General features: G+C 73.0%; 103 protein-coding genes and 1 riboswitch (2 of these 104 cut by a window edge). Of the genes, 75 read left to right on the forward strand and 28 right to left on the reverse strand.

Annotated elements, in window-relative coordinates; translation table 11 throughout:
• The 3 genes in view from AB0M95_RS08795 to AB0M95_RS08805 are tightly spaced (at most 23 nt apart) and all read left to right on the forward strand, a layout consistent with a single transcriptional unit that may run on beyond the window.
• Positions 1-676: the 3' portion of a hypothetical protein gene (locus AB0M95_RS08795; RefSeq protein WP_363761303.1), read on the forward strand. It extends 266 nt beyond the left edge of the window; 676 of the gene's 942 nt are visible here — the last part of the coding sequence; the start codon falls outside the window, past its left edge; the stop codon is at positions 674-676.
• Between the two features lie 23 nt (positions 677-699).
• On the forward strand, positions 700-1,995 hold the full coding sequence (locus AB0M95_RS08800; RefSeq protein ID WP_363761305.1) for a M48 family metallopeptidase: 1,296 nt from the start codon (positions 700-702) through the stop codon (positions 1,993-1,995).
• A complete protein-coding gene (locus tag AB0M95_RS08805) occupies positions 1,992-3,116 on the forward strand; it encodes a glycosyltransferase family 4 protein (RefSeq protein WP_363761307.1) in 1,125 nt (374 codons plus the stop codon). The genes AB0M95_RS08800 and AB0M95_RS08805 overlap by 4 nt, the downstream gene beginning before the upstream one ends.
• 589 nt (positions 3,117-3,705) lie before the next feature.
• On the opposite strand, the gene tnpA is transcribed toward AB0M95_RS08805, so the two are convergent.
• On the reverse strand, positions 3,706-4,080 hold the full coding sequence (gene tnpA / locus AB0M95_RS08810; protein WP_363761309.1) for an IS200/IS605 family transposase: 375 nt from the start codon (positions 4,078-4,080) through the stop codon (positions 3,706-3,708).
• 51 nt (positions 4,081-4,131) lie between these two features.
• On the opposite strand from tnpA, the gene AB0M95_RS08815 reads away from it, so the two are divergent.
• Positions 4,132-5,397 (forward strand): transposase, encoded by a 1,266-nt coding sequence (locus AB0M95_RS08815; RefSeq protein ID WP_363761311.1) that lies wholly within the window; start codon positions 4,132-4,134, stop codon positions 5,395-5,397.
• Between the two features lie 53 nt (positions 5,398-5,450).
• The gene (locus AB0M95_RS08820; RefSeq protein ID WP_363761313.1) at positions 5,451-6,215 is read left to right on the forward strand and encodes a carbohydrate ABC transporter permease; all 765 of its coding nucleotides are present in this window, start codon (positions 5,451-5,453) and stop codon (positions 6,213-6,215) included.
• A gap of 405 nt (positions 6,216-6,620) precedes the next feature.
• On the opposite strand, the gene AB0M95_RS08825 is transcribed toward AB0M95_RS08820, so the two are convergent.
• On the reverse strand, positions 6,621-6,953 hold the full coding sequence (locus AB0M95_RS08825; protein ID WP_363761315.1) for a DUF6247 family protein: 333 nt from the start codon (positions 6,951-6,953) through the stop codon (positions 6,621-6,623).
• 186 nt (positions 6,954-7,139) lie between these two features.
• On the opposite strand from AB0M95_RS08825, the gene AB0M95_RS08830 reads away from it, so the two are divergent.
• From AB0M95_RS08830 to AB0M95_RS08845, 4 genes are all read left to right on the forward strand, one after another.
• Positions 7,140-8,327 carry a hypothetical protein gene (locus AB0M95_RS08830; protein ID WP_363761317.1) on the forward strand — a complete coding sequence of 396 codons (1,188 nt, stop codon included), beginning with the start codon at positions 7,140-7,142 and terminating at the stop codon, positions 8,325-8,327.
• Positions 8,328-8,458: 131 nt separating this feature from the next.
• Positions 8,459-9,463, forward strand: coding sequence for an alpha/beta hydrolase (locus tag AB0M95_RS08835; RefSeq protein WP_363761319.1), 1,005 nt, complete (start codon positions 8,459-8,461; stop codon positions 9,461-9,463).
• Between the two features lie 219 nt (positions 9,464-9,682).
• Positions 9,683-9,913 carry a hypothetical protein gene (locus AB0M95_RS08840; RefSeq protein WP_363761321.1) on the forward strand — a complete coding sequence of 77 codons (231 nt, stop codon included), beginning with the start codon at positions 9,683-9,685 and terminating at the stop codon, positions 9,911-9,913.
• 2 nt (positions 9,914-9,915) lie between these two features.
• Positions 9,916-10,302 carry a type II toxin-antitoxin system VapC family toxin gene (locus AB0M95_RS08845; RefSeq protein ID WP_363761323.1) on the forward strand — a complete coding sequence of 129 codons (387 nt, stop codon included), beginning with the start codon at positions 9,916-9,918 and terminating at the stop codon, positions 10,300-10,302.
• A gap of 284 nt (positions 10,303-10,586) precedes the next feature.
• Here the strand turns inward: AB0M95_RS08845 and AB0M95_RS08850 are convergent, their stop codons facing one another.
• Entirely contained in the window at positions 10,587-11,120 is a 534-nt protein-coding gene (locus tag AB0M95_RS08850) for a GNAT family N-acetyltransferase (protein WP_363761325.1), read from the reverse strand.
• Entirely contained in the window at positions 11,120-12,499 is a 1,380-nt protein-coding gene (locus AB0M95_RS08855; RefSeq protein ID WP_363761327.1) for a helix-turn-helix transcriptional regulator, read from the reverse strand. Before AB0M95_RS08855 ends, AB0M95_RS08850 begins: the two co-directional genes overlap by 1 nt.
• A 117-nt stretch (positions 12,500-12,616) precedes the next feature.
• On the opposite strand from AB0M95_RS08855, the gene AB0M95_RS08860 reads away from it, so the two are divergent.
• Positions 12,617-13,012 carry a hypothetical protein gene (locus AB0M95_RS08860; RefSeq protein ID WP_363761329.1) on the forward strand — a complete coding sequence of 132 codons (396 nt, stop codon included), beginning with the start codon at positions 12,617-12,619 and terminating at the stop codon, positions 13,010-13,012.
• A complete protein-coding gene (locus AB0M95_RS08865) occupies positions 13,009-13,488 on the forward strand; it encodes a hypothetical protein (protein ID WP_363761331.1) in 480 nt (159 codons plus the stop codon). The genes AB0M95_RS08860 and AB0M95_RS08865 overlap by 4 nt, the downstream gene beginning before the upstream one ends.
• Here the strand turns inward: AB0M95_RS08865 and AB0M95_RS08870 are convergent.
• The gene (locus AB0M95_RS08870) at positions 13,485-14,225 is read right to left on the reverse strand and encodes a 3-keto-5-aminohexanoate cleavage protein (protein WP_363761333.1); all 741 of its coding nucleotides are present in this window, start codon (positions 14,223-14,225) and stop codon (positions 13,485-13,487) included. The two genes, AB0M95_RS08865 and AB0M95_RS08870, sit on opposite strands and share 4 nt — an antisense overlap.
• A 79-nt stretch (positions 14,226-14,304) precedes the next feature.
• On the reverse strand, positions 14,305-16,119 hold the full coding sequence (locus tag AB0M95_RS08875) for an AMP-dependent synthetase/ligase (RefSeq protein ID WP_363761335.1): 1,815 nt from the start codon (positions 16,117-16,119) through the stop codon (positions 14,305-14,307).
• 176 nt (positions 16,120-16,295) lie between these two features.
• On the opposite strand from AB0M95_RS08875, the gene AB0M95_RS08880 reads away from it, so the two are divergent.
• From AB0M95_RS08880 to AB0M95_RS08910, 7 genes are all read left to right on the forward strand, one after another.
• On the forward strand, positions 16,296-17,063 hold the full coding sequence (locus AB0M95_RS08880) for a metallophosphoesterase (RefSeq protein WP_363761337.1): 768 nt from the start codon (positions 16,296-16,298) through the stop codon (positions 17,061-17,063).
• 72 nt (positions 17,064-17,135) lie between these two features.
• Complete coding sequence (locus AB0M95_RS08885) at positions 17,136-17,570, forward strand: SRPBCC family protein (RefSeq protein ID WP_363761339.1); 435 nt, start codon at positions 17,136-17,138, stop codon at positions 17,568-17,570.
• On the forward strand, positions 17,567-18,754 hold the full coding sequence (locus tag AB0M95_RS08890) for an ArsA family ATPase (RefSeq protein ID WP_363761341.1): 1,188 nt from the start codon (positions 17,567-17,569) through the stop codon (positions 18,752-18,754). Before AB0M95_RS08885 ends, AB0M95_RS08890 begins: the two co-directional genes overlap by 4 nt.
• Positions 18,751-19,296 (forward strand): hypothetical protein, encoded by a 546-nt coding sequence (locus tag AB0M95_RS08895; RefSeq protein WP_363761343.1) that lies wholly within the window; start codon positions 18,751-18,753, stop codon positions 19,294-19,296. The genes AB0M95_RS08890 and AB0M95_RS08895 overlap by 4 nt, the downstream gene beginning before the upstream one ends.
• Before the next feature lie 36 nt (positions 19,297-19,332).
• On the forward strand, positions 19,333-20,277 hold the full coding sequence (locus tag AB0M95_RS08900) for an ROK family glucokinase (RefSeq protein WP_363761345.1): 945 nt from the start codon (positions 19,333-19,335) through the stop codon (positions 20,275-20,277).
• A gap of 34 nt (positions 20,278-20,311) precedes the next feature.
• Positions 20,312-21,046, forward strand: coding sequence for an endonuclease/exonuclease/phosphatase family protein (locus tag AB0M95_RS08905; protein ID WP_363761347.1), 735 nt, complete (start codon positions 20,312-20,314; stop codon positions 21,044-21,046).
• 72 nt (positions 21,047-21,118) lie between these two features.
• Positions 21,119-22,321 (forward strand): hypothetical protein, encoded by a 1,203-nt coding sequence (locus AB0M95_RS08910; protein ID WP_363761349.1) that lies wholly within the window; start codon positions 21,119-21,121, stop codon positions 22,319-22,321.
• Positions 22,322-22,365: 44 nt separating this feature from the next.
• Here the strand turns inward: AB0M95_RS08910 and AB0M95_RS08915 are convergent, their stop codons facing one another.
• Both AB0M95_RS08915 and AB0M95_RS08920 read right to left on the reverse strand, forming a co-directional pair.
• Positions 22,366-22,830 carry a hypothetical protein gene (locus AB0M95_RS08915; protein ID WP_363761351.1) on the reverse strand — a complete coding sequence of 155 codons (465 nt, stop codon included), beginning with the start codon at positions 22,828-22,830 and terminating at the stop codon, positions 22,366-22,368.
• A gap of 136 nt (positions 22,831-22,966) precedes the next feature.
• A complete protein-coding gene (locus AB0M95_RS08920; RefSeq protein WP_363761353.1) occupies positions 22,967-23,728 on the reverse strand; it encodes an alpha/beta fold hydrolase in 762 nt (253 codons plus the stop codon).
• Between the two features lie 206 nt (positions 23,729-23,934).
• On the opposite strand from AB0M95_RS08920, the gene AB0M95_RS08925 reads away from it, so the two are divergent.
• Both AB0M95_RS08925 and AB0M95_RS08930 read left to right on the forward strand, forming a co-directional pair.
• Positions 23,935-24,648, forward strand: a complete 714-nt coding sequence (locus tag AB0M95_RS08925; RefSeq protein ID WP_363761355.1) for a lysophospholipid acyltransferase family protein — start codon at positions 23,935-23,937, stop codon at positions 24,646-24,648.
• A gap of 177 nt (positions 24,649-24,825) precedes the next feature.
• Complete coding sequence (locus AB0M95_RS08930; RefSeq protein ID WP_363761356.1) at positions 24,826-25,344, forward strand: YceI family protein; 519 nt, start codon at positions 24,826-24,828, stop codon at positions 25,342-25,344.
• Positions 25,345-25,470: 126 nt separating this feature from the next.
• Here AB0M95_RS08930 and AB0M95_RS08935 read toward each other — a convergent pair whose 3' ends face one another.
• Both AB0M95_RS08935 and AB0M95_RS08940 read right to left on the reverse strand, forming a co-directional pair.
• Positions 25,471-28,161: a carbamoyltransferase HypF gene (locus tag AB0M95_RS08935; RefSeq protein ID WP_363761358.1), complete on the reverse strand. Its 2,691-nt coding sequence runs from the start codon at positions 28,159-28,161 to the stop codon at positions 25,471-25,473.
• Positions 28,162-28,222: 61 nt separating this feature from the next.
• The gene (locus AB0M95_RS08940; protein ID WP_363761360.1) at positions 28,223-29,254 is read right to left on the reverse strand and encodes a substrate-binding domain-containing protein; all 1,032 of its coding nucleotides are present in this window, start codon (positions 29,252-29,254) and stop codon (positions 28,223-28,225) included.
• 239 nt (positions 29,255-29,493) lie between these two features.
• Between AB0M95_RS08940 and AB0M95_RS08945 the strand changes: the two genes are divergently transcribed.
• The gene (locus AB0M95_RS08945; protein ID WP_363761362.1) at positions 29,494-31,059 is read left to right on the forward strand and encodes an MFS transporter; all 1,566 of its coding nucleotides are present in this window, start codon (positions 29,494-29,496) and stop codon (positions 31,057-31,059) included.
• Between the two features lie 36 nt (positions 31,060-31,095).
• On the opposite strand, the gene mmuM is transcribed toward AB0M95_RS08945, so the two are convergent.
• Positions 31,096-31,980 (reverse strand): homocysteine S-methyltransferase, encoded by an 885-nt coding sequence (gene mmuM, locus AB0M95_RS08950; RefSeq protein WP_363761364.1) that lies wholly within the window; start codon positions 31,978-31,980, stop codon positions 31,096-31,098.
• A 307-nt stretch (positions 31,981-32,287) separates the two neighbouring features.
• Between mmuM and AB0M95_RS08955 the strand changes: the two genes are divergently transcribed.
• Positions 32,288-35,371 carry a DEAD/DEAH box helicase gene (locus tag AB0M95_RS08955; RefSeq protein ID WP_363761366.1) on the forward strand — a complete coding sequence of 1,028 codons (3,084 nt, stop codon included), beginning with the start codon at positions 32,288-32,290 and terminating at the stop codon, positions 35,369-35,371.
• A 32-nt stretch (positions 35,372-35,403) separates the two neighbouring features.
• Positions 35,404-36,240, forward strand: coding sequence for an SWIM zinc finger family protein (locus AB0M95_RS08960; protein WP_363761368.1), 837 nt, complete (start codon positions 35,404-35,406; stop codon positions 36,238-36,240).
• Between the two features lie 29 nt (positions 36,241-36,269).
• On the opposite strand, the gene AB0M95_RS08965 is transcribed toward AB0M95_RS08960, so the two are convergent.
• Both AB0M95_RS08965 and AB0M95_RS08970 read right to left on the reverse strand, forming a co-directional pair.
• On the reverse strand, positions 36,270-38,717 hold the full coding sequence (locus AB0M95_RS08965; RefSeq protein ID WP_363761370.1) for a VIT domain-containing protein: 2,448 nt from the start codon (positions 38,715-38,717) through the stop codon (positions 36,270-36,272).
• Positions 38,714-39,508 carry a helix-turn-helix domain-containing protein gene (locus AB0M95_RS08970; protein WP_363761372.1) on the reverse strand — a complete coding sequence of 265 codons (795 nt, stop codon included), beginning with the start codon at positions 39,506-39,508 and terminating at the stop codon, positions 38,714-38,716. The genes AB0M95_RS08965 and AB0M95_RS08970 overlap by 4 nt, the downstream gene beginning before the upstream one ends.
• 117 nt (positions 39,509-39,625) lie before the next feature.
• Here AB0M95_RS08970 and AB0M95_RS08975 point away from each other — a divergent pair, with 117 nt between their 5' ends.
• Positions 39,626-40,093 (forward strand): DNA starvation/stationary phase protection protein, encoded by a 468-nt coding sequence (locus AB0M95_RS08975; RefSeq protein ID WP_358513442.1) that lies wholly within the window; start codon positions 39,626-39,628, stop codon positions 40,091-40,093.
• Positions 40,094-40,108: 15 nt separating this feature from the next.
• Here AB0M95_RS08975 and AB0M95_RS08980 read toward each other — a convergent pair whose 3' ends face one another.
• Positions 40,109-43,258 (reverse strand): P-loop NTPase fold protein, encoded by a 3,150-nt coding sequence (locus AB0M95_RS08980; protein WP_363761374.1) that lies wholly within the window; start codon positions 43,256-43,258, stop codon positions 40,109-40,111.
• Positions 43,259-43,492: 234 nt separating this feature from the next.
• Entirely contained in the window at positions 43,493-44,434 is a 942-nt protein-coding gene (locus AB0M95_RS08985) for a helix-turn-helix domain-containing GNAT family N-acetyltransferase (protein ID WP_363761376.1), read from the reverse strand.
• A gap of 192 nt (positions 44,435-44,626) precedes the next feature.
• On the opposite strand from AB0M95_RS08985, the gene AB0M95_RS08990 reads away from it, so the two are divergent.
• From AB0M95_RS08990 to thiI, 3 genes are all read left to right on the forward strand, one after another.
• On the forward strand, positions 44,627-45,676 hold the full coding sequence (locus AB0M95_RS08990; protein ID WP_363761378.1) for a lactonase family protein: 1,050 nt from the start codon (positions 44,627-44,629) through the stop codon (positions 45,674-45,676).
• A 205-nt stretch (positions 45,677-45,881) separates the two neighbouring features.
• Positions 45,882-46,907: a 6-phosphofructokinase gene (locus tag AB0M95_RS08995; protein ID WP_363761380.1), complete on the forward strand. Its 1,026-nt coding sequence runs from the start codon at positions 45,882-45,884 to the stop codon at positions 46,905-46,907.
• Positions 46,908-47,152: 245 nt separating this feature from the next.
• Complete coding sequence (gene thiI / locus AB0M95_RS09000; protein ID WP_363761382.1) at positions 47,153-48,406, forward strand: tRNA uracil 4-sulfurtransferase ThiI; 1,254 nt, start codon at positions 47,153-47,155, stop codon at positions 48,404-48,406.
• A gap of 213 nt (positions 48,407-48,619) precedes the next feature.
• On the opposite strand, the gene AB0M95_RS09005 is transcribed toward thiI, so the two are convergent.
• Positions 48,620-49,357 (reverse strand): N-acetyltransferase, encoded by a 738-nt coding sequence (locus AB0M95_RS09005; protein ID WP_363761384.1) that lies wholly within the window; start codon positions 49,355-49,357, stop codon positions 48,620-48,622.
• A gap of 33 nt (positions 49,358-49,390) precedes the next feature.
• Positions 49,391-50,425, reverse strand: coding sequence for a zinc-dependent alcohol dehydrogenase family protein (locus AB0M95_RS09010; protein ID WP_363761386.1), 1,035 nt, complete (start codon positions 50,423-50,425; stop codon positions 49,391-49,393).
• A 160-nt stretch (positions 50,426-50,585) separates the two neighbouring features.
• Between AB0M95_RS09010 and AB0M95_RS09015 the strand changes: the two genes are divergently transcribed.
• Positions 50,586-51,215: a helix-turn-helix domain-containing protein gene (locus AB0M95_RS09015; protein WP_363761388.1), complete on the forward strand. Its 630-nt coding sequence runs from the start codon at positions 50,586-50,588 to the stop codon at positions 51,213-51,215.
• 1,062 nt (positions 51,216-52,277) lie between these two features.
• Here the strand turns inward: AB0M95_RS09015 and aroF are convergent.
• Entirely contained in the window at positions 52,278-53,321 is a 1,044-nt protein-coding gene (gene aroF / locus AB0M95_RS09020; RefSeq protein WP_363761390.1) for a 3-deoxy-7-phosphoheptulonate synthase, read from the reverse strand.
• A gap of 443 nt (positions 53,322-53,764) precedes the next feature.
• Between aroF and AB0M95_RS09025 the strand changes: the two genes are divergently transcribed.
• From AB0M95_RS09025 to AB0M95_RS09035, 3 genes are all read left to right on the forward strand, one after another.
• The gene (locus AB0M95_RS09025; RefSeq protein WP_363761392.1) at positions 53,765-54,373 is read left to right on the forward strand and encodes a molybdopterin-dependent oxidoreductase; all 609 of its coding nucleotides are present in this window, start codon (positions 53,765-53,767) and stop codon (positions 54,371-54,373) included.
• 42 nt (positions 54,374-54,415) lie between these two features.
• Complete coding sequence (locus AB0M95_RS09030; RefSeq protein ID WP_363761394.1) at positions 54,416-55,606, forward strand: histidine kinase; 1,191 nt, start codon at positions 54,416-54,418, stop codon at positions 55,604-55,606.
• Between the two features lie 73 nt (positions 55,607-55,679).
• Positions 55,680-56,516: a LytTR family DNA-binding domain-containing protein gene (locus tag AB0M95_RS09035; RefSeq protein ID WP_363761396.1), complete on the forward strand. Its 837-nt coding sequence runs from the start codon at positions 55,680-55,682 to the stop codon at positions 56,514-56,516.
• Positions 56,517-56,997: 481 nt separating this feature from the next.
• Here the strand turns inward: AB0M95_RS09035 and AB0M95_RS09040 are convergent, their stop codons facing one another.
• On the reverse strand, positions 56,998-57,870 hold the full coding sequence (locus AB0M95_RS09040) for a deoxyribonuclease IV (RefSeq protein WP_363761398.1): 873 nt from the start codon (positions 57,868-57,870) through the stop codon (positions 56,998-57,000).
• Positions 57,871-58,029: 159 nt separating this feature from the next.
• On the opposite strand from AB0M95_RS09040, the gene uraD reads away from it, so the two are divergent.
• From uraD to alc, 9 genes are read left to right on the forward strand one after another with little or no spacing between them, the layout of a single operon-like run.
• Positions 58,030-58,563, forward strand: a complete 534-nt coding sequence (uraD, locus tag AB0M95_RS09045) for a 2-oxo-4-hydroxy-4-carboxy-5-ureidoimidazoline decarboxylase (RefSeq protein ID WP_363761400.1) — start codon at positions 58,030-58,032, stop codon at positions 58,561-58,563.
• On the forward strand, positions 58,560-58,883 hold the full coding sequence (gene uraH / locus AB0M95_RS09050) for a hydroxyisourate hydrolase (RefSeq protein ID WP_358513496.1): 324 nt from the start codon (positions 58,560-58,562) through the stop codon (positions 58,881-58,883). Before uraD ends, uraH begins: the two co-directional genes overlap by 4 nt.
• 2 nt (positions 58,884-58,885) lie before the next feature.
• Entirely contained in the window at positions 58,886-59,779 is an 894-nt protein-coding gene (pucL, locus tag AB0M95_RS09055) for a factor-independent urate hydroxylase (protein ID WP_363761402.1), read from the forward strand.
• 13 nt (positions 59,780-59,792) lie between these two features.
• A complete protein-coding gene (locus AB0M95_RS09060) occupies positions 59,793-60,668 on the forward strand; it encodes an FAD binding domain-containing protein (RefSeq protein ID WP_363761404.1) in 876 nt (291 codons plus the stop codon).
• Positions 60,659-61,132: a (2Fe-2S)-binding protein gene (locus AB0M95_RS09065; RefSeq protein WP_358513502.1), complete on the forward strand. Its 474-nt coding sequence runs from the start codon at positions 60,659-60,661 to the stop codon at positions 61,130-61,132. The genes AB0M95_RS09060 and AB0M95_RS09065 overlap by 10 nt, the downstream gene beginning before the upstream one ends.
• Positions 61,129-62,520, forward strand: a complete 1,392-nt coding sequence (locus AB0M95_RS09070; protein WP_363761406.1) for an 8-oxoguanine deaminase — start codon at positions 61,129-61,131, stop codon at positions 62,518-62,520. Before AB0M95_RS09065 ends, AB0M95_RS09070 begins: the two co-directional genes overlap by 4 nt.
• Positions 62,517-63,674: a glycerate kinase gene (locus AB0M95_RS09075; RefSeq protein ID WP_363761408.1), complete on the forward strand. Its 1,158-nt coding sequence runs from the start codon at positions 62,517-62,519 to the stop codon at positions 63,672-63,674. Before AB0M95_RS09070 ends, AB0M95_RS09075 begins: the two co-directional genes overlap by 4 nt.
• Positions 63,675-63,693: 19 nt before the next feature.
• Entirely contained in the window at positions 63,694-65,040 is a 1,347-nt protein-coding gene (allB, locus tag AB0M95_RS09080) for an allantoinase AllB (protein ID WP_363761410.1), read from the forward strand.
• Positions 65,037-66,074: an allantoicase gene (gene alc / locus AB0M95_RS09085; RefSeq protein ID WP_363761412.1), complete on the forward strand. Its 1,038-nt coding sequence runs from the start codon at positions 65,037-65,039 to the stop codon at positions 66,072-66,074. Before allB ends, alc begins: the two co-directional genes overlap by 4 nt.
• 30 nt (positions 66,075-66,104) lie before the next feature.
• On the opposite strand, the gene pknB is transcribed toward alc, so the two are convergent.
• The 4 genes from pknB to thiO all read right to left on the reverse strand — a co-directional run bounded on the left by pknB (position 66,105) and on the right by thiO (position 70,458).
• Positions 66,105-68,009: a Stk1 family PASTA domain-containing Ser/Thr kinase gene (gene pknB / locus AB0M95_RS09090; protein ID WP_363761414.1), complete on the reverse strand. Its 1,905-nt coding sequence runs from the start codon at positions 68,007-68,009 to the stop codon at positions 66,105-66,107.
• A gap of 87 nt (positions 68,010-68,096) precedes the next feature.
• The gene (locus tag AB0M95_RS09095) at positions 68,097-68,924 is read right to left on the reverse strand and encodes a thiazole synthase (RefSeq protein WP_363761416.1); all 828 of its coding nucleotides are present in this window, start codon (positions 68,922-68,924) and stop codon (positions 68,097-68,099) included.
• A 69-nt stretch (positions 68,925-68,993) separates the two neighbouring features.
• Positions 68,994-69,194 (reverse strand): sulfur carrier protein ThiS, encoded by a 201-nt coding sequence (gene thiS / locus AB0M95_RS09100; protein ID WP_363761418.1) that lies wholly within the window; start codon positions 69,192-69,194, stop codon positions 68,994-68,996.
• Positions 69,195-69,249: 55 nt separating this feature from the next.
• The gene (gene thiO, locus AB0M95_RS09105) at positions 69,250-70,458 is read right to left on the reverse strand and encodes a glycine oxidase ThiO (RefSeq protein ID WP_363761420.1); all 1,209 of its coding nucleotides are present in this window, start codon (positions 70,456-70,458) and stop codon (positions 69,250-69,252) included.
• Positions 70,452-70,563, reverse strand: a riboswitch (TPP riboswitch). Its footprint overlaps the gene before it by 7 nt.
• A gap of 156 nt (positions 70,564-70,719) precedes the next feature.
• Between thiO and AB0M95_RS09110 the strand changes: the two genes are divergently transcribed.
• Genes AB0M95_RS09110 through thiE form a run of 3 tightly spaced genes read left to right on the forward strand, consistent with a single transcriptional unit; the run spans position 70,720 to position 72,929 of the window.
• Positions 70,720-71,889, forward strand: a complete 1,170-nt coding sequence (locus tag AB0M95_RS09110) for an FAD-dependent oxidoreductase (RefSeq protein WP_363761422.1) — start codon at positions 70,720-70,722, stop codon at positions 71,887-71,889.
• A gap of 49 nt (positions 71,890-71,938) precedes the next feature.
• Complete coding sequence (locus AB0M95_RS09115; RefSeq protein WP_363761424.1) at positions 71,939-72,313, forward strand: Rv2175c family DNA-binding protein; 375 nt, start codon at positions 71,939-71,941, stop codon at positions 72,311-72,313.
• Positions 72,291-72,929 (forward strand): thiamine phosphate synthase, encoded by a 639-nt coding sequence (gene thiE, locus AB0M95_RS09120; RefSeq protein ID WP_363761426.1) that lies wholly within the window; start codon positions 72,291-72,293, stop codon positions 72,927-72,929. Before AB0M95_RS09115 ends, thiE begins: the two co-directional genes overlap by 23 nt.
• 9 nt (positions 72,930-72,938) lie before the next feature.
• Here the strand turns inward: thiE and AB0M95_RS09125 are convergent, their stop codons facing one another.
• On the reverse strand, positions 72,939-74,003 hold the full coding sequence (locus AB0M95_RS09125) for a polyprenyl synthetase family protein (RefSeq protein ID WP_363761428.1): 1,065 nt from the start codon (positions 74,001-74,003) through the stop codon (positions 72,939-72,941).
• Positions 74,004-74,215: 212 nt separating this feature from the next.
• Between AB0M95_RS09125 and metF the strand changes: the two genes are divergently transcribed.
• Positions 74,216-75,148 (forward strand): methylenetetrahydrofolate reductase [NAD(P)H], encoded by a 933-nt coding sequence (metF, locus tag AB0M95_RS09130; RefSeq protein ID WP_363761430.1) that lies wholly within the window; start codon positions 74,216-74,218, stop codon positions 75,146-75,148.
• A 65-nt stretch (positions 75,149-75,213) separates the two neighbouring features.
• On the opposite strand, the gene AB0M95_RS09135 is transcribed toward metF, so the two are convergent.
• Positions 75,214-75,768 carry a GNAT family N-acetyltransferase gene (locus tag AB0M95_RS09135; protein ID WP_363761432.1) on the reverse strand — a complete coding sequence of 185 codons (555 nt, stop codon included), beginning with the start codon at positions 75,766-75,768 and terminating at the stop codon, positions 75,214-75,216.
• Between the two features lie 148 nt (positions 75,769-75,916).
• Positions 75,917-76,393, reverse strand: a complete 477-nt coding sequence (locus tag AB0M95_RS09140) for a YbaK/EbsC family protein (protein WP_363761434.1) — start codon at positions 76,391-76,393, stop codon at positions 75,917-75,919.
• Positions 76,394-76,522: 129 nt separating this feature from the next.
• Here AB0M95_RS09140 and AB0M95_RS09145 point away from each other — a divergent pair, with 129 nt between their 5' ends.
• Positions 76,523-77,356, forward strand: coding sequence for a L,D-transpeptidase family protein (locus tag AB0M95_RS09145; RefSeq protein WP_363761436.1), 834 nt, complete (start codon positions 76,523-76,525; stop codon positions 77,354-77,356).
• Positions 77,357-77,897: 541 nt separating this feature from the next.
• Positions 77,898-78,338 carry an SAV_6107 family HEPN domain-containing protein gene (locus AB0M95_RS09150; RefSeq protein WP_358513535.1) on the forward strand — a complete coding sequence of 147 codons (441 nt, stop codon included), beginning with the start codon at positions 77,898-77,900 and terminating at the stop codon, positions 78,336-78,338.
• 211 nt (positions 78,339-78,549) lie between these two features.
• Here AB0M95_RS09150 and AB0M95_RS09155 read toward each other — a convergent pair whose 3' ends face one another.
• On the reverse strand, positions 78,550-79,044 hold the full coding sequence (locus AB0M95_RS09155) for a transcriptional regulator (protein WP_358513537.1): 495 nt from the start codon (positions 79,042-79,044) through the stop codon (positions 78,550-78,552).
• 522 nt (positions 79,045-79,566) lie between these two features.
• On the opposite strand from AB0M95_RS09155, the gene pyrR reads away from it, so the two are divergent.
• The 14 genes from pyrR (at position 79,567) to metK (ending at position 94,411) form a co-directional block, all read left to right on the forward strand.
• On the forward strand, positions 79,567-80,253 hold the full coding sequence (pyrR, locus tag AB0M95_RS09160; RefSeq protein ID WP_363761439.1) for a bifunctional pyr operon transcriptional regulator/uracil phosphoribosyltransferase PyrR: 687 nt from the start codon (positions 79,567-79,569) through the stop codon (positions 80,251-80,253).
• The gene (locus tag AB0M95_RS09165) at positions 80,250-81,185 is read left to right on the forward strand and encodes an aspartate carbamoyltransferase catalytic subunit (protein ID WP_358513541.1); all 936 of its coding nucleotides are present in this window, start codon (positions 80,250-80,252) and stop codon (positions 81,183-81,185) included. Before pyrR ends, AB0M95_RS09165 begins: the two co-directional genes overlap by 4 nt.
• Positions 81,185-82,486 carry a dihydroorotase gene (locus AB0M95_RS09170; RefSeq protein WP_358514210.1) on the forward strand — a complete coding sequence of 434 codons (1,302 nt, stop codon included), beginning with the start codon at positions 81,185-81,187 and terminating at the stop codon, positions 82,484-82,486. Before AB0M95_RS09165 ends, AB0M95_RS09170 begins: the two co-directional genes overlap by 1 nt.
• A 34-nt stretch (positions 82,487-82,520) precedes the next feature.
• Positions 82,521-83,741 (forward strand): glutamine-hydrolyzing carbamoyl-phosphate synthase small subunit, encoded by a 1,221-nt coding sequence (gene carA, locus AB0M95_RS09175; protein WP_363761441.1) that lies wholly within the window; start codon positions 82,521-82,523, stop codon positions 83,739-83,741.
• A complete protein-coding gene (gene carB / locus AB0M95_RS09180; RefSeq protein ID WP_363761443.1) occupies positions 83,734-87,024 on the forward strand; it encodes a carbamoyl-phosphate synthase large subunit in 3,291 nt (1,096 codons plus the stop codon). The genes carA and carB overlap by 8 nt, the downstream gene beginning before the upstream one ends.
• A gap of 38 nt (positions 87,025-87,062) precedes the next feature.
• Positions 87,063-87,935 carry a dihydroorotate dehydrogenase electron transfer subunit gene (locus tag AB0M95_RS09185; RefSeq protein ID WP_363761573.1) on the forward strand — a complete coding sequence of 291 codons (873 nt, stop codon included), beginning with the start codon at positions 87,063-87,065 and terminating at the stop codon, positions 87,933-87,935.
• Complete coding sequence (locus tag AB0M95_RS09190) at positions 87,925-88,899, forward strand: dihydroorotate dehydrogenase (protein ID WP_363761445.1); 975 nt, start codon at positions 87,925-87,927, stop codon at positions 88,897-88,899. Before AB0M95_RS09185 ends, AB0M95_RS09190 begins: the two co-directional genes overlap by 11 nt.
• Positions 88,896-89,594 carry an orotidine-5'-phosphate decarboxylase gene (pyrF, locus tag AB0M95_RS09195; RefSeq protein WP_358513551.1) on the forward strand — a complete coding sequence of 233 codons (699 nt, stop codon included), beginning with the start codon at positions 88,896-88,898 and terminating at the stop codon, positions 89,592-89,594. Before AB0M95_RS09190 ends, pyrF begins: the two co-directional genes overlap by 4 nt.
• Positions 89,595-89,873: 279 nt before the next feature.
• Positions 89,874-90,197 (forward strand): integration host factor, actinobacterial type, encoded by a 324-nt coding sequence (gene mihF, locus AB0M95_RS09200; RefSeq protein ID WP_114031276.1) that lies wholly within the window; start codon positions 89,874-89,876, stop codon positions 90,195-90,197.
• Between the two features lie 123 nt (positions 90,198-90,320).
• Positions 90,321-90,914: a guanylate kinase gene (gene gmk / locus AB0M95_RS09205; protein WP_363761448.1), complete on the forward strand. Its 594-nt coding sequence runs from the start codon at positions 90,321-90,323 to the stop codon at positions 90,912-90,914.
• Between the two features lie 104 nt (positions 90,915-91,018).
• Positions 91,019-91,282, forward strand: a complete 264-nt coding sequence (rpoZ, locus tag AB0M95_RS09210; protein WP_358513556.1) for a DNA-directed RNA polymerase subunit omega — start codon at positions 91,019-91,021, stop codon at positions 91,280-91,282.
• Positions 91,283-91,308: 26 nt separating this feature from the next.
• The gene (coaBC, locus tag AB0M95_RS09215; RefSeq protein ID WP_363761575.1) at positions 91,309-92,529 is read left to right on the forward strand and encodes a bifunctional phosphopantothenoylcysteine decarboxylase/phosphopantothenate--cysteine ligase CoaBC; all 1,221 of its coding nucleotides are present in this window, start codon (positions 91,309-91,311) and stop codon (positions 92,527-92,529) included.
• A 191-nt stretch (positions 92,530-92,720) separates the two neighbouring features.
• Entirely contained in the window at positions 92,721-93,089 is a 369-nt protein-coding gene (locus AB0M95_RS09220; protein WP_363761451.1) for a hypothetical protein, read from the forward strand.
• 128 nt (positions 93,090-93,217) lie between these two features.
• Entirely contained in the window at positions 93,218-94,411 is a 1,194-nt protein-coding gene (gene metK / locus AB0M95_RS09225) for a methionine adenosyltransferase (protein WP_363761453.1), read from the forward strand.
• 283 nt (positions 94,412-94,694) lie between these two features.
• On the opposite strand, the gene bla is transcribed toward metK, so the two are convergent.
• Entirely contained in the window at positions 94,695-95,624 is a 930-nt protein-coding gene (bla, locus tag AB0M95_RS09230) for a class A beta-lactamase (protein ID WP_363761455.1), read from the reverse strand.
• A gap of 687 nt (positions 95,625-96,311) precedes the next feature.
• On the opposite strand from bla, the gene AB0M95_RS09235 reads away from it, so the two are divergent.
• The 15 genes from AB0M95_RS09235 to AB0M95_RS09305 all read left to right on the forward strand — a co-directional run.
• Entirely contained in the window at positions 96,312-99,230 is a 2,919-nt protein-coding gene (locus tag AB0M95_RS09235) for a primosomal protein N' (RefSeq protein WP_363761577.1), read from the forward strand.
• Between the two features lie 50 nt (positions 99,231-99,280).
• The gene (locus AB0M95_RS09240; protein ID WP_363761457.1) at positions 99,281-101,005 is read left to right on the forward strand and encodes a hypothetical protein; all 1,725 of its coding nucleotides are present in this window, start codon (positions 99,281-99,283) and stop codon (positions 101,003-101,005) included.
• 130 nt (positions 101,006-101,135) lie between these two features.
• The gene (locus AB0M95_RS09245) at positions 101,136-102,494 is read left to right on the forward strand and encodes a hypothetical protein (RefSeq protein WP_363761459.1); all 1,359 of its coding nucleotides are present in this window, start codon (positions 101,136-101,138) and stop codon (positions 102,492-102,494) included.
• 117 nt (positions 102,495-102,611) lie between these two features.
• Positions 102,612-103,160: a peptide deformylase gene (gene def, locus AB0M95_RS09250; RefSeq protein WP_358513570.1), complete on the forward strand. Its 549-nt coding sequence runs from the start codon at positions 102,612-102,614 to the stop codon at positions 103,158-103,160.
• 4 nt (positions 103,161-103,164) lie between these two features.
• Entirely contained in the window at positions 103,165-104,115 is a 951-nt protein-coding gene (gene fmt / locus AB0M95_RS09255; RefSeq protein WP_363761461.1) for a methionyl-tRNA formyltransferase, read from the forward strand.
• A 199-nt stretch (positions 104,116-104,314) separates the two neighbouring features.
• Entirely contained in the window at positions 104,315-105,736 is a 1,422-nt protein-coding gene (locus AB0M95_RS09260; RefSeq protein ID WP_363761463.1) for a transcription antitermination factor NusB, read from the forward strand.
• Between the two features lie 74 nt (positions 105,737-105,810).
• The gene (locus AB0M95_RS09265; protein WP_363761465.1) at positions 105,811-106,305 is read left to right on the forward strand and encodes a cupin domain-containing protein; all 495 of its coding nucleotides are present in this window, start codon (positions 105,811-105,813) and stop codon (positions 106,303-106,305) included.
• Positions 106,306-106,617: 312 nt separating this feature from the next.
• Positions 106,618-107,541: a hypothetical protein gene (locus AB0M95_RS09270; RefSeq protein WP_363761467.1), complete on the forward strand. Its 924-nt coding sequence runs from the start codon at positions 106,618-106,620 to the stop codon at positions 107,539-107,541.
• Positions 107,542-108,140: 599 nt separating this feature from the next.
• Entirely contained in the window at positions 108,141-108,482 is a 342-nt protein-coding gene (locus AB0M95_RS09275; protein WP_363761469.1) for a thiocillin family RiPP, read from the forward strand.
• Positions 108,483-108,830: 348 nt separating this feature from the next.
• Positions 108,831-109,595 (forward strand): hypothetical protein, encoded by a 765-nt coding sequence (locus AB0M95_RS09280; protein WP_363761471.1) that lies wholly within the window; start codon positions 108,831-108,833, stop codon positions 109,593-109,595.
• A gap of 366 nt (positions 109,596-109,961) precedes the next feature.
• Complete coding sequence (locus tag AB0M95_RS09285) at positions 109,962-110,252, forward strand: hypothetical protein (RefSeq protein WP_363761473.1); 291 nt, start codon at positions 109,962-109,964, stop codon at positions 110,250-110,252.
• A 94-nt stretch (positions 110,253-110,346) separates the two neighbouring features.
• Positions 110,347-110,640, forward strand: coding sequence for a hypothetical protein (locus AB0M95_RS09290; RefSeq protein ID WP_363761475.1), 294 nt, complete (start codon positions 110,347-110,349; stop codon positions 110,638-110,640).
• Positions 110,637-111,350, forward strand: a complete 714-nt coding sequence (locus AB0M95_RS09295) for a hypothetical protein (RefSeq protein ID WP_363761477.1) — start codon at positions 110,637-110,639, stop codon at positions 111,348-111,350. The genes AB0M95_RS09290 and AB0M95_RS09295 overlap by 4 nt, the downstream gene beginning before the upstream one ends.
• Complete coding sequence (locus AB0M95_RS09300) at positions 111,343-113,523, forward strand: cysteine peptidase family C39 domain-containing protein (RefSeq protein ID WP_363761479.1); 2,181 nt, start codon at positions 111,343-111,345, stop codon at positions 113,521-113,523. Before AB0M95_RS09295 ends, AB0M95_RS09300 begins: the two co-directional genes overlap by 8 nt.
• Positions 113,520-114,557, forward strand: partial view of an ATP-binding cassette domain-containing protein gene (locus AB0M95_RS09305; RefSeq protein WP_363761481.1) — the 5' end (the start) only. It continues 1,644 nt past the right edge of the window; the window shows 1,038 of its 2,682 coding nt (coding positions 1-1,038); it begins with the start codon at positions 113,520-113,522; its stop codon lies off the right edge, out of view. The genes AB0M95_RS09300 and AB0M95_RS09305 overlap by 4 nt, the downstream gene beginning before the upstream one ends.

Raw genomic sequence — 114,557 nt, forward strand, 5'->3', positions numbered from 1 at the left:
CCTGGTGATCGGCACGGCCACCGCGAGCGAAGCAGACCTCGCCGACCTCGCCCGCAGGGCCGACCGCGCGAGCCTCGTCGTCGCGCGGGTCGCCGGGCCGGTGCGCCCGCTGGTCCTGGTGCCCGCCACCACCGCGCAGGCGGCCACGCTCGCGGCCCCCGCCTCGGTGGACGGCCTCGCCGCCGTCGCCGCCACCGACCGCGTGATCATCGAGCCGGGCTCGTTCGCCCGCCTCAGCGACGCCGGCCGTGACGTCGTCCTCGCCCACGAGCTGACGCACGTCGCCACCGGGGCCGCGACCGACGCGCGCACCCCGAAATGGCTGGTCGAGGGCTTCGCCGACTACGTGGGCTACCTGCGCTCGGGCATCCCCGTCCGCGAGGCCGCCGCCGAGCTGGCCGCCGAGGTGCGCGCGGGCCGCACGCCGTCCGCGCTGCCCGGCCCGGACGATTTCGCCCCCGGATCGCCGCGCCTGGCCCAGGCGTACGAGGAGGCGTGGCTCGCCTGCCGGTATGTCGCGGCCCGTTACGGCGAACCCGCCCTGGTCGCCCTCTACCGTGAGTTCAGGAGGGGAGACAGGGCAGACGCGGCGGGGGCCCTCCCGCGCGCGCTCGGGGTGACGGCCGGGCGGTTCACCGGCGCCTGGCGCGCATACGTGAAGGCGGAGCTGTCCTGACGACGGCGGAAAGGCTGATATCGGTGGGGGAGCTGATCGAGGAGACCCGCCCGGGGCGGCGCATGGACGGGGGAATGCGCGCGGCCGGCATCGCCCTGGTCGTGCTCGGCGCGGCGGTGGCGGGGGTCGTCGCGGTGACGACGCCGTGGCAGGCCCTGAGCGGGGCCCGCGAGGTGCGGCCGGACCCCGCGCGCGACTTCACCGCCGCGCAGATCGACCGGGCCGCAGCGTTCGACTCGGCCGTCAGCCTGCCCGCCTACCTGTCGCTCGCGGTCACGCTGGTCGTGGCGGGCGTGTTCATCCTCACCTCGTTCGGCGCGTGGGCCGTCGACCGCCTCAGGGGGCCGTGGTGGCTGCGCGTCCCGCTCGGCGTGCTCGTCCTCTCGGCGGTGAGCCTGCTGCTGAAGTGGCCGCTCGGCATGTGGTACGAGACCCGCCTGCGCGCGTACGGGCTCTCCACCCAGGACTGGGCGGCGTGGTCCGCCGACCGGCTGAAGGGCTTCGCCGTCCAGGTCGTGACGACCGCCATCATGATCTTCGCCGTGGTCTGGCTGGCGCGCCGGTTCCGCGCCCGCTGGTGGATCCCGGCGTCGATCGGCGCCTTCGTGTTCACCGTCGCGGTCTCCTTCGTCTACCCGATCGTCGTGGAACCGCTGTTCAACGAATTCCGGCCGATGCCCGCCGGGCCGCTGCGCGCGGACCTGATCGCCATGGCCGCCCGCGACGGCGTCCCGGTCAAGGACGTCCTGGTCGCCGACGCCTCGCGCAGGACCACCGCCCTCAACGCCTACGTCTCCGGCTTCGGGGCGACGCGGCGCATCGTCGTCTACGACACGCTCCTGCGCGCCCCCGAGAAGGAGGTCGAGCTGGTCGTCGCGCACGAGCTCGGCCACGCCAAGCGGGGCGACGTCCTGTACGGCACGCTGGTCGGCGCGCTCGGGGCCGCGGCCGGGGCGTGCCTGCTGTTCCTCGTGGCCGGCGCTCCCAGCCTCCGGCGCCGCGCCCGGGTGCCCTCCGTGGGCGACCCGCGCGCCGTGGGGCTGCTGCTCGGGCTGATGGCCGTCGCCACCGTCCTGTCCGGCCCCGCCGAGAACGTCGTCAGCCGCGCGGTGGAGGCCAGGGCCGACCTGCACGCGCTGGACCTGACCCGCGACCCGGCGACGTTCGTCGCGATGCAGCGGCGGCTGGCCGTCACGAACCTCTCCGATCTGTCGCCGGACGCCCTCGAGTACATCCTGTACGCCTCCCACCCCACGCCCCCGCAGCGCATCGCCCTGGCGCGTTTCTGGGCCCGCCAGAACGGGCTGCCGGAGCCGTGACCCCGCAGGGCCGCACGCTGATCGTCACCAACGACTTCCCGCCGCGCCCGGGAGGCATCCAGGCGTTCGTCCACGCCCTCGCCGAGCGCCGCCCGCCGGGCTCCACCGTCGTGTACGCCTCGCGCTGGCCCGGCTGGGAGGAGTTCGACGCCCGCCGCCCGTACCCCGTGGTGCGCCACCCCACGTCGCTCATGCTGCCCCTGCCCGGGGTCGCCCGGCGGGCGGCGGCGCTGGTGCGCGAGCAGAAGTGCGAGACCGTCGTCTTCGGCGCCGCCGCGCCGCTCGGCCTGCTCGCTCCGGCGTTGCGCGCGGCCGGGGCCCGGCGGGTGGTCATGCTGACCCACGGCCACGAGGCCGCCTGGGCCGGGGTGCCGGGGGCGCGCGGCCTGCTCGCCAGGATCGGCGCGCACGCCGACGCCATCACCTACCTCGGCGAGTACACCAGGGAACGGCTGGCGCGGGTCGTCCCGCCGTCGCGCCTGGTCCGGCTGACGCCGGGCGTGGACACGAGCGTGTTCCGCCCGGGGGCCGGGGGCGCGGCGGTGCGGGAGGCGCTCGGGCTCGGCGACCGGCCGGTCGTGGTGTGCGTGTCCCGGCTGGTGCCGCGCAAGGGCCAGGACACGCTGGTGCGCTGCTGGCCGGCCGTCCTGCGGGCCGTCCCGGACGCGGTGCTGCTGCTGGTCGGCGGTGGTCCGTCCCGGCGGGCCCTGGTGCGGACGGTCGGGGCGCGCGGCCTCGCCGGATCGGTGATCATCACCGGGCCGGTGCCCTGGGGCAGCCTGCCCGCCTACTACGACGCCGGGGACGTGTTCGCCATGCCCTGCCGCACGCGCCTGCGCGGCCTGGACGTCGAGGGGCTCGGCATCGTCTACCTGGAGGCCTCCGCGACCGGGCTGCCGGTCGTCGCGGGCTCCTCGGGCGGCGCGCCCGACGCCGTCCGCGACGGCGAGACCGGCCTGCTGGTGGACGGCGAGCGGCCCGAGCAGGTCGCCGGCGCGCTCGCCTCGCTGCTGGCGGACCCCGGGCGGGCGCGGCGGATGGGGGAGCGCGGGCGCGCGTGGATCGAGCGCGAGTGGCGCTGGGACCTGGTCGCCGACCGCTTCTCCGAGCTTCTGGACTGACCGTGCCTATGGCCGCCCCCCGAACAGGCCCGGCACGATCCACCACTTTCCCGCACGAAGTACGACACGTTCCCCCACGTTCGCACGCGACTCCACATCTGCGAGCGTTTCCCGAGTGTTTCCGCACGTCAAGGCCGGTATCGGGGTCGGTGTCCGTGTACGTGGCCGTCAGGACGCCGTGGAAAGACGCCGTGGAAAGACGCCGTGGAAAGACGCCTCGGAAGGGCGCCCCGGAAGGGCGCCGACCGGGGCCGGCCCCCTCTGCAGGCCCCGGTCAGCGTGCGTGCGGCCCCGCCGGGCGGACGGGCGGCTCGCCCCCCAGCTTCCTGGAGACGCGCGAGGCGGCCTCCGCCACCAGCGGCCCGAGATGACGGACCCGCGCCGCCGTGATCCGCGACGACAGCCCCGGCGGCGAGTGGCGGCGACGACAAGTCCGGAACATTGCGCGTGTGGCTCTTCGACGAGCCCGACTCGCTCTAGGTTTGTCCGTAGTGCTCCGGCCTTCAGGCCGGGCGTGAAGCGGACCGTCCCGCGTAGCGGGGCAAGAACAGCCGATTGTCGCTGTCAGGTGAACCGGCGTCCACCCCGATCAGATCGGTCGTTTCTGCTGCTCGATGTACTGCTCGAGCACGGTCGGCGGGGCCCCGCCGACCGGCCCGGCGAAGTAGGAGCCGGACCGGAAATGATCACCCTGCAGGTATTCGCGGACGTGGGCGCCGAACTCCTTGCGCAGCATCCGAGCCGTAAGCCCCTTCAACGAGTTGACCAGCTTGGACAAGGCGACCTGATAGCGGACCAGCAGGTGGACGTGGCCGTCCTCGCCGTTGAACTCACCGAGTTCAACCTCCCGCATGATCTGTTCGCATCGGATCGGCATCGGGCCGGTGAAGGCCCCGCGCCGGTAGTTCGTGACGAATACCAAATGGGTGTGGAGGTTGGAGACGACATGCCGTCCGGTGCGCACATCCGGGTCCGTTTCCCTCCCGGTGACGCAACGAAACGATACGATCACGGTGTGGAGAAGGTAAAGCAGACGCGGGCGCATGTCGCCCGCCTGGAGTTGAGCACGGCCCAGACGGCCGTGCTGGACGGTCAGGCGCACACCGCCCGCGCACTGTGGAACCTGCTCCACGAGTACGCCACCTTCCGGCAGGGCCGGTTGGCGACGCTGAAGGACTGCGACGAGGCGATCCGGGCGGCCCGCCATGAGATGCCCTGGATGGGCCGGCTGCCCGCCCAGGCGGCCCAAGCCGTGCTGAAGACCTACCGGCAGGCGTGGGCGAACTTCTTCGACCCTGATCACCCCGCGGGGCGCCCGAGGTTCAAGGCCCGGTTGCGATCCCGGCCCGCTGTGGATGTGCCCCAGGCCCGCGATCTGCAGATCAAGCGGGTCGACCGGCGGTGGGGTGCGGTCAGCCTCCCCAAGGCCGGGCGGGTGCGGTTCCGGTGGACCAAGGACCTGCCCGGCGTCACCAAGGGCGGCCCGGCCGGGCGGATCACCGGAGCCCGCCTGGTCAAACAAGCCGGCGGCTGGCACATCGTGTTCCGGACCGAACGCCAGGTGCCTGCCCCGGTCCGCCACTCCGGCCCGCGGGTCGGGATCGACCGGGGAATCAACGTCGCCCTGGCCCTGTCGGACGGCACCCCGCGTGAGCACGGGCCCTGGCTCACCGGCGGCGAGAAAGAACACCTGCGCCGCCTGGAGAAGAAGTCCGCCCGCCAGCGCCGCACCCGCACTCCCGGCCGGCCCACGTCCAAACGGCTGACCCGCACCTACGACCAGATCGCCAAGGCCCGCGCGACAGCCAAGCGCCGAGCCCTCGACTGGCAGCACAAGACCACCACCGAACTCGCCGGCACCTTCGGCGTGGTCGTGGTGGAGGACCTGAAGATCACGAACATGGTCCGCTCCGCCACGGGCACCATCGAACACCCCGGCCGGAACGTGACGCGGAAGGCAGGGCTGAACCGTGCCATGAGCGGCGAGGCGTGGGGCCGCACGGTCACCCTGCTGGAGTACAAGACCCGTGATCGCGGCGGGCTGGTGGTGAAGGTGCCCGCCCCGGGCACCTCGCAGACCTGCCACCGGTGCGGGCACCGCGACCCGGCCTCCCGTGACGGCACCCGGTTCTCCTGCACCGACCCCGGATGCGGGTGGACCGGCCACGCCGACACCAACGCCGCGATCAACATTCGCAACGCCGCAGGGACTGTGGTGTCAGGACGTGGAGACCTCGGGGCTGCCCGGTCTGTGAAGCGTCAACCCCCGCGCGCCGCTTGACCGCGACGCGACGGGAGAATCTCCGGCCTTCAGGCCGGGGAGGAGTTCAATGGATGGTGCTCTCGGCGTTCAAGCCGCCGGGCGAGATCCAGTCGCTGGAGGTCCGCCCGTGGACCCTGCACCCCACCCTCGACCACTTCCGCCGCGTCCTCGGCGGGGAGAACTTCGCCCGCTACTTCCTCAACAGCCTCGGCGTCGCGCTCACCGTCGTCGTGCTGTCCGGCGTCGTGGCCTTCCTCGCCGCCGTGGCCGTGACCCGCTTCCGGTTCCGCCTCCGCACCACCGTGCTGATCATGTTCCTGATCGCCCAGATGGTGCCGGTCGAGGCGCTCACCATCCCGCTGTTCTTCCTGGTCCGCGACCTCGGCGCCGTCGTCCCCGCCGCCGGGCTCAACACGCTCGGCTCCCTCGTCCTGGTGCATCTGGCCTTCTCGCTGCCGTTCGCGATCTGGATGATGCGCGGCTTCGTGGCGGCGGTCCCCGAGGCGCTGGAGGAGGCCGCCACGATCGACGGCGCCAGCCGGGCCGTCGTCCTGTGGCGGATCGTGTTCCCGCTGGTGGCTCCCGGGCTGGTCGCGACCAGCGTGTTCTCGTTCATCACCGCCTGGAACGACTTCATCTTCGCCCGCACCTTCATCATTTCGGCCAAGGAGAACCAGACCCTGCCCGCCGCCCTGCTCGTCTTCTTCAAACCCGACGAGAACGACTGGGGCGGTATCATGGCCGCCTCGACCCTCATGACCGTCCCCGTCCTGATCTTCTTCATCGCCGTCCAGCGCAGACTCGTCACCGGCCTCGGCGGCGCCATAAAGGACTGATCCACCGTGATCGCGGGACTGACATCGGTCGGCCTCGCGGATCGCGCGCAGCCGTCCCTGCGGGTCGGGAATGTTGTGGATGGCAAGGCTCGACACGATCAGCGCGCCCGCACCCGAGGAGGCGGCACCGGCCATGACGCCCTATCCCGAATCTTGCCCCAACCCCACGGCCCTCACGGCCATTCGAGACGGATGACGTAGACCTCGCGTTGCTCCTCCAACACCAGGTAGGTGGCGAGGCCACGCTCGCCGAAGCTATGGGTCAGCATGTTGGCCTTGGGGTTCGCCGGGTCGTAGGGCGAACCGCTCCAGGGAGCCGTCTCCAGTAGCGCGAAAGCTCGGCCAGTGGATACAACGAGCGGAGATCTGTTCCTCGACGATCGGGTCCAGCGCGATCTCGTACACCTACAGCTCGACTCCACGCGCGGCCAGCACGTCCCGCCACGGCCTGCCCGAAGACGTCGGCTCCCCGGCGAGAACCTGCTCGGCTTTGACATGCATGCGGCGGCGACCTTCCGGGTCTTTCACCGAGTCGCACGCTGAGATCCACCAGCGGTGGACGAAGTCGTTCAACGCGCTGAGATCCAGGCTCACCCGAACCTCGTCGAGGACCGCCTTGAGACCGGAGTCGAAAGCGGCACGATCCTGTGGCACCACCAGAGCGGCGCGGATCGCTCGCAGGTTCTTCTCGGGCATGGAGACCCCGATGGGGGCGAAGTCCTGCGGTTGTGCCGCCATGATCGCGGCTCCTCTCCTGGCTCTTAGAGCCTACCGAGCGGATTGGGAACGGCGGACATCTTTGAGGGGATCGGTGGGCTCGGGCGAGGGGGCGAGTCGCCGCCAGGGTGGAGGGGATGGTTCGCGTCGGCGGACGGGGTTGGGGCGGGTTTAGGCTGATGAGTCCGAGAGAGGTGGGAGCCGCTGATGGAGGAGCTTCGTGGACGTCTTACCGCCCTCGATCCCGTCGCCGGCGAGGGGTTGAAGATCATTACCTACTTCGACGCGCTCGTTCAGCGTCAGGCGGGGCTGGAGGCGTTGATCCGGGGCGCTGCGGTCCTCGCCGGGAGCCCGGCGGCGTTCATCGCGGGCGGGCGGCGCATGCGCGTCACGTCCGCCGGCGCGCGGACGCGCGAGCCGGTCCCGTCCGACTTCGCGGGCCGGCCGAGCCATGCGGTCGGCGCCGACGGGGTGGTCTGGCTCGAACGCGAGGGCGAGGCGCACGCGAACGACGAGATGATCCTCGAACGCGCCGCGATCGCGCTCGGCGTCACGCTGGACCGCCTCAACGGCGTCGCGACGACGAGCCAGGCCGTCGAAATCCTCCTCGACCCGTCATCCGGCGCCGACGCGCGCAAGCTCGCCGCCGTCCACCTGCGCCTCGGCGCCGCCCACGAGTACCGCGTCCTCGCCACTCCCGCCGGCCAAGCCCTCGCCCCCGGCGGCCACGCCCCCGCCATCCGGCCACTTGCCCCCGCCGTCCGTCCCACCCCTGGCGGGCGCACGCCCGCGGCCCGGAGCCTTGCCGCGGACGGCCCCCACGCGCTCATCGAGACGACGGTGGGGATCCTGCGGGCGACCATCCTCGACGCCGGCACCGACACCGCCGTCGGCACCGGCAGCGCGTCTCGCACCGGCATCCCGCCCGGCACCATCACCGCGTCCAATGCCTCCTCCGGCCTGGGCGCCGCTGATCGGCTCGGGGTCGGCGAGGCGCGGGTGCCCGCCCTCCTGCACGAATCGTGGGCGCATGCCGTGATCGCCCTCCGGCTCACCAACGCGCGGTGGCCCGTCGTCCGTGCGGACGATCTGGGCGTGCTGGCCGACATCGCCCGCCTGGCGGACGCCGCCGACGTCGCCGGCATGCCGGACGTCAAGACGGTCGGGTCCGTCATCGCCTCCTCGCGGCACGCCCATGACCTGCTGGAATCCATCGCGGTCACCGGAAGCCTGCGATCGGCGGCGGCCGACGCCGGGCTGCACCACTCGACGGTGCAGGCGAGGGCGGCCGAGTACTCGGCGGCCCTCGGCTACGACCTGCGCACCTCGCCCGGCCGGGTACGCCTGACCCTCGCCCTCACCCTGTGGCAGCTCGCGACGAACCGCTTCGACTGACATTCGCGGGACCGCCGGGTGGCGGGCGGGCCGGGCGGAAGCCGGGTCAGGTGGCGGTTGCCGGGCGGGCAGGTCCAGGACCAGCATGATCGTACGTCCCGTAGCGGCTGGGACACGACTTGAGGAGTGCGATGACGACCATACCCCGACCCCCGTACGACAGCGAGCTGGAGGCCGCGCTCGCGGTCGTCATGCAGCAGTTCGCCGCGGTCCAGGGCGCGGAGCCTGGGGCGCAGGTCTCCCTGACGCTCGCCGAAGACCTCATCCAGTCGAGCAGGGCCGGCGTGGCGAGTCCGCCCATCGAGCCGATCCTGGACCAGTACGGGATCACCCACGTCGAGCACGTGGTGCCCGGTCCCGAGGGCGACCCCGACATAACGCTGTCGGTGTTCAAGCGGCGCGACCTGCCGCCGGGCGCGCCGTGCGTCTACAACATCCACGGCGGCGGCATGGTGATGGGCGACCGCTTCATGGGCATAGACCGCATGCTGGTCGAATGGGCGGTCGAGCTGGGCGCCGTGGTCGTCTCGGTCGAGTATCGGCTCGCCCCCGAGAACCCCGACCCCGCGCCGGTCGAGGACTGCTACGCGGGCCTGCTGTGGACGGCCGCGCACGCCCGGGAGCTCGGCGCCGACCCGGAGCGCATCCTGGTCGCCGGGATCAGCGCCGGGGGAGGACTCGCCGCCGGGGTGGCCCTGCTCGCCCGCGACCGCGGGGGCCCGCGCCTGATCGGCCAGCTCCTGATCTGCCCCATGCTCGACGACCGCAACGAGACCCTCTCCAGTCACCAGTACGACGGCATCGGCATCTGGGACCGGGGCAGCAACGAGACCGGCTGGACCGCGCTGCTCGGCGACCGGCGCGGCACCGACAAGGTGTCGATCTACGCCGCGCCCGCCCGCGCCACGGACCTGTCGGGCCTACCGCCCGCGTTCATCGACGTCGGCTCCGCCGAGGTCTTCCGCGACGAGGACGTCGCGTACGCGATGGGCATCTGGGCGGCCGGCGGCGTGGCCGACCTGCACGTCTGGGCCGGCGGCCTCCACGGCTTCTCCGTCATGGCCCCCCACGCGGCGGTATCCGCGGCCGCCAACGAAACCCGCACCAACTGGACCCGCCGCATCCTCGGCACCTGACCCCCACCCGGCCGGGGGAGCAGGGCATCGGGACCTCCTCGATTTGGCCGTGATCGGCCGATCCCTCCGGCCAAGTCATAGCTGTAGGAAGCATTGTTCGAGTAGGGGCGAATCTCTGGATCCCTGTCTAAGGCCGCCGACCACCGAGGCGTCTTATGAGGGAGGTTTTCACCGCGGGGTGGTAGCGCTTATTCCGCGCTTTCGCGCTACTATAGCGCTATGGCGACGATACAAATCAGGAACATTCCGGACGAGGTCTATCTCACCTACAAGGAACGGGCGATGCGTGCTCGGCAGTCTCTGCAGGAGTACCTGCTCGGTAAGCTGATCGCCGACGCACGTCAGCCCAGCCTGGAGGAGATCCTCGATCGCACGCGAGCGAACGCCGTCGACACCGTATCGACGTCGGACATCCTCGATGCGCTGGATCGTGGACGGGCCGATCTTTGATCGTGATCGATGCCAGTGCCCTGGTCAAGGTCCTCGCAGAGGAGGGCCCCTCCGCCGAGGCCGTGCGTAAGAGGCTGGTCGGAGAGGCTCTCGTGGCACCCGCGCACATCGACGCCGAGGTACTATCGGTGCTCCGTGCCCTCGCTCTGGCGGGAAAGTTGCCGGTTGACCGGGCCGAGACCGCCGTCGGACTGCTGGAGGTCATGCCTCTCAAGCGGGCCTCGCTGCCTTCGTACCTTGGGCGTGCGTGGCAGCTCAGGGGTAATCACAGCGCCTACGACGCCCTTTATCTGGCACTGGCCGAGTCGCTCGCGTGCCCCCTTGTCACCGGCGACGCGAGAATGGCCAGGGGCAACGCCGCTCGATGCCAGGTCGAGGTTTTCTCCTGATCCTTTCCATCACCTGATCCACGTCGGCGCGAGTACCCCTACGTTCACGCGGGGGTCGCGCGGTGCCTCCTCGGGGGGGCCTGCACCAGCGGCACCCGCGCCAACTGGACCCGCCGAGTCCTGGGCACCTGAACGAACCCCGCCCGGCCCACGAGCCCCTCCGGCGCACGGCCGGGATCGACCGCGCGATCCCACCGGGCCCCGCGCGGTCGGTGCTTTTCGGTAGCGGTCTGTCCTCTTTCGGTAAGGGGCGGCTGCCTCCCGCATTCCGGACGGCCGGCCGGTCAGTGCGGGGTCGGGCGCGCCATCACATCGGCCAGGTCCGCGTCCGGGAAGGGACGGACGGTGCCCACGACCTGCCAGCCCCAGTGTTCGTACATCGCGTGCGCCGGGACGGCGGGGAGGGACAGGAGCATGGCCCAGGGTTCGGGGCGGTCCTGGAGGAGTTCGGAGAGAAGCCGTCTGCCGTGGCCCTGACCTCGGTATTCGCGGCGAAGGTTGAGTTCGATGACCGCGAACTTCTCCTCGGCGAGCACCTCGGCGGGCGGTGGTGTGACATCCCCACCCCACCACCGATCCGCCGGAAACGTCAGCCCGAACGCGAACCCCGCCAGAACGTCACCGTCCCGTGCCGCCACGAGATGGAACCCCTTGCCTTCCAGTTGACGGCGCGTGCGGTCCAGATACCGGTGCCGCTGGAAGTTCGGCCCGGAGTTGTACGGAGCCTCGGCCCGGATATCGAGGTAGACGTCGGCGTACTCGTCACTGACGACTTCGGCCGCGTCCAAGCCGTCCTTGTGGATGAATCGCAGTTCCATCAGACCCCTTCCGGGATGGGAAGGCCGAGGCGGCGCCGGTATTCGGCCACCTGTGGGTTCGATCTGTCCCGCGCCGGGACGGCGTCGGCCACGTCGGCTGCGGATCGTTGGATGAAGGCGGAGCGATCTCCAGATGGCAGCCCTTCGACCACCGTGATCGCATGGTCCAGACCGCCCGCGAGGTCTCCCGACCTGACCTGCATCAGCGCCTGATGTAGCTGGATCTGAGCGATGGGCCGCACACGAGCGGCGGGGTAGGACTTCAACGCCTCTTCGTGAGCATGCCCGGCTCGGTTGTTCTTCGAGTATGTGAGCACGTAGCTGCGGGTGTGCAGCAGCCGGGCCTCCGGCCAACCGCCCAGCGCCATACGGTTCCCGGTGACCACGTCCGGCAGGCGCTCGAACACCTCTGCCTGCGCGGCGAGCGCCCGCTCCGCGGTCTTCATGTCACCGAGACGGGCGTGTACCTGGGCGACCGCTCCATGCGCCTCGGCCACCCCTGCGGACGGACGACCCGCTGCCGCCGTCCTCGCGGCCTCCGCGAGTCTGACGATCACGGCGGCGGGGCGTTGTTCGCACAAGGCCTGCATCGCCTCGTATCCGCAGGCGGCGGCCACAAGTTCATGGTCGCCGGACTGCTGTGCGGCGCGACGAGCCGTGTTCCACCACTGGCGCGACTCGTGCTTCTGCCCGTCGGCGCCGAGACAATGCGCCATGATGAACGTCAGGCGGGCGTTGACGCGGAGCCAGCCGGTCTGCTCGGGGCCGGGAACCGCCGTCCGCATGGCCTTCTGAAGAACCAGAAGATCGAGCGCGACGTCGGTGACGACCTGCGCGCGCGGCCGGGTTACGACGGCCTGCGCGTACTCCTCGGCGGTTTCCTCCCAGTCTGTCAGGCTTTCCGAGCCGACTCCCGAGTTCACCAAGGCACGCAGATGCTCCAACCCTTGCGAAGGCGGCAGGGCGGCGGCCGCGCCTGCCGCTGCCAGGCCGGTGAGTAGTTGACGGCGTAGTTGGTCCATGGCGTCAGGATTCCACTCGGGCATCGCTTTGTTAGCTGGCTCGGAGGTTGGTATGGCGGTCGCGAATGCGTGCAAAGCCACCAGGAAGCCGCCTGCTTCGAACAGGTAGTCCAGGCGCTCGACCGCGTCCCGTGGAGGCTTTCGCTCGCCCCGTTCCCATCTGGCCAGCACGGACCAGTCGAAGATGATCTTTTTGCCGACCTCCTGCAGGGACATTCCTCGCAGCTCGCGCCAGTGGCGCACGGCCGCGCCGAACAGGTGCCACGGCGAAAGTGACGGGTCCACCGGGTCGGGGGAGCGGGGCATCGGGACCTCCTCGATTTGGTCGTGATCGGCCGATCGCTCCGGCCAAGTCATAGCGCTTGGAACGAACTCGACGATCTCTCACCATGGCACAAGCGGGCACGCTTCGCGCTTATCGCGTAGCGCAACGTAACTCTATTTCGCCGCCGAATCGAAGGGATGCGGTTGATCATGTCCAAGTCCGGACACGTCGGGGCCAGGACGTACGGGGGCGCCGGGACACGTGGTGGCTCCCATGGCGGGCGTGATGATCAAGGGGACCGGTACGTCCAGCACCCCGCCTCCTCGCCGGACCGGCGAGTCCGAGGCCGCCACCGCCTGGGCGGGCAGTTGGTGACGACGGTGAGTCCCAAGGTCTTCGACCCCGCCGCCACCGCGCACGCGGCTCACCTCGACCACCTCGAACCCGGCTGGATGATCTGGTACGGGCTCTACGACCGCCGTTTCCACGCCATAGCCCTGATACGCGGAGTGGAACCCGCCCGGGTCGAGGCCCGCACCCCCGAGGCCCTGACCTCGTACATGCGCGAGGCGGAGTCCTCGACCTGGCCGGGCGGGCGCTCGTGAACCTGATGGGAGAGGGCATCAGTGCGCGCCGCGCCCAGATACAGCGCGAGGCACTCGCCGGTGTCCGCGATGCCATGGCGTCCTACGGCCTGCGCTGCCTGCTGGTCGACCGGGTCCGCCTTTCGCTGCGCTGGAACCACAGCGCCCGCGTTCAGGAGCCTCCCTGCCTGGACGTCTACGAGGGAACCCGTCTTCTGGTCACCATCACGGCCCACGACCGTCCAGGCCGCCGTCCCATGTTCTCCGTCGCCAGGCCTGGAGGAGTGCGGTTCACGAGCCTGAAGGTGGAGGACGTCCTCCGCGATCCCCGTGCGGACGCGCGCGAGCCTGACGCGGAAGATGGTCGCGCCTCCCAGAGGGCCGTGCACAGTGCACGGATGGCGGACATGCCCGATCCGCTCGATTCGGCCGGTGCGACGCCCCCTCGAAACGGGGAGTTCGAGGGGCGAGGACGATTTTGTGGCCCGGACTTCTAACCACGCGAAGAGAGCGCCAGGGCGAGCCGGACCAGTTCGGCGTTCCCCGACACCGGCTCGCCGGACGGGCCGCACAGCACGTCCTCCAGCCCGACCCGGCCGGGCAGGCCCAGGCGCGCGGCCTCCTCCAGCAGCGGCCAGGTGGCCGTGCCCCCGCCGTGCAGCAGCCGCGCCGCCGTGACGCCGAGGGCGTCCAGCCGGTGCAGGACGCGGGCCGCCGCGGGGACGGCCTCGTCGGCCGGCACGTCGATGATCTCGACCAGGACGCGCACCACCCGCCCGGCCACGCCCGAGGCGGCCAGCGCGTCGGCGTCCTGCGGTGACCACACCCCGGCCTCGACGCCGATCCCGCCGTCCAGCAGCGTCACGGCGAGGTCCGTGAAGCCGGGCTCGGACAGGTTGCACGACGCGAAGTCCGGGCGCTCGGCGTCGGGCAGGGACGCCCACCGCCGCACGGCGGCCAGGCGCGCGTCCACGTCCCCGCCGGTGATCCACAGGCCCGTGGAGACGCCGGTGGGCAGCATCGGGACGGCGGCGCGGATCGCGGCGACGGCGGCCCCGATGTCGGAGGCGTCCAGCGACTCGCGTCCGGCCGCGTCGCGGGGATGGGCGTGGACGGCCGACGCCCCCTGCCCGGCCACGGCCCGGGCGTCGGCGGCCAGCTCGTCAGGGGTGAGCGGCAGCGCCGGGTGATCGCCGGGCGCGCGGCCGCCGTTGAGACATGCCTTCAACCACATCCGGCCACCGTACTCGGCGGGCGCCGGGACGCCCGCCAGACCCGCGCGGGCACGCCCGCAGGACTCACCGGGACGCCCGTCAGACCCGCGTGTCGACCGAGTACAGGTCCTCGATCTGCTTGCCGAAGTCGCGTACGACCAGGTTGCGCTTGACCTTCAGCGACGGGGTCAGGTGGCCGCTGTCTTCGGTGAAGTCGGTGTCGAGGATCACGAACTTCTTGACCTGCTCGGCCTTGGAGACCAGCGTGTTGGCGTCGTCCACGGCGGTCTGCACCGCGGCGATGACGGCCGGGTCGGCGCACAGCTCCGCCAGGGAGGCGCCGGTCCTGCCGTTGGCGGCCTTCCACTGCTCCATCGCCTCGGGGTCCAGCGTGACCAGCGCGGCGACGAAGGGACGGTCGTCGCCGACCACCATGGCCTGGCTGACCAGCGGGTGGGCCCGGATGCGGTCCTCCAGGGGGGCCGGCGCGACGTTCTTGCCCCCGGCGGTGACGATCAGCTCCTTCTTCCTGCCGGTGATGCGCAGGTAGCCGTCGTTGTCCAGCTCGCCGACGTCGCCGGTGTGGAACCAGCCGTCGGGGTCGATCGCCTCTGCCGTGGCCTCCGGGTTGTTCCAGTACCCCTCGAAGACGTGGCGGCCCTTGACCAGCACCTCGCCGTCGTCGGCCACGCCGATCGTGACGCCGGGGAACGGCTTGCCCACCGTGCCGATCTTGTTGGCGCCCGGGATGTTCACCGTCGAGGGTGCGGAGGTCTCGGTGAGCCCCCAGCCCTCGAAGACCTCGATGCCCGCGCCCCTGAAGAAGTTGCCGAGCCGCTCGCCGAGGGCCGAGCCGCCCGACACCGCCGCGTTCAGCCGCCCGCCGGTCGCCGCGCGCAGCTTGGAGTACACCAGCCGGTCGTACAACGAGCGCTTGAGCCGCAGCCCCGCGCCCGCCCCGCCGGAGCTCTCGGCCTTGCTCCACTCGATCGCGACGGCCGCCGCGCGGTGGAAGATCTTGCTCTTCAGGCCGCCCCCGGCCGACGCCTTCTGCTCGGCCGCGTTGTAGACCTTCTCGAAGACGCGCGGGACGCCGAGCAGGAAAGTGGGCTTGAACGCCTGCAGGTCCGGCCCGACGTTCTTCATGTTCGGAGTGTGCGCGAGCACGGTGCCGGTCTCGATGAGGACGATCTGGATGAGCCGGGCGAAGCTGTGCGCGAGCGGCAGGAACAGCAGCGCGGCGCGCCCGTCCACCTCGAACAGCGCCTCCAGCGGGCCGCGCGCGACGTTGTGCGCGGTGAACAGCAGGTTGTCGTGGGTGAGGCGGCAGCCCTTGGGACGGCCGGTCGTGCCGGAGGTGTAGATGATCGTGGCGAGGTCGCGGCCGCCGCGCGCGAGGCGGCGTTCCTTCAGCGTCTCCTCGGGGACGTCGGCGCCGCCCGCGGTCAGCCGGGCGAACCCGCCGTCGTCGACACGCCAGATCGACGGCGGCTCGGCCATCGCGGCGGTGGCCTGCCGGACGACCTCCTCGTGCCCTTCGGACTCGACGATCACGCACGTGGCGCCGCTGTCGGCGATGATCCAGTTCACCTGGTCGGCCGAGGACGTCTCGTAGATCGGCACGCCGACGCCGCCCGCCGCCCAGATGGCGTAGTCGGCGACCGTCCACTCGTAGCGGGTGCGCGACATCAGGGCCACGCGGTCGCCGGGCCCGACGCCGGCGTCGATCAGCCCCTTGGCGACCCCGGCGACCTGGTCGCGGAACTCGGCGGCCGTGACCGGAACCCAGGCGTCGCCGCTCTTGCGGTTGATCACCACGGCGGCGGGCTCCTGCTCGCCGCGCGTGAAGACGGCGTCGGCGCAGTTGGCGGACGCAGGGACGTCCACCAGCACGGGAACGGTGTACTCGCGCACGATCAACTCCTCGGGGCGCACCCGCCGGTGGTTTCGTCACAGGGCCTGTATCCAGGGCGTTCCACGCTATCAGTGTCCTTATGCTGTGCGGCCGGTCACGAAGGGCGGTTTCTTCTCACCGGCCAAGCGATAGGTTAACCGCGTCGGCCGCCCCTCCGCGATTTACGATGTCGGTCATGCGGGTCCATGTCGTCAGTGACGTCCACGGGCGCGCCGACGCCCTCGCCCGCGCCGCCGACGGTGCCGACGCGCTGGTCTGCCTCGGCGACCTGCTGCTGTTCATCGACTACGCCGACCACTCCCAGGGCATCTTCGCCGACCTGTTCGGCGCCGAGCGGGCCACCGAGTACGTCCGGCTGCGCACCGCCGGCCTCATGGAGGAGTCGCGGCGGATGTCGGCCGCGCTGTGGGCCGCTCTCGGCGGCGACCCGCGCGAGCACATCGAGCGCGCCGCCCGCGAGCAGTACGCCCGCCTGTTCGCCGCCATGCCCGTCCCCGCCTACCTCACCTACGGCAACGTCGACGTGCCCGACCTCTGGGGCGACTACCTCAGGGACGGCCACCACGTGCTCGACGGCCAGACCGCCGAGATCGGCGGGGTCACGTTCGGCTTCGTCGGCGGCGGCCTGCGCACCCGCTACCGCACGCCGTACGAGATCGACGACCAGGAGTACGCCCGAAAGGTGGAGGCCGTCGGCGCCGTCGACGTGCTGTGCTGCCACATCCCGCCCGCCGTCCCCGGCCTGCTGTACGACGTGGTGGCGCGGCGGTTCGAGCGGGGCAGCGAGGCCACGCTGGAGGCCATCCGGCGCACCCAGCCGCGGTACGCGCTGTTCGGCCACGTCCACCAGCCCCTGGCCGCCCGCACCCGCATCGGCCGCACCGAGTGCGTCAACGTCGGCCACTTCCGCGGGCGCGGCCGGCCGTTCGCCCTCGACCTGTGATCCGGCGGCGCGGCGCGAAGACCGGCCCCGCGCGCGTATGCCCGCGGACGGTGAACGAGTACGGTATGGCACATGGCTGATCGCACCATCTCCAGCATCACGATCGGGGCCGAGCCCCCGGCCGTCGTGGCGGTCATCGCCGACTTCCCGTCCTACCCGCAGTGGGCGGGCCAGGTGAAGTCGGCGCAGGTCCTGTCGACGGGCGAGGACGGCCGTCCGGCGAACGTCCGGTTCGTCCTGGACGCCGGGGTGATCAGCGACGAGTACACCCTGGGCTACCAGTGGCACGGCGACGTCGTCGACTGGCGGATCGTCGAGCCCGGGAAGATGGTGTCGGGGCTCACCGGCAGCTACCGCCTCGCCGGGGCCGGTGGCCGGACCGAGGTGACCTACGAGCTCGCCGTGGACCTGAAGGTCTCGATGATCGGCATGATCAAGCGCAAGGCCGAGAAGGTCATCGTCGACACCGCGCTCAAGGGGCTCAAAAAGCGCGTCGAGGGCCGATGAGCGAGCCCGGCCCAAGGGTCCTGCTGTTCACCGGCAAGGGGGGAGTCGGCAAGACCACCGTCGCTGCGGCCACCGCCACGCTCGCCGCCCGCCGGGGGCGCAAGACGCTCGTGGTCTCGACCGACACCGCCCACTCCCTGGCCGACGCCCTCGGCGTGCCCGGGTCCGGGGAGCCGTCCGAGATCGCTCCGGCCCTCTACCTGCAGCAGGTCGACACCCAGAAGGCGCTCGAACGCCACTGGGGCGACCTGCGCGACTACGCCAAGGGCGTGCTCGCCGAGCTGGGCCTGGACGAGATCACCTCCGAGGAGCTCACGGTGCTGCCCGGCGCCGAGGAGGTCATGGCCCTGCTGGAGCTGCGCGAGCAGGTCCGCACCGGCCGCTGGGACGTCGTCGTGGTCGACTGCGCCCCGACGGCCGAGACGCTGCGCCTGCTCGCCCTGCCCGAGGCCCTCGACTGGCACGTCAACCGCCTGCTGCCCGCGGGCCGCAGGCTGCTGCGCGTCCTCGCCCCGGTGATCCGCCACGTCGCCCGGCTCGACCTGCCCGAGGACACCGTGGTCGGCTCGGGCGAGCGGCTGCACACCGGGCTCATGGGCGTGCGCGACCTGCTGACCGGCCCGGACGCCTCCGTGCGGCTCGTGCTCACCCCCGAGGCGGTCGTGGTGGCCGAGGCCCGCCGCACGTTCACCTCCCTCAGCCTGTACGGCTACCGCGTCGACGGCGTCGTCGCCAACCGCGTGTTCCCGGCCGACGGGTCCGACGCCTGGCGGCGCGGGTGGGCGGAGGCCCAGGCCCGCCACCTCGCCGCCGTCCATGAGTCGTTCGCGCCGCTGCCCGTTCACACGGTCCCCTACCTGCCCGCAGAGCCGGTCGGCGCCGAGGCCCTCGCCGCGCTGGCGGGCGAGCTGTACGGCGAGTCCGACCCGTTCGCGCCGCCCGCGGGCGAGCCGCCGCTGGCCGTCCGCGCCGAGGGCGGCGTGCACGAGCTGACGCTCGCCCTCCCGCTCGCGGACAAGTCCGACGTCGGCCTGGCGAGAAAGGGCGACGAGCTGATCGTCACCGCCGGGTCCTACCGCCGCGTGATCACCCTCCCCGCCGCCCTGGCCAGAAGATCGGTTCAGGAGGCGGCGCTCCGCGACGGCCGCCTCCGGGTACGGTTCGAGGCAGGAGGGGCCTCATGACCGAAATGAACGAGAAGACCAGCGGCGCCCAGCCCGCCGACCGGCGGCAGGACGACCGTGACGAATGGTTCAGAAGCCGGGACGAGCTCCGGCAGGGCGAGAGCCGGCAGGACGATCCCGTCCGTGACATCCCCGACGCGCTCGGGTCTGTCGCGGGCGAGGCGCGCAGGCTCTTCGACTCGCTGCAGGAGCGGGTCGGCCGCGAGATCGGCAAGGGCTTTGTGAAAGGCAGCGTGAGCGGCCTCGGCCAAGGGCTGGGGCAGGCGCTCGGCGGCGGTGGCGGCGGCCGTACGAGCGGCGACGTGTGGAGTGAGGCGGTGGCCGGGCATGACGATGACGAGTACATCTGCCGTGCCTGTCCCGTGTGCCGTCTCAAGGCCGCGCGGCGCGAGGGCGGCGGAGACGTCGGCGACCACCTGATCACGGCGGCCGGCGAGCTGTTCGCCGCGTTCCGCCAGGCGGTGGACGCCGTCTCACGGCCCGCCCGGCCGGGACGCCCCGGCGGCACGGACACCCGAGTACAGCACATCGACCTGGGCTGAGGGCCCGGTGGTTATCTCGGGGGGAAGGGATGAGACATGGCGCTGACGATCGGCGTTGACGTCGGTGGTACGAAGATCGCCGCCGGGGTCGTGGACGAGGACGGCCGCATCGTGGAGGACCTGCTGCGGCACACACCCGCGGACAGCCCCGACCAGGTGGCGGACACGATCTCCGAGGTGGTCCTCGAACTCGCCGGCCGCCACGACGTCGAGGCGGTGGGAGTCGGCGCGGCCGGCTTCGTCGACGAGACGCGGTCCATCGTCCGGTTCGCCCCGAACCTCGCCTGGCGCGAGGAGCCGCTGCAGAAGAAGGTCTCCGAACGGGTCGGCCTGCCGGTGGTCGTCGAGAACGACGCCAACGCCATGGCCTGGGGCGAGTACCGCTTCGGGGCCGGGCGCGGCGAGAGCCACGTCGTGTGCGTCACGGTCGGCACCGGCATCGGCGGCGGGCTCGTCTTCGGTGGCACCCTGTACCGCGGGCGGTGGGGCATGGGCGCCGAGATGGGCCACATGCGGGTCGTCCCGGGCGGGCGGCTGTGCGGGTGCGGCAATCTCGGCTGCTGGGAGCAGTACGCCAGCGGCAACGCGCTCGTGCACGACGCCCGGGTGATCGCCGCCGCCGACCCCGACAGGGCCGGGCGCATGCTGGAGCTCGCCGGAGGCTCGGTGTCCGACATCGAGGGCGAGCACGTCACCCAGGCCGCCCGCGAGGGCGATGAGGCCGCCCGGTCGGCGTTCGCGTCCCTGGCCGAGTGGCTCGGCCAGGGCCTGGCCGACCTCGCCGCCGTGCTCGACCCCGGCTGCTTCATCCTCGGGGGCGGCGTGTCCCGCGCCGCCGACCTGTGGCTGGACGACTCCCGCGCGGCGTTCCTGCGCGCGCTGACCGCCCGCGAGCACCGGCCGCACCCCGAGCTGCGCAAGGCCGAGCTCGGGCCGTCGGCCGGGCTGGTCGGCGCGGCCGACCTCGCCCGCCACCCCTGACGGGTCGCGGGGAACGGGCGGGCGCAGAACCACGATGATCCGCGCCACGATGATCCGGGTCGGCACGTACAACGTCCGGTCGATGTACGACGACACGGCCGCGCTGGCGCGGGTCATCCGGGCCATGGCACCCGACGTGCTGTGCGTCCAGGAGGCCCCGCGCCTGGTGCGGTGGCGGCGCAGGCGCGCCGAGCTCGCCCGCTCCTCGGGGCTGCGCGTGGTCACCGGCAGGCGCTTCGGGGGCGTCGCCGTGCTCGCCGCCCCCGGCACCCGGGTGATCCACGCCGAGAGTCACCTGCTGCGCCCGTTCACCGGCCTCGAACGGCGCGGCGTCGCGGTGGCCGTGGTCGAGCACGCGGGCACGCGGATCACCGCCGCATCCGTCCACCTGGACCTGCATCCCGCCGCGCGGATCAGTCACGCGGCGGAGATCATGCGCCTGCTGCGGCCCGTCTCCCAGCGGTACGACGCCCCCATCGTGATCGCGGGCGACGTGAACGAGCAGCCCGGCGAGCCGGTGTGGCGATACTTCACCCGCGGCCTCGCCGACTGCTACGCATGCGCGCCGGTCGGCGACGGGCTCACCTTCACCGCCCGCAGCCCGAGCAAGCGCCTGGACGCGGTGTTCGCGGGCGCGGGACTGTCGGTGAGGTCGTGCGGGGGCGTGGACGTGGACCCCGCCGACCTGCACGCCGCCACCGACCACCTGCCGGTCGTCGCCGACCTCGCCGCTGTTGGAACCCACGCCGCGGTGGGAATGGGAAGCTGAGTTCAGGTGACCTTTCGGTCAACACTGGCGTACCTTACGCGCACGGGATGACGGGACACGTACGATTTGCTCATGTCCCGCCGCCTGCCGCGGCGTGCCCTGCCCTTGTGCGTGTTGTTGACCGGCGTGCTGACCGGTGGCCTCATCCGCGCCACATCCGCAGCGCACGCCCACGCCGACCCGTCCCGGCCCCGCGCCGCCGACCGGCCCCCGGCCGCCCTGCTCCAGCAGTCCGCGAGCGCGCGGCTCAAGGCGGACGGCTCCCTGTCGGACGTCGTCGGCCTGTCCGCCACCGACATCTGGGCCGTGGGCCAGGAGGACGTCTGGGAGGCCTGGCAGAACCGCAGCGTGATCACCCACTGGGACGGATCGGCCTGGACCGAGTTCGACATCCGCAACGACGCCTCCGGCGCGGGCCACCTGCGGTCGGTCGCCGCGCCCTCGCCCCGCGAGATCTGGGCCGTCGGCGACGGGCACGACGGCCTGCCGTACGTCGTGCGCGGCGACGGCTCGGCGTTCGACCGCGTCAGCGTGCCCGAGTTCGGCTCGCGCGACTGGCTCGGCGGCGTCGCGGCCGTCCCCGGCCGCACGGTCACCGTGGGCAGCCGGGGCGGCAAGCCCCTCATCGCCACGGGCACCTCGGCGGGCTGGACCGTCACCGAGGGCGAGAACGACGGCACGCTGTACGGCGTCGCGCTCACCCGCAAGGGCGACGCGGGCTGGGCGGTCGGCGACGACGGCGGCCGGCCGGTGATCATGCGCTTCGACGGCGACACCTGGGACCCGGTCACCGCGCCGTCCATCGACGGAGGCTTCCTGCGGGACGTCGCCGTCGACGGGCCCAAGAAGGCGGTCGCCGTGGGCGGCGTCTACCACGACGGCGGGAAGATCACCCCGCTCGTCCTCACCTGGAACGGCAAGCGGTGGAGCCGCGCGTCGGTCCCCACCCGGTATGCCGAGCTGTACGGGGTCACCGGCGACGGCAAGGGGCACTTCTGGGCCTCCGGGTACGACCCCGAGCACGCCGGGCAGGCGTACCTGCTGCGCGGCGGCCCTACCGGCGGCTGGCGCGTCGTGCGGGGCAAGCCCTCGACCGCGCCGCGCACCATGCGCCTGCAGGCCGTCACCCACGTCGGAGACCTCACGCTCGCCGTCGGGCACGTCGTGGACGCCGACGAGCGGTACACCGACGTGGTCGAGCGCTTCCAGCCGGGCACGCCGAAGACCGTGACCGCGACGCCCGGGCCCGAGAGCAGCCCGCCCGCCCAGCGCTGACCCACCAGCGCCGACCCACCCGGGCGCGTCGGCGGCCGGCGAGGTCAGACGACCGCGCCGTCGTCCCAGCCCGAGTCCGGGGGCGGGCCGTCGCCCATGCGCACGATCAGCGCGACGAAGCCGCCGATGAACGCGGCGATGGCGGCGAAGATGATCCAGCCGTCCATCGGCCACGACAGCAGCGCCGCCAGCAGCAGGTAGGCGGGGCCGCCGAACAGCGCCAGCCAGGCGACCTTCGTGCCGGAGTCCATCTTGGGGAGCGGTGGCGGGGGAGGCGGGACGTAGTGGTCGCCGTCGTCCTCCTCGGGCGCGGCGGGGCGGGCGTCCTCCTCGGCGACCTCGTCGGCGGTCTCGGCGGGTATCTCCGCCTTCACCTGCTGGGGGGCGTCCTCGGTGGGGACGTTCTCGCGGTCCGGCCATGGCTGGCCGGCCGAAGTCGCTTCGGCGGTCTCGTTGAAGGAGGCGACGATCTGACGCCAGACCTCGTCCTCATCGCTCTGCGGCGTCACCGGTCACTTCGATTCGTCCAATGCTCGTGATCACGACTGCTGGATGGTGCTGATCGTGGTTCCCGGGCCGGCTCCCGCTGGCCGGGCGGCCGGCCGTACGGATTCCACCGCCGTGCCGCCTCGCCGCGGAGGCCGGTCAGTCTCTTTGCAAGGGTACCGAGGCGTGGGTCCTGATGAATTCGAGGCTGCCCTCGAAAATCGCGGGGGCATCGTTGTCGAGTGTCGCGACGTGGTAACTGTTGACGCATTCCCGCACCGTCAGGTTGTCACCGAGCGCCTGCCTCAGGAAGCGGACGCTGTCGGGCTTCACCACGTGGTCCTCCGGGCTGTGGTAGACGAGCACGGGCTGGGTGACCCGGCCGAGCTCCGACTGCACCAGCGACCACAGCCGCGGCAGCGTCGCCGCCGCCCTCACCGGCGTGCGCGTGTACCCCAGCTCGGTCACCCCCTCGCGCTTGATGTCCCCCGCGACGCCCGCCACCGAGGGGAGCACGAGCTTCAGCACAGGCGCGAGCCTCAGCAGCGGGGTGTCGTTCACGATCGACGGGTTCACGGCCACGACCCCCCGCACCAGCGGGCCCTGGACCTCCGCCAGCCGCAACGCCATGCACGCCCCGAGGGACAGGCCCATGACGAACACCTCCGCGCAGCGGGCCCTGAGCGCCTCGAAGGCCCGCTCCAGCTCGGCGAACCAGTCCTCCCAGCGGGTGCGGTTCATCTCCTGCCAGGTCGTGCCGTGACCCGGAAGGCGGGGCAGCGAGACGGTCAGGCCGGCCGCCGCGAGATACTCCGCCCATGGGCGCAGCGACTGCGGCGTCCCGGTGAAACCATGACAGAGCAGGACGCCGACCTGTCCACCTTCGTGCTGGTACGGCTCGGAGCCGGGCATGAGCGGCATGGTTCCCCTCCTGATGCGGCTCGCCTGATCGTCGCACGTTCCAGGCTTACTCGCGAGATCCGTCGGCCCGGTGTCGTGGGTCCGCAGGCTCGGAAGTGTAGGTCCGGTGCGCCGGGCATGCGAAGATGACGCCACGCCGCGGCGCAGAGCCGCGAACGCCGACAAAGGCCGCCGAAGCCGGATAAGCCAGAGAAGAGGTGCCCCGAGTGTTCTACTGGGTGGTGAAGGCCATTCTCGGCCCATTCCTCCATCTGGTGTTCCGCCCCTGGTCCGAGGGGAAGGAGAACGTCCCGAGGCAGGGCCCGGCCATCATGGCGGGCAACCACCTCTCGTTCGCCGACCACTTCTTCGGGCCACTGCCGCTGCCGCGCAAGGTCATCTCGCTCGGCAAGGCCGAATACTTCACCGGGCGGGGCGTCAAGGGATTCTTCACCCGGCTGTTCTTCACCGGGGTCGGCACCGTGCCGATCGACCGGTCCGGCGGCAAGGCCAGCGAGGCGTCGCTGCGCACCGGCCTGCGCGTGCTGCGCGAGGGCGAACTGCTCGGCATCTACCCCGAGGGCACCCGCTCGCCCGACGGGCGGCTCTACAAGGGCAAGACCGGCGTGGCCCGGCTGGTGCTGGAGGCACGGGTGCCGGTCATCCCCTGGGCGATGGTCAACACCTTCGAGATGATGCCCCCCGGCCGGCTGTTCCCCAAGCTCGGCATCCGCCCCGGCGTCCGGTACGGCAAGCCGCTGGACTTCTCCCGCTACTACGGCATGGAGGAGGACCGCCTGGTGCTGCGCGCCGTCACCGACGAGATCATGTACGCGCTGATGGAGCTGTCCGGCCAGGAGTACGTCGACAAGTACGCCGCGAGCGCCAAGGTCGAGATGGCCAGGGCCGCCCGGCAGGCCGGCAGGCCCTCCTCGTCCTGAACCGCCCCGCTCCCGTGGCGTACGCCGCCTCTTGTGTGGTTCGAGGCGGTATTGCTCCGGGCGGGCGGTGCGGGCGTCCGTCCGTCCCCGCGCTGCGCCGCCGAGGTCCGGCCGCCCGGCTCCGCGGACGGTGTGGCTTACTTGTAGGGGAGAGGGGGCCTGCGAGGTGAGCGACTCATGACCGAGCGGTACGCGATCTCGCCGGAGCGGTCGAAGATCGGCTTCGAGGCGAGCAGCAGCGTCCATCCCATCCACGGCGAGGCCGGCGGCGTGACCGGCTTCGTCGAGGCGGACGTCCTGGATGGGCGGTTCGACCTCACCTCCGCCGAGCCGCGCATGCGCCTCGACCTGCCCGCCGAGCGTCTGCGCTCGGGCAACCTGCTGTACGACGGCGAACTGCGGCGGCGGATCGACGTCCGCGCGCACCCCCGCGTCACCGGCGAGGCCACCGAGATCGAGGAACTGGCCGAGACCGGCCGCTACCGCGTCCGGGGCGACCTGACGTTCCACGGCGTCACCCGTCCCGTCCAGGGGGAGATCACGGTCTCCGTGCCGGACGACCGCACCCTGGTCATCGAGGGCGAGCAGGTGTTCGACGTCCGCGACTTCGGGCTCCAGCCGCCGAAGATGCTGATGCTCCGCGTCCATCCCCAGGTGCGGGTCCGCGTCCGGATCGTCGCCGAACGCGAACCCTGACCGCCGGGGCGTGATCTGCGGAAGATCGTTTACCCCCGGGGCGTCGTGGACGTGCGAACGGCCTTCACCGTGCGGAGGGCGCCGGGCGGAGGGTCTTCACCGTGTGGGGGTCCTTACCGGGGTCCTTCACCGGGCGAGAGGGCCGGGGGCCGGACGGTCCTCGTGGAACCGGTCCCGGGCGGCGGCGACCGCCACCTGCCCCAGGCTGATGCCGCCGTCGTTGGGCGGGACGCGGGTGTGGGTCAGCACCGTGAACCCGCGCTCCTCCAGCCACGCGGCGGCCCTTTCCAGCAGGAGGGCGTTCTGGAACACGCCGCCGGACAGGGCCACGACCGAAAGGCCGGTGTGCTCCCGGACGCGGGCGCATCCCTCCACGATGATCCGGGCGACCCCGTTGTGGAAGCGCGCGGAGACCAGGGGCGCCTCTACGCCCGCCGCCAGATCGTCCAGGACCGCGTGAACGAGGTCGTGACCGGAGACGACGAACGCGGCGCCGCCCGCGCCCGCAGCGGCCGTGGCGGTGATGGCAGCGGTGGCGGTGGTGGTGGCAGAGGTGGTGGCACTGCGCGCGGGTGGGGGCTCGGGGGTGGAGTCGTTCGTCGCGTCCGATATTTCGCGATTTATCCGGGTCGACGCGCGCGCGGTGCCGAGGACGGTGCTCTCGGCCGCGGGTGGCTCCGGCCCATCGAGGATGCGGCACGGGTACGCCCGGCGCTCGTCTGGGTCGGCGATCCGTTCCAGCTCGACGGCCGCCTGGCCCTCGTACGTCACCGTGTCGCGTCCCGTGGTCAGGGCCGCGACGGCGTCGAACAGGCGTCCGGCACTGGAGGTGAGCGGCGCGTTCACGTCCTTCGCCGCCATCGCCACGACGGCGTCCCACCGGGCGGCGTTCCGGTCCCGGACCCCGAGACCCCGCGCGGCCCCCGTACCGGCCAGGTAGGCGGCGGCCATGCGCCACGGCTGCCGGATCGCCGCCGCGCCGCCCGGCATGGGCACCGCGGCCAGGTGCCCGGCGCGCCGGAAACCGGTCAGGCCGGCGACCAGGAACTCGCCTCCCCACAGCGTGCCGTCCAGGCCGTACCCGAGCCCGTCGAACGCCACGCCGATCACCGGGCCCGCGGCGCCGTTGTCCGCCAGGCAGGAGGCGATGTGCGCGTGATGGTGCTGCACGCCCACCGGCTCGGCGTCCTCCCGTTCCCGCGCGTACTTCGTCGAGAGGTACTCGGGATGCAGGTCGTGCGCCACGAGCTCAGGACGGATACCGAAAAGCCTCTCGAAGTGCCGCACGCCGCCCGTGAACGACCGAAGGGTCTCGTAGTTCTCCAGGTCGCCGATGTGGTGGGACACGAACGCGTGACGGCCCTTGGCCAGGCAGAACGTGTGCTTCAGCTCGGCCCCGCAGCCGAGCACCGGCCGTCGTGCCTCCCGCGCGAGCCGGGACGGCCGGGGGACGTGGCCCCGGGAGCGGCGGACCGGCAGCTCGCGACCGCGCACCACGCGGACCACCGAGTCGTCGGCGCGGACGTGGATCGGCCGGTCGTGCAGCAGGAAGGCGTCGGCGATCCCGCTCAGACGCTCCAGCGCGGTCGCGTCCACGTACGCGATCGGCTCGTCGGAGACGTTCCCGCTGGTCAGCACAATGGGCTGCGGAAACCGTGCCAGCAGCAGGTGGTGCGCGGGCGAGTAGGGCAGCATGACCCCGAGATACCGATCACCGGGCGCGACCGCGTCCGCGATCCCAGGCCCCTCCGCGATCCCGGTCTCCGCGATCCCGGTCTCCGCGATCCGAGGCGTCTCCGCGATGTCCAGGCGCGAGCCGGCGTCGTGCGCGGGGATGCCGCTCGGGCGACGGCGGCGCAGGAGGACGATGGGGCGTCTCGCGTCGGTGAGCAGCCGCTCCTCGCGCGCGTCGATGTGGCAGAGCGCCCGCGCGGTCTCCAGATCCGGGACCATCACGGCGAACGGCCGCTCCTCGCGGCGCTTCCTCGCCCGCAGCGTCCTCACCGCGTCCTCGCTGTCGGCCCGCACGGCCAGGTGGTACCCGCCGATCCCTTTGACCGCCAGCACGGCCCCCCGACGCAGAAGGTGTGCCGCCTGCTCGACGGGGTCACCGCCCGGTCCGCCGGAGCCGTCACGGCCCGCTCCGTCGGCTGCGTCACCGTCCGCGCCGCCGGGGGCGTGAGGCCCCGTTCCGGAGGAGGCGTCCGGGTGGGCTCCGCTGGGGGCCTCACGGTCCGCGTACACGAGGCGCAAACGGGGGCCGCAGGCGGCGCAGCACACGGGCTGGGCGTGGAAGCGGCGGCTCGCCGGGTCGTGGTACTCGGACGCGCACGCCGCGCACATCGCGAAGGACGCCATCGTGGTGCGCGCCCGGTCGTACGGGGACTCCCGCACGATCGTGAACCGCGGCCCGCACGCCGTGCAGTTGATGAACGGGTACCCGTACCTGCGGTCGGCCGGGTCGAAGAGCTCCCGCAGGCAGTCGTCACAGGTCGCCACGTCGGGGGAGATGAGCGCGCGGCCGTGGCCCGTGCCGGTGCTGGGCGCGATGCGGAACCCGTGCTCGCCCGTGACCGGGATCCGCCGCGAGGTGACCCGGTCCACGGTCGCGAGCGGAGGCGGCCGGTGGCGCACGGCCTCGACGAACTCCGCGACGGCCGCGGACGCCCCCTCGACCTCGATCACCACGCCGCGCTCGTCGTTCCCGACGAGCCCGCGCAACCCGAGCCGCGTCGCCTCCCGATGCACGAACGGCCGGAACCCCACCCCTTGGACGATCCCGTCGACCCGCACTTCGGCCCGGATGAATCCACCCACCCGCCCAGTCTCAACCACCCTCTGACCAGGAACAACGACTCTCGAGGCGTGTCCCTGTGGGTTACGGGGTTCGGGTGGATTCGCGGGTGATTAGTTCTGGTTGGACGAGGATTTGGCGGTGGGTGTGGGTTTGGGGGTTTTCGCATTCGTCGATCAGCAGTTCGGTGGCGAGGCGTCCGAGTTTGTGGGTGGGCTGGCGGATCGAGCTGAGGGAGACGGCGGAGGCCGCGGAGAAGTCGATGTCGTCGTAGCCGATGAGCGCGACGTCGCCCGGGACCCGGACGCCCGACTGGAGCAGGCCGCGCAGCAGGCCGAGGGCGAGCAGGTCGTTGGCGCAGAAGATCGCGTCGGGCAGGCGGCGTCCGGAGACGAGCCTCTCGGCCGCCTGCTGGCCCGCCCGGGCGTTCATCGCGGGCACCTCGACGACCTCGATGGCCGATCCCGGGTCCAGCCCCGCCTCGCTCGCCGCGTGCGCGGCGCCGCTGCCCCGGTCGCGGCACTGCCGGACGGTGAACGGCCCGGTGACGTACGCCACGCGGGTGGCCCCGGTGGCGAGGAGGTGCTCGGCGGCCATGTGCCCGCCGGCGAAGTCGTTGACGGCGACCGAGCACTGGTCGGGACGGTGGGCCCGGTGGTCGACCAGCACCACCCGGATGCCGCGCTCGCGCACGACGTCCAGCCGCCGGGGGTCGTCGCCGGAGGGGGTGATGAGCAGGCCGCGCACGCGCTGCTCGGCGAAGACGCGCAGGTTGCGGTCCTCCTTGGCGTGGTCTCCCGCGGAGTTTCCGAGGAGCACGGCGTACCCCAGTTCGCCGGCCATGTCCTCGACGCCGGCGGCGACGTCGGTGAAGAACGGGTTGGCGATGTCGATCAGCGACAACCCGATCGTGCGGCTGTGGCCCGCGCGGAGCGTGGAGGCCGAGCCGTGCCGGACGAAGCCGAGCTCTCTGATCACCTGCTCGACGCGGGAGCGGGTCTCGTCCGCGACCTTGTGCGGACGGTTGAGCACGTTCGACACCGTGCCGGGGGAGACTCCGGCCCGCGCGGCGACCTCCTTGATGCTCACCGGCCCGGCGGTACTCCCCGTGGTCATCCGGACTCCTTCCGTGGCGGGCGTTCATTAAAACGTCTCAGCGCGGGCCCGCGCCAGACCTCCCGGGAAAATGCCCACCCGCCGCCCGGCGCCGCCCCCGCGCCCGCCCTCGGACGGAACGAAGCTCTGGAAAAGACCCTTCCGATCGCCCGCGTCCACTTCGGCGGCGACCGCCCCATCGTCCGCCGATTCGTTAAAACGTTCGTGAACCGACCTGTCCTGAATCGGCCAGGTACGCGGTGTCCGTCCATAGGACCCGGGCTTCTTGGGTTATGAATGCGTCTGTATCGTCATGCGAGTCCGTGATCGTGATTCGGAGGGCCTACGTGAGCGCATCACCCACGGCCGCGGGGCCCGCCGCGCCCGCCGGGAAATCCGGCCCGGTGGTGGCCGTGCTGGCGCTGTGCGGCATCGTCGTCTCGCTGATGCAGACGCTCGTGGTGCCGCTCATCCCGGACCTGCCGCGCCTGCTCCACACCTCGGCCGCGGACGCCTCCTGGGTGATCACCTCCACGCTGCTGGCCGCCGCCGTCTGCAACCCGGTCAGCGGCCGGCTCGGCGACCTGTACGGCAAGCGGCGCGTGATGCTCGCCAGCCTGGGTCTGATGGCGCTCGGGTCGGTCATCTGCGCCCTGTCGGACGGCCTCGTCCCGGTCGTCGCCGGACGCGTGCTGCAGGGGTGCGCGATCGGCGTGATCCCCCTCGGCATCAGCATCATGCGCGACGAGCTGCCGCCCGAGCGGCTGGGTTCGGCGATGGCGCTGATGAGCGCGACGCTCGGCGTCGGCGGCGCGATCGGCCTGCCGCTGGCCGCGGTCGTCGCCGAGCGCGCGAGCTGGCACGCCCTGTTCTGGATGTCGGCCGTGATCAGTGTGCTGGACCTGCTGCTGGTGGCGTTCGTGGTCCCCGAGTCGCCGCTGCGCGCCCGCGGCCGCTTCGACGTGCCCGGCGCGATCGGGCTCACCGCGGGCCTGCTGTGCCTGCTGCTGGCGATCAGCAAGGGCGGCGACTGGGGCTGGGGCAGCGGCCTGACGTTGGGACTGTTCGCCGCCGCCGTGGTGATCCTGCTCGGCTGGGGCTTCATGGAGCTGCGTGTCCGCGACCCGCTGGTGGACCTGCGGACGACCGCCCGCCGCCAGGTGCTGCTGACCAACCTCGCCTCGATCGTCGTCGGCTTCGCGATGTTCGGCATGCCGCTGGTGCTGCCGACGCTGCTGCAGAGCCCCCGCGCGTCCGGCTACGGGCTCGAACTGTCGCTGTTCCAGGCGGGACTGTGCCTGGCGCCGGGCGGGCTGGTCATGATGCTGCTGTCCCCGCTGTCGGCGCGCGTGTCGCGCCTGTGGGGCCCGAAGATCGCGCTGATGCTCGGCGCCATGGTCATCGCCGCCGGGTACGCCGCCATGCTCGGCCTGATGAGCTCGGCCTGGGAGGTCGTGCTGGCCTCCTCGATCATCTCGGCCGGGGTCGGCCTGGCGTACTCGGCCATGCCCGCCCTGATCATGACGGCCGTCCCGCCGTCGGAGACCGCCGCCGCCAACGGGCTCAACGCGCTGATGCGGTCCATCGGCACCTCGACCGCCAGCGCGGTGACCAGCATGGTGCTGGCCCACATGACCGTCTCGCTGGGCGCATTCACGCTGCCGTCGCTGCGCGGCCTGCAGGTCGCCGTCATCATCGCCGCGTGCGTGGCCGCGCTCGGCGTGCTGATCGTGAACTTCATCCCCGGGCGGGAACGGACGGCGGGTACGGCGGGCGGCACGCTCGCGGGCGACCTCGCCGCGCCGACCGGCACGCGCGGCGCGTAACACCCCCGTCCGGGTGTCCGGGTCCGATCAGCGCCGTCAGCCCAGTTGGGCGCGGATCTGACGGATGTGCTCGGGGGTCGTGCGGCAGCAGCCGCCGATGTACACCGCTCCCGCGTCCCGCCACTCCCGGGCTGCGGCACCGAACTCCACCGGGTCGGCCAGCCCCTCCCAGCGGTGCCGCGCGGCGTTCCAGGTCTCGCCGGAGTTGGGGTAGACGATGATCGGCGAGTCGCTGAGGCAGCCGATGAGGCTCTTGACGTGGCTCGGCGCCGTGCAGTTGACGCCGACCGCGACGACCCGCGGGTTGCCCGCGAACAGGGCGGCGCACCGTTCCAGGGGCGTGCCGTCGCTGATGTGCTCGCCGTCACGGCAGGAGAAGCTCACCCACGCGTTGACGTTGGGCGTCTCCTCCAGGAGCCGGGCGATGGCCCGCGCCTCGGCGTAGGACGGGATCGTCTCGCAGGCGAGCAGGTCCGCGTGGGTGCCGGCCAGCACCTCCCAGCGGGGCCGGTGCCAGGCGACCAGGCCGTCCTCGTCGAGGTCGTAGTCCCCGGTGTACTCCGCGCCGTTGGCCAGGTACGCGCCGTACGGCCCCACGCTGGCCGCCACCATGCCGCCGCCCGACTCGTCCCTGGCCTGCGCCGCCAGCTCCACCGAGAGCTGGATCAGCGCCTCGGCCTCGTACCGGACGTGCCCGCGCCGCATCAGCCCTTGGATGCCGGCCTGGTAGCTCGCCGTGATCGCCACGTCGGCGCCCGCGGCGAAGTAGTCGCGGTGGGCGCGCAGGATCATCTCCGGGTTCTCCAGGAGGAGCCTCGCCGACCACAGATCGTCCCGGAGGTCGCACCCCAGCGCCTCCAGATGTGTGGCGAGGCCACCGTCAAGGATCAGGACGCCGGTCTCATCGGGCTCGGAACTCACGCATATACCCTATTTGGGTGACAAGTCGGGGTTAGCCGGAGGGCACCCCTGTGACGCCCGCACCGCCCGGACGGACGGACCGATGTTCGCCTCTACCAGGGCAAACGTCCTTTACCTTCCTAATCCCGGTCCGGCGGGAATACCGGCGGGGCGCGCGGGTGCTGGTCAAGTGCGCCGCTCCGGCGGCCGTCCCCGGCGGGGCCCGGACGGCGGTACGGTGCGGTGGCCGGAATGGACGCGTAACGCGGGGGCGCCGGCGGCCGATCCCGGAACTGCCGGGGCGGACCCGGCGGGTGGGGGTGGTCGAGTGCTGGTCGTCCACGGGGCGTGGATCGGCGGCGTGCCCGCGCTGTGGGCCGAGGACACCTCCGCGCACGCGGCCACGACGGGCCGATCCCGCGCCCGGCCCCACCCGCACCCCTTCGCCGCGCCCGCCGAAGTCCTCGCCGCCGCGCTCGGCGAGCTCGCCGCCCGCGCCACGCCCCTCCAGGCCACGCTCCTGCTGCCCGGCTCGGCCAGGGCCCCGCTGCCCTCGCCGGAATCCGGGCTGGACGGCGCCGCCCGAGCGCCCCGCATCGCCCCGTGGCGCGTCCCGGCCCTGGCCCTGCCCCCCGGCGACGCGCTCGTCCTGCTCGAGAACCTCTCGTCACCGGCACCCGGCGAACCGGGCGCGCCCGAATGGGGGCCGGGCGCCTCACTGCGCTACCTCGCCGTCGTCGCCGAGCACGCGACCGCGCTCGTCCGGCGCGGACGCGTGCTGCCCCAGCTCGCCGCCGAGGACGGCGTCCACGCCGCCCGCTGGGTCCCGGTCATCACCGGCGCCGACGCCACCGCCTTCCGCGAACTGGCCGCCGCCATGCCCCCGGTCTGCCGCTCCGCCGCCGAGCCTCCCCCGGCCGACGAGAAGCGCTCCGCCGCCGAGGAACGTCCCACGGCCGCCGGCGGCGCCGTCCAGGAGCGCCCCGCCTCGCACGTGCTCCGTGAGGCGCTGACCGCCCTGGCCGACGCCGCCACCCGCCGTTCGCTGCCCGACCGCCTGCTGCGCGGAAACCGTCCCGGCCCGAGAAGCCCCCTCGCCGAACGGTGGCTGTTCGCCCTCACCGGCGAGGACACCGCGCTGCCCGGCGCCCCCGCGGACGAGGCCGACACGCTCGGCGGGGCGCTGCGCGACTGGCTGCACGCCGCCCACCAGCTCGAAGGCCCCATCCGCGTCTGCTTCCGCCTCGGCGAGCCCGAGGGCGACGCCGACACCTGGGAGCTGGAGTTCGCCCTCCAGTCGGTGGACGACCCGAGCCTGTACGTCCCCGCGTCGCTGCTGTGGGACAGCGAGCGCGTCCCCGGCCTGCCCCGCCGCCCCGACGAGACGCTGCTGGCCGGGCTCGGCCGCGCCGTGCGGCTCTGCCCCGAACTGCACACGGCCCTGCGCTCCCCGCGCCCGTCCGGCATGGTGGTGGACACCGCCTGGGCGTTCGGCTTCCTGCGCCGCTCCGCGCCCCTGCTCCAGGCCGCCGGGTACGGCGTGCGCCTGCCCGCCTGGGCCGGGCGCAAGGCCCTCGGCCTCAAGCTCACCACCCGCTCCCGCACGTCCACGCGGACGCGCGCGGTGGCCGGCCAGGGGTTCGGCCTGGACGAGCTGGTGGACTTCCGGGTCGACCTTGCCGTCGGCGACCACACGATCGGCGAGGAGGAGCTGGAAGAGCTCGCCCGGCTGAAGGTGCCCCTCGTGCGCGTGCGCGGCCAGTGGGTCGAGCTGGACGACCGCCAGCTCAAGGCCGCGCTGTCGGTGATGGAGCGGCGCCGCGCGGGCGAGATGACCGTCGCCGAGGTGATCCAGGAGGTCGTCACCGGTGGCGACGAGGAACTGCCGCTGGTCGGCGTGGACGCGGACGGCCCCCTGGGCGACCTGCTCAGCGGCGAGGCCGACCGCCGCCTCACCACGGTCGAGACCCCCGCGACGTTCAACGGAGCCCTGCGCCCGTACCAGCAACGCGGCCTGTCCTGGCTGAGCTTCCTCTCCCGAATAGGCCTCGGCGGCATCCTCGCCGACGACATGGGATTGGGCAAAACCATCCAAATCCTGTCACTTCTGCTGGACGAGAGTGGCGGGGGGGCGGTGGCGCCCACGTTGTTGGTCTGCCCGATGTCGTTGCTGGGCAACTGGCAGAAGGAGGCGGCGCGGTTCGCGCCCTCGCTGCGGGTGTACGTGCACCACGGCGGGACGCGCAAGCGGGAGGACGAGCTGGAGGCGGCCGTGCGGGAGGCCGACCTGGTGGTCACGACGTACGGGACCGCCCTGCGGGACGCCGAGGTGCTCAGGGGGTTCGCGTGGGGACGGGTCGTGTGCGACGAGGCGCAGGCGATCAAGAACAGCGGGGCGCGGCAGGCGCAGGCCGTCCGGTCGATTCCGGCACGCACGCGGCTGGCGCTGACCGGCACCCCGGTCGAGAACCACCTCGCCGAGCTGTGGTCGATCATGGAGTTCTGCAACCCCGGGCTGCTCGGGCCGGCCAAGCGCTTCCGCGACCGCTACCAGGAGCCGATCGAGGCGCGCGGCGACGAGCAGGCCGCGCGGGCGCTGAAGCGGGCCACGCAGCCGTTCGTCCTGCGCCGCCTGAAGACGGACAAAACGATCATCTCCGATCTTCCCGACAAGCTTGAGATGAAGGTGTGGTGCACGCTCACACCGGAGCAGGCCAGCCTCTACCAGGCCGTCGTGAACGACATGATGACCAAGATCGACCAGAGCGATGGCATCGAGCGGCGCGGCAACGTCCTCGCGACCATGACCAGACTGAAGCAGGTCTGCAACCACCCCGTCCACCTGCTCAAGGACGGCTCGCGGCTGGCCGGCCGCTCGGGGAAGCTCGCCCGGCTGGAGGAACTGGCCGAGGAGATCGTCGAGGAGGGGGACAAGGCGCTGGTCTTCACCCAGTACGCCGAGTTCGGCTCCCTGCTCCAGCCCTACCTCGCCGCGCACCTCGACCGTCCCGTGCTGTGGCTGCACGGCGGGCTGCCCAAGAAGAAGCGGGACGAGCTCGTCGAGCGCTTCCAGGACGACGACGAGCCGATGATCTTCCTGCTGTCGCTCAAGGCGGCGGGCACCGGCCTCAACCTCACCGCCGCCAACCATGTCGTCCACGTGGACCGCTGGTGGAACCCGGCCGTGGAGGACCAGGCCACCGACCGGGCGTTCCGCATCGGCCAGACCAGGAACGTCCAGGTCAGGAAGTTCATCTGCGCCGGGACGCTGGAGGAGCGCATCGACGAGATGATCGAGCGCAAGAAGGCGCTGGCCGAGAGCGTCGTCGGGGCCGGTGAGGACTGGATCGCCGACCTGACGACCGAGCAGTTGCGCGAGCTGTTCCGCCTCGGCCCCGAGGCGGTGAGCTGACATGCGCTCCCGATGTGAGGAGGTGGGCTGAGATGCCGGTCGGCAAGGGTGGATGGTTCGAGGCGTCGGCGCCGATCCGCGTCGAGGGCGGCATCCAGGCGCGGGCCAAGCGGGGGTCCATCGGCGAGCAGTGGTGGTCGCGCAGGTTCGTGGACATCCTGGAGCGCGTCTGCGACTCCGGCCGTCTCGCCCGGGGACGCTCGTACGCCAGGAAGGGGCAGGTCCTGGAGATCGGCCTCGCGCCGGGTGTGGTGACGGCCACCGTGCAGGGGTCGCGGGCCGCCCCATACCACCTGTCCGTCAGGATCGCCGCGTACGGCGAGGGGGACTGGGCGGGAATCCAGGACGCGCTCGCCGGGGAGGCGATCTACCGCGCCAAGCTGCTCGCCGGGGAGATGCCGCTCGAGATCGTCGAGGTGTTCGACGGCCTCGGCCTGCCGCTGTTCCCGTCCGAGCTGGACATGGAGTGCTCCTGCCCCGACTGGGGCCTGCCGTGCAAGCACATCTCGGCCGTGCTGTACCTGCTGGCCGAGTCCTTCGACCAGGACCCGTTCCTGGTGCTGGCCTGGCGCGGGCGTGCCAAGGAGGACCTGCTGGACGCCCTGCGCGGCACCGCCGCCGCCGACGACGAGCCCGCCGACCCGCTGCACGTGGACGACGTGCCCTTCGCCGACCGGCTGGCCGACTTCTACGAGCCCTCCGCCCCGCCCGCCCGTCTGCGTCCCCGGCCCGCGCCGTCGTCCGCGCCCCCGGAGCTGCTGCTGCGTGCGCTGGAGCCGCCGCCGATCAAAGTGCGCCACATCCCCTTGGCGGACATCCTGCGCCCCGCCTACCGCGAACTCGGCGCCTCCTCCGAGGACCGCCCGTAGAAGGGCCGCTCCTCAGGGGAGGCGGTAGCCTACGAGCGCTTCCAGAAGGAGGGGCGTGAGGCGCGTCCGTGTCCGCCCGGCTCACCAGGTGCGGCGTCGCCGCCGGTCAGTTCGGTGAGGACGGTGATGGCGCGCCGCCACAGCTCGTCCACGTCCGCGCCGGGCGTCGTCTCGGCGGCCGTGAGGTCGGCGGCCAGGGACGCGAGGCGCTCCTCTCCGCCCAGGTAGGTCACCAGCGCCGACAGGCGGCTGCCGAGGTCGGCCAGGTAGCGCAGGCGCTCGGGCGCGGGCAGCGGCGACGCCGCGCGCAGCCGGGCGAGCTCCTCGGCGAGCTGCGGCCGCACGGTGTCCGGCGAGAGCCGGATCGGCGGGGGCGGGGCCATCTTGGGGCTCGGCGCCCGGAAGAACGAGCGCCCGCGCCCGGCGGCCGGCCGCGGGGCCGCCTTCGGCGCCGGGGGAGCTCCGGCGACCACGTCCGGCGCCGCGCCGCCGAATGCCGGGGCGGCGCCCGGCGGCGTCAGGGTCTCGGACTCGGCGTTGAAGATCGCCGGGGCAGCGGCGGTGAACGCCACCGGCATCGACGCCGACATCGGCATGGCCGGGGCCGGCATGTCCCAGCCGCTCGGCATCTCCACCGGCTGGACGACGCGGTGCCGCGGCCCGCCGTCCGCGACCACCCGCGTGTCGACGGCGACGAACGCCGTGAACCTGCACAGAACGCCGTGCCGTAGCGAGGTGGCGACGATCTCGCGCTCCAGTTCGTGCTCGCCGGTCGCGTACCGGTCCTCCAGGCGGCGCAGGTGCGCGCGGGCCCAGATCGCCCGCGGGGCCTCGCCCTCGGCGGGCGTCCCGGTCAGGCGCCGCTCCCAGGGGCCGCCGTCGACGGCCGTCCCGTGGACGGTGATCGCGCCGCTGGCGGGGCCGCGGAAACGCCCGGAGACGGTGAGCGGCACCCCGGAGTAGAGCGAACCGAGGTGGGTCACCGTGCCGGGGAGCACGTCGAGGCCGTCCGGCTTGAGCGAAAGGCCGGTGACCAGCGGGGAGCCGATCCTGCGGTGGATGTGCTCCATCGCCTCGTCCAGCCGGTCCTCCGACTCCACGAGCTCGCAGCGGCCCGCGCCGAGTCCGGCCAGCCTGCCGAGGAACCCGGCGTTGACGGCCCGGTCGACGCCGACGGTGTGGACCCGCACGGCCGAGAGCCGCGCGCCGAGGCGTTCGAGGATCTGGTCCTCGTTGCCGACCTGCCCGTCGGTGACCAGCACGAGGACGCGCTCGCGCGAGGAGTCCCCCAGCAGGCCGAGCCCCTGCTCCAGCGGCTCCAGGATCTCGGTGCCGCCGCGGGCCTCCAGCCGCGCGAGGTGCTCGACGGCGCGGTAGCGGTTGCGGTCGGACGCCGGGACGAGCCCCGCGTCCAGCCGGTCGGGGTGCTCCACCACCGAGTCGAACGACAGGACGGCGAACCGGTCGGCGGAGGTCAGCGTGTCGACGATGCGCGCGGCCGCACGCCGGGCGGCGACCATCTTCCACCCGGCCATGCTGCCCGAGCGGTCCAGCAGCAACACCACGTCCCTCGGCCGGCGCGCGTCCCGGCCGTCGTCGTCCGGGGGCAGGACGGTGAGGGTGAAGGTGCCGTCGCCGTCGGTCGTGTCCCGCTCGCCGTCGCCGGTGGCCCGGTCGGGGACGAGGGCCAGCGCGCCGGAGGCGTCGAACTCCAGTCGCAGCACGAAGTCCCGGTCCAGGCGCTCTCCAGGCCGGAGGCTCACGGTGTCGTCGTCGCGGGTCACCACATGCAGGCTGGAACGCATCTCGCGCAGGTCCAGCCCGGCGGGGTCCACGCGGGCCGTCAGCGACAGGCGCACGGGGTTCGGGAAGCCGGGCAGCAGCACCGGCGGGCTGATCCGCGAGGCGTCCGGGACGGCGTCGGTGTCGGGCGCCACGCCGTCGCCCGCCGCGCGCTCGTCCAGCGGCGTGCCCGGGATGTACCGGGGGGCGACCACGAGGGGGAAGCGGAACGTCGCGGCGCCGTCCTCGTACGGCAGCGGCTGGCTGAGCGCCAGGCGCACGGTCACGTGCTCGCCCGGCAGGATGTTGCCGACCCGGATGGTGAAGACGTCGGGACGGTCCTCCTCGGCGATGGCGGCCCTGCGGCCCTCGGCCAGGGCGCGGTCGTAGTCCTGACGGGCCTCGCCGCGCTCCTTGAGCACGCCCTCGACCACGCGGCCGTCGGCCTCCATGCGGAAGGACGTCACCGCGGCGCGGTCGGGCAGCGGGAAGACGTACGTCGCCTCCAGCGGCACGTCGAAGGGGTTGCGGAACACCTGGGCCACGCGGACGCCGGAGGTCAGGCCGGTGATCAGCGCCTCCACCTCGACGCTCTCCAGCGGCAGGTTGCCCCGTTCGGTGCGCAGCGCGCCCAGCCCCGCGTCGGGCGTCGGCGCGTACTCACCGGGCTTCAACGAGGTGATCTGAACAGTCATGGGTGCATCCCTTCGGACGGGCCGGACAGGTGGCGCTCATTGAGGACGGACAGCAGGGGGGCGGCGGCCTCGCGCAGCGCGGCGATGTCGCCGGGGGAGGGCGCGCGGCCGTCGAGCAGCAGCGTGATCCCGGGGGCCAGCCGCACGCCGTGCACGAGCCCGTCGGCGTGCGGGAGGACCCCGTCTGCGGGGGCCGCGGCGGCGGACGGGACCGGGAACGGCGGCGCGGACGGCGTGGAGGTGGCCGTGAACGGGTCGGCCTCGGACGGTGTGACGGCGGACGGTGTGACGACGGGCCGGGCCGTGACGGGTGGGGCGGTGACGGGGGCGGGGGAGGGTGCGGCGGGCGGGGCCGGGTGCTGGGCCCAGAAGCGCGGCCGGGGCGGTGCGGGTGGCGGTGCGGGTGGCGGTGCGGGTGGCGCTGTGGGATCGGTCACAGCGGCGCCGTCCGTGTGATCGGGGTGGTCAGGCGCATCGGGGACGGGGAGCCGGGCGATCGCCTCCAGGGCGCCGTCGGTCGCGCCGGTCAGCTCGGCCTGGATGTCGGCGATGGACAGCCCATCGGCCTGGCGGCGCTTGACGGCGACGAGCTGGAGCAGGTGACGCCTGCCGTACAGGGCGACCCTGCCCCGGCGGGTCAGCGGCGGGTCGAGCAGGCCGATGGTCGTGTACCAGCGGATGAGCCGTTCGTTGGGCACGTCGCGGACCCGGCCGTTGGGGCGCGGCGCGGCGGGGCCCAGCGTGTCCGCCGCCCGCTCCGCCAGCTCTCCGATGGTCCAGGTGTCACTCATACCTTCATAGTGACACTGCAATCATTACAGTGTCAACGTTTAGCCCGGGCCGGACCGGTTATGGCGGAAAGAGACACGAGGCCCCGAAACCGGTTATCTCTGAGGAGGAGAACCTCCATGGCCCACATCACCAGCCCACTTCCCGCCGACAAGCAGAAGATCGTGGGTGAGGCCCTCCACGGCGCGCTCATCGATCTCCTCGACCTCTCGCTCGTGGGCAAGCAGGCCCACTGGAACCTGATAGGCCGCAACTTCCGGTCGCTGCACCTCCAGCTCGACGAGATCGTCGCCCTGGCCCGCAAGGGCGCCGACGACGCGGCGGAGCGCGCGGTGGCCGTCGGCGTGAACCCGGACGGGCGCGCTACGACGATCGCCCGCGACACGCACGTCCAGCAGCTCGACTTCGGCTACATAGAGGACGCCAAGGTCGTCACGGTCTTCACCGAGATACTCGCGGGGATCATCGCCCGCATGCGCGAGCGCATCGAGGTGACCGGGGACGCCGACCTCGTCACCCAGGACCTGCTCATCGAGGTCACCGAGGACCTGGAGAAGCAGCACTGGATGATCCAGGCGCAGCGCTGACCCCGCGGGCGGTACTCACAGCAGGTCGCGTGCGAGGCCGGCGACCGAGGGCGGGGCGGACAGCAGGACGCGCAGCGCGTCCCAGCGGGCCGCCCCGCCCTTGCCGTTCCTGAGCAGCCCCGCCTCGGCCAGCGCGCGGGCCCATTCACGCCGCCCGGGGACGGCCGCGGCCCGTTCGAGCCGTTCCAGGACGGTACGCCCCTCGCCGGGGGGCTCGGAGTCCTCGCGTTCGTTCGGCTCCCCGTCCGGGGCCTCCGCGTCGCGGGCGAACAGCGACAGCAGGTGCGGCCACCGCACCGTGAGCACCGCCAGCTTGGCCACCTCGTCGTCGCTCGCGCGCGGCGCCCCGGCCAGCGCCCGCCGGTAGGTGACGAACGAGTAGAACCGGAACACGTTCACGTACCGCTTCAGCTCGCGCGGATTGCTCAGCGTCAGCGCCGGGAGCACCCGCTCGATCGCCGCGTACGCGTTCTCGTCGCTGTAGATGTCGTCGTAGACGCGGTCGGCCGCCAGCCGCGCCGCCGCGCCGAGCCCGCCGATCGCGTCGTACGGCGCTCGCGGGGACGTGCGGGCCGCCCGGCCGCGCGGTGCCCCCATGCCCACGGCTCCCGTCCTGGTCGGGCCCGTCCTGGTCAGGAAGGTGATCGACGTCCGCCGCGAGAACAGGCCGGGCCCGGGCGTCCCCGGGACGGTGGTGGCCCCGACGGCGTCCTGGACGCGGCGGGCGACCGCGTCGAGGTCCTCGGCCGTCGGGCGCAGGGCCCTGATCGCGGACTCCATGCGGTCGACCAGTTCCGGATCCGGCTGCGCGGCCCGCCCGCCCGCGCCGGCCGTGTCCCGTGCCTCCGCGACGGGTCCTTCGCGCGCGGGCGGCACGTCCAGCAGGGTGCGCAGGTACGCGGGGATCCGCTCGCCGTCGTCCAGCAGCGGCACGCTCAGCGGAAGCTGGATGATCTTCTCCAGGAACCGCCACCCCAGCCCCGAACGCTCCTCGGCGCTCGACGGCAGCGTGCGCGCGAGGTCCTGGTAGGCGACCTCGACGTGCGCCGCCACGACCTCCGGCTCCATCGCCAGCACGAACACGCAGTTGGGGAAATCCCCGGCCAGGAACAGGTTCACGGCCTCGATGACCTGCGCGACCGTGCCCGGTGAGCACCGGTCGAGGTCGTCCACGAACACCACCAGCGGCCGCTCCTCGGTCGCCACCATGCCGAGCACGCGCCGCATGTCCGTCTGCACCAGGTGCAGGAACCCCGTCCGGGACCGGTATCCGGGATCGGGCGCCAGCTCCTGGGCCTGCGCCGGCGACCCGAGCAGGTCAGGCTGGCGCACCAGCTTGCGGAAGGCCGTGTCCGCCGACTCGCCGAGGAAGCGCGTCAGCCGCACGGCCGCGGCGGCCATGAGCAGCAGAGACCCGCCGGACCCGACGGCGGCGGCCGTGCCGCGCAGCAGCGACCCCACCGCGGGGAACAACGCGCCCGCGGCGAGCGACGCGCCCGTGAACAGCAGCGTCCCGCACAGCGCCAGGGCGACCGGCAGCAGGCGCGTGGCCGCCAGCCCGTAGCCGCGCCGGCGCACGGCCTCCCGGTCGACCCGGGACAGGTTCAGCGTCAGCCAGAAGCGCTCACGCTCGCCGCGCGGCAGGCGGCCGGTGACCTGGCTGATGATCTCGTGGGCCAGGCCCGCCCACACCTGCTCGCCGTTCTGGTACATCCACGGGTTGAACCAGACGGTCGGCCGCCAGTGGCCGGGCCGCAGGGGCAGCTCGCCGGGCGTCGCCCGGTCGGTGTCCTCCTCCTCGGGCCGTTTGGCGCGGGCCAGCACCTCGGCGTTGGTCACCCGGCCCCGCCGCCTCCGGGCGCGGCGCGCGGCGTCGGGCCCGCCGAGGTGGATCTCGGCGGCGCGATCCTCGGCCGCGCCGGGGTCGAGCAGGTCCTGGATCATCCGCATCAGCGAGGTCTTCCCCGCCCCCCACGGGCCCTTGACGCCGATCGTGAGCGGCGGGCGGGTGTCGGGGTGGCGGATGAACGCGGCGACGGCCTCGGCGTGGACGCGGTGGCCGAGCCGGTCCTGGAGCGTCCACCGGTCGCCGGTGAGCCGCGCGCGGGGCCGTACGGGACGGGCGGCGGCGCGGCGGCGGCGCAGCAGGGCCGACACGTGCGCCGGCTCTCCCGCCTCCAGCCTGCCCGCGACGCCGTGCCGGATCGCCGGGGCGGCAAGCGGGGCGTCGCGCCCGAGCAGCCCCCAGGCGCGCAGCTCGCGCAGGGCCTCCTCCGGTGGCCCGCCCTCGGCGAGCAGCCGGGCCACCTCCGGGGTGAGCGGCTCGTCCTCCTCCAGCAGCGCGGCCCGGCGCAGCAACTGCCGGGCGTCCGGGCCGAGGTGCACCTCGTAGATCCGGTTCACCAGCTCGGCGGCCGACATCGGCGGCACGGCGTCGCCGAGGACGGCCAGGCGGGCGAGCGCGGGCCCGAACTCCTCGCCGAGATCGTGGACGGCGCGGCGCGGCGACGCGACGCCGATCAGCTCGCCCTCGCCGTAGGTCAGCAGGAACGGCGCGCGGTCCGCGCCGAGGCCGGCGCAGCGCTCCTGCGCGTAGCGGAACAGGTCGCCGACGGAGACGGTACCGTCGCGGTCGAGGTCGGCCTCACCCGACAGGATGCCGTCGGCGAGGATCCCGGTGAGCGACACCGGGCGGCCGTGCCGCGCGGGCACGAGCGCGCTGGTGGTGAGGGCGGCGGCCGCCACCACGGGCTCGCCGCGGACCGGCAGGCGGCCGGTGGCCTCGTGCGGCGGTCCCGGGCTCGCGCTCACCAGCCAGCCGAAGTCCACGATCAGCAGCAGCGCCGCTCCGTCGGAGCGCTCGACGCGGCCGGCGAACTCGTCCATCAGCGCGCCGAACTCCCGCCGCCCCCATCCCGACTCGGTGGACCAGCGCACGAGCAGCAGGTCGCCGGGCTCGACCGTGTCCAGGAAGGCGCCGACCCGCCCGTGGTCGGCCGCGTCGCCCTCGGCCGTCTCGACGGCGTACCCCTCGGCGGTGAGCGCGTGCACCAGCCTGCGGTCGGCCCCGGCGGCCCTCGGAACGCCCTCGCGGTCGAGGAAGACCAGCGCCTTGCGCGTCCTGATCGCCGGAGCGGGCGGGGCTGAGATGATCAACGAGGTCAACGGCGGCTCCCCTGGCCGGGCGGCGGGCTCGGACGTCCCCGGATCCGGCGACGCGGCGCCCGCACGATGATCGCAGCCCGCCGGCCCCGGCCCGGGCGCGGCGCGGGAGGCGAGACCGAGGCCTTGCCCGGCGTTTGCCGAGGCTTGCCGATCTTCACCGAGCCCTTTCCCGAGTCCCTTCCCGAGCCTTTCCTTTCGAGCCGCGGAGAGCCGCTGAGAGCCGCCGAGGGCCGTTCAGAGCCGCTGCGCGCGGGGCTCCGGATCAGAGAGGTCCCGCGACCAGCTCTGGACGGTGACGTCCGCGCCGTAGGAGCGCTCGTCGTGCTGCTCGTCGAGCGTGAAGCCCGCCCGCTGGTAGATGCGCCGCGCGGCGGCCAGCGCGTCGACGGTCATCAGGACGATGCGCGCGTACCCGGCGCGACGGGCGAAGGCCAGGCACTCCTCGACCAGGCGCCCGCCGAGGCCCATGCCCCGGGCGGACGGCTCGACCAGCAGGACCCGCAGCCGCGCCGTCCGGTCGTCCTCCCTGACGCACATGATCGAGCCCGCGGGCTCGCCGTCCACCTCGGCGATCCAGCACGCCTCCCGCTTGGGGTCGTGGTGCTGGACGTAGTCGGCGACGATGCGCGCGGTCATCGCCTCGAACGTCTCGTCCCAGCCGTACTCCTCGGCGTACACCACGCCGTGCCGGTGGACGATCCAGCCGAGGTCGCCGGGGCGGGGCGGGCGGATGACGCACGGCCCGCCGCCGTCGCCGTCGCCGAGGACGCGCCGGATGGCGGCCATGCTGGAGGTCAGCCGCCGCCGGTCCTCCCCGGCGAGGGACGTCAGCAGGTTCCGCACGTCCGACGCCGACGCCGCGTCCAGCGTCCGCCACACCTCGTGGCCGCAGGGGCTGAGCCGCAGGACCTGCCGCCGGGCGTCGGCGGCCGAGCGCGCCCGCGTGACCAGCCCGCCGGACTCGAACCGCGCCAGCATGCGGCTGAGGTAGCCGGCGTCCAGGCCGAGCAGCCGCCGCAGCTCGCCGGTCTCCATCTCCTCGTGCGCGCGCAGCTCGAACAGGACCCTCGCCTCGGTCAGGGAGTACGGCGTGTCGTGCATTCTGGCGCCGAGGACGCCGATCACGCGCGTGTAGAAGCGGTTGAAGGCGCGGACTTCGGTGACGAGCTCATCCATCGCTTGCTCCAATCAGCGGATTCGTTGACCGAGTCAAACATATTGAGGTGCCGAAGATCCAGACCCCGGCGCCGTGGAAACGCCGGGCTCCGTGCGGGAAAAGCGAAATCCGATGCGGGACGGGGACGCACCGGACGATCCATGTGGCGACAACGAGGATCAAGGAGAGGGCGGGGCGCTATCGTCGGTGCCATGACTTCGGGGACTTCGGAGACTTCAGGCAACGGCACGCGCGCCGCGGGCCACGAGGTGGTCTACATCGGCGGATACACCCCGGAGACCGGCGGCACCGGCCTCGGGCTCACGGTCGCCCGGCGGGAGGGCGGCGCGCTCACCGCGATCGCCGAGACCTCCGCGCCCGGCCCGTCCTTCCTGGCCATGCACCCGCGCCTGCCCGTCCTGTACGCCGTCCTGGAGCGCGAGGAGGGCGGCGTCGCCGCCTACTCGGCCGACCCCGAGGGCCCCAAGCTGCTCGCCGACGGCAACAGCGGCGGGTCCTACCCCTGCCACCTGGCCGTCGACCCGACCGGCACGTGGCTCGCCGTCGCCAACTACGGCGACGGCACCGTCGCGATGTACCGGCTCGGCAGCTCCGGCCTGTTCGACGGCCGCCCGAGGCTCTTCCCCAACGAGGGCCACGGCCCCGACCCCGTGCGCCAGGCCGAGCCGCACGCCCACCAGGCCGTGTTCGGCCCGGGCCGCACGCTGCACGTCACCGACCTCGGCACCGACGAGGTCCGCCGCTGGCTGATCGGCGCCGGGCCCGAGCCCCACCCGGAGGGGCCCGTGCGCCTGCCGTCCGGCTCCGGCCCGCGGCACATGGCGCGCCACGACGACCGCTGGTACGTCGCGGGCGAGCTGGACGGCATGATCACCGTCCTGGACTCCGCGTGGCGCGAGATCGGGCGCACGCCCGCCAGCCGGTCCTCCGTCCGCAACCACGTCTCGCACATCGAGATCGCCCCCGGCGGCCGCCACCTCTACGTCGCCAACCGCGGACCCGACACCATCTCGGTCTTCGCCCTCGCCGGCGGGGACGGTCCGGGGCTCACGCCGGTCGCCGAGGTCGGGTCCGGCGGGCTGTGGCCCCGCCACTTCGCCCTGGACGGCGACCGCATGTACGTCGCCAACCAGCGTTCCGACGAGGTCGCCACGCTCGCGCTGAGGGACGGCGTCCCCCAGGTCACGGGCGAGGGGTTCAAGGTCGGCAGCCCGTCGTGCGTCCTCGTGGTGCCCGCCTGAGCGGCCCGTTTCACGCCGCCGCGCCGCGTACGGTACGGTCTAACCGCTTGGTCTAGACCAATGTTGGCGCCTGCGGCACAATGCCATGCGGCGGCGGCCACATCGGCGACCTCGACGACATCGGGCGCTCCGGCGGCGGAAGGCGAGTCGATGGCCGCGGAGCTCAACATAGTCTGACTGTGAACCCCATCGGGAGGAACCAGCCATGCGCATCGGAGTACTGACCGGGGGCGGCGACTGCCCCGGGCTCAACGCGGTCATCCGCGCCGTCGTCCGCAAGGGCATCGGCGTCTACGGCCACGAGTTCGTCGGCTTCCGCGACGGCTGGCGCGGCCCGCTCGAAGGCGACACCATGCCGCTGGAGATCCAGTCCGTCCGCGGCATCCTCCCGCGCGGCGGCACCATCCTCGGCTCCTCGCGCACCAACCCCATCAAGATCGAGGGTGGCGTCGACCGCATCAAGGCCAACCTGGCCGAGGGCGGCATCGACGCGCTCATCGCGATCGGCGGCGAGGACACGCTGGGCGTCGCCAAGCAGCTCTACGACCGCGGCGTCAACGTCATCGGCGTGCCGAAGACGATCGACAACGACCTCAACGCCACCGACTACACCTTCGGCTTCGACACGGCCGTCAACATCGCCACCGAGGCGATCGACCGCCTGCACACCACGGCCGAGTCCCACCACCGCGCGCTGATCTGCGAGGTCATGGGCCGCCACGCGGGCTGGATCGCCCTGCACGCGGGCATGGCGGCCGGCGCCAACGTCATCCTCATCCCCGAGAAGCCGTTCGACATCGACAAGGTCTGCGCCTACGTCGAGAGCCGCTTCAAGATCCGCTACTCGCCCATCATCGTCGTCGCCGAGGGCGCCCACCCGATCGAGGGCCAGATGACCCTGCAGGACGGCGAGCTCGACTCGTTCGGCCACGTCCGCCTCGGTGGCATCGGCGAGATGCTCGCCCGCGAGATCGAGAAGCGCACCGGCAAGGAGGCCCGCACCACCGTGCTCGGCCACGTCCAGCGCGGCGGCACCCCGAGCGCCTACGACCGCGTGCTGGCCACCCGCTTCGGCCTGCAGGCGATCGACGCCGCCCACGAGGGCGACTTCGGCAAGATGGTCGCGCTGCGCGGCACCGACATCGTCCGCGTCGGCCTGGACGCGGCGACCTCCGAGCTGAAGACCGTCCCGGTGTCCCGGTACGAGGAGGCCGAGGTCTTCTTCGGCTGATCGCCGGCGCCCGCCCCGGCGGGCGCGCCGCGACCGTACGCCTCCGGCCGCCCGTCAGGGGCCGGAGGCGTTCTCGTTCCCGGGTGTGGCCGAGGCCGGGTCTGTCACCTCCAGGTGAGGGGGCCGGCGGGAGGTCCGGGGGACCGGCAGGTCGTCATCCGGGATAAATTGAGTGGTGCCGCACGCCGGAACGGTCGTCACCCGGCGCGCGCCCGATCCCGACCCTCATGCCCGGAGGCCTCCGTATGTCCGTCGTGCCCCCCTCAGCTCTGGGCGAGCCCTGCGTCCTGCTGAAGCTGGGCGAGGTCGTCCTGAAGGGCAAGAACCGCGAGCTGTTCGAGCGGCGGCTTCAGGCGAACATCAAGTCGGCGCTGAAGAGCTCCGGCGTGCGCGCCGACGTCCGCCAGCGGCACGGCGTCATCGCGATCCTGCTGCCCGAGGGCACGAGCGTGGACGTCGCCGACACCGTCGCCGAGCGCCTCGCCGACGTCATGGGCCTGGTGTGGATCCACCGCGCCTGGCGCGTCGCCAAGGACCCCGACGCCGTCACGGCCGCGGCCCTGGAGCTGGTCGCCGGGCGCACCGAGCTGATCGAGCGGCGGGCGACGTTCGCGGTCCGCTCGCGCCGCCGCGACAAGCGGTTCCCGCTGCGCTCCAACGAGCTCGACCGCGTGGTCGGCGGCGAGATCAACGACAAGTACGGCCTGCCGGTGCGGCTGAAGAACCCCGAGCTCACCGTCCACATCGAGGTCGACAGGGACGAGGTGTTCGTCTTCACCGACGGCCTGCCGGGCCAGGGCGGCCTGCCCGTCGGCATCAGCGGGCGCGGCCTGGTGCTCATGTCCGGCGGCATCGACTCGCCGGTGGCCGCCTACCGCATGCTCCGCCGCGGTCTCAGCGTCGACTTCCTGCACTTCTCCGGCATCCCGTTCACCACATCGGAGTCGATCTACAAGGCGTACGCGCTGGTGCGCGCCCTGGCCAAGTTCCAGGACCGCGCGCGGCTGTTCGTGGTGCCGTTCGGCAAGGCACAGCAGTCCCTGCGCTCCTCCGGCGCCGACCGGCTGCAGGTCGTCGCCCAGCGCCGCCTGATGCTCAAGACCGCCGAAGAGGTCGCCCACCGCCTGCGGCGCGACGTGCTGATCACCGGCGACTCCCTCGGCCAGGTCTCCTCCCAGACCCTGCAGAACCTCACCGCGCTGGACGACGCGGTCGCGATGCCGATCCTGCGCCCGCTCATCGGCATGGACAAGACCGAGATCATGGCCGAGGCCCGCCGCATCGGCACCCTGGCGATCAGCGAACTCCCCGACGAGGACTGCTGCACGCTGCTGGCCCCCCGCCGCGCCGAGACCCGCGCCAAGATCGCCGACCTCCGCCAGATAGAGAAGCGCCTGGACGCCGAAGAACTCGCCGTCCAGCTCGCCGCCTCGATCCAGGAGTACAAACTCGACACCCCGCCTGACCCCGGCGTCCCGCGCGAGCGCTCATCGATCTGACGCACCCTCTTCCAGCCAGGTCGCGAACGCCCAGGCGTCGACCCGCGAACGCACCGGGACCTCTGGCCACAGCCACAACACGAAAATCCCCCGAAAACGGAATCAGACCGGTGAACAGCCCGATACCCAGCACCGCGCGGGCTTCTCCGGTACGGCCCTCCTGGATCGCGAGCCTGTGGCGACGTCCGGGGTCACCCGGATGTCCGGCCCTTCTCATCGGAGGGCGTGGGTGACCCAGACATTCGGCTCGACGTACACCGCGTGGTCGTGGGCGGTGTCGCAGTGGACGGGGACGAGGGCCCCGGGCACCTCGACGTCGCCGGTCGCGTCGAACGGGAGCCCGGTCCAGGCGCGCCACTCCCGCAGCGTGCCCGCGATGGTCATCGACCGGGACGCGACCTCCCCGACGACCCCACCGGCCCGTGCGTGGACGCGCAGCCACGGATCGGCGGGCAGGCCGTCCTGCCGGCGCTCGGCCGCGTACTCGACCATGGGTGTGCGCGGGCGCAGGTGCTTGCCGCTGGGCCGCACCGGCGCGACGAGACGGGCGAACCCGAGGCGGGCGGCCTGGTCGCGCAGGGCCGCCAGCATCACCGCCGACAGCCCCTTGCCCTGCACGTCCGGTCGGACCGTGATCTCCAGCGCCGAGACGGTGTCCGGGACGTCGCCCCGCCGCCGCGTCCTGGCGGCCCGCCACAACACGCCGTCCCACCCGTTCCCGGGCAGCTCGTCTCCACCGAGCAGGAACGGCACCGACAGCGCCCGCGCCACCAACCGGCCGTCGCCGTCCACCGCGGCCAGCGTGAACTCGGCCCACTCGGTGGCCGCGACCGGGTAGACCAGGTCGGCCGCCGGGTCCTCCTTCATGAAGGCGGGCCAGGTCTCGGCCATCTCCCACAGTAGGGATGCCAACTCAGGCCGCTCGGCCAGCGTGACGACGCACAGATCCATGCCCCCGAGGGTCGCCATCGGCCACCGGCACGGTCAACTCGATTTCGGACCGCCCTGCGCCAGGGGAGGGTCGTACCCATCCGCTGGCCGCGGCGTGGTCCGGCTCCCCGAGGGCGCGAGGACGATCCTGCCGAACACGTCGCCGGCTTCCATCTTCCGGTGAGCCAGCACGGCCTGCTCCAGGGACAGCCGCTCGCACACCACCGAGTGCAGCTCGCCGCGACCCGCGGCGGCGAACAGCTCGGCGGTCACGGCGCGCCGGTCGGGCTCGGCCACGGTGGCCGCGCTGAAGGTCGCGAACGACATCGATTTCTGGAACGCCGCGAACATCTCCATGCCGAAGTCCGCCGGCGGGTGGCCCGCGACCGCGCCGACGGCCACCATTCGGCCGTTCGGGTTGAGCCTGGCGAAGAACGAGGGCATGCGCGCGCCGGCGACGATGTCGATGATGACGTCGTAGCCCGCCGGAGCGTCCTCGCCTCCCCCGCCGGAGCGGTCCAGCACGTGGGTCGCGCCGAGCTTGCGCAGCCGATCGCCGCGCTCGGCCGACGACGTCGTGACCGCCACCGTGCCGGCACCACCGCGAGCCGCGAGCTGGACCGTCATGATCCCGATCCCACCGGCCGCGCCACGCACCAGCACCGACTCGCCGGAAGCGAAGCGGGCATGGCGAAGGCCGAAGTGGGCCACCACTCCGGAGCTCCCGAGCGTCACCGCGTCGGCGGCCGAAATGCCCGCCGGGAGGGGGAGGAGTCTCTCGGCCGGGACGATCGCCAGCTCGGCGTAGCCGCCCATGCCGGTAAACGCCCAGACGCGCCGGCCGGCCCATAACGTGTCGACGCCATCGCCGACCGCGGTCACGGTGCCCGCTATCTCGCTGCCGAGGACGTGACCTTCCCTGAAGCCGTAGGCGGCGAGCGCACCGCTTCGGATCATGGTGTCGACGCCGCCGACGCCGATCGCCTCGGTGGCGATCAGTACCTGCCCGGCAGCGGGACTCGGGTCAGGGAGGTCGACGACCGCGAGGCCCTCGGGACTTCCGAACGCCTGGATCGCAACTGCCTTCAATGTCGTCTCCGTGTTCTGGAATCGATGTTCTGGAATCGATCGGGACCGGTCCGGGCACCGCCCGGACGCCGCGGACGCCAGAGGTCCGTGGAGAGTCGCGAAGCTCTCATGCACGCGGACGCTACCGGACGCCATCGTCCGTTTAGCTAAAGTGAGAGCGGTGACCAGCCGTTTGCCTCACACCCTGCGCTCCGACGCCCGGGACAACCGCGAACTCATCCTCGACGCGGCCCGCGCGGTGTTCGCCGCCGAAGGCCTGAACGTGCCGATGCGGGAGATCGCCCGGCGCGCAGGTGTCGGCCCCGCCACCCTGTACCGCCGCTTCCCGACCAAGGAGACGCTGGTCACCGAGGCCCTCGCGGGTCAGATGCGCGCGTGCCGCGCCATCGTGGACGAGGGGCTCGCCGACCCCGATGCGTGGCACGGCTTCTGCCTTGTGATCGAGAGAATCTGTGAGCTGCACGCCCACGACCGGGGCTTCACCGCGGCCTTCATGTCGGCCTTCCCCAACGCGATGGATTTCGCCGCGAATCGCGAATACGCGCTGCGCTCGATGGCCCGACTGGCCCGCCGCGCCATGGACGCCGGCCGCCTGCGCCCCGACTTCGTCCTGGACGACCTGGTCCTCATGATCATGGCCAACGGCGGTATCCGCGCCGCCTCACCGGCCGCCGCGGTCGCCGCCTCCCGGCGTTTCGCCGCTCTCGCGATACAGGCCTTTCAGGCCTCTCCGAAGGCCTCCCCGCTACCGCCGGCGGCACGGCTGGCGCCGGTGACTTTAATCCCCTGACACACCCCCGTCACGTGAACCGGACCGATGATCGAGGACTACCTGTTCCCGATCTCGGAGGGCGCGTTGGCGCCGGCCATTGTGCTCGGCAGGGCGAAGGACCGGAGGTTGACGCGTTGAGCGCTCCGGTCCTCGCCCGGCTTCAACGGCGTCACTGGCGTACCTTGCAGAGGTTGTCGCTGACGTGCACGGTGTCTCATGGGACTAGACATGCCGAGTTCCCCTGACCATCGAGCTGCCCGACGACATCCGCATCGTCCGGCGCACCACCACCCAAGCCGTCCGCAACATCAAAGCCGCGGCCGGCGGGCTCGGTGACGCACTCCGGAAGCACGGCATCATCGGCCGGGTAGTCCGGGTCATTCGGCTCCGACTGCGGTTCGAGGACTACTCGGCACCTGAGTACGTCCCTCCGGTGCTGGAAGTACGCGGGGCCGATGGGCGGGTGCGAGCGTCGGTGACGGTCGTCCGGGGGACGAGTGAGCCGGCCTACTCGGTGCGCCCGGCGGACGGTGACAGGTACTACCTGTTCCCGGTGTCTGAGGGGGCTTTGGCGCTGGCCTTTGTGCTGGGCCGAGCCAAGGACTGGCAGTTGACGCGGTGAGCGCTCCGGCCCTTGCCCAGCTTCAACAGCGCCACGGGCGTACCTGGCAGATCATGGACTTCTTCGGCGGGTGGATCGCGATCCGGCGTCATTCCTGGTCGGCTCGTGCTGAGCGGTTCGGCATCCGTAACGTCCTGGGCGCCGACACCCTGGCCGAGCTCGCGGTACGGCTGGATGAGCAGTCTCAGGCCGAAGCGCGGCGTACCGGTCTCTCTGCACGGGTCCGCCCGCGATGCCGGATGAGGGGTGAGAGCGACGTGGGCCGGGCCCCTGCGGAGGCAGCCGGAGGCCCGAGGAAAACAGCCCGAGCCGGAGGCGAGGACCATTTCCGGGACGGGACGGTTCGCCCCTGAGACGTCTTTGTGCACGTGGGCTGGTGGCCCCTCGCTTGTAAGGCGAGGGGGCACCAGCTCATGGGGACGATGGACGTCGGCGTCTGCGAATGACGGGCGGGCCTCCTAGGCGACCAGGCTCGGCTCGGCGGGGGTGGCTGGGGCGCGGTTCATCAGGGGGGCGAAGTCGCGGATGACGCGGGACAGTTCCTCCAGGTCGTCGCGCACCAGCGCCTGCGGGCCGTCGCACAGGGCCTGCTCGGGGTGGGGGTGGACGTCGATGATCACGCCGTCGGCGCCGACGGCGACCGCCGCGCGGGTGAGCGGCAGCACCAGGTCGCGCCGCCCGCCCGAGTGGGACGGGTCGACGATGACCGGCAGGTGGGACAGCCGCTGCGCCATCGGTACCGCCGAGACGTCCAGGGTGTTGCGGGTGGCGGTCTCGAACGTGCGGATGCCCCGCTCGCACAGCACGATGTCGAGGTTGCCGCGCTGCGCGATGTACTCGGCCGCCATGAGCCACTCTTCGATGGTGGCGTTCATGCCGCGCTTGAGCATGACCGGCTTCCCGGCCGCGCCCACGGCCTGCAGTAGCGCGAAGTTCTGCGCGTTGCGCGTGCCGACCTGCAGCATGTCGGCGTAGGAGGCGACCAGTTCGACGTCGTGGGCGTCGACGACCTCGGTGACGATCGGCAGCCCGGTCTCGGCGCGCACGTCGGCGAGGATGCTCAGGCCCGCCTCGCCGAGGCCCTGGAAGGCGTACGGCGAGGTGCGCGGCTTGTACGCGCCGCCGCGCAGCAGCGTCGCCCCCGCCGCCCGTGCCATGAGCGCGGCCTCGAGGGTCTGCTCGGGCGTCTCCACCGCGCAGGGCCCGGCGATCAGGGTGACCGTGTCGGGTCCGATCGGCACTCCGGCCACCCGCACGGTAGATCGTTCGGGGTGGTTCTCCCGGCTGACGAGCTTGTACGGCGTCGAGATGCGCACGACGTCCGCCACGCCGGGCATGCTCTTGAGGTTCAGCGTCTCGAAGTGGGTGACGTCCCCGACGAGTCCGATGATCGTGCGGCTGACACCGCGGCTGACGAACGCCTCGCCGCCCGCCGCGGCGATCAGCGCGACGATGGCGTCCGCGTCGTCGCGGGTGGCGTCCGGATTCATGACGATGACCATGGTGGGTGCCCCTTCTGGCGTTGTACCCGCTTGTCGTGCTGGTCCGTTGTGATCTCGGCGGCCGGTGCCCGCGCGGGCCCGGGAACGGCGAAGGCCCCGGATCCCTGCGGACCCGGGGCCTTCGACCGACGTCTACCTGTCAGCGCGGCGTCTGACGGCGAACGGCCACCTCCACGGGTCCGTCGCCATACCAAAACCACTGCGCTGCGTGCATGCCGAGGAGTCTAGCGCATGCCCAAGACCGCCCCGGCCCCTCCCCGCCCCTCCGGCATGCCCGGGGCGTGGACACCCGGTTCCGGGTTCACCTCTATCAGAAGCCGGCTGAAGGGGACGGTTGCCGCGAGATGGTGTCCACCTGACGCGAAGGCACGCGTGACGTCCTCGTTCATGGCTGAAGGGGTGCCGATGACGCGCGGTTACCGGCGCGATGGCAGGATTGCTGCGTGCCGGATCCTAGCGAGGAGTCCCGACTGCCCCCGGGGCAGTACGTCCCACGTGGCCGCCCGGTGATCCACTACGGCCGGGTCCCGCAGTTCCGGCCCGAGCGGTGGAGCTTCATGGTCTTCGGGGCGACCGCCTCCGGGGACGAGGCCCGCTTCAGCTGGCCGGAGTTCTCGGCGCTGTCGCGGGTGACGGTTCTGGCCGATTTCCACTGCGTCACGAAGTTCTCGCTCATGGGGAACGAGTGGCGCGGCGTCTCGGCCGGCACTCTGATGAGCGCGGTCCCGCCCGCCGCGGGCGTCAGGCACGTCATGGTCTGGGGCGAGTACGGCTACAGCGCGAACCTCCGCATGTCGGACTTCGCCTGCGATTCCACGCTCTTCGCCATGGAACTGGACGACAAGCCGCTCACTCCCGAGCGCGGCCACCCGGTCCGCATCGTCGTGCCACACCTGTACGCATGGAAGAGCGTGAAATGGGTGCGCGCGGTCGAATATCTTGTCGAGGACCGGCGCGGGTTCTGGGAGGAACGCGGGTACCACAATGTGGGCGATCCCTGGCGCGAGCAGCGGTACTCCTACCAGGAGGATGCCGGGGACGGTCCTTCGTAGTTCGGGCACGATCACGTTACGTGACCGATTACGGTTGCCCGCATGCTCGATACCGGCTGGGTACTGTTATACGTCCTGAGCGGGCTCGTGGCCTACGGCCTGGGCCGCCGCGGCGCCGCCGCCCGCGGAGGCGCCCCCCGGGAGGACGCGACCTTCGCCACCCTGCACCTCGCCGCCATGACGGCCCCCTACCTGCGCGCCGGGCTGGCGCGTGACTCCGCCCGCAGGGCCGTACGCCACCTGCGCTCCCTGGTCGGGTCCTCCGCGCTCGCGGTGACGTCCCTGGACCAGGTGCTGGCCTGGGACGGCGCCCGCGAGCCCCCCACCGAGGCGCACACCCGCGACCTGCTCGGCCATGTCCACGGCGTCCTGGCGGGCGGGCGGCCCTACCTGGTGGCGGGCGACGAGCTGTTCTGCGAGGCCGAGGACTGCGCGGTCCGCAGCGCCGTCGTGGTCCCGCTGACCGTGGACGGGCGGGTCATCGGCGCGCTCGCCGTCTACGACCCCGACGTGGACGCCGCGCTCGTCCGGGCCGCGACCGAGGTCGGGCAGTGGGCGTCGGGCCAGCTCGAACTGGCCGAGCTGGACGCCACGCGGCGGCGGGCCCTGTCCGCCGAGACGCGGGCCCTGCGGGCGCAGATCTCCCCGCACTTCGTCTGCAACTCCCTGGCCACGATCGCCTCGTTCACCCGCACCGAGCCCGACCACGCCCGCGAGCTGCTGCTCGACTTCGCCGACTTCGCCCGGCACGCCCTGCGCCGCGCCGGCGACTTCACCACGCTGTCGGACGAGCTGACCTGCGTCGACCGCTACCTGCTGCTGGAGCGGGCGCGGTTCGGCGAGAAGCTGCGCTACGCCGTGGACGTCGTCCCCGAGGTGCTCCCGGTGCCCGTGCCGTTCCTGTGCCTGCAACCCCTCGTCGAGAACGCCATCACCCACGGCATCCGCCGGAGGGGAGGCACGGGCGAGGTGAACGTCGTCGTGCGCGACGCGGGCTGCGAGGTGCACATCACCGTCGAGGACGACGGCGCCGGCATGGAGCCGGACCGGGTGCGCGAGATGCTCGACGGCGAGCCGCCGAGCGGGGACAGCGGCGGCATCGGCCTGGCCAACGTGGACGTGCGGCTGCGCCAGATCTACGGCCAGGAATACGGGCTGACGATCGACACCGCGCCCGGCGAGGGGACGACGGTGCGCATGCGCGTGCCGAAAATGCGCCCAAGCCATGACTAACCGCAGTCGATCAACCGCACAAAGTGAAGAGGGGTCTTGCCCGCGAGCCCGTCCGGGCGGCAGCGTAAGGGCCATGCTCCGTGTCTTGGCGGTCGACGACGAGGTGCACGCGCTGTCGGAGCTCGCCTACCTTCTCCGGCAGGACAGCCGTGTCGAGGAGGTGCTGACGGCCCCGGACGGGGTCGCGGCGCTTCAGGACATGGTCGCGATGATCGGCGCCGGCGAGCGGCTCGACGGCGTCTTCCTCGACATCCGCATGCCCGGCCTGGACGGGCTCGACCTCGCGCGGCTCGTCGGCGCGTTCCCGAGCCCGCCCCGGCTGGTTTTCGTGACCGCGCACGACGACCGCGCGGTGCAGGCCTTCGAGCTGGAGGCCGTCGACTACCTGCTCAAGCCGCTGCGCCCCGACCGCGTCGCCGAGGCCGTGCGGCGCCTGGAGTCGGCGGTGTACGGCCCGCAGATGGTCGAGGCGCCCATGGACGACGTGATCCCGGTCGAGCTCAGCGGGCGCACCAGCTTCGTCCCGCAGCACGCCGTCGCCTACGCCGAGGCCAGCGGCGACTACGTGCGCCTGCACACCGCCGAGGGGACGCACCTGGTGCGCATGTCCCTGGCGGCCCTGGAGCGGCGCTGGGCCGCCTCCGGGTTCATCCGGGTGCACCGCAGCACGCTGGTGTCGGCGCGGCACGTGACCGAGATGCGCTTCGACGAGGGACGCATCGTTCTGCGGGTGGGCGCCACGACGCTGCCCGTGAGCAGGCGGCACACCCGCCGCGTCCGCGAGCAGCTCGTCCGGCAGTTCCGTACCCCGCCGCCCGGCCCGCAGGACCCCCGGCAGGCGCCCCCGCCCGGCAGCGTGCCCCGGCAGGTTCCGCCGCCGGGCCCCGAAACCGGGTCGCACCGGCCGTGAGCGCGCGCCGCGAGCCCCCGTACCGCCGCTCGGCGACGCCGGGACACCGTTCGTCGTGGTCTGGCGGTCCGCATGGCGCGGGCCAGTGACCGCTCGGCGAGACGGCCGCCAAGTGGCCGCACGGCGCCGATGACCCAACGTAATGTCGTCCCCAGCGAAAGACCACAGTGCGTGACCGAGGGAGATGTCCGACCCGAGGGGGCCGGACCCACCCCGGACACGCGAACCCGACGGCGCCCGCCTGGTTTCCGCACCTGCGCGTGAAACAGGCGGCCGCCGCCCTGGGCCGCCGGGCCCTCACCGGGGGGTAGGGCCCGTCGGTCTCGGCGGGGCGGGGTGTTCGCCATCCGGCGTCCAGGACGACGCGGTGATCCGGCCCAAGGGGGGCGGCCGGATCACGCCGGCGAACACCCCGCCACACCCCGCCGCCCCGCCACACCCCGCGCGGACGCACGCGCCGCCGGCTCCCTGGGCGTTCGGCTCAGGTGAGCCCGTCGCGCAGGCCCTTCAGCAGCCGGATGTCGTTCCTGTGGCCTTCGACCTTGCCGGGGGTCTCGATGCACAGCGGGACCCCGGCCGCGGCCGGGTGGCCCAGCAGCTCGCCGAACGCCGCCGCACCGATCAGCCCCTTGCCGATGTTCTCGTGCCGGTCGCGCCCCGAGCCGCACGGATCCTTGGAGTCGTTGGCGTGCAGCAGCCTCAGCCGCCCCGGCGCGATCGCGTGGAGCGCGTCCATCATGGCCGTCACGCCGCCCGGCGCCGCCAGGTCGTGGCCGGCGGCGAAGGCGTGGCAGGTGTCCAGGCAGACGTTCGCGCGCGGGTGGAACTCCAGCGTCTCCAGGTAGGGCCCGAGGTCCTGCACGGTGGCGCACAGCATGTTGGCCTGGCCGGCCATCGGCTCAAGCAGCAGGTCGGGGCCGTCGTCGGGGATCTCCTCCAGGACGGGCAGCAGGTGGTCGTGGATCTGCCGCAGCGCGTCCTCGCGGGACTGGGTGACGGACGACCCGGTGTGCACGACGACGCCGAGGGCGCCGACCTCCACGCCGCGCCGCAGCGCGTGCCGGATCGACTGGAGCGATTTCTGCAGCACGTCGGCGTTCGGCGACCCCACGTTGACGAGGTAGGGCGTGTGGACGAACACCGGCAGCGGCGACTCGCGCAGCGCGGTGTCCTCCGAGGGCTTGCCGTCGTTGAGCGCCCAGCCGCGCGGGTTGGTCACGAACACCTGGACGACCTCGGCCTCGATGTCGGCCGCGTACTTCAGCCCGCCCGTGGCGAGGCCGCCCGCGACCAGGACGTGCCCGCCGATCAGAGGGCTGGGAGAGGGTTTCGAGGGTGGGAAAGGTGCGGTCATGATGGCCACAGCCTAGGGGAGACGGCGTGGTGACCTGCCCGTACGCGGGCCTCTCGCCGGTGACTTGGAGCATGACACGAAAACTCGTGGCGAGGCGTTGGCCCGCTTGGGAGCTCCTGCCGCTGGACCCGCGCCGCCGCCGAAGGTCTACTTGCTTCCATGCCGAACGTGACACCCGCCGAGGGCCTCGCGGGCTTCAACGCGCTGACCCCGCCCGAGGCCGAGCGCGAGCTGCTCGCCTGCTGCGCCTCGCGTGCCTTCGCCCGCGCGGTCGCCGCCGGGCGGCCGTACGACGACGAGGCCGCGCTCACCGCCGCGGCCGTCGGCGCGGTGCGCGCGCTGGCCTGGCCGGACGTCCGGGAGGCGCTGGAGGCCCACCCGCGCGTCGGTGAGCGGGCGGGCGGGCCTGAGCGCGAGGCGTCCTGGTCGCGCCAGGAGCAGGCGGGCACGGCCGGGGCCGACCGGAAGGTGCTGGCGGCGCTGGCGGCGGGCAACGCGCGGTACGAGGAGCGGTTCGGCCACGTCTACCTCGTCTGCGCCACCGGCCTGACGGCCGCGGAGATGCTGGACCGCCTGGAGGGACGGCTGGGCAACGACGAGACCGCCGAGCGGGCGGTCGTCCGGGAGGAGCTGGCCGCGATCACGAGGCTGCGGGTCGCCAAGCTGCTCGCCGGGCAGGGGGAGGGCCGATGAGCCTGTCCACCCACGTCCTGGACGCGAGCGTCGGCCGGCCCGCGGCCGGGGTCGCCGTGGCCCTTCACCGCGGAGACCGCCTGATCGCCGAGGGCGTCACCGACGCGGACGGCCGGCTGCGCGATTGGCTGCCCGCCGGCGAGCCGGGCGCGGGCGTGCACCGGCTGGTGTTCGGCACGGGCGCCTACTTCGCCGCGCGGGGCGTGAAGGCGTTCTACCCGGAGGTGGTCGTCACCTTCGCCGTCGAGGACCCCGGCGAGCACCACCACGTGCCGTTGCTGCTCAGCCCGTACGCCTACTCGACCTACCGTGGGAGCTAGCGATGACCGCCGTGCTCGGACCGAACCGCTACGGCAAGGCGGAGACCCGCGTCGTCCGCGTCACCCGTGACGGCGAGGTCCACCGCCTGAAGGACTGCAACGTGGGCGTCTCGCTGTCCGGCGACATGCGCGACGTCCACCTGACCGGCGACAACGCCGCCGTCCTGCCGACCGACTCCCAGAAGAACACCGTCTACGCCTTCGCCAAGAAGCATGGGATCACCCAGATCGAGGAGTTCGCCGCGCTGCTGGCCCGCCACTTCGTCGGCTCCCAGCCGGCGATCCACCACGCGCGGGTGTCGGTCGAGGAGTACGGCTGGGAGCGGCGCGGCCCGCACTCGTTCGCGCGGTCCTCCGGCGAGGTCCGCACCTGCGTGGTGCACCACGACCGGGACGGCACGACCACGGTGGTCTCCGGCCTGGAGGGGCTGGTGCTGCTGAACACGACGGGCTCGGAGTTCCACGGTTTCGCCCGCGACGAGTACACCACCCTGCCCCCGGCCGCCGACCGTATCCTCGCCACCGCCGTGACCGCCCGCTGGCGCCACACCGCGCCGCCGGACGGCCGGACTTCTCCGGATACGCTCGGAGACTACGACTTCGGGGAGTCCCACGAGGAGGTGCGGCGATGTCTGATCGACGCCTTCGCCGGCACCCACAGCCTGTCGCTCCAGCAGACGCTGTACGCCATGGGGGCACGGGTGGTGGAGACCCGCCCGGAGGTCTGCGAGATCCGGCTCTCCCTCCCCAACAAGCACCACTTCCTCGTCGACCTCTCGCCTTTCGGGCTGGACAACGACAACGAGGTCTACTACGCCGCCGACCGCCCGTACGGGCTGATCGAGGGGACCGTGCTGGACGACGCCGCGCCGGACGCCGGCCCGGCCTGGGACTAGCGGGGGAGCGCTGATGGACTTCCTGCGACCCGCGACCTGGGCCGAGGCCCTCGCCGCCAGGGCGGACCGGCCGGACGCGGTGCCCATCCAGGGCGGCACCGACGTCATGGTGGAGATCAACTTCGACGTGCGGCGCCCCGGGGCGCTGCTGGACCTCACCGCGATCCCCGAGCTCGCCACCTGGGAACGGGCGGCGGACGGACGGCTGCGCGTCGGCGCGGGCGTGCCGTACGCGCGGGTCGTCGCCGAGCTCGGGGACGCCCTGCCGGGCCTGGCCCAGGCCTCCCGCACGGTCGGCTCGCCGCAGATCCGCAACCGGGGCACGGTCGGCGGCAACCTCGGCGCCGCCTCCCCTGCCGGGGACGCCCACCCGCCGCTGCTGGCCGGGGACGCCGTCGTCGAGGCCGAGTCGGCGGCGCGCGGCACCCGGCTGATCCCCGCCGCCGAGTTCTACCTCGGCGTCAAGCGCAACGCCCTCGCCCCCGACGAGCTGATCCGCGCCTTCTGGATGGCCCCGGCCGGCGGCCCGCAGTACTTCTCCAAGGTCGGCACCCGCAACGCGATGGTCATCGCCGTGTGCTCCTTCGCCCTCGCCCTGCACCCGGAGGAGCGGCGCGCGGGCACCGGCATCGGCTCGGCCGCCCCGACCCCGCGCCGCGCCCACGCCGCCGAGGAGTTCCTCGCCGCCGAGCTCGACTGGACGGGCGGCGCGGCCCTCGACCCCCGGGCGCGGGCGCGGTTCGGCGAGCTGGCGGCCGGGGCGGCCTCGCCGATCGACGACGTGCGCGGCACGGCCGCCTACCGGCGTCACGCCGTCGCCGTGATGGCCCGCCGCACGCTCACCTGGGCGTGGAACGACTACCGGAAGCAGGTGGAGGCATGCGCGTGAACCTGACCGTCAACGGCCGCGCCGAGGCCGTCGACGGGGTCTGGGAGGGCGAGAGCCTGCTGTACGTGCTGCGCGAGCGCGTCGGCCTGCCGGGCTCCAAGAACGCCTGCGAGCAGGGCGAGTGCGGCTCCTGCACGGTCTACCTCGACGGCGTGCCGGTCTGCGCGTGCCTGGTCGCCGCCGGGCAGGCCGAGGGCCGCGAGGTGCGCACGGTCGAGGGCCTCGCCGACGGCGACCGGCTGGACCCGCTCCAGGAGGCGTTCCTGGAGTGCGGGGCGGTGCAGTGCGGCTTCTGCACGCCGGGCCTGCTCGTCCAGGCCCACGACCTGCTCGCCCGGGTCCCGGAGCCCGGCGACGCGGAGATCCGCGAGGCGCTGGCCGGGAACCTGTGCCGCTGCACCGGGTACGAGAAGATCCTGGACGCCGTCCGCCTGGCCGCCGCGCGGAAGGCGGGCCGCAGGTGACCCCTCCGGCGGACGTCCTGATCGAGAACGTCGCCGTCGCGCCCGTCGTCGGCCCGGACATCGCCCACGGCCACATCCACGTCCGCGACGGCCGCGTCGCCTCGCTGGGCCCCGGCCCGGCCCCGGACGTCCCCGGCGCGACGCGGATCGACGGCTCCGGCTGCCTGGCCACCCCCGGCCTGGTCAACACCCACCACCACCTCTACCAGTGGGCCTCCCAGGGCGTGGCCCAGGACGCCACGCTGTTCGAGTGGCTGACCGCGCTCTACCAGGTGTGGGCGGCGATGGACGCCGGGATCGTCGCGGGCGCGGCCACCGCCGGGCTCGGCTGGCTCGCCCTGTCCGGCTGCACCACGACCACCGACCACCACTACATCTTCCCCAAGGGCCGCGGCGACCTGTTCGCCGCCGAGATCGAGGCCGCCCGCGACGTCGGCCTGCGCTTCCACCCGTGCCGGGGCTCCATGGACCGGGGCGTCTCCCAGGGCGGGCTGCCGCCCGACGAGGTCGTCGAGAGCCTGGACGAGATCCTCGCCGCCACCGCCGAGGCCGTGGACGCCTACCACGACCCCTCGCCCGGCTCCATGCTGCGCGTCGCCGTCGCGCCCTGCTCGCCGTTCTCGGTGAGCGCCGACCTGATGACCGAGTCCGCCGCGCTGGCCCGCGCCAAGGGGGTGCGCCTGCACACCCACCTCTGCGAGACCGCGGAGGAGGAAGAGCACTGCCTGGCGCAGATGGGCTGCACACCCGTCGACTACATGGAGAAGCTCGGCTGGCTCGGCCCCGACGTCTGGGTGGCCCACGCCGTCCACCTGCACGACCGCGACATCCGCCGCTTCGCCGCCACCGGCACCGGCTCGGCGCACTGCCCGAGCTCCAACGGCCGCCTCGGGGCCGGCATCGCCCGCGTGTCGGAGATGCTGCGCGCCGGGGCCACCGTCGGGCTCGGCGTGGACGGCAGCGCCTCCAGCGAGCTCACGCCGCTCGCGGGCGAGATGCGCCAGGCCCTGCTCTTCCAGCGCGCCCGGTACGGCCCGGCGGCGCTCACCGCACGCCAGGCCCTGGAGATCGGCACGCTCGGCGGCGCCCGCTGCCTCGGCCGCGAGGACGAGATCGGCTCCCTGGAGCCGGGCAAGCTGGCCGACATCGTCCTGTGGCGGGTGGACGGCTTCGCGGCGGCGGTCGCCGACCCGCTGTGCGCGCTGGTCTTCGGAGGCTCCCCCCGGGTCGCCCGGGTCCTGGTGGGCGGTGAGACCATCGTCCAGGACGGCGAGCTGCGCACCGTACCCCATGATGTGGCCGGCCGCGCGGGCGCCGAAGCCCACCACCGCCTCACCCGGCTGGCCGCCGAAAGGGGATTCACCGTGAGCAAGCAGGTCCACTCGTGACGGGACACGTGCTCGTCGCCCCCGACAAGTTCAAGGGCTCGCTCAGCGCGGTCGAGGTCGCCTCGCGCGTCGCCGCGGGGCTGCGCGCCGCCCGCCCGGAGGTCGCGGTCGTGAGCGTGCCCGTGGCCGACGGCGGGGACGGCACCGTCGAGGCCGCCGTCGCCTCCGGGTTCGCGCGTGTCGAGGCCGAGGCCGCCGGGCCGACCGGCGAGCCCGTCACCGCGTCCTACGCCTTCAGGGAGGGCGTCGCGGTGGTCGAGCTGGCCGAGGCCTCCGGCCTGCACCGCCTGCCCGGCGGGCGCCTCGAACCGCTCACTGCCACCAGCCACGGCACCGGCGATCTCATCGCGGCGGCCGTCCGGCACGGCGCACGCCGGGTGGTGCTCGGCATCGGTGGCAGCGCCTGCACCGACGGCGGCTCCGGCATGATGCGCGCCCTCGGCGTACGCGCGCTGGACGCGCGGGGCCGCGAACTGCCCCCCGGCGGCGGCGCCCTCACCGGGCTGCGCGCCCTGGACCTGTCGGGCTTCGAGCGCCCCGGGGGCGTCGAGTTCGTCGTCGCCGGCGACGTGGACAACCCCCTGCTCGGCCCGGAGGGCGCGGCGGCCGTGTACGGGCCGCAGAAGGGCGCGGATCCCGCCGGCGTGGCCCTGCTGGAGGAGGGCCTGGCCCGCTGGGCGGACGTCGCCGAGGCCGAGCTGGGCGTGCGCGTCCGCGACGAGCCGGGCGCGGGGGCGGCGGGAGGGGTGGGCTTCGCGGCCCTGGCCTTCCTCGGCGCCCGCTTCAGGCCCGGCATCGACCTGCTGCTGGACCTGCTCGGGTTCTCCGAGCGCCTGTCCGGCGCGCGGCTCGTGATCACCGGCGAGGGCTCGCTGGACGGCCAGACCCTGCGCGGCAAGGCCCCGATGGGCGTCGCCGCGGCCGCCGCCCGGGCCGGGGTGCCGGTGGTCGCCGTCTGCGGCCGGCGCGCCCTCACGGCCGAGGAGCTGAGCCGCGCCGGCATCCGGTCCGCCTTCGCCCTGACCGACATCGAGCAGGACGTCTCCCGCTGCATCGCGCAGGCCGGGCCGCTTCTGCAGAGCCTCGCCGCCACCGTGGCCGCCGACTGGCTCCCCGAGCCGTCCCCCGGCCCCCTGGGGGACCCCTGTACATGATCACAGGCGGGAGCGCGCGATGACCATGTCCGGCTGGAGCGGAGACGGGACGCCCGAGGACGAGCCGTTCGACCTGATCGTGCGCTCACGGCGGGTGGTGTTCCCCGGCGGGGAGCGGCCCGCGGCGGTGGCCGTCCGCGCGGGCCGGATCGCCGCGGTGCTCGCGTACGACGACCCGGCCGCCGCCGGCGAGCACACCGGCCATGCCGATCTCGGGGACGTGTGCCTGCTGCCCGGCCTGGTGGACACCCATGTGCACGTCAACGAGCCCGGCCGCACCGAGTGGGAGGGGTTCGCCACCGCCACCAGGGCCGCCGCGGCGGGCGGGGTGACGACGATCGTCGACATGCCGCTCAACTCGCTGCCCCCGACGGTCGACCCCGAGGCGCTCGCCGTCAAGCGGGCGGCGGCCCGGGGGCGGTGCGCCGTGGACGTGGGCTTCTGGGGCGGGGCCGTCCCCGGGAGCGTTCATGAGTTACTGCCGCTGCACGAGGCCGGGGTGTACGGGTTCAAGTGCTTCCTGTCGCCCTCCGGGGTGGAGGAGTTCCCGCCGCTGGACGCCGCCGGGCTCGCCGAGGCCATGCGCGAGATCGCGTCGTTCGACGGGCTGCTCATCGTGCACGCCGAGGATCCCGTGCTGCTCACCGACCCCGTCGGCCCGACATATCCGGAATTCCTCGCCTCGCGCCCCGGCGAGGCGGAACGCCGGGCCGTCGAACGGGTCATCGCCGGCGCCCGCGAGACCGGCGCCCGCGTCCACATCCTGCACGTCTCCTCGGCCGACTGCCTCGAACCCCTGGAAGCGGCGCGGCGCGACGGCGTCCGTATCACCGCCGAGACCTGCCCCCACTACCTCACGCTCACCGCCGAGCAGGTGCGCGGCCCGGAGTTCAAGTGCTGCCCGCCGATCCGGGACGCCGGCAACCGCGAGCGCCTCTGGGAGGGCCTCGCCGCCGGGGTCCTGAGCTGCGTGGTGTCCGACCACTCGCCGTCCACCCCGGACCTGAAGGTCCCCGACTTCGCCGCGGCCTGGGGCGGCATCTCGTCCCTGCAGGTCGGCCTGCCCGCGATCTGGACCGAGGCCCGCGAGCGCGGGCACACCCTCGCGGACGTCACCCGCTGGATGGCCTCCGGCCCCGCCCGCCTGGCCGGCCTCGCCGCCAAGGGCGCCATCGCGGCCGGCAACGACGCCGACCTGTGCGCCTTCGACGACACCGCGACCTTCACCGTCGAGGCCGGGCGCCTGCGCCACCGCAACCCGGTGACCCCCTACCACGGACGCACCCTGACCGGCGTGGTCCGCGCCACCTGGCTGCGCGGTCGCCCCGTGACCGACGCCACCCCGCCGTTCGGAGAGCTCATATGACCACACCCACCCCGCCGCCCCCGTCGCACCCGGGCCCGGCCTCCGCGTCCCGGCCCCCGCGCCTGGCGGCGCTCGCGCGCATGCCCGACCTGGCGCTGCGCACGTACGGCGGGTCGGTGGTGGCGGCCAGCGACGAGTCGTTCGCCGAGCGGCAGGCGCTGATCCGCCCTGGCCGCCCGGTGTTCCAGCCCGAGACCTTCGGCCCGCGCGGCCAGGTCTACGACGGCTGGGAGACCCGGCGGCGGCGGGACGAGGGCCACGACTGGGCGATCGTCCGCCTCGGCATGCCCGGCAAGGTCCGCCGCGTGGTGGTCGACACGGCGTGGTTCACCGGCAACCACCCGCCCTACGCCTCGGTGGAGGCGTGCGCGGCCGGCGGGCACCCGTCCGTCCAGGAGGTGCGCGACGCCGAGTGGACCGAGATCGTGCCGAGGAGCCCCCTGACCGGCGACGCGCTGCACGAGTTCCCCGTCGCCTGCGACCACGTCTTCACGCACGTGCGGCTGAACATCTTCCCCGACGGCGGCGTCTCGCGCCTGCGCGTCCACGGCGAGGTCGTGCCCGACCTGGCGATGTTCGCGGGGATGACGATCGACCTGGCCGCACTGGAGAACGGCGCCGTGATCACCGGCTGCTCGGACGACTTCTACTCCTCGCCGGCCAACGTCATCGCCCCCGGGCTCGCCCGGCACCAGGGCGAGGGCTGGGAGACCGCCCGTCGCCGCGACGGCGGCAACGACTGGCTGACCGTGCGCCTGGCCGTCCCGGGCGTCATCCAGCTCGCCGAGCTGGACACCGCCAATCTCGTCTACAACGCCCCCGGCGCGGCCTCGCTGCGGGGAGCCGACCTGACGGGCGGCGGGCCCCACGACGACGCGGACTGGTTCGAGCTCCTGCCCCGCACCCGCCTCCAGCCCGACACCCGCCACCGCTTCCGCCTCGAAGCCGGCCGCGTGGCCTCGCACGTCCGCCTCGACATCTACCCCGACGGCGGCATGGCCCGCCTGCGCCTCCACGGCGTCCCGGCGACCTGACCCCGGCCCGGGTCTCCCGAGCGGAGACGCTCAGTGCCAGATCGTTATGCGGGTGCCCGCCGGGGCCTGCCCGAGGGGGTTCTCGGCGACCACGGCCCCGGAGCCCGCGATCTTGCGGACGCGGACCTTGAAACCGGCCGTGCGCAGTTCCTCCGCCGCCTCGCCGACCTTCTTGAAGCGGACGTCCGGGATCGGGACCAGGGCCTGGCCGGGCTGCGCGTTCTGGTCCTCCGGGTTCTCCCAGGGCCAGTGGAAGCCGGTGTCGGGGCCCTTGGAGCAGGTGAGCTGCACGCCCTGACCGGCGGTGACCTCGGCGCGCGCGGCGGGGGACTGGGCGATGATGGTGCCGGGCTGGGCGTCGTCGGTCTGCTGGACGACCGTCGGGATGAAGCCCTTCCCGCGCAGGAACGCGTCGGCCTGGTCGCACTGCATCTCGCTCACGTCGGGCATGAGCTGACCGGCGCTGAGGACGATCTGGACCGTGCCGCCCTCCTTCACCCGCGTGCCGACCTGCGGGCTCGTGCGCAGGACCAGGCCGCGCTGCACGGTGTCGCTCGGCACGCGGCTGACGGCCCCTGCGGTGAGCCCGGCCTCGGAGATCTTGCTGCGGGCGTCGGCCTCGGAGAGGTTCACCACGTTGGGCACCGCGATCTTGCGCGGGCCGGCGGACGGGATCAGCGTGATGAGCGCGCCCTGGATCACCTCGCGGCCGGACTCCGGGTCGGTGCGCAGCACCTTGTTCTCGCCGAGCTTGGTGTCGTTCTCGGGCTCGCCGATCTTGACGCTGAAGCCCTGCTTCTCGGCCTCGGCCTTGGCGACCGTCACGTTGATGCCGAGCAGGTCGGGGACCTTGGTGTACCGGCCTTCGGAGAACCACCAGCCCGTGGCGCCGATCGCGCCGGTCATGACCACGGCCAGGGCGACGATGAACCAGACCGGCCGGACGCGCCGCCGCTCGCGGTGGCCGGGCGGCGGGGGCGCGATCCCCGGCGTGGTGAGCATCTCGGTGCGCGACTGGACGAGCGTGGGGTTGGCGGGCGCCGGGGCCGGGGCCGGGACGGGATGGGGAGGGGCCGGGGCGGGGTCGCGCGGCAGCGCGCGGTGGGCCTCGACGGCCGCGACGAGCAGCGCCGTGGCGTCGGTCGGGCGGTGGTTCGGGTCGCGGTCGGTGGCGGACAGCACGAGCCGGTCCAGCACGGCCGGGCTCTCGGGCGCCAGCGAGGACGGCGCGGGCACGCGGTCGTGGACGTGCCGGTAGGCCACCGACATCGGGGTCTCGCCCTGGTAGGGCTGCCGCCCGGTCAGCAGCTCGAACAGCATCACCCCGGCGGCGTACACGTCGCTGCGCGCGTCCGTGACCCCCGCCGTGACCTGCTCGGGCGACATGTAGGCGATCGTGCCGATCATGACGCCGGTGCGGGTCTGGTTGCCCGAGTCGATGGCTCGGGCGAGCCCGAAGTCGACGACCTTCACGCGGCCGTCGTCGCTCAGCAGGACGTTCTCGGGCTTGACGTCGCGGTGGACCATGCCCGCCTGGTGGGCCGCGCCGAGCGCGGCCAGCACCGGGATCATGATCTCCAGGGCCTCGCGCGCGGGCAGGCGGCCACGCTGCCGCAGGACGTCGCGCAGGGTGCGCCCCGGGACGTACTCCATCGACAGGTAGACGTGGTCGCCGTCGGTGCCCTGGTCGAAGACGTGGACGACGTTGGGGTGGGAGAGGCTGGCGACGGACTTCGCCTCGCCGATGAACCGCCGCACGAAGTCGGGGTCCTCGGCGAGGGAGCGGTGCATGACCTTCAGGGCGACCGTGCGGTCGAGCCGCACGTCCCTGGCCAGGTAGACAGCGGCCATGCCACCGCGGGCGATACGTGACTCGACGCGATAGCGCCCGTCCAGCACTCGCCCTACGAGGGGGTCCGCAACCGTCGTGTCCACGGGAGTGAGTTTACGGGCGGTTTGCCAGGACGAGGGCAAGCACATCCCAAACCGATGCCGACATGTTTTCCCGTCTGGAAGGGGCCACTACTCGTGCGCACCGGCCGCGATCGCCGGTGAGGAGGCCTCAGCGTACCTCCGCCGGGGGATCCGGCCCGCGAGGCGCGCCATACGGCCCGCCGTCACGGCATGCTTCATCGCCGCGGCCATCAGGCCGGGCCTGCGGGCGCGGGTGACCGCGCTGGCGAGCAGGACCGCGTCGCATCCTAGCTCCATCGCCAGCGCCGCGTCGCTCGCCGTGCCGATGCCAGCGTCGAGGATCACCGGGACGCCCGCCGCCTCCACGATCAGCTCGATGTTGTGGGGATTGCGGATGCCGAGGCCCGAGCCGATGGGGGAGCCGAGGGGCATGACGGCGGCGCATCCGGCCTGCTCCAGGCGCCGCGCCAGCGCCGGGTCGTCCCCGATGTAGGGCAGGACGACGAACCCGTCGGCGACCAGCCGCTCGGCGGCGTCGAAGGTCTCGATCGGGTCGGGCAGCAGGGTGCGCTCGTCGCTGATCACCTCCAGCTTCACCCAGGGGGTGCCGAGCGCCTCCCGGGCCAGGCGCGCCGTGAGCACCGCCTCTCCGGCCGTGTAGCAGCCCGCGGTGTTGGGGAGCACCTTGACGCCCCGTGCGCGCAGCACGTCCAGCACCGACCCGCGGGCCGAGGGGTCCAGCCGGCGCATGGCCACCGTGGTGATCTCGGTGCCGGACGCGGCCAGCGCCTCGTCCAGGACCTCCAGCGACGGCGCGCCGCCGGTGCCCATGATGAGGCGCGAGGCGAACGTCTCGCCGCCGAGCGCCAGCGCGTCGTCCGCCGGGCCCGCGTCGCGCTTCTCGTCCGCCGTCCTCGGCTCGGTCACGCTCGTCATCCGTGCCACCTCCGTTGTCTCGCCGGTCCCGCCGGTCTCATCTGAGTCCTCACCTGGGTCGTACGGGGGTCATCCACCCTGCACCGCCGTCAGCACCTCGACGCGGTCGTTCTCGCCCAGCGGCGTGGAGTCCCACGCGCCGCGGCGGACCACCTCGTCGTTGAGGGCCACCGCCACGCCCGCCACGGCCGAGGTGAGCACCTCGACGGCGTGGGCGACGGTGGCGCCTTCGGGCAGCCGGCAGGGGTTTCCGTTGATCGTCACGTTCATCGCGGTTGCGGGGCGGATCCCTGGCGCGGACCGGGGGCGCCCCGACCCTCCTTGGTCATCGATGGTGGCCGGTGGTGCCGTTCCCCGATCCGTGCGCCGCCCGGTGGAAGCGGCGCGGCGAGCAGACCGCCGCCGCGTCCTCGTACGCGGACCCGGCGAGCGTCCCGTCCAGCTCGGCGGCGAGGAGGCCCGCGGTCAGGGGGGCGAGCAGGACGCCGCCGCGGTGGTGGCCGGAGGCGAGCAGGAGGCCCTCCATCGCCGTCGCCCCGAGCACGGGCAGGTTGTCGGGCGTTCCGGGGCGAAGGCCCGCGCTGACGCCGGACACCTCCAGCTCGGTCACGCCCGGGACCAGCTCGCGGGCGTCGCGTAGCAGCTCCCACAGCCCGCCGGCGGTCACGCGGGTGTCGAACCCCATCTCCTCCTGCGTGGCGCCGAGGACGATCTCGCCGTCGCCGCGGGGCACCAGGTACGCGCTGGAGCCGCGGACCACCCCGCGCACGCAGCGGCCGAGGAACCCCGGCGCGCCGCGCAGCCGCATGATCTGCCCTTTGACCGGGCGCACGGGCGGCGCGACCTCCGGCGGCAGGCCCGGAAGGGCCCCCGACCACGCCCCGGCGGCCAGCACGACCCGCTCGGCGGCGAGCGCGCGCCCGTCCCCCAGGAGCACCCCGCGCGCGGCGCCGCGCTCGACCATGAGGCCGGCCGCGCGCTCGCGCACCACGGACGCCCCCCGGCGCGGCAGCGCGGCCAGCAGGGCGGCGGTGACCCGGCGCGGGTCCACCCACGCGTCGCCCGGGGCCAGCAGCCCGCCGCGGACCGAGGGCGCCAGCATCGGCTCGGCGCGCCGGCACTCGCGCCCGGTCAGGCGTTCGACGGGCAGGTCCAGCTTGCCCATGAACTCGGCCAGCTCGTCCAGGGCGGCCAGGTCGTCCGCGCCGAAGGCGACGTCCAGCGTGCCGTCGGCGCGGTGGTCGACGTCCAGGCCGGACTCCTCCGACAGTTCGGCCGCGAACGCGGGCCACAGCTCCAGCGAGGCCAGGCCGAGGCGCAGCAGCGGCTCCTCGGTGTAGGTGACCTCGCTCACCGGGGCGAGCATGCCCGCGGCGGCGTGGGTGGCCCCCGAGCCGGGGGAGGGGTCGGCGACGACCACCTTGTGCCCGGCCGCCGCGGCGCGCCAGGCCACCGACAGGCCGGCGATGCCGCCGCCCACGACCACGACGTCCGCGGCACCGGCTGAGCCGCTATCGGCGCCCGTGTCGACCATGAGGTCTCGCTCCCTTCGCCGGCATGATCCGGATCAGGTCTTTGCGGTCGAGGGCCGCCAGCCCTCCTCTCAGCCCGGTCTCGCCGGACTCCCGCGCGTCTGACGGGACAAGCTTATTCCTGTCCCTGTGCCTATTCCTGCCTTGGTACGCCGTCGCGCACCCGCTTGAGCGTTCTCATCACCCCGCGTGTGTAGTAGTGAGCCAATTCGTTACCAAATCGCCGTTGGCGGGTTACCCGGCTCGCCGCTTACTGTCAAGTTGTGAATCATGTCGTGGTGGTGGGCGCCGGGCTGGCCGGCGTACGGAGTGTCGAAGCGCTGCGGGCGCGCGGGTACCACGGGCGCGTCACTCTGGTGGGCGACGAGAGGCATCGCCCCTACGATCGGCCACCCCTGTCCAAGGCCGTCATGGCCGGCGACCTGGACTCGACCGTCGTGGACTCCGATCTCGGGGCCCTGGACATCGACCTGCGCACCGAGGTCGCCGCCAAGGGCCTGCGCGAGGGTGTCGTGGAGACGACCGAGGGCGAGCTGGAGTACGACGGGCTGGTGATCGCCACCGGCGCGACCCCGATCAGGCTGCGCGGCGAGGGGCCCCAGTACACGTTGCGCACCATCGACGACGCCCTGGCCCTGCGGGCGCGCCTGACCCCCGGCACGCGGGTGGCCATCGTCGGCGCGGGCTGGATCGGCGCGGAGATCGCCACGGCGGCGCGCCGCGCGGGATGCGAGGTGACCGTCGTCGAGGCCGCCGCCTCGCCCCTGGCCGCCGCCCTCGGCCCCGAGATCGGCGCCCACACGGCCCCCTGGTACGCCGAGGCCGGCATCGAGCTGCGGCTCGGCACCATGGTCGGCTCGGTCGACCCGGGCGGGCTCGCGATGATGGACGGCTCCTGGATCCCCGCGGACGTCGTCGTGACGGGCATCGGCGTGCGCCCGGCCGTCGGATGGCTCGCCGGGTCGGGCATCGCGCTGGACAACGGCGTCCTGGTCGACGAGCACCTGCGCACGTCCATGGACCGCGTCGTCGCGGTCGGCGACTGCGCCAACTGGTGGTCGCGCCGCTTCGGCCGCCGCCTGCGCATCGAGCACTGGGACACCGCGCTGCACGCCCCCGAGACCGCCGTGGCCACCCTGCTCGGCCAGACCGCCGTGTACGACCCCGTCCCGTACTTCTGGTCGGAGCAGTTCGGCCGCATGCTCCAGTACGCCGGCCACCACACCGGTGCCCGCCTCGTGCTGCGCGGCGATCCGGCGTCCGACCCCAAGTGGGCCGCGATCTGGCTGACCGAAAACGACCGTCTCGCGGCGATCTTCACGGTGGACCGCCCACGCGACCTCGTCCAGGGGCGCCGGATCGTCGAGGGCGGGCAAAGGCTGGACGAAGATCGCGCCAAGGACCCATTGATACCCTTGCGTGACTGCTTGTGACCCCTGTGGGGGTGTTTGAGACCTCCTACGACGTGGTAGTTGTGGACTCGTGACGCTTTCTGTTGCGCAGATCGATCGGGAAACCGACCAGCTCGTGGGGGAATGGCTCCCCCTGTCGGACGTAGGCGGCCGGCTCGGGCTCAGTGCCGGGCGGGCCAAGCAGCTCCTCAAGGACAAGAAGCTCATCGGCGTCCGCAGGGGCGGCCCAGAACCGGAGGTGCCGGCGGTCTTCATCGCCGGGGACGACGTGCTCAAGGGCCTGCCCGGAACTCTGACCGTCCTGGCGGACGCGGGGTACGACGACGTCGAGGCCCTGCGGTGGCTCTTCACCCCTGACGACTCCCTGCCGGGGGCCCCGGTCGACGCGATCGTCGCCGGCCGGCACACCGAGGTGAAGAGGCGTGCCCAGGCGCTCGGTTTCTGACGCGAGGCTCTACCTCTGTACCGACGGCCGCCGCCGTCAGGGCGACCTGGAAGAGTTCCTGGACGCCGTCCTCGCGGGCGGCGTCGACATCGTCCAGCTCCGCGAGAAGGGCCTGGAGGCCCGGCAGGAGCTGGAGCTGCTCGAAGTGTTCCGCGAGGCCTGCGACAGGCACGGAGCCCTGCTCGCGGTCAACGACCGGGCCGACATCGCCTTCGCCGCCCGTCCCGACGTGCTCCACCTCGGGCAGGACGATCTTCCTGTGGCGGTGGCGCGGGCGATGCTGGGGCCGGACATCCTGATCGGGCGGTCGACGCACAGCGACGCGGAGGCGTCCGCGGCGGCCGCCGCGGACGGCGTGGACTACTTCTGCTGCGGGCCGATCTGGCCGACGCCGACCAAGCCCGGGCGTTCCGCGCCCGGGCCCGAGCTGCTGAAGCACGCGGCCTCGCTGGGGACCGATCGTCCCTGGTTCGGCATCGGCGGCGTCGACCTCGGCACGCTGGACGAGGTCATGGGGTACGGCGCCACGCGGGTCGTGGTCGTGCGGGCCATCACCGAGGCGGAGGACCCGGGCGCGGCGGCGGCGGAGTTCGCCCGGCGCCTGCGCGCCGCCTGACGGCGCGGCTCAGCTCTGGCGGGAGGTCGCGGCGGCCGCGAGCTCCTCCAGGGCCGCGCGGGCCTCGGCGGTGATCGGCGCGCGCTCCAGGCCGCTCAGCGCGTCGTCGTGGTAGCGCTTGATCATCTCCTCGCTCGCGGCCAGGGCCCCGGTGTCCTCGATGATCCGGCGCAGCCGCTCGACGCCGTCCGCGTCCAGGGCCGGGTCGCCGAGCAGGCGCCGTACGTCGCCGGCCTGGCGCTCGGAGGCCGCCGACAGCGTGCGCGCGATCAGCATGGTCCGCTTGCCCTCGCGCAGGTCGTCGCCCGCGGGCTTGCCGGTCTGGGCCGGGTCGCCGAACACGCCGAGCACGTCGTCGCGCAGCTGGAAGGCGATGCCGACCTTCTGCCCGTACTCCACGCACAGCCGGTCGATCCACGGCTCCTGGCCGCGTGCGGCCAGCACCAGGCCGAGGCGCAGGGGCTGCTCGACGGAGTACTTGCCGCTCTTGTGCAGGGCGACCCGCAGGGCGCTGTCGAAGGTGTTCTCGAAGTGCGCCTGCTCCAGGAGATCGAGGTACTGACCGCACATCAGCTCGGTGCGCATGATGTCGTGAACCGGCTCGGCCGCGGCCAGCGCCTCGGCCGGCAGGCCGCTCGTCCGCCACATCTCGCTCGACCAGACGAGCAGCAGACTGCCCAGCAGGACGGCCGCCCCCTCGCCGAACTGCGCCGACGAGCCCCGCCAGCCCGACCGCTCGTGCAGCGCCTGGAACCGCCTGTGCGCGGACGGCTGACCCCTGCGCAGGTCGCTCGCGTCCATCACGTCGTCGTGGACCAGGGCGCTGGCCTGCAGAAGCTCCAGTGAGGCGGCGGCGGTGAAGATCGCCGGGTCCTCCTCGCCCCCCGCGCCACGCCAGCCCCAGTAGCAGAACGCGGGACGCAGCCGCTTGCCGCCCACGAGGAAGTCCTCCGCCGCCGCGAGCAGAGGGGCCAGCTCCGGCGCGCCGACCAGGGGGCGCTGCCGGTCCACGAACATCCGGAGGCGGCGGTCGATTTCGGAGCGAAGGTGGTCCCACTGGAACAAAGCGGTCATGCTCTGAGATTAGTGGGAGCTTTATGACGTTCTGATCCCTGTCCCTCCCTTGACCGCGCGCCGTGACGCCCGGCCGCCGCCCCGGATCCGAGGTCCCGAGAGAGGACGAGAGGGGCGAACGCGCCGCGATCAACCCCTCACATACCGGAGCCCGGTCAGAACCGCACGTTCACGAGGGGTGCGGCTCGCATCCGACCTGTAGCCTTGGGGCCATGTCTTTGGGTCGATCCTCCATGCGCCCCGACCGCGTTCCCACCGTCAGGGAACTGCTCGCCTCCGGCGGCCGGTCGTTCTCGTTCGAGTTCTTCCCCCCGAAGACCGACGAGGGGGAGCGTCAGCTGTGGCGCGCGATCCGCGAGCTGGAGGCGCTGCGCCCGACCTTCGTGTCCGTGACCTACGGCGCCGGCGGGTCCAACCGCGACCGCACGATCGAGATCGTCGAGCGGCTCGCCCACGAGACCACTCTCACGCCGGTCGCCCACTTCACCGCCGTCAACCACTCCCTGCGCGAGCTGCGCCACCTCGTCGGCAGGTTCGCCGACGCGGGCGTGCGCAACATCCTCGCCGTCCGCGGCGACCCGCCCGGCAGCGACCCGCTGGCCGAGTGGATCAAGCATCCCGAGGGCGTCGAGTACGCCGAGGACCTCGTGCGGCTGATCCGCCAGGCGGGCGAGTTCTGCGTCGGCGTCGCGGCCTTCCCCTACCGTCACCCGAGGTCGCCGTCCGTCGAGTCCGACACCGAGTACTTCGTGCAGAAGTGCCGGGCCGGGGCCGACTACGCGATCACCCAGATGTTCTTCCGCGCCGACGACTACCTGCGGCTGCGCGACCGCGTCGTCGCCCGCGGCTGCGACACGCCGATCATCCCGGGCATCATGCCGGTCACGCAGATGAGCACCATGGCGCGGTCCGAGAAGCTGTCGGGCGCGCCGTTCCCGCCCGAGGTGGCCGAGCGCTTCGAGGCCGTCGCCGACGACCCCGAGGCCGTCCGCCGTCTCGGCATCGAGCACGCCGCCGAGCTGTGCCAGACCTTGCTCGACGAGGGCGCCCCGGGCATCCACTTCATCACCTTCAACAAGTCCAGCGCCACCCGCGAGGTGTACCAGGCGCTGGTGCCCTCCGCCGTCCCCGCGACCGCGGGCTGACCCGTTCGGGGCGCCTGAAGTGCGCCCCGAACCCGCCGTGCCGAAGGCGCGGCAATAGGTTCGAGTCAGTCCGGCGCGCGCAACGGTAGGGTGCTGCCCACGATCGCGTAGTGCTCGTAGCCTCCGGGGAAGACGAACATCCCCATCAGGTCGATGAAGCCCAGCCGGCGGTACAGATGCCGCGCCGCCGTCGGCTGGTCGTGGGTGGACAGCACGGCGGTGCGCTCGGCGCGGCCCTCGCACAGGCCCAGTACGAGCCTGCGCCCGATGCCCTTGCCCTGGTAATCGGGGTGGACGTGGATCTCGGCGATCTCCAGCGCGTTCTCGAACCACGCCGCCGCGGCGCCCACGCCCGCGCGCTCGGCCAGGCCCCGGCGCGCGACGTCGTGCCACCACTGCCCCGGGGCGCCGTGGAACCCGTATCCGAACCCGACGACCTGACCGCCCGGCGTCTGGGCGAACAGGCAGGCGAAGTCCGGGAACGTCGCGTGGTTGCGCATGATGCTCTGCCGCCCCGAGAGCTGCTCGGGCGGCGGGCGCATCGCCGCGGTGTACGTGGCGATCACCGAATCGAGCTCAGCGGTGAACTCCTTGGCACCGGCGCGTCGCAGTTCGATCACTCGTCGCACACTAGCAGGACCACGAAGAGGCACGACCAAACCCGACCATAGTGTGCTTCGGGGCGTTAACCCGGCGTTTCGGGTGTCTCGCCGGTGAAGATTCGGACGGCCCCGCGCCATGCGATCCGGCGTTCGCCCTCGCCGCCCGCTATTCGACGTCGGCGGGCGTCCCGCCCGTGATGCGCACGAGCTCGTCGAACGTCGTCGGGAAGACCGTGTGCGGATGGCCCGCGGCGGCCCACACCACCTCGTGCTTGCCCAGCCAGGTGTCGACCAGCGTGCGGATCGGCGCCGGATGCCCGACCGGGGCCACACCGCCGATCGTCTGCCCCGTCGCGGCCTTCACGAAATCGGGGGCGGCCCTCTTCACCTTCGACACCCCCACCAGGCCGGCGACCAGGGCCGTGTCGACGCGGTGGGCGCCGCTGGTGAGCACCAGCAGCGGCTCGCCGTCCGCGTCGAAGATCAGGCTGTTGGCGATCGCCCCGACCTCGCAGCCGAGCCGGGCGGCCGCCGCCGCGGCCGTCGGGATGGCGTCATCGAACACGACCACCTCGCCGGTGGCCCCGGACGCGCGCAGGGCCGCGGTCACCTTCAGCACGGTCGGACGCAACTTTTCTGGCACCCGGACACTCTAAACAGATTGACCGGCATCAGCCATTGATTACATCTCCGTGACGCCAGGCGGCCGGAGATGATCGTTGCGCTAGTGTCCGTTGGTCCGAACATGATGTTGTCGAGAGGAAGTTCTGACATGGGGGTTGGAAGGCGGCTCGCCGCCGCGGCGGTGATGACCGCGGGAGCCGTGCTCGTCTCGGGGCTCGTCTCGGGCCACGCGGCGGGAATCCACCGGAGCGGCCAGGCTGGGGGAGCCGGGGCCACGAGCGCGGCGGTCGCGATCCACACGACGCCGGTCAGCGCGCGGACGGCGGTCACGCCCTTCGCGGCACCGCACGTCAGCCTGAAGATCGGCGCCAAGGGCGCCGCGGTGAAGCAGCTTCAGACCAGGCTGCTCGAACTCGGCTACGCGCCGGGCAAGATCGACTCGCGCTACGGCGGGACCACACAGTCCGCCGTGTGGGCGTTCCAGAAGATCCAGGGGCTCTCCCCGACGAGCACCGTCAGCGCGCGCACGTGGCGGGCGCTGGAGAACCCGAAGGCGCCGCAGGTCCTGGTCCCGAACGGCAAGCCCGACCGGGTCGAGGTCAACCTGACCAAGCAGATCGCCGTGCTGTACCGGGCGGGGCAGGTGAAGCTGATCACCCACATCTCCTCGGGCAGCGGCATCCCCTACTGCGAGACGGCCACCTGGCAGGGCAAGGTCCAGCGGTTCTGCGGTGACGCGCGCACGCCGACCGGCGACTTCAAGACCACCTGGCGGCGGTCGGGCTGGCACAGGTCCTACCTCGGGCAGCTCTACAACCCGATCTTCTTCAACGGGGGGATCGCCCTGCACGGCGCGCTGTCGGTCCCGCTCGCGCCCGCCTCGCACGGGTGCGTCCGGCTTCCGATGCACGTCGCCGAGGCCCTGCCGTCCCTGCTCGGCACCGGCGTCCCGGTGCACGTCCGGGGCAAGTTCCCGCGCTGACCCACCGCACGACCGCACGACCGAAGGGCCGCGAGCCGACGCTCGCGGCCCTTTCGTGTCCCGTGACCCGTTCGTATGATCGAACCTTTGTTCGTGTGATGCTTGACATCGCAGGTCATCGAATTTATGTTCGACATGGTGGGGGCAGGACTCGCGGCCTGCCCCCACTACCCGGCGGGTGAGCGTCGTGCGCGCCCGCCGCGCGAAGCACTGGCCGGGCGGGGAGAGGGGAAGCTCCTCGTCCGGCCGCGGGTGGCCGGCACGCCGGGACCCGTCCTCCGAACCCCGCGCGACATCCCGACGACGAACCCGAGACCCGCTGACCGAGAACAACCGAATACCTCTGGAGCGACAGGCGGCCGAGGCGGGGCGCGATCTCCGTGGCCGCCCCGGCGTCAGGCCGCCGGCGGGGCCGAGAGAGCGAGGGAGACGAGCCCGCCGGAGTGATCATGGGGCCGCAGGCCATCGGAATTGTCGGTGGCGTCTGCGACGGTGTTATCACCGGCGGTCACCGCCGGGGCCACGACCCAAGGAGGGTGGCATGACTCGACAGCCCGGAGAAGGTCCCCGGGTCTCCCAGACCGTCCGCGCGCATCTCGCCGACGCGCACGCGTGCCTGGCCGACGCCGCGGCCACACGAACCCCGGCCGAGCGTTACGTCTCGGCGCACCTCGCGGCGCTGCGTGCGGCGGCCGCCATTCTCGCGGCGCTCCCGAGGCCCATGGACGGGCGCAGGAGGCGGTTGCGCAGCGCGTGGGAGCTGTTACCCGAGGCCGAGCCGAAGCTCACGCAGTGGGCGGCCTACTTCGCCGAGAGCGCGCGCAAGCGGGCGATGGCCGAGGCCGGCATGGTGCGCGTGGTGTCGGCGCTGGACGCCGACGAGCTGATCGGCGAGGCCCGCACGTTCGTCGCCCTCGTCGAGGACATCCTCGGCGTCCCCGGCCAGTCGGCCCTCCCGGTGAACTCGCCCCTGGCGGGGTAGTGCCGTCACGGGGTGGCGGCGGGTGCGGGGATCGCCCCGGGATCCCCGGTCCGCACGTCGGTGGGAGAGGTGCTGGAGGAACGGCTCGCGGTTCTCCCCGGTCGGCGCGGGGAACCGTAATGAGCGCGACCGCTCGCGCGACGAGAGGGACGCCTCTGGGGAACGGCTCTCGTGGCGAGAAGAGCGGCGCTCAGAGCGAGCGGAGCGGCGCTCAGAACGATTCGACGGCGCGGCGCGCCTCGGCGTCGAGCACTCCCCAGTTGATGAGCTCTTCGGTCAGCTCGGTGGGCGACTTGTCGTAGATGACCGCGAGAGAACGAAGGTCCTCCTGGCGGATCGACAGCACCTTGCCGTTGTAGTCGCCACGCTGGCTCTGAATCGTGGCCGCGTAACGGGCAAGGGCCCCGGCCTTCTCCTTGGGAAGCTGGGCGAGCCGCTCCAGGTCGATCACCAGTTTCGGCGTCGGGCCAAGCGGCGCGGGAGCGGAGCCCCCGGGAAGCAGCTCGGAGACCGGAACCCCATAGAAGTCGGCCAGCTCCGCGAGCTTCTGAACGGTTACAGCACGGTCGCCGCGCTCGTAGGAGCCGACGACGACGGCTTTCCACCTGCCGCGCGACTTCTCTTCGACCCCGTGCAGTGATAGACCCTGCTGGGTGCGGATGGCGCGGAGTCGCGCGCCCAGCGACTTGGCGTAGTCAGACGGCATTGGTTGGCCCCCGGCTTTCTATGAACGTTCTCACTTATTGTGCGCCTAGCGACGAATGCGGCGGCGCTCGGGTCTAGGACCCGGGGCAGGCACCATCGGTGACCGGAGCGTCGCGGTTTACCCGAGTACGTCGCGAGGTGTGGTTACGGACAGTGACGGTAAAGGTGTGGACGTGATTGGTCAAGCTGATTGGAAAAAAGATGCCGAATCCTGTCCGGTCGGGTGCTGATCTAGGCGGTCACAATCGCCGCTCCCGTTCCTCGTATCTTGGCGCATTTCCCTTCCCGGAGCGCCCGTGCCCCGCGCGCCGCGCGGTCCCGCGTGACGGGCAGGGCCTCCCGCCGCGTGCGCGGGGCCGGGCCCCGCACACCGTGGCGGCGACGTCGCCCCAGGTCAGCGGAAGGGTATCCGCCCAGGTTGGGAAGGGCGAACCGGTTCGGGCTGTTCTCGGACAGGCTGCTAACGTGAGGGCACCAGATCCTTTAAACCCCGTCCTGTGAGGCGGGAAAGGCGGTGACCTTCATGAACGGCGCCCGAAACCAGGCGCACGACGGCGTCCGGCAGGGCCGGAACGACGTCCCGGACGACGCGCGGCACGACGACGGCCGGACCGGCCCGAATGATCAGACCGGTCAGGACGGTCAGGACGCGCGGAACGGCGACCCCCGCGACGGCGAGCGCGCGGTCCTGGAGGCCCCGGACATCAACCGGGCCCTCACCCGCATCGCGCACGAGATCCTCGAGCGCGCGAAGGGCCCCGAGAAGCTCCTCCTGCTCGGCATCCCGACCCGCGGCACCGTCCTGGCCCGCAGGCTGGCCGACCGCATCGAGCAGGTCGAGGGCCGCCCGGTCGCCTTCGGCTCCCTAGACGTCACGATGTACCGCGACGACCTGCGGCTCAGGCCGGCCCGCGCCCTCGGCCGCACCGACCTCCCCGAGGACGGCGTGGACGGCCGCATCGTCGTCCTGGTGGACGACGTCCTCTACTCCGGGCGCACGGTCCGCGCCGCGCTGGACGCGCTCAACGATCTCGGCCGCCCGACGGCGGTCCGCCTGGCGGTCCTGGTCGACCGCGGCCACCGCGAACTGCCCATCCGCGCCGACTACGTCGGCAAGAACCTCCCCACCTCCCGGGCCGAGACGGTGCGGGTCTGCCTCGCCGAGACCGACCAGCGCGACGCCGTCCTGCTGAGGGGAGGCCAGCGATGAAGCGCCACCTGCTGTCCACGGCCGACCTCTCGCGCGAGGACGCCCTGCTGATCCTCGACACGGCCGAGCAACTGGCCCAGGTCTCCGGCCGCTCGATCAAGAAGCTGCCCACCCTGCGCGGGCGCACGGTCGTGAACCTCTTCTTCGAGGACTCGACCCGCACCCGCATCTCCTTCGAGGCCGCGGCCAAGCGCCTGTCCGCGGACGTGATCAACTTCTCGGCCAAGGGGTCGAGCGTCTCCAAGGGCGAGAGCCTGAAGGACACCGCGCTCACCCTGCAGGCGATGGGCGCCGACGCCGTGGTGATCCGCCACGGCGCGTCCGGGGCCCCGCACCGCCTGGCCACCTGGGTGGACGGCAGCGTGGTGAACGCGGGCGACGGCACCCACGAGCACCCGACGCAGGCGCTGCTGGACGCCTTCACGATGCGGCGCCGCCTCGGCGAGCTGGACGGCCGCCGGGTCACCATCGTCGGCGACGTCCTGCACAGCAGGGTGGCCCGATCCAACGTCCACCTGCTGCACACGCTCGGCGCCGAGGTCACGCTCGTCGCCCCGCCGACGCTGCTGCCGGTGGCGATGGACGACTGGCCGTGCGAGATCTCCTACGACTTCGACGCGGTGCTGCCCAAGTCGGACGCGGTGATGATGCTGCGCGTGCAGCACGAGCGCATGAACGCGTCCTACTTCCCTTCCGCCCGCGAGTACAGCCGCCGCTACGGCCTGGATCCGGAGCGGATGGGCCGCATGCCCGACGGCGCGATCGTCATGCACCCGGGGCCGATGAACCGCGGCATGGAGATCGCCGCCGAGGTCGCCGACGGCGAGCGCTCCACGATCGTCGAGCAGGTCACCAACGGCGTGACCGTCCGCATGGCCGTGCTGTACCTGCTTCTGTCCGGCTCAGAGCCCGCGATCGGGGGAAACCAGTGATCTACCTTCTGAGGGGCGCCCGCGTTCTCGGGGGCGACCCGCGTGACGTGCTGCTCAGGGACGGCCTCGTCGCCGAGGTCGGCGCGCCGGGCGAGGTGGACGCCCCCGGCGCCGCCCGCGTGGACGCCGACGGCCTGATCGCACTCCCCGGCCTGGTCGACCTGCACACCCATCTGCGCGAGCCGGGCCGCGAGGACGCCGAGACGGTGGAGTCCGGGACGGCCGCGGCGGCGCTCGGCGGGTTCACCGCCGTGCACGCGATGGCCAACACCTCGCCGGTGGCCGATACCGCGGGCGTCGTGGAGCAGGTGTGGCGACTCGGCCAGGAGGCCGGGCACTGCGACGTGCAGCCGGTGGGCGCGGTCACCGCGGGCCTGGCGGGCAGGCAGCTCGCCGAGCTCGGCGCGATGGCCGACAGCGCGGCCCGCGTGCGCGTCTTCTCCGACGACGGCGTGTGCGTCTCGGACGCCGTGCTCATGCGCCGGGCGCTGGAGTACGTCAAGGCGTTCGACGGCGTGGTGGCCCAGCACGCGCAGGAGCCGCGCCTGACCGAGGGCGCGCAGATGAACGAGGGCGCGGTGTCGGGCCGCCTCGGCCTGACCGGCTGGCCCGCGGTCGCCGAGGAGGCGATCATCGCGCGCGACTGCCTGCTGGCCGCGCACGTCGGCTCCCGCCTGCACATCTGCCACGTGTCCACGGCCGGGTCGGTCGAGATCATCCGGTGGGCGAAGTCCAAGGGCTGGAACGTCACGGCCGAGGTCACCCCGCACCACCTGCTGCTCACCGACGCCCGCGCCGAGTCATCGCCCGCGGGCCCGTACAACCCGATCTACAAGGTGAACCCGCCGCTGCGCACCGACGCCGACGTCCGGGCGCTGCGCGAGGCGCTCGCCGACGGCACGATCGACTGCGTGGCCACCGACCACGCGCCGCACCCGGTCGAGGACAAGGAGACCGAGTGGCCGGCGGCGGCCATGGGCATGATCGGCCTGGAGACGGCCCTGTCGGTCGTCCAGGAGGCCATGGTCGAGACGGGGCTGCTGGACTGGGCGGGTGTCGCCGACCGCATGTCGGCCCGGCCCGCGCGCATCGGCCGCCTGTCCGCGCACGGCCACCCGCTGGAGGCCGGCGCCGCCGCGAACCTCACCCTGGTGGACCCCTCCGCGCGGTCGGCCGTCGACCCGCACGGGTTCGCCTCCAAGAGCCGCAACACGCCGTACGTGGGCATGACACTGCCGGGCAGGGTCGTCGCGACCTTCCTGCGCGGCCGCCCGACCGTCTTCGAAGGGAAGCTGACGTGACGACCCGGCCCGTCCTCGTCGAAGGGAAGACCAGGTGACCCGGCAGACCCCGGCGGTCCTCGTGCTGGAGGACGGCCGCGCCTTCCACGGCGTCTCCTACGGCGCCGAGGGGGAGACCTACGGCGAGATGGTCTTCTCCACCGGTATGACCGGTTACCAGGAGACGCTGACCGACCCGTCCTACCACCGGCAGATCGTGGCGATGACCGCGCCGCACATCGGCAACACCGGCGTCAACGACGAGGACCCGGAGTCCTCGCGCGTCTGGGTCGCCGGGTACGTCGTGCGTGAGCCCGCGCGGGTCGCCTCCAACTGGCGCTCGCGCCGCTCCCTGGACGAGGAGCTGCGCCGCCAGGGCGTCGTCGGCATCGCCATGCCGGGCACGCGGGCCCTCACCCGCCACCTGCGTGAGCGCGGGGCCATGCGCGCCGGGGTCTTCACCGCCCCGTCCGCGACGGTCGAGGAGCTCGCCGGGAAGGTGCGCACCAGCCCGTCGATGGTCGGCGCCGATCTCGCCAAGGAGGTCTCCACGCCCGAGCCGTACGTCGTGCCGGCCCGCGGGCCCAAGCGGTTCACGGTCGCGGCGCTCGACCTCGGCATCAAGGCGATGACGCCCTACCGCATGGCCGAGCGCGGCTGCGAGGTGCACGTGCTGCCCGCCACCGCGACCGCGGCCGACATCCTCGCCCTCGACCCCGACGGGGTGTTCCTGTCCAACGGCCCGGGCGACCCGTCGGCCGCGGACTACGCCGTCGAGACGCTGGCGGGCGTGCTGGAGGCGCGCAGGCCCGTCTTCGGCATCTGCTTCGGCAACCAGATCCTCGGCCGGGCGCTCGGCCTCGGCACCTACAAGCTGCGGTACGGCCACCGCGGGGTCAACCAGCCCGTCCAGGACCGCCGCACCGGCAAGGTGGACATCTCCGCGCACAACCACGGCTTCGCGGTCGAGGCCCCGCTGGACGGCCCGTTCGAGACGCCGTACGGCCGGGCGGAGGTCAGCCACGTGAACCTCAACGACGGCTGCGTCGAGGGGCTGCGCCTGCTCGACCACCCGGCGTTCAGCGTCCAGTACCACCCCGAGGCCGCCGCGGGCCCGCACGACGCGGCGGGCCTGTTCGACGAGTTCTGCTCCCTGATGGACGGCGGGACGGGCGTCGACACGGGCCTCAACATGGGCCTCAACACGGGCACGGCCGCGGGCCTGCCCGGGCGTGGACGGCACACCGGTTCTACGGCGGAGGACGGGAATGGCTAAGCGCACCGACATCTCGACGATCATGGTGATCGGCTCGGGGCCGATCGTGATCGGCCAGGCCTGCGAGTTCGACTACTCCGGCACGCAGGCGTGCCGGGTGCTGCGCGCCGAGGGCTACCGCGTGGTGCTCGTCAACAGCAACCCCGCGACCATCATGACCGACCCCGAGTTCGCCGACGCGACCTACGTCGAGCCGATCACGCCCGGCATCGTCGAGAAGATCATCGCCAAGGAGCAGCCGGACGCACTGCTGCCCACCCTCGGCGGCCAGACCGCGCTCAACACCGCCGTCGCGCTGCACGAGGCGGGCGTGCTGGAACGGTACGGGGTCGAGCTCATCGGCGCCGACATCGCGGCGATCCAGGCCGGCGAGAACCGCGAGCTGTTCAAGGGCATCGTCGCCAAGGTCGCCGCCGAGCACGGCCTGAACGCCGAGTCCGCCCGGTCGGTGATCTGCCACACCCTGGACGAGTGCCTCGCCGCGGCGCGGGACCTGGGCTACCCGGTGGTCGTCCGGCCGAGCTTCACCATGGGCGGCGCCGGCTCGGGCTTCGCCTACGACGAGGACGACCTGCGGCGCATCGCCGGGGCCGGGCTCGACGCCTCGCCGACCACCGAAGTGCTCCTGGAGGAGTCCATCCTCGGCTGGAAGGAGTACGAGCTGGAGGTCATGCGCGACCGCGCCGACAACGTCGTCATCGTCTGCTCCATCGAGAACGTCGACCCGATGGGCGTGCACACCGGCGACAGCGTCACCGTGGCCCCGGCCATGACCCTGACCGACCGCGAGTACCAGAACATGCGCGACGTCGCCATCGCGGTGATCCGCGAGGTCGGCGTCGACACCGGCGGCTGCAACATCCAGTTCGCCGTGGACCCGCGCACCGGCCGCATGATCGTCATCGAGATGAACCCCCGGGTGTCGCGTTCCAGCGCGCTGGCCTCCAAGGCGACCGGCTTCCCGATCGCCAAGATCGCGGCCAAGCTCGCCATCGGCTACACCCTGGACGAGATCCCCAACGACATCACCCGCGAGACGCCGGCGTCCTTCGAGCCGGCGCTGGACTACGTCGTGGTCAAGGTGCCGCGGTTCGCGTTCGAGAAGTTCGCCGGGGCCGACCAGACGCTCACCACGCACATGAAGTCGGTGGGCGAGGCGATGGCCATCGGCAGGTCGTTCCCCGAAGCGCTCCAGAAGGCCCTCAGATCGCTGGAGAAGAAGGGATCGTCCTTCGGGTGGGCGGGAGCCCCCGGCGACAAGGACGAGCTCCTGGCGGCCTGCCGCACCCCGCACGACGGGCGGCTGCGCACGATGCAGCAGGCCATCCGGGCCGGCGCCACCCTCGATGAGCTGTACGACGCCACGAACGTCGACCCGTGGTTCCTCGACCAGCTCTTCCTGATCGACGAGGAGGCGCGGGCCCTCGCCGAGGCCGAGCCGACCGCCGAGGCGCTGGTCCGCGCCAAGCGCCACGGCTTCTCCGACGCCCAGATCGCCGAGATCCGCGGCCTGCCCGAGGCCGAGGTCAGGGCCCTGCGCCACGCGCTCGGCGTGCGGCCGGTCTACAACACCGTGGACACCTGCGCCGCCGAGTTCGCCGCCAAGACGCCCTACCTGTACTCGACCTACGACGAGGAGACCGAGGTCCCGTACGGCGACCGGCCCAAGGTCATCATCCTCGGCAGCGGGCCGAACCGCATCGGCCAGGGCATCGAGTTCGACTACGCCTGCGTGCACGCCTCGTTCGAACTGTCGGCCGCCGGGTACGAGACCGTGATGGTCAACTGCAACCCCGAGACGGTCTCGACCGACTACGACACCTCCGACCGGCTCTACTTCGAGCCGCTCACGCTGGAGGACGTCCTGGAGGTCGTGCACGCGGAGCGGGAGACCGGCCCGGTCGCCGGGGTCATCGTCCAGCTCGGCGGGCAGACGCCGCTGGGCCTGGCCCAGGCGCTGAAGGACGCCGGGGTGCCCGTCGTCGGCACCGGCCCCGAGGCCATCCACCTGGCCGAGGAGCGCGGCGCGTTCGGCCGCGTGCTCGCCGAGGCCGGGCTGCCTGCCCCCCGGCACGGCACCGCCGTGACCGTGGAGGAGGCCCGGGCCATCGCCGCCGAGATCGGTTACCCGGTGCTCGTGCGCCCGTCCTACGTCCTCGGCGGCGCCGGCATGGCGATCGTCTACGACGAGGACACGCTCAGCGCGTACATGGCGCGGGCCGGCGCGGCGAGCGACCACCCCGTCCTCGTCGACAAGTTCCTGGACGAGGCCATCGAGATCGACGTGGACGCGCTGTTCGACGGCGAGGAGCTGTACCTCGGTGGCGTGATGGAGCACATCGAGGAGGCCGGCATCCACTCCGGCGACTCGGCGTGCGCGCTGCCGCCGATCACGCTCGGCGGGTTCGACATCAAGCGCATCCGCGCCGCGACCGAGGCCATCGCCCGCGGCGTGGGCGTGCGCGGGCTCCTGAACGTCCAGTACGCCCTGTCGGCGAACATCCTGTACGTCCTGGAGGCCAACCCCCGCGCGAGCCGCACGGTGCCGTTCGTGTCCAAGGCGACGGCCGTGCCGCTGGCCAAGGCCGCCGCCCGGGTGATGATGGGCGCCACGATCGCCGGGCTGCGCGAGGAGGGCATGCTGCCGCGCGAGGGCGACGGCGGCACGATGCCCCTGGACGCCCCCATCGCGGTCAAGGAGGCCGTCCTGCCGTTCAACCGGTTCCGGGGCGTGGACATCGTCCTCGGGCCCGAGATGCGGTCCACGGGCGAGGTCATGGGCATCGACGAGGTCTTCGGCACCGCCTACGCCAAGTCGCAGTCCGGGGCGTACGGCTCGCTGCCCACCAAGGGGCGGGCGTTCGTCTCGGTGGCCAACCGCGACAAGCGCGCGATGATCTTCCCGGTGAAGGCCCTGGCCGACCTCGGCTTCGAGATCCTCGCCACGGAGGGGACCGCCGAGGTGCTGCGCAGGAACGGCGTCCATGCCAAGATCGTGCGCAAGCAGAGCGACGGCCCCGGCACGGACGGTGAGCCGACGATCGTCACGCGCATCCTGGACGGCGAGGTGGACCTCATCGTGAACACCCCCTTCGGCAGTCCGGGGCAGTCGGGGCCGCGCCTCGACGGCTACGAGATCCGCACCGCGGCCGTCCTGAGGGACATCCCGTGCGTCACCACCGTGCAGGGCCTCGCGGCGGCCGTGCAGGGCATCCAGGCGGTCGCCGCGGGCTCCGTGGGCGTACGGTCGCTCCAGGAGCACGCGAAGAGGCTGAGGGGCTGACCCCGCGGCGGGAGGTGGTGGAGACGGCCGGAACTCCGGTGCAGGTGACGGGCACGGTGCTCACGACGCGTCGCGTCGACGCCTACCACGCGCTGACCGTGGTGGCGCCGGGCATCGCCGAGCGCTTCCGTCCCGGGCACTTCGTCTCCGTGGCCGTCGGCGGGCCGCACACCTCCATGCCGTCGCGCCGCGCCTTCTCGGTGCACGACGTCAAGCCCGACTACGGCGGCACGGTGGAGCTGGTCTTCGACGTGCGTGGCCGGGGCACCGCGTGGCTGGCCGAGCGCAAGGCCAGGGACACCCTGGACCTGGTGGGCCCGCTCGGCCGCCCGTTCCCCGTGCCGCGCGACCCGTGCACGTGCGTGCTGGTCGGCGGCGAGTACGGGTCGGCGTCCCTGTTCCCCCTGGCCGACACGCTGCAGCAGCGGGGCTGCCGGGTCGACTTCGTGCTCGGGGCCGCCTCCGCCGACCGCGTGTTCGGCGCGCTGCGGGCCCGCCGCATGGGGGAGACGACCACCCTCACCACCGAGGACGGCTCGCTCGGCCTGCGCGGCCGCGTCACCGACGCCCTGCCCTCGGTGATCGCCGACGCGCGGGCCGACGTGGTGTACGCGTGCGGCCCGATGCCGATGCTGCGCGGCGTCACCGCCGTGGCGGTCGAGTTCGACATCCCCGTGCAGGTGTCGGTCGAGGAGTCGATGGCCTGCGGGTACGGCGTCTGTATGACGTGCGTGCTGCCGGTCGTCGACGACGACGGCGTGACCCGCATGGCGCGCTCCTGCGTGGAGGGGCCGGTCTTCCGCGGCGAGCGGGTGCGGTTCGACGACATCGGGACGATCCCGTTCGACGCCCTGGGCGCGCCCGGGGGACGAGCACAGGAAGGGGGTGCTCACACCCGAAATGTCAGTTGACATGCGGACGTACCTCGCGCACGTCGAACTGGCCAACCCGATCACCACGGCCGCGGGGTGCGCCGCCTCCGGTGCCGAGCTCTCCCAGTTCTTCGACCTCGCCCGCCTGGGCGCGGTCGTCACCCGCTCGATCACCATGGCCCCCCGCGCGGGCCGGCCGACCCCCCGCATGGCCGAGACGCCCTCGGGCATGCTCAACGCCGTCGGCCTGCAGGGCCCCGGCGTGGAGGTGTTCCTGGAACGCGAGCTGCCTTGGCTGGTCGACCGGGGCGCCAGGGCCGTGGTCTCGGTCGCGGGCGGCAGCGTGGCCGAGTACGTCGCCCTGGCCCGGCGGCTGTCGGACGCGCCCGGCGTCGCGGCGGTCGAGGTCAACCTGTCCTGCCCGAACGTCGAGGACCTCGGCCGGGTGTTCGCCCGCGACCCCGCGGCCTCCGCCGAGGTGATCTCCTCGGTGCGCGCGACGATGCGGTACGACGTCCCGGTGGTCGCCAAGCTGGCCCCCGACGTCGGCGACATCGTCGCGGTGGCCCGCGCGTGCGTCGACGGCGGCGCCGACGCCCTCGCCATGATCAACACACCGCTCGGCATGAGCATCGACGTCGACAGCATGCGCCCGTCGCTCGCCGCCGGCACCGGCGGGCTGTCCGGGCCCGCGATCCGGCCGCTCGCGGTGCGCTGCCTGTGGCAGGTGCACGCCGCGATGCCCGGCGTGCCCATCGTCGGCATGGGCGGCGTCATGACCGGCCGCGACGCGCTGGAGATGATCCTCGCGGGCGCCTGCGTCGTCTCCGTCGGCACCGCCCTCTTCCACGACCCCTACGCCTGCCTGCGCATCCTGCGGGAGCTCGAGGACCTGCTCAAGGAGCGTGGCTTCGAGCGGCTCGCCGACGCGGTGGGGCTGGCCCATCGTCCGCCCGGGGCGGGACCCCGGCACCGTATCGACCTCGAGGAGAGCTCTCTGTGACGTCCGCACCCATCGCCGTCGCCCTGGACGCACCCGACCTGGAGACGGCGGCCCGCTGGGCGGCCGCGGTCACTCCGCACGTGAGCACCGTGAAGGTCGGCCTCGAACTCTACCTCCGTTACGGCCCCGACGTGATCGCCTCGGTGCGAGGCGCCACGGGCGTCCAGGTCTTCCTCGACCTGAAGCTGCACGACATCCCGAACACCGTGGCCGGAGCCGCGCGCGCCGTCGCGCGTCTCAGGCCGGCCATCCTCACCGTGCACGCCGCGGGCGGGCGCACGATGATCCAGGCGGCGGTCGAGCACGCCCCGAACACGCGCATCGCCGCCGTCACGGCCCTGACGTCGCTCTCAGAGGCCGATCTGGAGCGTATCGGAGTCAGGGGACCCGCGAGCGACGCCGTGCGCCGTCTGGCCGTCGAGGCCGTGGGCGCGGGCGCCCAGGCCCTGGTCTGCTCGCCCCGCGAGGTCGCCGCGGTGCGGGCGGAGGTCGGGCCCGGCGTCATGCTCATCACACCCGGGGTGCGGCCCGCCGGTTCCGACACCCAGGATCAGGCAAGAGTAGCGACTCCTGAGCAGGCCCTCGCCGACGGGGCCGACCTTCTCGTCATCGGGCGCCCCATCACCGGGGCCGCCGACCCCGGGGCCGCCGCCGCGCGCATCGCCGGCGCTCTTCGCCGCGTGCTCCCCGCCTGACCGGAGGGGGGCTCCGCACGCGCGTCCGAGGGCTGCTCCGGGTGGTTCGCGAAGGCCGCCAGGACTAGCCCTCGCGGGTGCGCGCCGTCCGGGAGTGACTAGCCCGTAAGGGGCCTGCACAGGCGGGTTTTGTCGACGGAATGCGATTCTCCGAACACGAAGAGTGATGAAATCAATTTTGTGGGGGGAGAAACTGGGCTTGACGTTGCTTGAAGGCCCAAGACCAGCTAGTTTCCCCTCCCGTCCGAGTACATCGACAGAAATTCGAGGTGACCCGGCGTGGCTCTTCCTCCCCTGACCCCCGAGCAGCGCGCCGCAGCCCTGGAGAAGGCTGCCAAAGCCCGCAAAGAGCGTGCCGAGGTCAAGAACCGGCTGAAGCACGGCGCGGTTTCTCTGGCTGAGGTGCTGAAGGATGGTCAGACCGACGACGTCATCGGCAAGATGAAGGTGTCGGCACTTTTGGAGTCGCTCCCCGGCGTGGGCAAGGTCCGCGCCAAGCAGCTCATGGAGCGGCTCGGTATCGCCGAGTCCCGCCGCGTGCGGGGTCTCGGCGCCAACCAGCGGGCCGCTCTGGAGCGTGAGTTCGGCGGCGCCGAGAGCTGATTCTCGGTTAGCTGGAGCAAGATCTACGGGGGGTGTGGAGTGACCGGTACGTCCTGGCCCGAAGAGGGCGGCGCCCATGAGGCGCCCGTTTTCGGGGGGTTCGGGGCGTGTGGCGGTGATTCCATGCCTTCATCCGGGAGTCCGGAGGCGGCGCACGTCTCCTCCGGACCGACGGGCAATCGCCTGACGGTCCTGTCCGGGCCGTCCGGCGTGGGCAAGTCCACGGTCGTCGCCGAGCTTCGGCGGTCCCACCCCGAGGTGTGGCTGTCGGTCTCGGTGACCACCCGGGCCCCCCGTCCCGGTGAGACGCACGGAGTCGAGTACTACTTCGTCTCCGGCGAAGAGTTCGACCGCCTGGTCGCCGTGGGCGAGCTCCTCGAATGGGCGGAGTTCGCCGGGAACCGCTACGGGACGCCCCGCGCGCCCGTGGAGCGCAAGCTCGCCGACGGGGTCCCCACGCTGCTGGAGATCGACCTCCAGGGCGCCCGTCAGGTGCGCGAGACCATGCCCGAGGCGCTTCTGGTCTTCCTGGCCCCGCCGAGCTGGGAGGAACTGGAGAGCCGCCTGCGTGGTCGCGGCACCGAGCCCGAGGACGTCATCGAGCGCCGTCTGGCCGCGGGTCGCGTCGAACTCGCCGCCGAGAAGGAATTCGACCTCACGCTGGTCAACACGGCGGTCGGCGAGGTATGCGTCCGGCTGATAGCCTTGATGAAGTGAAGATCGGCCACCCACGCGCGTCTCGCGCGCTCTTCGCGCTTGCTATCCTTCGAGGCTGAGCCGATTCTTCGCTCGATCCGACATCCGACTGAGAGGCCGACGACGTGGCAGGCACTGCCCCGGTTGCCGAAGGCATCACCAACCCGCCGATCGACCAGCTGCTTGAGGTCGTCGACAGCAAGTACAGCCTGGTCATCATGGGCGCGAAGCGGGCGCGCCAGATCAACGCCTACTACTCCCAGCTCGGCGAGGGCCTTCTGGAGTACGTCGGGCCGCTCGTCGAGACCCACGCCCAGGAGAAGCCCCTCTCCATCGCGCTGCGCGAGGTCTCCGAGGGGCTGCTGACGTCCGAGGCCATCGAGGGCTGACGCGACCGCCGTCCGCGCGCCACGTGATGAACATCGAGGCCTCCGCCGGGCCCAGGGTCGTCCTCGGGGTCGGCGCGGGCATCGCGGCGTACAAGGCGTGTGAGCTGCTGCGGCTGTTCACCGAGTCCGGCCACGACGTCCGCGTCGTCCCCACGCGCGACGCGCTGCGCTTCGTCGGCGAGCCGACCTGGGCGGCCCTGTCCGGCAATCCCGTGACCAGCGAGGTCTGGGAGTCCGTGCACGAGGTGCCGCACGTCCGCATCGGCCAGTCCGCCGATCTGGTCGTCGTCGCCCCGGCCACCGCCGACATCATGGCCAAGGCCGCGCACGGCCTCGCCGGCGACCTTCTCACCAACACGCTGCTGACCGCGCGCTGCCCGGTGGTGTTCGCCCCGGCGATGCACACCGAGATGTGGGAGCACCCCGCCACGCGCGCGAACGTCGCCACCCTGCGCGAGCGCGGCTGCCTGGTCATCGACCCCGCCGTGGGCCGCCTCACCGGCGCCGACACCGGCCGCGGGAGGCTGCCCGACCCCGTCCAGATCTTCGAGGTCTGCCGCCGCGTCCTGCGCGGGCGCGCGCTCGACCTCGCCGGCCGCCGTGTGGTGGTGTCGGCGGGCGGCACCCGCGAGGCGATCGACCCGGTCCGGTTCATCGGCAACCGCTCGTCCGGGCTCCAGGGGTACGCGCTGGCGCGCACGGCGGTGGCGCGGGGCGCCGAGGTCACGCTCGTCGCCGCCAACGTCGCCCTGCCCGACCCCGCGGGGGCCACGGTGGTGCGGGTGGAGTCGGCGCTGGACCTGCGGACGGCGATGCTTTCGGCCGCCGAGTCCGCCGACGCGGTGGTCATGGCGGCGGCGGTGGCCGACTTCCGGCCCGCGGCGCGGAGCGACTCGAAGATCAAGAAGACGTCCGCCGAGCCTGACCCCATTCATCTCACGAAAAATCCGGACATTCTCGCGGAGTTGTGCGACCGGCGCCGTGAGGGGCACAAGCCCTCGCCCGCCGTGATCGCCGGGTTCGCCGCCGAGACCGACGACGTCCTCGCCAACGGCCAGGCCAAGCTCGCCCGCAAGGGGTGCGACCTGCTCGTCGTCAACCAGGTGGGGCGGGACCTCGCCTTCGGCACGCCCGACAACGCCGCCGTGGTCCTGGTCGCGGGCGGCGACCCCGTCGAGGTGCCGCGCGGCCCCAAGGAGGACCTCGCCGACGTCGTCTGGGATCTGGTGGCCGCCCGCCTCGCCTGACGCGGGGCCGCCGGCGGCGGCCGGTGGCGGTTGGCGGTCGCTGGTGGCTGGTGGCGGCTGCCGGTGATGGCTGATGGTGGCGATTTAACGATGTACGTCCCGTTGTGACCCCATCGTGCCTGGTGACGCCTTGATGGCGGTCGCTTTCCGGCGGATACTCCAGGTGGACGCTGGAGCGAGAGGGCCACATCATGCCGGTCACCGCCGCCGTCAGAGAGCGCTGCCGATCCCTATTGCCCCCGGGTGAGGAACTGCACTACGTCTTCCCCGTGACCCTCGTCGGGTCGGGAGGCGTGGGCAACTACATCGTCGTCGTGACCGGCCTGTCGGTGACGGTACTGGCCACGAAGGTCTTCAGCCGCAACGAGCCGGCCGTGGTGTGGGCGAGATACCCGCGCAGAACGCGGCTCGGTCCGGTGCGGCCCGGTGACGGGCCGTCGATACGGTTGGGTGATACCGTCTTCGAGGTCGACGACGAATACGTCGCCGTCGTCGGGGCGGCGGACACCGAGGCGTTCTCCCCGGGCGATCTGCCGAAGGATCCACTTCCCGATCTTTAGGCGCGCGCGCCACGAGGCGAGACGCTTGCGCGGCGGTGCACCTCATCGGGCTACACTCGGCGCAGCGCCTTGGCCGCCCTACGCCAAAGCCCACGACGTCAGCAGCCGCTGCATGAGGAGCCACTGAGTTGACCCGCCGCCTGTTCACTTCCGAGTCGGTCACCGAAGGCCATCCGGACAAGATCGCCGACCAGATCAGTGACGCCGTTCTCGACGCCATGCTCAAGGACGACCCGAAGAGCCGCGTCGCGGTCGAGACGCTGATCACCACCGGTCAGGTGCACGTCGCCGGTGAGGTCACCACCGAGACCTACGTCGACATCCCCGGTGTCATCCGCGAGAAGATCCTGGAGATCGGGTACGACGCGTCGCACAAGGGCTTCGACGGCGCCTCATGTGGTGTGTCGGTGTCCATCGGGGCGCAATCCCCCGACATCGCCCAGGGCGTGGACGACGCCTATGAGATCCGTGAGGGCGAGGGCACGGACGAGCTGGACCGGCAGGGCGCAGGCGACCAGGGCCTGATGTTCGGTTACGCCTGCCGGGAGACTCCGGAGCTGATGCCGCTGCCGATCACGCTGGCGCACCGCATGGCGCGGCGGCTGTCGGAGGTGCGCAAGAACGGCACGGTGCCCTACCTGCGTCCCGACGGCAAGACCCAGGTGACGATCGAGTACGACGGTGACCGTCCGGTCCGGCTGGACACCGTGGTCGTCTCCACCCAGCACGCCCCCGAGATCGACCTGAAGGAGATGCTGGCTCCCGACATCAAGGAGCACGTGGTCGACCCCGTCCTGGCCGAGCTGGAGATCGACACCGAGGGGTACCGGCTGCTGGTGAACCCGACCGGCCGGTTCGAGATCGGTGGGCCGATGGGTGACGCGGGCCTGACCGGGCGGAAGATCATCGTGGACACCTATGGCGGCATGGCCCGTCACGGTGGCGGGGCGTTCTCGGGCAAGGACCCGTCCAAGGTGGACCGCTCGGCGGCGTACGCGATGCGCTGGGTGGCCAAGAACGTGGTGGCGGCGGGGCTGGCCGACCGGGCCGAGGTCCAGGTGGCCTACGCGATCGGCAAGGCGCAGCCGGTGGGTGTGTTCGTGGAGACGTTCGGCACCGAGACGGTCGAGGTGTCGCGCATCCAGGAGGCGATCACGCGGGTGTTCGACCTGCGCCCGGCCGCGATCATCCGTGACCTTGACCTGCTTCGCCCGATCTACTCCCAGACCGCCGCCTACGGCCACTTCGGCCGTGAGGAGCCCAACTTCTCCTGGGAGCGCACCGACCGCGCCGAAGAACTCCGCCAGGCCCTCGGCCTCTGACCCACCCGGAGAGGGTTGCGGCCCCAACCGAGCCGCAACCCTCTCGGCAACGTGTCAGAGGGCCGGTCCAACCCTCCGTGACGCCTCAGAGGTCCGGTCGCCGCCCCAGCTCGATGACCTGGCGGAACGCAGCGCCCACATCGAGGGTCGGAACGCCCGAGCGGTCAACGGTCTGGGCTGACGGCCGCCCTCCGCACGGTCGCGGACGGTGGTGATGCCGCCGGCTTGGGCAGCACTCGAGATCCGCTTTACCCTGCGGCCGCGTCACGGCCCGATGGTCGGGTCACAACCTGCCGAGGGCCTTGGCCAGCGCGGTCGCGGTGGAGGCGATCACCTTGTCATCGTGCGGCGTGTTGTCGAGGTTGCGGTTGCTGAACACCGACAGGATGATCGGCGCCTTCGATCCGGGTGTCCAGACGATCGCCAAGTCGTTGGCGGTGCCGTAGTTGCTCGCGCCGCCGGTGCCGGTCTTGTCGCCGACCGTCCAGTTCTTGGGCAGCCCCGCCCGGATCCGGTTGGCGCCGGTGAGGCTGGCCTTCAGCCAGCCGACCAGCCGCGCTCGGTCGCTGGTGTGGAGGGTCTTACCGGTGGTGAGCTCGGTGAAGGTCTGAGCGACCGCCGCAGGGGTGGTGGTGTCCCGCTCTTCACCGGGCTTCCACTCGGTCAGCCCGGGTTCCGGTCGGTCCAGGCGACTGGTCCGATCACCGGTGGCGCGGAAGAACTCGGTCAGCCCGCGGGGCCCGCCGATCTGCTTCAGCAGCGTATTGCCCGCGAAGCCGTCGGATTTGGTGATCGCGGCGCGGCACAGCTGTGCGGGGGTCATGCCGGTGTCGGTGTATTCGGTGGTCTCCGGGGAGTTCGCGGTCAGCTCGGCCATCTCGGCGGGTTTCCAGCGAACCACCTTGTCCATCAGCCCGGGGTCGCTGGTGCGTGCTTTGTGCAGCACCGCCGCGCACGCGAACACCTTGAACATGGAGTTGAACGGGAAGCGCTCGCCGGCCCGGTAGCCGACCGTTCTCCCGGTCCCCAGGTCGATGCCCACCGCGCCGATACGCCCGTTGTAGGACTTCTCGAGTTCCCGCAGCGTCTTGTTCAGGTCGGAGCCGGAGGGGGCGTTGTTCCCCGTCCGGGCCGCGACGCCGGAGGTGATCGTCTGGCCGGTGACGGCAGCCGCCGTAGAGGCGGGGCCGCCCAGCAGCGCCGAAGCGGTCAAGGTCGCGATCCCTAGTCGCGATCGGAGATGTCGTGTCATGCCATAGAGAAGATCAGCAACTATCGAGGGATGTCCACTACTGAGATGGATCACTCCGTCATATCGATAGTCAACTCTCGCCGACGCGGCGCCTGAGACCACACGCTCGTAGACGGCCAGGGAGGCCGCCTCCGCCGCCTCCACCGCCGGACGGTGGCGCCTCCACCCTCCCATCGCTTTGGTGCCTGGCTTGCGGGGTGCCTCGGAGTGGATGCTGCCGGAGTGTGTGGGGGGTTCTGGGCGTAGGGTTTGCTGCTCGTGGGTTGGTGGCGGTGGCTCGTCGCACGGCGGTTGAGGGGGCCTGGAGGGCGTTCTTCCGGGGAACTCGGGTGGTTCGGCGCGGGGGTGCGTAGGCTTCCGGTGGCCGGCGGCGGGCTGTCCATCGGCGTGCTGACCAGGCGATAGTGTGTTCGATATGAGGTCCCGTCGCTCGTCCGATCCAGGTCCGCGGCCGGGCGGCGAGGGGCGTGACGAGGTCGTCGAGGGCCGGGCGGACGGTGGCGGTCCGGCGGGGCGCGAAGGGATGTTCGGAGCCAGGTGAGCACGGGGGTGCGGGTCACGGGAGACGCCGGCGAAGAGACGCGCGTGGCCGCCGAGGATGTCGGGGCCCTGCTTCCCCTGGCGGCCGTCGGAGGTCAGGCCGCGGACGTGGCCGGAGCCGGGAGCACCGCCGCCAAGGGGGCGCCGGTGCCCGCCGCGGAGCTTCCGGTCGCCCGTGTCCTGGTGGACACGCCGCTGGCACACCTTGATCGCCCATTCGACTACCTCGTCCCCGAGGCGATGGCGGAGGACGCGGCGCCGGGCTGCCGGGTGCGGATCCGCTTCGCCGGCAAGCTGGTCGACGGTTTCGTGCTGGAGCGCGCCGCGAGCACCGAGCACGAGGGCAGGCTCACGCCCCTGGAACGCGTGGTGTCCCCGGAGCCGGTGCTCACCCCGCAGATCGCCGCCCTCTGCCGCGCCGTGGCCGATCGCTACGCGGGCACCATGGCCGATGTCCTGCGCCTGGCCATCCCCCCGCGCCACGCCAAGGCGGAAGCCGAGCGTGCCGCCCCCGGGCCCACGCCACCGGCGCGACGAGCAGAGTCGCGAAGCGCGGCCGCCGCCGCGGTGGAGCGAGGCGTGCCAGGGGGCTCGGTCGCGGGTTCGCAGGGACAGGCTGAGACGGAGGCCGCGCCTGAAGGCTCCGCAGAGGAGGCTGAGTCGCGGAGCGTGGCAGGTCCGGGAGGCGTCGCCGGTTCCGGAGAGGCCGGTGAGCCGGGGGGTGCGGTCGCGGGCTCGGGTGGGGGAGTTGGAGAACGAGACGACGGGAGTCGCGCCGCCGGCGTGACAGATGTGCTGCCGGGGTTGTGGGCGGAGTATCCGGCAGGGCCCGCGTTCATCTCCGCGCTGGCCGAGGGGAAGGCTCCCCGGGCCGTCTGGAATGCTCTGCCGGGCATCCGGGAGCACGGCGCGCCCACGTGGCCGGAGGGCATCGCGCTGGCCGTGCTGGCCGCTGTGCGCGGGGGCAGGGGTGCGCTGGTCGTCGTGCCGGACGGCAAGGACGTCACGCTGGTGGACGCGGCCCTGCGCCTGGTGCTCGGCGAGGGAACGCACGTCGCGCTCACCGCGGGCCTCGGCCCCGCCGAACGCTACCGGCGGTGGCTGAAGGTCCTGCGCGGCGAGGTGTGCGTGGTCGTGGGCACCCGCGCCGCGACGTTCGCGCCCGTCCACGACCTCGGCCTCGCGGTGATCTGGGACGACGGTGACGACCTGCACGCCGAGCGTCTGGCCCCCTACCCGCACACGCGGGAGGTCCTCGCCCTGCGGGCGCACCAGACCGGCGCGGCCATGCTGGTCGCGGGCCATGCCCGTACGGCCGAGGCGACGCGGCTCGTCGCGACGGGCTGGGCGCATCCGATCGGCCCGGCCAGGGAGACCGTGCGGGGGTTCGCGCCGAGGGTGCGCCCGGCCGGTGACGACGTCGAACTCGCCAGGGATCCGGCGGCGCGCGCCGCCCGCCTGCCCAGCATCGCGTGGGCGGCCCTCAGGCACGGTTTGGAGCACGGGCCGGTGCTGATCCAGGTGCCGCGTCGCGGCTACCTGCCCGCGCTGGCCTGCCAGGTGTGCCGCACCCCGGCGCGGTGCACCCAGTCGCCGCCGCTCGCGGGCCCCCCGGCCCCGGTACCGGGCGCCCCAGGCCGACGTCGCCGTACGGAGGCCGCCGCCCGTTCGTCTGCCACTGGTTCGTCCGCCGCCGATCCCGCCGCCCGTCCCCCTATGGCCGGTCCCGGGGATCGCCCTTCCGTGGCCGGTCGGGCCGCGCGTACGGCCCCCGTCGGCCGCCCTGAATCCGCCGGTCCTGAGGCGCGCCGATACGAGGCCGACGCCGCCGCGCTCGGGCGCATCGGAGGACCGGCGCGCCCGGGTGCGCCTCACGGGGGCGCGGCGTATCACGGAGGCGGAGGTCTCTTCGAAGCGTCCCGGGGCGGAGTGTTTCCGGGGACGCGTTCGCCGGGAGTGGCCGGTGAGGAAGGCGGGAGGTCGCCGTCCTTGGGCCGGTGGACGACGCCCACGCTGTCCGTGGAGCCGCCCATGCCGCCCGTCGAGCCGTCAGCGCTGCCCGTTGGACCGGCCGCGTTTTCCATGGAGCCGCTCATGCCGCCCGTGGAGCCGCCGGCGCGGCCCGGGGGGTCGGCCGCGTCGCCTGTGGAGTCGGCTCGCGGGGGCGAGGGCTCCGGGGATGACGGCCGGGGCGGTGGTTCTCATGAGGGGTTGTGGGCGCAGGCGCCGCTGTGCGGGGGGCCGCTGGCGTTGCGCAGCGGGCATGCCGCCCCCTACTGCCGCTGGTGCGGAAGGATCGCCGGCATGTGGCGGTGCCAGGCATGCGGCAGCAACCGCATGCGGGCCGTGGTGATCGGTGCCCGGCGCACGGCGGAGGAGCTCGGGCGTGCCTTCCCCTCCGTCCCGGTGAGGACGTCCGGCCGCGACTCCGTCCTCGCCACCGTCGGCTCCTCGCGCGCCCTGGTCGTGGCCACGCCCGGCGCCGAGCCGGTCCCGGACGGCGGGTACGCGGCGGCCGTCCTACTGGACGGCTGGGCCATGCTGGGCCGCCCCGACCTGCGGGCCGCCGAGGAGACGCTGCGGCGCTGGATGAACGCGGCGGCGATGCTGCGCCCCGGCGCGGAGCTGATCGTCCTCGCGGACTCGTCCCTGCCGGTCGTGCAGGCGCTCCTGCGCTGGGACCCGGTCACGCACGCCGAGCGCGAGCTGGCCGAGCGGGCGGCGCTGGGCTTCCCGCCGGCCGTCCGCATGGCGACGCTGACCGGCCCGCCCGCCGCCGTCAGGGAGATGGCGACCGGCCTCGGCCTTCCCGAGGGGGCGCAGATCTTGGGCCCGGTCCCCGTCGAGGGGCCGAGGGGACGGCCCCCCCGGACGCCGGCCGAAGTGGAGGAGCGGCTGATGGTCCGGGTGCCGCGCGGGGCGGAGGCCGCGCTGGCGAAGGCGCTCAAGGGAGCGGCGGGGGTGAGGGCCGCGCGCAAGGCTCCTGACCTGGTCCGAGTCTGTATGGACCCGATGGATCTGGTCTGACCGCAGCTCGCCGATTCGCGGGGCTGAAAGCTAGCCGTTAGTTTCTCCCTGTGTCGATCGAATGGGTGAACGGGGCCATCGAGGACTTCCGGGCGTGGGGGCGCTCGAACGGGGTGGTGGTGGACGCCGACGAGGTTCGGCTCCTGTGCGACTACGCCAGCGATTACCTGGACGTGGCCGAGCTCGCCGACTTCTCTCCCGTCACGTTCGAGCAGCTTCTGCTCGACATCTACCCGCGCAAGGTCATCGCGCCCCCCGAGAGCGCGGCCGAGACCGTCGCCGCGGCGCGCACGCTGGTCGACTTCCTGCTGGACAGCGGGGAGATCGGCACCAAGATGGCGGGGCGGATGCGCGTCAAGATCGACGAGATCGCCCCGGCGATGCCGGCGGCGCTGGCCGACACGACGAAGTTCGGCATGGCCAAGAGCATGTTCGGGGCGATGGGCGCCGACGCGCTGGAGGCCGACACTCCGTACGCCGCGAAAGACGATCTCGCCGCCGCGCCGCGCCGCCCGGCGTCCGTCGGCGGTCATGAGGACTGCGACTGCCCGGGGTGCGCTCCTCTACCTCCGGTACGCCTGGCGCCGCCCCAGGAGGTCGCTCAGGCCGTCCGGGAGGCCGGTCTGCTCCACGACGCCCACCGGGTCGTGGCGTGGATGCTGGACGGCGGCCACACCCCCACGCGCAAGGGCCGGCTGCGCGCCAGGGACGCCGCGCGGATCACCCGCGACCTCGGTGTCGACGCCCCGGCGCTGGCCTGGGAGCTCGCGCTCGCCGTCGGCCTGGCGGAGGCGTCCTGGGGGCCTGGGGGGCCCGGGGGGATGGTGACGGCGCCCCGGGGGCCGGGGCCGCTGCCCGCGCGCGGCGACGATGAGGTGCTGGACCTGTGGGCGGGCACGGTGGCGTTCCTCACGGGCGCCTCGGAGGCGAACGTCACGGGCTTCGTGCCGGTCGACCGCGAGCTGTACGGGGTGCACGACCTGCTGTACCGGCTCCAGGAGCCGGTGGCGGTCGTGGCCCTGCGCGAGTACCTGGACGAGGTGTCGGCCGAGGGCGACGACCCGGAGGCGGGCGGCCTGGAGGCGGCGCTGGGCGTCCTGGCCGGGTGCGGCACCCTCGAATACGAGCACGACGCCGTGACGCTGACCCCGCACGGCCGGTGGGGCCTGCGCGAGGTGTACTCCCGCATGGGCCTGGTGGCGCCGGTCGCCGCCGACCCGGCCGAGGCGGACGCCGAGACCTTGATCGCCCTGCTGATGGAGGGCGTCCCCGCCGGGCAGGCGGAGCGGGACATCTCCGCCTGGCTCGCCCGGCGCCCGCCCGAGGAGGCCGCGCGCGAGATCCTCGCCGCCGCCAGGGGGACGGCGGCCGGCACGCGAGGCGTCGCCGTGACGCTGGTCGACCGGCTGGGCCCCGAGGCGGCGCCCGCCGTCCGCGAGGTCCTGGACGAGCCGGAGCTGCGCCCGCACGCGCTCATCTGGCTGGCCTCCCACGGCCTGACCGCGCCCGCCCTGACGCCGGAGGAGGCGCTGTGGGCCGGCGTGGACGCGCTGGCGTTCGTCCTGCCCCGGGAGACCGACGACTCCGGCGAGATCGCCGACGACCTCGCCGTGAACCTCGCGCCGTCCGCCCAGGCCATCGAAGAGATGTGGCAGGTCGACCACCCGGACGTCGCCGAGGTCCTCGACCTGCTCGGGCGCCACCTTCCGGACAGGAATCTCGCCAAGGCCGCGCGTAAGGCCGCGTTCAAGGCGCGCTCGCGCGGCATCCACTGAGGGCCCGGGATCGGCCGGCGCGGGGGACGGGACGGTGGTCGCACGGTGATCTCACGGTCATCTCACGGTGATCAAGGCGAACGTCCGTAGTCCGTCATCGGCTGTGGCTGCTGTGGAGTAAGTTGCCTGAATGGCCAACAGCGGGAACGGCGGCGTCTTCGATCTCGGAGAGCTGCGCAACCTCATCGACGAGCTGGGAAGCGTGTCCGGCGAGGAGCGCGAGGCGCTGCTCGCCGAGATGGCGGGCGAGAACGACGAGTGCGACTGCGACGACTGCGAGAGCGAGGTGCTGAGCTTCCCTCCGGTCGAGCTCGCGCCGCCGGCCGAGCTCGCGGGCGCGGTCCGTTCCGTGCCCCTGGTACGCGACGCGCGGCGGCTGGCCGCGTGGACGGGCGCCCGCGAGGTGACCGCCGAGGGGTTCCTGCCGCCGGGCGAGGCCCGCGAGGTGTCCGGGGAGCTCGGCCTGACGCTCGACCGGCTGCGCCTGGTGTGGATCGTCGCCGTCAACGGCGGCCTGCTGCGCATCACCCGCGCCGGCGTGTCCCGGGGCGAGGAGCCGTCCGACCTGATGAGGTTCTGGGACGGCGTGGTCATGGACGTCCTGGACCGCACGGAGGAAGGCCTGACGGGATCGGCGGTGGCCGACGAGCACCTCACCGAGATGCTCGCCACGATCTACGCCACCACCGACGGCATCACCTACGCCGCGCTGATCGAGGGCATGCTCCAGGCCCACGAGATCGGCTGCGAGGCCCGCGCGCACGAGATGCGGCGGCTGCGCGAGACGCTCCCCGGCGAGCTGGACGTCGCCCTCGACCTGCTGCAGTACTGCGGGCTGTTCGAGCGCGGCGCCGAGAGCGTCCGGCTCACCCCGCTCGGCGTCTGGGCCGTCCGGCAGGATCTGCTGCGCGAGGGCCACGACGCGCCGCTGCTGTCGGAGATCGCCGGGTTCGCCGAGCTGAGCGCCTGCGAGCTGGTCGACGCCATGCTGACCGGCGAGGCCCCCTCCAGCGCCCCGGCGCTGTGGGCCGAGCGCCGCGTCCCCGAGGACGCCGCCCGCGAGCTGATCAAGGTCGCGGCCTCGGGCACGGCCGGGCAGCGCGGCGTGATCGGCACCGTCCTAGCCGAGATGGGCCCCGAGGCCGAGCCCGCGATGCGCGAGGCCCTCGCCGAGCCCGCGATGTGGCGGCACGCGGCGGTCTGGCTGGCCGTCCGCGACCTGGAGGCGCCGGTGCTGACCGAGGAGGACGGCACCTGGCTCGCCGTGGACACCCTGGCCACGCTGCTGCACATCGCCGACGTCCCGGAGGCGATGGAGGAGTTCGAGGAGCTGGAGGCCGGTGACGAGCTGCTGCGCCTGGTGGAGGACATCAGCCGCAGCAGCCACCCCGACGCCATCGCCGTCCTGGAACTGCTCGGCGCCAACCACCCGGACGCGACGGTCGCCAAGGCGGCGCGCAAGGCCGCCATGAAGGCCCGCTCCCGCTGAGCTCCCCGTCGTCGGACCCCGCTGATCGCCGCCCAGCCCCGCGACGCGCAGACCGGCGGTCCGCGGCGACCCATAAACTAGGGTGACCTCTCAATCGTGACGTGAACGGAGTCGTCCGTGGCAATTCAGTCGATCCGCCTGTTCGGCGATCCGGTGCTGCGCACCCCCGCGGAGCCGGTCGTGGACTTCGACAAGGAGCTGCGCAAACTCGTCAAGGACCTCACCGACACGATGATGGACGCTCCGGGAGCCGGGCTCGCCGCGCCGCAGATCGGCGTCGGCCTGCGCGTGTTCACGTACTACGTCGACGAGCAGCTCGGCCACCTGATCAATCCCAGCCTGGATCTCTCCGACGAGAAGGACGAGGAAGGCGAGGAAGGGTGCCTGTCGTTCCCCGGCCTGGCGTTCCCGACGCCGCGCGCGATCCGGGCCGTGGCCAAGGGGTTCGACATGCACGGTGAGCCGATCACCATCGAGGGCACCGACCTGATGGCCCGGTGCGTGCAGCACGAGACCGACCACCTCGACGGCGTGCTGTTCATCGACCGCATGGACCCCAAGCAGCGCAAGCTGGCGATGAAGGCGATCCGCGAGGCGGAGTGGAGCGGCCTCGCCGCGCCGGCCGTGAAGTTCTCGCCGCACGCCACTCAAGGGAAGGCCCTCTAGCACCGTGCGCCTCGTCTTCGCCGGAACCCCGGAAACCGCGCTGCCGTCGCTGCGGGCGCTGCTCGACTCGCCCCGGCATGAGGTGGTCGCCGTGGTGACCCGCCCGGACGCCCACTCCGGGCGGGGCCGCAAGGTCCACGCGAGCCCGGTGGCCGAGCTCGCGGCCTCCGCCGGCATCGAGGTGCTGCGGCCGGCCAAGGCGGGCGACCCGGAGTTCCTGGCCCGGCTGAAGGCCATCGCGCCCGACTGCTGCCCGGTCGTGGCGTACGGCGCGCTGCTGCCGCAGGCGGCGCTGGACATCCCCAAGCACGGGTGGATCAACCTGCACTTCTCGCTGCTGCCCGCGTGGCGCGGCGCGGCCCCCGTGCAGCACGCCGTGCTGCACGGTGACGAGATCACCGGCGCGGCGACGTTCCAGATCGTCAAGGAGCTCGACGCGGGCCCGGTGTACGGCGTCGTGACGGAGCGGATCCTGCCGGCGGACACCTCCGGTGAGCTGCTGGCCCGCCTCGCCGAGTCGGGGGCCGGGCTGCTCGCGGCCACGCTCGACGGCGTGGAGGACGGCGAGCTGGAGGCCCGCCCGCAGCCCGCCGACGGCGTGAGCTACGCGCCCAAGATCGAGGTGGCGGACGCGCGGGTGGAGTGGACGGCTCCGGCGATGCGCGTCGACCGGCTGGTCCGCGCCTGCAGCCCTGCCCCGGGGGCGTGGGCGGAGTTCCGCGGCGAGCGCCTCAAGATCGGCCCGGTGGCCCCCGTGCCCGAGGGCGAGGAGCCGGTCCCGGGCGCCGGCGCCCTGGCCCCGGGTGAGATCGCCGCCGCCAAGAACACCGTGCTGGTGGGCACCGCCACGCGCCCGGTGCGGCTGGGCGACGTCCAGCCCGAGGGCAAGCGGCGCATGACCGCGGGGGAGTGGGCGCGCGGCGTGCGCCTGACTCCGGACGACCGGCTCGGCTGATCGCCGATGGGAGGCCGCGGCGCGGGCGACCGCCGGGCGGACCAGGCGGACACGACGGGCGAACCCGGGCGAGCCGGGTGGATACGACGCGACCCCGGGCGAGCCGGGCGGACACGACGGGCGACCCCCGGGCGAATCAGGCGGATATCACGGAAATGTGCGACATGATCGAGGCGATGAGCCTGACGGCGGGGGACGCGTGACACGCGAGGACGGCGGCTCGGGCCGCGCGGACAGGCGGGGTAGGCCGGGCAGGCAGGGACGGCCCGCGGGCAGGTCCAAGCCGGTCCGAGACGAGCCGCGCAACACCGCCTACGACCTGCTGCGCGCCGTCGACGAGCGCGACGCGTACGCCAACCTGCTCATGCCCACCCTGCTGCGCGAGCGCGGGCTGACCGGCCGCGACGCCGCGCTGGCGACCGAGCTGGCCTACGGCACCCTGCGCGGTCTCGGCACCTACGACGAGATCATCGCCGTGTGCAGCGACCGCCCGCCCGAGGACATCGACCCGCCGCTGCTCGACGCCATCCGCCTCGGCGTCCACCAGCTGCTCAAGACCCGCGTCCCCCCGCACGCCGCAGTCAGCGCCACCGTCGACCTCGTACGGCTGCGCGTCGGCGCCGGCGCGTCCAAGTTCGCCAACGCGATCCTGCGCAAGGTCGCCACGCGCGACTACGAGCGGTGGCTGCCCATCGTCGCCCCCGATCCGGAGGAGGACCTCGTCGGCCACCTCTCCGTCGCCCACAGCCACCCGCGGTGGATCACCTCGGCGCTGCGCGACGCCGTCGGCGGCGACCCGGAGGAGACCGCCGCGCTGCTCGCCGCCGACAACGAGCGCCCCGGCGTCACGCTGATCGCCTTGCCGGGCCGCAGCACGGTCGGCGAGCTGGTCGACGCCGGGGCCGTCCCCGCCCGCTACTCGCCGTACGCCGCCTACCTGCCCGAGGGCGACCCCGCGTCCGTCCCGGCCGTGGCCGAGGGCCGCGCGGCCGTCCAGGACGAGGCGAGCCAGCTCGTGGCCCTCGCGCTCACGCGGGTGCCCCTGGACGGCGACGACCGGCTGTGGCTGGACATGTGCGCGGGCCCCGGAGGCAAGGCGGGCCTGCTGGACGCGCTCGCGCTGCAGGAGGACCGCCATCTGCTGGCCTCCGACCAGCGCTTCCACCGCGCCCGCCTGGTCTGGCGGGCGACGCGCAAGGCCGGGGTCATCGCGGCGGACGGCACCGCGCCCGCCTGGCGCGAGGGCGTGTTCGACCGCGTGCTGGTCGACGCGCCGTGCACGGGCCTCGGCGCGCTGCGCCGCCGTCCCGAGGCGCGCTGGCGGCGGGATCCGGACAGCGTGCCCGAGCTCGGCGCCCTCCAGCGCCGCCTGCTCGGCTCGGCGCTGACGTCCGCGCGCCCGGGCGGGGTGGTGGCGTACGTGACGTGCTCGCCGCACCTGGCCGAGACCCGCGCGGTGGTCGACGACGTCGTGAGGCGGCGCGGCGACGCCGAGGTGCTCGACGCGCGCGCCTACCTCGACGAGGTCGACTCCCTCGGCGCGGGCCCGTACGCCCAGTTCTGGCCGCACCGGCACGGCACTGACGCGATGTTCCTCGCCCTGCTGCGCAAGGCGTCCTGAGGGGCGGCCCAGTAGGGCCGGGTGATCTCGTCGCCGGGGCTCGAGGCCTCAGCCGAGAAGGAAAGAGGAGGGGCATGTCGTATCCGCAGGCGCTGTACGTCGCTGAGAAGGGCGAGGCCAGTGGGACGTTCCGGCCGAAGGGGCACGAACCCGAGCTGAGAATCGGCGAGGGCGGCACCGAGGTGAGCTACCTCGCCACGGGGGCGACCACGGGCGGTCTGTTCGGGCTCTACCGCTGGGACATGGGCGCGCGGCCGAGCGGGCCGAGCGCCCACTACCACCGCACGATGGCCGAGTCGTTCTTCGTCCTGTCCGGCACCGTCCGTCTGTACGACGGGGCCCGGTGGGTCGAGGCCGCGCCGGGCGACTTCCTGCACGTGCCGCCGGGCGGCGTCCACGCGTTCCGCAACGAGTCGGGCGAGCCGGCCTCGTTGCTGCTGCACTTCGCCCCGGGCGCGCCGCGTGAGTCGTACTTCGAGGAGCTGGCCGAGATCGCGGCGACCGGCCGCACGCTCACCGAAGAGGAGTGGACGGAGCTGTACCTGCGCCACGACCAGTACATGGTCTGAGCCGGGGGAGCCCGGCTTGCGAACCTCCCGCGCATCCAACCGTCGACGCCACCGTACGACTTCGACCACGCCGGCCTCGACTAGGTCCGCTACATGGACGAGGTCGTGCTGGGCGGCCAGGACCCCGGGAACGGCCGCCGCTGACCTCGGGGCCGCCGACAGCCGGGTGTTAGAGAACGACGTCAGGGGCGCATGTTCCTCGCACCCGCCGCGCCCGCGGGAATCTGCGTTCCGTCGGTAGCGACACATACACTCTCCGTTACATTCCGAGGCGGGCACCCGAGCCCCGCCTGGTGTGATTCGGAGGTCGTCATGACGATCGGAACAGCGGTCCGGCGCGGGCGCGTCCTCGCCCGCGCGGCCGCGGGCAGGTGCACTCTCGTGATCGCGGGCGGGCTCGTCGCCGTCCTGGGCACGGCGACGGCAGCCCCTGCCGCCGCGGCCCCGCCCCGCATCGGCGTACTGAAGAGCGACGGCACGGCGCTCGTCAAGGAAGGTGGCCTGTCCACCAACTGGGTCCTCGAGAACGACAACATCAAGCAGGTCGTCCTCGCCGGCGACCGCATCGGCGTCCTCAAGGCCGACGGCACGGCCCTGGTGAAAGAGGGCGGCCTGTCCGCCAGCTGGGTCAACGAGTACGCCGGGGTCAAGCAGATCGCGCTGTCCGGCGACCGCATCGGCGTCCTCACGGGCGACGGCAGGGCGCTGGTGAAGGAGGGCGGCCTGTCGGCGTCCTGGGTCCTCGAGAACACCGGGGTCAAGCAGCTCGTGCTCTCGGGCAAGCGCATCGGCGTCCTGAAGAGTGACGGCACCGCCCTGGTCAAGGAAGGCGGTCTGTCGGCGAGCTGGGTCACCGAGAACACCCGCGTGCGGCAGATCGCCCTGTCCGGCAACCGCATCGGTGTCCTCAAGGGCAACGGCACGGCGCTGGTCAAGCAGGGCGGCCTGTCGGCCGTCTGGGTCACCCAGAACATCGACGTCCTGGAGCTGGCCCTGTCCGGCAACCGCATCGGCGTCCTGAAGGGCGACGGCACGGCGCTGGTGAAGGAAGGCGGCCTGTCGGCCAACTGGGTCACCGAGAACGACAACGTCATCCAGATCGCCCTCGCCGGCAACAGGATCGGCGTTCTCAAGGGCGACGGCAAGGCGCTGGTCAAGGAGGGCGGCCTCTCGGCGTCCTGGGTCCTGGAGAACGAGAACGTCATCCAGCTCGCCCTGTCCACCGGCACCGACTGACACGTCCCGCGATCCGGCACCGGGCAGCCCCGTGCCGGGCCTCGGGCGCGCTCCCATCCCCGGAGCGCGCCCGGGGCGCTGGGGTGACCGGCGGATCGCATACTTCGCGTCATCGGCGGAACCGGCGGGAGTAACCGGTACGTCATCCCCGAGTGCCCACATGGCCGCGCGACGTGGCGGTGAGTGGGTGGAACCCGAGGTTCCGGCCATTTGCGGGGTTTCGGTCGGCTTCCCCTTAGGGCGCTATAGAGGTGACCCCTGCACCGATCGCAGTCGCCGGGGTGTGCCCTCCTGCCGATCGGGTTCGCCAGGGCGCGCCCTTCACGCGCCCGCCGTCGTCTCGGCGTGGCCCCCGTCGGGCCGCGGGCGGTCCGTCTATGCCGGTCCAACCGGCCGTCCATGCCGGTCCCGACAGGGTCTAAGCCGGTTCCGTCGGCTGTCGTGATAGTTGTCACGGGCGGTTCGTGTTAGTTGTTTCTACCGGCGAAGGGCGTCCCAGGCGAGTCTGGACCTGCACAAAGGGGCAGCGAGCAGTCCAGATGCCCGCTGCCACTCCCGTCGGATCCCGGCCGCGAGCCGGGGACAAGGAGAGTGGCCCGATGGCCGAAAGCCTCTACATTCTCGGTGACGAGGACCGCAAGAAGTTCGCCAGGCTCGTCGCCTCGGCGTGGACCGAGGGTGAGGTCAAGACCCGCTACGGACGCGAGCCGCGGGCGTTGCTCGCCGAGTACGGCATCGCCTACCCGGAGGGCGTGCCCACGCCGCCGCTGCCCGAGAAGCCCACCGGCGAGTTCAGCCTGGAGGAGCTGGAGGTCGCGGCCGGCGCGGCCAACGGCTGCCTCGGCTCCGCGAGCACGATCAGCACCATCGGCGGCTGCCTGGGCACCGCCTCCACCTATGGCTGTGGCGCCGACTCGCCCCAGCTCCCCGTCGAGCCGTGATCGCAGCCGCGACACGGACGCGCTAGCACGCGCGGGGAGCGCGCGCCGTGGCGCCCGGCGGCCCGCCGCCGGGTGTCCGGCGCGTCCCGCCGTGCCGTGAGCATTTCGCGGCCTGGACGGTGACGCGGCCCGGACGGTAGGACGGCCCGGACGGTGACGCGCCCGGACGGTAAGACGGCCGGACGGTAAGACGGCCGGACGGTGACACGACCCGAACGATGTCACGCGGCCGGCAAGGAAGGCGCGGCCGGCGAGGGAAGCGCGGCCGGGAGGGATGACGTGCGGCCGGACGGGAAAAGCGACCGCTGATGCGTTGCCTTCGCTGGTTCGGGTTGTCATGATCCGTTTGTGACCCAGAGCGGGGTTTCCGGATCAAGGACGGCCACACGCGCGCCGCTGGAGGTGCGGATCGGCCGCGCGGCGATCGTCGCGTTCGCCGTCTACCTCATGATTCCCACGTTCGCGCACTACATCGATGACACCGGCGCTTCGCGGGCCGCCGGTGTCGTTCTGGCGACGGCGGTCGTCGCCCTGTACATCGCGACCGGCTGCACCGGTCCGCGCGGGTCCTGGCACCGGTGGGCGGTGGCGGCGATGGCGCTGCTCGTCTACCTCCCCCTGCCGTATCTGGGTGACTGGTGGGCCGCGTCTGGGGTCTTCCTCGCCGCGCTGGCGCTGGGGGTCCTGCCCCGACCGTACTCCCCGGCGGTGTTCGCGCTGGTGACCGTCGCCGAGACGCTCAAGTCGATGGCCTTCGGGGACGTCCTCACCGAGAGCCTGTCCTGGACACTGTCCGTCGCGGTGGCGGCGATCCCGCTGGCCGGTCTCACGCACTTCGCGGAGACGGCGCGGCTCGCCTACGCGACCAGGGCCGAGCTCGCCACGGCGGAGGTCGCGGCGCAGCGCGCCCGCGCCATGCTGGAACTGGAAGCCGTCCTCGGCAGCCGTCTCGACGCGATCGCCCGGCAGGGCCGCAGGGTCCTGGCCGGTACGGACGGCATGGACGGAGACGCCGAGATCGTCAAGAAGGAACTCGGGCTGATGCTCGCCATGGCCCGCGAGGCCCAGCGCGAGATGCGCGACTTCGCGCACCGCGAGCAGCGGCTTCCCTAAAAGACGTACCGCAAGAAGGCTCACCTGCAGGAAGGCGTGCCCGGAAGAAGGCGCACGGCAGGAAGGCTCACCTGCAAGAAAGGCGCGCCCGGAAGAAGGCGCACCCTGATCGGGGGCCGCTCCGGGGACGAGGTGGCCGCCCCCCAAAGAACGCATCCCGGCGTCCCGCCACGTCCCCGCGCCTCCGGCCGGCGATTACGGACCACATCAAATGATGAACATCACGAAATGTCGGTGTTAGTTGTTTCTGGCGTGCTTTGTCGCCACTGACGACTCTGGACCTCGTAGCCGGCCACCCCCTGACCCACCCGGAACCACGGACGATCGCCGTCCATGACCCCGGGGCCTCACCAACGAGGTGACCTCATGCCGCAAGACCCCGTCCTGTCCCCCGAGCTGCGCGCGCAGCTCGCCCGGTTCGTCGCCCGCGCGTGGTCCGACGAGGCGATCCGGCAGGAGTTCGAACGAGACCCGCGCGCCGCGCTCGCGGACGCCGGCGTCGAGTGGCCGGGCGAGCTGCCCACCCCCGACCTGCCCGCCCGGCCCGGCCAGAGCATCGACCTGGAGAGCCTGGAATCGTCCGCGGGCGGCGCCCTCGGCACGATCGGCACCGTGAGCTGCCCGACCGGATGCTTCTCCGGCGGGCAGACCGCCTGACCGTCTCGCACTTCCCGGGCGGGATGGTGGGCAGTCCAGATGCCCACCACCCCGCCAGCCAGAGCATCTCACACACCGCGGCGGGAGACCCGTGATGACTGTGGACACGATCGGCTGGGACACCGCCCAGCGCAGGGCGTTCGGCGAGCTGACCGCGAGGTCCTGGCTCGACGCCGATCTCCGACTCCGTTACGAGCGCGACCCCCTCCCGGTCCTGGCCGAGTTCGACATCCGGCTGGCCGAGGGGGCGGGGGCGCCGGTGCTGCCCCCTGAGCCCGGCGCCGAGCTGGTCATCGAGATCCTCGACGGGGTCGCGGCCACGCCGCCGCCTCCCTGCCTGCTCAGCCTCTGCTTCTGCCTGCAGTACCCGGAGGGAATCTCCCGATGACCATGACCGCGGTGGAGGCGCCGGGCGGCGAGCGGATCGACGAGCTCGTCTTCACGGTCCGGACCAAGGCGTGGCTCGCCGCGGTCGCGCTCGTCGTGGTGGCGGGCTGCGGGATGGGCTGGGCGTGGTTCGGTCAGGTCCGAGACGTGGTCCCCGGCACGGGCGTCCTGGTGGCGGGGGGAGGGCCCGTGCCGGTGGCCGCCCCCGTGTCCGGCAGCGTGGCGGAGGTCCTCGTGCGCGCGGGCCAGGAGGTGACCGCGGCGACGCCGCTCGCCGTGGTCGCCGACGCGCGCGGAGGCCGGCACGTCGTGGCGGCGACGGCGAGCGGCCGGGTGCTTCGTACGGCCGCCCCCGGCGCCGTCCTGGCCGCGGGCGGCGCCGTCGCGGCCGTCGACCCGGCGGCCGGGCCCCTGCGGGCGTGGCTGCTGGTCGGCAGGGACGGGCTGGGGGCGCTCGTCCCGGGCCTGCCCGTGACCGTGGGCGCCCTGCGAGGCCGGGTGAGCGCCGTCGAGCCGTACCCGGCGTCCGCGGAGGAGCTGCGCCCGCGGTTCGGCGACGCGCTCCGGGCGGACGGGCGGCACCTGGTGACCGTGGACCTGGACCGGCCGGCCTGGCCCGGCGCCACGCTCACCCCCGTGTCCGGGCAGATCACCGTCGCCGTCGTCCGGCCCGTGGACGCCCTGTTCGGCGCCGGAGCGCGCCGTGGCTGAGCGCGCGGCCGAGCCGCCACGCACGAGGCCGCGGCCGGTCCGCACCGAGCGCCGTCCGCAGATGGAGGACGCCGACTGCGGGCCCGCCTGCCTGAGCACGATCTTCGCCTACCACGGCCTGCGCGTCCCCTTGCGCAACATCAGGGAACGGTGCGGCGTGGGGAGGGACGGGCTCACCGGGGCCGGGCTCAAGGCCGCGGGCGACGCGTACGGCTTCACGATCAGCGGCTGGCGGGTGGAGGCCGACGAGCTGGAGACCTTCCCCGTCCCATCGATGATCTTCGTCGACCACCGCCACTACGTCGTGCTGGAGGGCATGCGCAAGCGGTGGGCGTACATCAACGACCCCGCCGTGGGCCGGATCCGGCTGAGCAGGGAGGAGTTCCGGCGGCGGTTCAGCGGGATCGCGGTGGTGCCGCGCCCGGGCGAGGGCTTCGTCCCCGGCGGGCCGCGCTTCCTGATGGCCCGCTCGGCGCTGGCGAAGGTGCGGCCGTACCTGTCCACGCTGCTCGCCGTCGCCGTCATCGCCTTCACGCTGGCCCTGCCCGCGGCGGTCACCTCGCTGCTGACCAGGCTCTTCCTGGGCAAGGTGCCGGCCCCCGGCGGCGCCGCGTGGTCGGCGCCGGTGCTCCTCGGGCTGCTCGGCTGCGTCGCCTTCACCCTGGCCGGCACGTGGGCGCAGCAGCGGCTGCTCAGCGGGGTGCAGATGGCGATGGCCGCCGACCTGTCGGGCCGCTACGTGTGGCGGCTGCTGCGGCTGCCGGGCGACCACTTCCACCGGCGGGCGACCGGCGGCATGGTGACCAGGACGTCCTTCGGCGCGGGGCTCGCCCTGCTGCTGTCGGACCGGGTCGCCGCCGCCATCGCGGCCCTGCTCGCCATGGTGGTGCACTCCTCGATCCTCTTCGCCTTCCACCCGGCCTTCGCCGCGGTCGCCGCGCTGCTCGCGGCGGTCAACGTCGTGGCGATGCGCGAGGTGAGCCGCCGCGCGGCCCCGCACCAGCAGCGGCTGCTGTTCGACGAGCACCGCCGGGACAGCATGGCCTTCAACGGCGTCTCGATGGCGGAGTCGCTGAAGGCCGACGGCGCCGAGAACTGGTTCTTCGCCAAGTGGGCGGGACTGTCGGCGCGGGCCATGTCTGCGACGCAGGCGCTGATGCGCGTCACGCAGGCGCTGATGGTGGTGCCCGCCGCGCTCGGCTCGCTCGCCGGCGCCGCCATGGTGATCACCGGGGCGGTGCTGATGGCCCGCGGCGAGGTCACCATGGAGACCGTCATCGCGGCCCAGCTCCTGGTCGGCGCCTTCCTCGTGCCGGTGTCCTCCCTGGTGGGGCTCGGCGCCGAGGCGCAGATCGCGGTCGCGCAGACCAGCATGCTCGACGACACGCTCGGCGCCGAGCCCGACCCCCGGCACGCCGAGCCGCCCGGCGCCCCGGAAGCACCCGGCGGCCTGGCCGGCGCCGTGGAGTTCCACGAGGTCACCTTCGGGTACGACCGCCAGCACGGGCCGGTGATCGAGGGGCTGTCCTGGCGCGCCGAGCCTGGCCGGCGGATCGCCATCGTCGGCCGCACGGGCAGTGGCAAGTCCACCGTCGCCCGCCTGCTCACCGGCGCGGTCACGCCGTGGTCGGGGCAGATCCGGTTCGACGGCGTGCCGAGGGACCGGCTGCCCCGGGAGACGCTCACCACCTCCATCGGCTACGTCGAGCAGAGCCTCCAGGTGTTCGAGGGCACGGTCGCCGACAACCTCACGCTCTGGGACCCGACGGTCCCGGCCTACCGGCTGCACCGGGCCCTCGGCGACGCCCGCCTGGCCGAGGTGGTCCACCACAGGGGAGGGCTGGCGGGCGGCCTGGTCGAGGAACGGGGCCGCAACCTCTCGGGAGGCGAGCGGCAGCGCCTGGAGATCGCCCGGGCGCTCGCGCTGTCCCCCTCGGTGCTGGTCCTGGACGAGGCGACCAGCGCCCTGGACGCCGAGACCGAGGCGCTGGTGGACGCCAACCTCAAGGCCAGGGGCTGCACGTGCGTGGTGATCGCCCACCGGCTCAGCACCGTGCGCGACAGCGATCTGATCCTCGTACTCGACCGCGGGAAGGTCGTCCAGCGCGGCACGCACGCCGAGCTGATCGCCGAGCCCGGTCCTTACCGCACGCTCGTCGAGGAAGCGGCATGAACGGACGACACCCCGGTGAGAACGGCGCGAACGGGCGCCGCACGACGCAGGGCGGCGCGGCCGGGCGCCTGGCGGAGAAGGACGCCGGTGAGGACCGCGCGGACGGTTACCCCGTCAGCGAGATCGACCTGATCGACCCCTACGCGTGCTGGCGCGTGGTGAGCGGCTTCGTCGACGTGCTGCTGGCGCCCGTGGACGGACGGGGCCCGCGCCGCCGCGTCGTGCGGGTGGGAACCGGGCAGCTCCTGCACGGGTTCGCCGCCACCGATCCGCCGCGCGGCTACACCGTCGTGGCGTCCCCGGCCGGCGGGACGTCGGTGCGCCGCGTGCGCCGGGACGCGGACGCGCTGGCGGCCTGGGCGCACCGCCTGCGCCACCCCGGCGCGCGGGACGACCGGCCGCCGGCGCCCGGCGCGTCGCCCCCCGGCCGTCACGAGCTGCGCGCGCTGCACCGCGCGGCGCTGGCCCAGGCGCTGCTGCTGGCCGAGGCCGAGGACGCCGACCGGGACAACTGGCGCGCCGCCCGGGTGGCCGCCACGAGCGAGACCGTGCGGCGGTCGTTCGCCGACGTCGCGGTCGCCGCCGGCGCGCCGCCAACCCCCGATCGGCCCCGCACCGGCGCCGAGCACGCCGTCAAGGTCGTCGAGGCGCTCGGCGGCCACTGCGGCTTCGCCGTGCCCGCCATCGGCCCGGCGCCCGGTACCGCGGCAGGGGAGACGTCCGCCGACCCGCTCGGCGCGGCGCTGGACGCCGCCAGGGTCCGGCACCGGCGGGTCCGCCTGGAGGGACGGTGGTGGCGCGGGGCGACCGTCCCCGTGATCGGCTTCACCCGGGAGGACGGGCGGCCCGTGGCGCTGCTGCCGCACCGGGGCGGCTACCGCGCCGAAGACCCGGCCGCGGGCACGAGCCGCGTCACCGAGGCCGTGGCCGCCACGCTCGAACCGGACGCCTGGCAGGTCTACCCGCCGCTGGACGAGGGCGTCACCTCGCCCGCCGCCCTGCTCCGGTTCGCCCTGCGCGGCGCGGGCAGGGAC

Origin of the sequence: Sphaerisporangium sp. NPDC051017 (genome assembly GCF_040683095.1) — a bacterium.
Classification (GTDB): Bacteria; Actinomycetota; Actinomycetes; order Streptosporangiales; family Streptosporangiaceae; genus Sphaerisporangium.

Bases quoted from the DNA above. Each gene is read 5' to 3' on its own strand.
- AB0M95_RS08820 (WP_363761313.1), top strand. From the start codon at position 5,451: ATGGTGCTCTCGGCGTTCAAGCCGCCGGGCGAGATCCAGTCGCTGGAG.
- AB0M95_RS08825 (WP_363761315.1), bottom strand. From the start codon at position 6,953: ATGGCGGCACAACCGCAGGACTTCGCCCCCATCGGGGTCTCCATGCCC.
- AB0M95_RS08830 (WP_363761317.1), top strand. From the start codon at position 7,140: ATGGAGGAGCTTCGTGGACGTCTTACCGCCCTCGATCCCGTCGCCGGC.
- AB0M95_RS08835 (WP_363761319.1), top strand. From the start codon at position 8,459: ATGACGACCATACCCCGACCCCCGTACGACAGCGAGCTGGAGGCCGCG.
- AB0M95_RS08840 (WP_363761321.1), top strand. From the start codon at position 9,683: ATGGCGACGATACAAATCAGGAACATTCCGGACGAGGTCTATCTCACC.
- AB0M95_RS08850 (WP_363761325.1), bottom strand. From the start codon at position 11,120: ATGGAACTGCGATTCATCCACAAGGACGGCTTGGACGCGGCCGAAGTC.
- AB0M95_RS08855 (WP_363761327.1), bottom strand. From the start codon at position 12,499: ATGACTTGGCCGGAGCGATCGGCCGATCACGACCAAATCGAGGAGGTC.
- AB0M95_RS08860 (WP_363761329.1), top strand. From the start codon at position 12,617: ATGTCCAAGTCCGGACACGTCGGGGCCAGGACGTACGGGGGCGCCGGG.
- AB0M95_RS08870 (WP_363761333.1), bottom strand. From the start codon at position 14,225: ATGTGGTTGAAGGCATGTCTCAACGGCGGCCGCGCGCCCGGCGATCAC.
- AB0M95_RS08880 (WP_363761337.1), top strand. From the start codon at position 16,296: ATGCGGGTCCATGTCGTCAGTGACGTCCACGGGCGCGCCGACGCCCTC.
- AB0M95_RS08885 (WP_363761339.1), top strand. From the start codon at position 17,136: ATGGCTGATCGCACCATCTCCAGCATCACGATCGGGGCCGAGCCCCCG.
- AB0M95_RS08890 (WP_363761341.1), top strand. From the start codon at position 17,567: ATGAGCGAGCCCGGCCCAAGGGTCCTGCTGTTCACCGGCAAGGGGGGA.
- AB0M95_RS08895 (WP_363761343.1), top strand. From the start codon at position 18,751: ATGACCGAAATGAACGAGAAGACCAGCGGCGCCCAGCCCGCCGACCGG.
- AB0M95_RS08900 (WP_363761345.1), top strand. From the start codon at position 19,333: ATGGCGCTGACGATCGGCGTTGACGTCGGTGGTACGAAGATCGCCGCC.
- AB0M95_RS08905 (WP_363761347.1), top strand. From the start codon at position 20,312: ATGATCCGCGCCACGATGATCCGGGTCGGCACGTACAACGTCCGGTCG.
- AB0M95_RS08910 (WP_363761349.1), top strand. From the start codon at position 21,119: ATGTCCCGCCGCCTGCCGCGGCGTGCCCTGCCCTTGTGCGTGTTGTTG.
- AB0M95_RS08920 (WP_363761353.1), bottom strand. From the start codon at position 23,728: ATGCCGCTCATGCCCGGCTCCGAGCCGTACCAGCACGAAGGTGGACAG.
- AB0M95_RS08930 (WP_363761356.1), top strand. From the start codon at position 24,826: ATGACCGAGCGGTACGCGATCTCGCCGGAGCGGTCGAAGATCGGCTTC.
- AB0M95_RS08940 (WP_363761360.1), bottom strand. From the start codon at position 29,254: ATGACCACGGGGAGTACCGCCGGGCCGGTGAGCATCAAGGAGGTCGCC.
- AB0M95_RS08960 (WP_363761368.1), top strand. From the start codon at position 35,404: ATGCCGGTCGGCAAGGGTGGATGGTTCGAGGCGTCGGCGCCGATCCGC.
- AB0M95_RS08965 (WP_363761370.1), bottom strand. From the start codon at position 38,717: ATGACTGTTCAGATCACCTCGTTGAAGCCCGGTGAGTACGCGCCGACG.
- AB0M95_RS08970 (WP_363761372.1), bottom strand. From the start codon at position 39,508: ATGAGTGACACCTGGACCATCGGAGAGCTGGCGGAGCGGGCGGCGGAC.
- AB0M95_RS08975 (WP_358513442.1), top strand. From the start codon at position 39,626: ATGGCCCACATCACCAGCCCACTTCCCGCCGACAAGCAGAAGATCGTG.
- AB0M95_RS08985 (WP_363761376.1), bottom strand. From the start codon at position 44,434: ATGGATGAGCTCGTCACCGAAGTCCGCGCCTTCAACCGCTTCTACACG.
- AB0M95_RS08990 (WP_363761378.1), top strand. From the start codon at position 44,627: ATGACTTCGGGGACTTCGGAGACTTCAGGCAACGGCACGCGCGCCGCG.
- AB0M95_RS08995 (WP_363761380.1), top strand. From the start codon at position 45,882: ATGCGCATCGGAGTACTGACCGGGGGCGGCGACTGCCCCGGGCTCAAC.
- thiI (WP_363761382.1), top strand. From the start codon at position 47,153: ATGTCCGTCGTGCCCCCCTCAGCTCTGGGCGAGCCCTGCGTCCTGCTG.
- AB0M95_RS09005 (WP_363761384.1), bottom strand. From the start codon at position 49,357: ATGGATCTGTGCGTCGTCACGCTGGCCGAGCGGCCTGAGTTGGCATCC.
- aroF (WP_363761390.1), bottom strand. From the start codon at position 53,321: ATGGTCATCGTCATGAATCCGGACGCCACCCGCGACGACGCGGACGCC.
- AB0M95_RS09030 (WP_363761394.1), top strand. From the start codon at position 54,416: ATGCTCGATACCGGCTGGGTACTGTTATACGTCCTGAGCGGGCTCGTG.
- AB0M95_RS09035 (WP_363761396.1), top strand. From the start codon at position 55,680: ATGCTCCGTGTCTTGGCGGTCGACGACGAGGTGCACGCGCTGTCGGAG.
- AB0M95_RS09040 (WP_363761398.1), bottom strand. From the start codon at position 57,870: ATGACCGCACCTTTCCCACCCTCGAAACCCTCTCCCAGCCCTCTGATC.
- uraD (WP_363761400.1), top strand. From the start codon at position 58,030: ATGCCGAACGTGACACCCGCCGAGGGCCTCGCGGGCTTCAACGCGCTG.
- uraH (WP_358513496.1), top strand. From the start codon at position 58,560: ATGAGCCTGTCCACCCACGTCCTGGACGCGAGCGTCGGCCGGCCCGCG.
- pucL (WP_363761402.1), top strand. From the start codon at position 58,886: ATGACCGCCGTGCTCGGACCGAACCGCTACGGCAAGGCGGAGACCCGC.
- AB0M95_RS09060 (WP_363761404.1), top strand. From the start codon at position 59,793: ATGGACTTCCTGCGACCCGCGACCTGGGCCGAGGCCCTCGCCGCCAGG.
- AB0M95_RS09065 (WP_358513502.1), top strand. From the start codon at position 60,659: ATGCGCGTGAACCTGACCGTCAACGGCCGCGCCGAGGCCGTCGACGGG.
- allB (WP_363761410.1), top strand. From the start codon at position 63,694: ATGACCATGTCCGGCTGGAGCGGAGACGGGACGCCCGAGGACGAGCCG.
- alc (WP_363761412.1), top strand. From the start codon at position 65,037: ATGACCACACCCACCCCGCCGCCCCCGTCGCACCCGGGCCCGGCCTCC.
- AB0M95_RS09095 (WP_363761416.1), bottom strand. From the start codon at position 68,924: ATGACGAGCGTGACCGAGCCGAGGACGGCGGACGAGAAGCGCGACGCG.
- thiS (WP_363761418.1), bottom strand. From the start codon at position 69,194: ATGAACGTGACGATCAACGGAAACCCCTGCCGGCTGCCCGAAGGCGCC.
- thiO (WP_363761420.1), bottom strand. From the start codon at position 70,458: ATGGTCGACACGGGCGCCGATAGCGGCTCAGCCGGTGCCGCGGACGTC.
- AB0M95_RS09125 (WP_363761428.1), bottom strand. From the start codon at position 74,003: ATGACCGCTTTGTTCCAGTGGGACCACCTTCGCTCCGAAATCGACCGC.
- metF (WP_363761430.1), top strand. From the start codon at position 74,216: ATGTCTTTGGGTCGATCCTCCATGCGCCCCGACCGCGTTCCCACCGTC.
- AB0M95_RS09145 (WP_363761436.1), top strand. From the start codon at position 76,523: ATGGGGGTTGGAAGGCGGCTCGCCGCCGCGGCGGTGATGACCGCGGGA.
- AB0M95_RS09150 (WP_358513535.1), top strand. From the start codon at position 77,898: ATGACTCGACAGCCCGGAGAAGGTCCCCGGGTCTCCCAGACCGTCCGC.
- AB0M95_RS09155 (WP_358513537.1), bottom strand. From the start codon at position 79,044: ATGCCGTCTGACTACGCCAAGTCGCTGGGCGCGCGACTCCGCGCCATC.
- pyrR (WP_363761439.1), top strand. From the start codon at position 79,567: ATGAACGGCGCCCGAAACCAGGCGCACGACGGCGTCCGGCAGGGCCGG.
- AB0M95_RS09165 (WP_358513541.1), top strand. From the start codon at position 80,250: ATGAAGCGCCACCTGCTGTCCACGGCCGACCTCTCGCGCGAGGACGCC.
- carB (WP_363761443.1), top strand. From the start codon at position 83,734: ATGGCTAAGCGCACCGACATCTCGACGATCATGGTGATCGGCTCGGGG.
- AB0M95_RS09190 (WP_363761445.1), top strand. From the start codon at position 87,925: ATGTCAGTTGACATGCGGACGTACCTCGCGCACGTCGAACTGGCCAAC.
- gmk (WP_363761448.1), top strand. From the start codon at position 90,321: ATGCCTTCATCCGGGAGTCCGGAGGCGGCGCACGTCTCCTCCGGACCG.
- coaBC (WP_363761575.1), top strand. From the start codon at position 91,309: ATGAACATCGAGGCCTCCGCCGGGCCCAGGGTCGTCCTCGGGGTCGGC.
- AB0M95_RS09220 (WP_363761451.1), top strand. From the start codon at position 92,721: ATGCCGGTCACCGCCGCCGTCAGAGAGCGCTGCCGATCCCTATTGCCC.
- AB0M95_RS09245 (WP_363761459.1), top strand. From the start codon at position 101,136: ATGGCCAACAGCGGGAACGGCGGCGTCTTCGATCTCGGAGAGCTGCGC.
- AB0M95_RS09265 (WP_363761465.1), top strand. From the start codon at position 105,811: ATGTCGTATCCGCAGGCGCTGTACGTCGCTGAGAAGGGCGAGGCCAGT.
- AB0M95_RS09270 (WP_363761467.1), top strand. From the start codon at position 106,618: ATGACGATCGGAACAGCGGTCCGGCGCGGGCGCGTCCTCGCCCGCGCG.
- AB0M95_RS09275 (WP_363761469.1), top strand. From the start codon at position 108,141: ATGGCCGAAAGCCTCTACATTCTCGGTGACGAGGACCGCAAGAAGTTC.
- AB0M95_RS09285 (WP_363761473.1), top strand. From the start codon at position 109,962: ATGCCGCAAGACCCCGTCCTGTCCCCCGAGCTGCGCGCGCAGCTCGCC.
- AB0M95_RS09290 (WP_363761475.1), top strand. From the start codon at position 110,347: ATGACTGTGGACACGATCGGCTGGGACACCGCCCAGCGCAGGGCGTTC.
- AB0M95_RS09295 (WP_363761477.1), top strand. From the start codon at position 110,637: ATGACCATGACCGCGGTGGAGGCGCCGGGCGGCGAGCGGATCGACGAG.